Origin of the sequence: Prevotella veroralis (assembly GCF_018127765.1) — a bacterium.
Classification (GTDB): domain Bacteria; phylum Bacteroidota; class Bacteroidia; order Bacteroidales; family Bacteroidaceae; genus Prevotella; species Prevotella veroralis.
Genome location: NZ_CP072330.1, coordinates 1,038,087 through 1,153,429, shown reverse-complemented (window position 1 = coordinate 1,153,429; position 115,343 = coordinate 1,038,087). Strand labels below are relative to the sequence as shown.

The following is a 115,343-nucleotide window of genomic DNA, read 5'->3' as shown; positions in this document are numbered from 1 at the left end:
TTTTTTTATATTTTTTTGCATCCTTGATGGGCATAGTTGTAGAGTAAATTCTAACTGCTGATGATTGAGGGGATTCTATATGACGAGATTAAGATAATCACTATTTTCAGTTTCATCCTTGATTACAAAATTACAAATTACAAATTACATTAAGGTCGTGGGGGAATGTTGGGGAAGGGGAGGAGAGAATAGTGAGTAATAAATTGATAGTATAATAATAAAAATAATTATAAATTATTATCTATAAATTTTTATTATAATATATAATATAATTATATTATATTATATATTATAATAAACGATCAGAACTCATCCTCTCTCCGCACCCTGCGTGGACCTTAATGTAATTTGTAATTTGTAATTTTGTAATTCGTGTCAAAAATGGGTTCCAGTACTTCGGTGCAGAAATCTTAAACACAGAGTGCACAGACGTTTACTGCCAGGAGATTACACGGAGTACCTAAAGGTACAAAGAGAACACACAGAACCATCTTTGCTGACAACTCGTCCACTCTACCACTCGAAGTAATCATAATTTTGAACTTTTAATTCCTGTTATATAAGCTGGTTAGCTTTTTGTAACACATTGTATATTAGTTGGTTATGATGCGTTTTGCATATTTTAACAGTGCATTTATTTGCTTTTCCTCTTTTTGTTGCTTACCTTTGCAAACAGAAAAAGAAAAGCCCATCTCCCTCTACAGCCACCCGACCTACAGCCTCACCCCCAACCCCTCTCCAAAAGGAGAGGGGAGTGAATAAAAAGATAAGCCCCAAGATGTTTAGATGTTAGCGCTCTTATGTTTAGAGATTAGTGTTCTTAGCGTTAAAGATTAGCGTTAGTAAGGTCAAACATAATTCTAAGTCTAAAATTCAAACCTCAAAGTTCAAAGTTAATAGTTCAAATCATAAAGTTTAAAGCTCAAAAGATAAAGCGTTCGTGTAATTAGAGAAATTCGTAGTTGTTAATAGTTCAATTCAAAACTTTAAACCAAAACTCAATATTATGATTCATTACAAAGTTTATCAAGACAATCGCAAGACCAGTAAGCGTAAGGGATATTGGTATGCGCGTGCGGTGGTCACTCAGACCTACGATTTGGAGAAGTTGGCGGAGTATATGTCTGCCCATAACACGCCTTATTCTAAGGGTGCTATCGCTGGTGTGCTGACCGATATGGTGGCTTGCATCCGTGAGTTGGTACTGGAGGGTGTGGCAGTGAAAATCCCCGACTTGGCTATCTTCTCGGCAGGCATCCGCAGTCAGGGTGCGGAGAAGTTGGCGGACTTTAATCCTGCGAAGCATATTTACAAACCTCATTTGCGTGCAAGGGCATCTGGTTCGTTGATGACGGCTCGTCTGAAGCAATCTGTTCACCTGCGTGAGTACGATAAGTACGATAAGTCCATCAAGGAGAGCAAGAAGGGGGACAAGAAGAAAACGCAGCCAGAGGGTGGTGGTCACATCCCGAGGGACCTGTGGTTGGAGGGTAGAAAAAAAGCCTCATAACCAGCACAGCCCCAACCAGCCTCACCCCCAAGAGGGTGTGTCAAAATGGACACATCCTCTTTTCTACTCCTCTTTACTTCATCTACCGCATAATTCGTTATTTACTGCAGCTATGCCGCTAATTTCATATAAAATGATTTGTTGGGCTTCCAATAGCTTATATAAACTTCTATAGAGCATCTGAAGGTGACTAAAAGTACCTCCATAATAGCTTTTAGCTCCTTGAGATTATTTTTTTTGCACATTTTTCCTATGTTAAAGGCAATAGCAAAGAAGGCAAAATCCATATTGACCTTGTCTTTTCCCAAATGCCTAAATCTCTTGTAGACTTTATTATATTTTGTTTGTCCAAAAACAGCTTCAGGTTCTATGCACCTTCGTCCTCGATGCTTGATGCCTTCTTCCGAGGTCAGTAGTTCCCGTGCCTTTTGTTTATAGTGCTGTAGTTGATGGTTTACTTCTATAATTCTGTTCCCTCTTGCCTTAAAACATGAGCCTCTCAACGGACAACCATCACAGCGTTCTGCCTGATAACGTACACTGTAAGTAACGAATCCATTAGAGGTTAGGGAACGCTTCATGCCTATACGCTTCATATGCTGTCCCATAGGGCAGACGTAGAAATCCTGTTCCTTATTATAATAAAGGCTTGCAGGACAGAATGGGTTAGGTGTATAGCGTGGATGCTGCTCTTTATGGAAGTAGTTATACTTCACATAGGCTTCCATATTATGTACGTCCATGAACAGATAGTTCTCCTCGGAGCCATACTCTGAATCGGCTACGACTGTCTTGGCATAACGATGGTAACGTGAGTTGAAGGACTCCAAGAAAGAAGGAAGTGTAAGCGTATCTGTACGGTTAGCATAGAGTGCAAAGTCGATGATAAACTGGTTCTCAGTTGCTATCTGCAGATTATATCCAGGCTTAGTCTGTCCGTTCTGCATAGCATCCTCCTTCATGTGCATAAACGTAGCATCAAGGTCGGTCTTGCTGTAGGAGTTTCTCTCCCCCATAATCTCAAGGTGTTGGTCATACTCTTGGAGTTTATTACGTTTCTTCTCAAGCTCTTTAAGCTGTTTTTTCTTGGTTCTAACAGCCTGCTTCTCTTCTTTTGTCTTAGGCTCAGGGGATGATTCCAAAGACTTGTTCAATTCCTCGGATATCTCATCGAGCAGAGCTGCAGTAAACTCGACACCTTCTGTCTTAGCGGCATTGTCCTGCGCTATGACATCATCAACCTGGAGCAAGAGTGTGCGTATTTGTTCCTGCAACTTGGCGCGGTTCTTTTCCACGGTTCTCTTCCAAACGAAGGTATACTTGTTGGCTTTCGATTCTATTTTTGTGCCGTCAATATATTCAACGTCAAGACTTATCAAACCTTTGGCTGCAAGTACTAATACCACTTGTGTGAAGATATTGTTGATTTCCTTTTTCACACGATTACGAAAACGATTGATGGTAATAAAATCAGGCTGCTCATATCCTGCCAGATAGATGAAATGAATGTCACGCTTGAGAAGCGACTCTATACGACGGCAGGAATAGATATTATTCATATAGGCGTAAAGAATCACCTTGAGCATCATTTGTGGATGATAAGGCTTGCGACCACTGGGCTTATAAAGCTTGTAGACATTATCCAACATAAGATTATCCACCAAGGCGTCTAAAAGACGAACAGGGTTATCTTCTGCGATATCCTTATCGATTCTTTGAGGAAAAAGAATCATTTTCTTGTGTATGTAAGAACGAAAGTGTACCTTTGTCATAATGAGATTTTTTGTATGCCTAAAGGTACAAAAACTTTAGGAAATAGCAAAGCCCTGGCTTGAGAAAGTCGGGGCTTTGTGCATAAAAAGAGTGTGTGGCTATTTTGACACACCCTCAGTGATTAGCGGGATACCCCTAAAGTTCAAAGTTCATAATTCAAAGTTCATAATTCAAAGTTCAAAGTTAAAAAATTAATAAATTCAAAAAATCAAAAAGTATGAAAAACGAAAAATGGAAAACAATCCTTAATGTGATTATCTCTGTGCTCACTGCCATTGCTACAACGCTGGGTATGTCGAGCTGTATGTAGAAGAGAAGCCTCACAACACAGCCTCACCCCCAACCAGCCTCACCCCCAACCCCTCTCCGAATGGAGAGGGGAGTAAAATGTCCTGCTGATTGTCATTTTGCTATCAAGAGGGGTAGTAATGCTTTTTTTGTTCAGCAAGTGGCGGTAATCACTCCCCTCTCCAATCGGAGAGGGGTTGGGGGTGAGGCTGGTTGGGCTGGTTGTTGTTCTTCTACTTTTTTGAAAATATAAGTAAAAACGCTTGGATAATCGTTTGGAAAATAGTAACTTTGCACGCGTTTAGCGAATTTAAACACATTAAAATAGTTGAATGAAGAATGACAAAATGAAAATGAAGTACCGCGTGAATGAGCAGATTCGCGTTCGGGAAGTACGTGTGGTAAGTGATAATGGAGCTGAGGTTATGCCTACGCGAAAAGCGTTGGAATTGGCTCAAAAAGAGGGAGTTGACCTTGTTGAGATTTCTCCTAACGCACAGCCACCGGTTTGTCGTATCATCGACTATTCTAAGTTCCTCTACCAGCAGAAAAAGCATCAGAAAGAGATGAAGCAGAAGCAGGTTAAGCAGGAGGTGAAGGAGATTCGTTTCGGTCCTCAGACGGATGAGCACGACTATAAGTTTAAGCTCAAGCATGCGCAGGAGTTCCTCAATGCAGGTAATAAGGTACGCGCATACGTGTTCTTCCGTGGTCGTTCGATTCTGTTTAAGGAGCAGGGCGAGGTGTTGTTGCTTCGTTTTGCCAACGATCTTGAGGAGCTTGCAAAGGTAGAGCAGCTTCCGAAGCTGGAGGGCAAGAAGATGTTCCTCTATCTTGCACCTAAGAAGGCAGGTGTTGCCAAGAAGAGTCAGCAGAAGCGCGACCGTGAGGAGGCAGAGGCTGGTGCAAAGGCAAGTGCTGAGGCTGTCAACGAGGAACCAAAGACGGATGGTGGCTTGTTTGCCAACGCTAAGAATGGTGCTGACGCATTGAAGAAACTGAATATTGACTAACGCCCGTTGGGTGTCTCCTCGTTATGAGGGGCGACATGGGCAACCTGTGCGTAACGTCCTGGTATATACGTTGCCACAGATGAATATAAATAACAATTTTAAATTTTACAAAAATGCCAAAACAGAAGACAAATTCCGGCGCAAAGAAGAGATTCACGTTCACCGGTACTGGTAAGATTAAACGTCATCACGCTTACCACAGTCACATTCTGACTAAGAAGACAAAGAAACAGAAGAGAAATCTTGTTCACCAGACGCTCGTGGATGGTACAAACTTGAAGCAGGTACGCGACTTGCTCAATCTCCGTTAATTCATTAGTCAAACAAATTAAAAGGAAAGAAAAACTATGCCAAGATCAGTCAATCATGTTGCTTCAAAAGCAAAGAGAACAAGAATTCTGAAGCAGACTAAGGGTTACTATGGTGCCCGTAAAAATGTTTGGACGGTAGCAAAGAATACCTATGAGAAGGGTTTGACTTATGCTTATCGTGACCGCCGTAACAAGAAGCGTAACTTCCGCGCATTGTGGATTCAGCGTATCAACGCTGCTGCTCGTCTTTATGATATGAGCTACAGCCAGTTGATGGGTGCATTGCACAAGGCTGGTATCGAGATTAACCGTAAGGTGCTCGCTGACCTCGCTGTTAACAATCAGGAAGCTTTTAAGGCTATTGTTGACAAGGTAAAGTAATACCCACCTCCAGCTCCTCCCGAAGGGAGGAGGGCTAGATACTGAAGTGGGAAGAGTTACTCCTATTTATTTGTCTGGCTTTTTCAAGGAGGGAAAGAATAGAGTCCACCTCTAAGTCTTTGCTAAGGCAGGGATTGGATAGGGAGGTTGGTGACTTCTAAAGATATGAGGATTCTTCTGCGGAGGAATCCTCTTTTTTATGGATGTTTTTTTACTTTATATCTTTGCTAATATCATATTAAAATCGTATATTTGTCATGTAATGGATAAATTAGATATGAATACGTCTGTAATACATCCAGAGGTTGTAAGACTTCGACTTCCAAATAGTTCTGACCTTAGGTTTCTAAAAGAACTTGCTCAACGAATGGGTTGGTCTTTTGAACGAGAGGAAATGAATGGGCTTGATAAAAGTATAGAAGATCTAAAGGCTGGACATCTTTATCATGCTAAAGATGTTGATGAACTTATGTCTCAATTGATGAGATAGTAAGCTATATGTACAAAATTGAATATACAAATAGCTTTAAACGCTCTTTTAAAAAATGTCTTAAAAGAGGATTGGATTCTCATGTGTTTGAGGCAGCTCTTCGTATATTAGTAGAGAAAGGTAGCCTCCCTCAAAACTATAAGCCTCATAAGTTATCGGGGAAGTATCGTGGGCTTTGGGAATGTCACTTACAATCTGATTGGTTATTGATATGGTCTCAAGATGATGATAAACTAATCCTACAGCTGATTGATACTGGTACTCATTCAGATTTGTTTGGATAAATAACCTTATATTGTATTTTGGTTTATCTTCCCTTGATATACTTAAAAATGAGGTGTATCGCTGTTGAGAGGATGTATATGAGGTTTAGCACAAGAAGATAAAACCACCATGTGAGACCTGCCCCATATTCTGAACGAAAGAAGAAGAGGTAATAGAGTGGGAGGGAGTAACCGAATAATACAATAGCTGATAAGACACCTGCTCTTTTCTGGCGATTGAATATCTGATAGATTGTGAGGAGTGCACAGACAATAGAGCTGAGATAAAGTAAGAGGTTGTCGCTCATATTCTTTTGATTTAGATGTAGTGAATGATAAGGATCTAATACCCACCTCCAACTCCTCCCGAAGGGAGGAGGGCTAGAATAGTGAAGTGGGTATTGTCTTATAGCAGATAGGAGTAATCATCCCTCCTCCCTTCGGGAGGAGTTGGAGGAGGGTAATAGCAGAAGAGATTATCGCTCATATTCTTTTGATTTAGATGTAGTGAATGATAAAGATTAATATGATAAGGAAGCATAAACCAATGATACCATCAAGGACACGATTGGAAAAGTATTCAGGGTTACGAGGGTAAATGTCAATATCTATTAGCTTTAATTCGCCAGTTTCAATCATACCTCGTATTATCTCTTTCTTATTTCGACCTTCTTTGAGAAACATTTCGAGTATTTGTTGTTGTTCCTCATCCAGGTCTATATCATATGCTTGATTACGTTGAGTTTGTCTCTGCTTCCATCTCTTGAATTGTTCTTTGTATGATTTTTTGGAGCAATCAAACACTGGCGATTCTGTTATCAGAGAATGATAACTATATTTGTCTCTGATAATAAAGCGATGATAAACGAAGCGAAGTGCAGCACCTATATGAACCAATGTTAAGCCTATAAAGCCTCCAATAATATCATGCATAGCTAATACCCACCTTCAGCTCCTCCCAAAGGGAGGAGGGTTTGAATAGTGTTATTTGTTATATTATTTATGTTTTTTCAACTTCTGTTTGCATAATGAAAGTGCTTCTTCAGCTCGCCCATCCATCATATAGGCAGGGAAGGAGTATATGGCGTTGATAGTCTTGAGGTTATACCCCATAGTCTTGCGTTTTATCCATGAAGATTCGTTTGCGATAACCTTTTCAGGGTCTTTCATCTGGATGGTTATTAACCTGTTACCTTTAAAACGTATTAGGGAGAAGTCGGTGATCTCCTCCCATAATATTTCCTCAGCTCCACAGATAGAAAGCCCTCTATCTGTAAATTCTATTTCTTTCTTATGGTTTATGAGAAGCTTTATCTTTTTATAAGCCATAAACAAACCGCCTCCACCAAAGAAGATGATGGAGAGGATGCCAGCAACTCTTAGTTTCCAAGGGGAATACATTGTGGTGGTGTCATCTATGGTAAGAAGCCATACGCCTAAGATAGTAAACGCAATACAACCTAAGTAAACAAGGATTTTCTTTGTTTGATTCATATTCTATTGTTTAATATTCTTCTCAATCTCATTATATTCGCAAAGATACGATTAATAATGTAAGTAAACAAGTGAATGAGTGAACAAGTGGATGGGTTGACGAGTTATTAGTACTATTCACTTGTTCACTTGTTCACTCGTCCACTTCTTTACCTGTTCACTTGTCACTCTTGAATAAAATAACTATCTTTGCGTATATAATCAAGATGGTGGAGTATGAGAAAGACGATAAGCCTATTATTGTGCATGTTCCTGTTCCTCTCCCTCGGACTAAAGGCACAGAAGATTGAACAAATGTGGAATAATGCGCAAAGTATTGCACAAAGTAAACCACAGGATGCAATACGAGCGTATGACAATCTAATGCTAAAAGCTGAACACGAAAAGCGATATGACATCCTTCTGAATGCTGGCGTTGAACGCCGAATGGTGACGATGAATTGGGCTCCAGATAGTCTCTTGCCTTATGCCGAACGATTGAAAAAACGTGAAGCACTTGTGCGTAGGAATGAGCCTGTACTTTCCTCCATTTATAGTACATTACTTTGTGCATTGGGGCAAAGTGATAGCCCTGATGGGCAAGCGTATGCTCAACTTGCTTTGGCTCATCCCGAACTCTTGGCACACACACGTGTGAAAACAAAGGGGAACACGATTGACAAGTATTTTCATTATGATCTCTTGCATATAATAGGCTATACTTTGGGTGATTTCTCCACGCTCAATTCTTATTATTCGCATGTGGGTAATCGACCAGCCACCTTTTTTACAGCCCTAGAGAGATTAAAACAAAATGCTCCAACGGATAAAGCCAGTCTTTTAAAGTCAAATTATCTTCATCAGTTAGATTCTCTTGCACAGGCTTATCATGACATTAAGGAGGGGGCTGAGGCGTCAATCCTCTATTGTCAGCTCCAGCGAGAATACGGACTTGTGAATGATAGTGTTTTACTGGCTAATGCCGAGCGAGCCATTCGTCAGTGGACTTCTTATCCTCGTGTCAATATTCTTCGACAAATGGTATCTGATATGACACGTTCCTCTCTATCTCTTGCCCAAGAGCGTTCTCTTTGGTCTACTGATGAAGAGAGAACGCTTACATTGGTGTATAAGAATGTAAACAATGTAAAGGTAATTGTACGAAAAGTTGAAGAGAAGAATCTTAATTGGGAAGACAATGATATAGACGATATGGTGGAGCATGAAACGATGCATAGTAGGAAATGCTTTTCAAAGACATATAATTTGACAAATACCAATCGTTTACGTCAGTATCGAGACGAAATTAAATTACCAAAACTCAAGGCTGGTATGTATCTTCTTGAATTGAATACGAATCCTAAGACGATAGGTGAGCGAACAATGTTCTTCGTTAGTGACATTCGATTGATGAGCCTTCCACAAGCTGGTGATACACTTCGTTTGGCAATCGTGCGAGCAAAAGACAATCAGCCCATTCACAATGCTTCTATCCAGTTGGATAAGGGGAAACCGATAGCCGTAAATGGTCAGGGAGAATTACGTCTCTATGATTATGAAGATTCCACCTTCTTATATGTTATTACGCCAGAGGGCTCTCATCTTCCTCCCATTGATGTGGACCGATTGAGTGATTATGATCTTGACAAAGCAGATACCACACGCATGAATATTTTTCTTGACAGAGGAGTCTATCGACCTGGTCAGATTGTCCACGTGGGGGTTATACGTCATCAAATAAATCATACAAAAACAAAGGCTTGGAGTAATGCACTTACAAAACTATACTTGCGTAATCCACAAGGAGAAATCCTTGATTCTGTCAGTATTTTTACGGATGATTATGGCACGGCACACACCTCTTTCACCTTACCTAATAAAACGCTCAATGGCGCTTATACGATAGGGGTAGGGTGGAATGTGGCTTCCTTCCGTGTGGAAGAATACAAACGCCCCACATTCACCATTGAGATTTCCAAACCAACAATGTACTATGCTTTAGGCGATAGTATCACGCTAGAAGGTAAGGCTCAAAACCTGATGGGTGAACCTGTAAGACGTGCGAGGGTGATTGTAAACAGAACCTATCTATCTAATACAAAGCCAGATACACTCTTTACTGATAACAGAGGGCAATTCTTGATTCCAATGAAACTCGATAGTTCAGTAAGGACTGGTGTGTCACGTAATTTCTTCTCAATCAATGGTACGATTACTGATGGAACTGGTGAACAACAGACGTTTAATTATACCGTCTATGCCGATGACAAACGGGCTCATCTTACGATTCAATCAGATGGCGATTATCGAGTAGAACTTCATCACTTGCCCCAACTCTGTTTCTTGCTTACAAATAGGTGTGGAGTATTACAGAAAGGTCGAGTTAAGTATTGGTTGAAAGGCTATGAAAGTGATGTTCAATCTTGTGAAACCAGTGATACATATACATTGAAACCTTCGGACAAATCTGATAATCGTTCTGTCGGTGTTATCACCCTACCTTTGCCTGCAAATGTAAAGAAAGGTTGGAATGAGCTCATAGCGACTTGTGAAGGTGATACGGCTCGTTATTCGTTCATTCTCTTTGATGAAAATGATAAGCGTCCGTGTGAAGAGATGAATGGGTGGTTCTATGCCACAGGCTCTGATTTTGGAGAAGGTGATAGCTCCTCTGTAAAAGTTTATTTCGGCACGAGCAAGAGAAATATCCACGTGCTTTATTCCATCTTTACCCCTGAAAAAACATTAGAAAATGGAACCTTAGAATTGAGCGATACCATCGTCAGTCGCACATTTAGTTATCGTCCAGAATATGGAGATGGTATGACCATTTGTTATGCTTACTATGTAGATGGTCAATTCCTTAGTTTTTATCAAACGATTAATCGTCGGCTCGATGATAAAAATTTGAATCTCTCATGGACCACTTTCCGTGATAGACTCGTGCCAGGAGATAAAGAAACATGGAGGTTGAAAGTTTCTACCCCCGATGGTCACCCTGTGCGTGCCCAGTTAATGGCGACACTTTATGACAGGGCTTTAGATAGGATTGCCGAGAATCAATGGAAGTTCTCATTGGGTGATCGTCTAACCGAGGTTCGTGCCGAATGGTTAGGAATGGACAAGCTATTATCCTATTATATGAGCATTTATTCTCACTCACCCTCAATCACTTACAATTATCCTTCCTTAGATATGGGACTGGCTGGAGGTGCAAAATTTATCGTAGAAGGTAAGGTTGTTGGTGAAGATGGAGAACCCATCATAGGGGCGACTGTCATGTCATGCGAACGAAGTGGATTAGGCACTGTGACCGACATTGATGGGCATTACCGATTGAAGGTGCACTATGGCGAGACGCTCCAGTTCTCATATATTGGTATGCAGAGTGTTGTGCGTAAGGTCTATGGTTCACGATTGGATATGACCATGAAAGAAAACAGTGACCAACTCCAGGAGGTAGTTGTTAGAGGTTATAGCTCTGTGAAGAAAGAATCTCTTACAGGAAGTGTGACCATTGTAAAGAATGTTTCCTCCCTTTATGGCTCACGTGCCCCCATTTCTCCTATATATATCCCAGAAGAAAGGACAAGCTCTACTTTGACTCTTTCCCCTGAAGAATTACAACATTTGACAAATCTTCCGATAAGAAAAAATTTTATGGAATTAGCCTTCTTCTATCCTAATTTGATGAGCGATACAGAGGGGAATGTCACGCTCAATTTCACCTTACCAGAGAGCGTAACCTCTTGGCAATTCATGGGCTTGGCACATACCCAAGACATGAAGTATGGATTGATTCGCTCATCGATATTGGCTCGTAAACACCTGATGGTTCAAACTAACCTCCCTCGATTCATTCGAATAGGAGATAAGGCAAGTATGAGTGCGAAAATATTTAGCGTGTCAGATAAAAATATAGATGGAAAAGCCACCCTCCTCCTCCTCAATGCAGAGAATGAGAAGGTCATCTATTCAGAGACACAAGCCTTCAAACTGAAGAGTGATAGTACGCAGGTGGTAAGTTTTTCTTATACCCCAGCAATGAATAATACGCCCTCCTTGCTCGTTTGTAAAGTGATCGTGACAGATGGAAAAATGAGTGATGGCGAACAGCATTATCTCCCTGTGTTAGATAATAAAGAACTCATTACACAAGCAATTCCTTTTACACTTGTTGGTAATGAAAAACTGACATTCCACCCCCATCAGCTCTTCCCGACAAATAGTGAGCATAAGGGTATCTATCCTTGCCTGCGGGTGGAATATACAAAGCATCCCGAGACAATGATTATTGATGCCTTACACGCTTACACTCATCCTGTGGATGGATGTGCGATCTGTCAGGCTATGGCGTATTATACGACAAGGCTGGGGCATGAATTGGCAAAGGCTCATCCAAATTTGTTTGAGGTGAGAGATAGTGTGGAAAGAAAACATCTTACATCAAATCTTGAAAAAAATGAAGAATTAAAATCCCTGTCTTTACAAGAAACTCCGTGGACTTTGACGGCAAAAAAAGAAACCGAACAGAAGTTGGCTTTAGTCGATTTCCTAAACGAATCAAAGATGTCGGAATATGAGAAAGACTTGACAGAACGATTGCGTGAACTCCAACAATCAGATGGCTCATGGACTTGGTTTAAGGGAATGTCGGGTAATCGGTGGGTCACTGAGACCGTCATGGAACTCCTTGTTCGCCTTAACGCTATGATTGGGCACCAGCGAGCTATTGATGAGATGATGGAGAAAGGTTTTCATTATTTAGCACAGGGAAAGACCGACTTAGAGGAACTTTACCTACGCGCATTAGATGGGCGAGGCGCAAAGGAGACGCTCACAAAACATGGTAAAGAACTTATACGAAGTTTAAAGAAAAACGTCTCCACGTATGATATCTATTCGTTGGCACAATCAGCCATTCTTCTTTATCACTATGGTGAGCAAAAAGAAGCCCGCCAGCTCGTAGAGACGTTGAAGCAATACACGGTTTATGACCAACTCAAAGGACGTTATTATGATAGTCAGCGTGCTGGGTATTCATGGCTTGATTACAAGATTCCATCCCACGTGTCGGCTCTTGAAGCCCTACAAATGATAACGCCAGAAGATCGTCTTACGATTGCCCAAATGAAACAATGGCTCTTGCAGGAGAAGCGAACACAATACTGGTTGACGACCATAAATAGTGCGAATGCAATCTACGCTTTCTTAGCAGATAAACCATTCGCTGATATGAGTGACGTTAGCGGTACACAAACTTATCGCTTTGATGCCGATAAGCTAAAGACAATGAGAAATATTTCCATATCTGGCGATGGTTACTTATGGGTGAATGAGAAGCCTAAGGATTCGTTGTCAAAGCTCTATACCCAACCACTTTCAGCTACTCATATTGGCTTTGGTGCTATCTATGTCCAATCTATTCAACCTTCAAAAGATATTCAGATTCCTACTGGTGAACTACAAGTTAAACGTGAGATAGTTCCCTTGCAGGCTGGTCCATTACGTGTGGGCAGTCATGTAAAGGTGCGCATAACCCTCACCACATCTCGTGATCTCGACTTCGTACAGGTTGTAGATAAGCGTGCGGCATGTATGGAGCCCGTCGATAAGACAAGTGGTTATACCTATGGCAACTATTGTAGCTATTACTTAGATATTAAGGATAACCAAACCAATTACTTCATCGGAATGTTACCAAAGGGCGTGCATGTAATAGAACAGGAGTATTATCTTGATCGTTCAGGAACTTATACGACGGGCACCATCACGGCTCAATGTGCATACGCCCCAGAGTATATAAGTACGGAGAAAGGGACATCGTTCAGCGTTCGCTTAAATGGGAGTAAAGTGCGATAATATTAGAAGAGAACTAATTGGGTAATTGCCATTACATTCTATCTTGTTTCTGAGATAATCGGTTACTTAGTATCAGAGAAACGCATTCACCAATTGGAAGTGTGTTCACAAAGGTAGGACAGACACCTCCGTCTGTCCTGCTTTTTATGATCAACCTTCTATATAGGAGAATGGCGTTTCGTATTACATCAGGATTGTGAGGTGGACAGACGAGGGCGTCTGTCCCTACATTGAGGCATTGTATCTGATGGGATAGATGATAGGAGGAAATAAAGGGTGTCTTTTGCAGTCGTATGATATAATCGAATAACACCTATGTGTCAACACTCCCTAACACACATGTATTTCCGTCAATCCATACATTCTATTCTAGTTTTATCCTAATGGAACTCCAGTATCATCCTAATGATATTCCAGTATCATCCTAATAATATTCCAGTATCACCCTGATGATATTCCAGTATCACCCTAATGATACTCCAGTATCACCCTGATGATATTCCAGTATCACCCTGATGATACTCCAATATCACCCCGATGATACTGCTTGATACGATAGGAGGCAGAGGAGAGATGTTCTCCTCCAAGGTATCCTCTTCCCTTTATCAAATCATGGCTTCTCATATTGGGATAAGTGCTTTCACTAAGAACGTACCTCTATTTTAACCGAAACGGAGGTACGTTTTAGTAAAAACGTACCTCCGTATTTATTGATATTCACTAACTGTTTAGTATCGAACAAGCTTTCGCTCCATCTACTTGCCCCCTTCCTTAGAACCGATAACTAAGGTCAACACCTAACTGGAATGGCGTTCCGCGTTGAGCAAAGGTGAGTTTATTACCTGTAGCAGCACTTTGAACAGCAAATGTATTATACTTTGTATCCGTCAGATTGCGTACCCATAAATTGATATGTAATTGCCCGAAGTCGGCATCAGCATGTGCACCTAAGACGGCATAGAAGTTCTGACTGATAGTATTCTGTTCATCCCAGTAGGTTTTACCTTGTGCAGAAAGGTTCAAACCAAGAGTCACACTACGCAAATGGAAGCTGTTAGAAGGGTCTAGCAAGGCGGCTGGGTCAATGTCAATACGATAGTCAGCACTTGCACCCAAGGTATGTTGTGGGACGAAAGGCACTTTCTTATCTTTGTAATTCACCTTATTGCCACCAGCGATAGAATCGGAATACTCATCGAACTGGGCACTTGTAAAGCCATAACTAAGGGCATAAGACAAACGATTATCAAGCGCTCCACCTCGAAGTGTCGCCTCTAAGCCGCACGAATGACTACGACCTGCGTTTGTCATTACACGTCCGAAACCATAATTACCAGCCATTACCGAGAGTTGCTGATTACGGATTTGCATGTAATAAGCTGCTAGGTCAAGATGAATTTGATGTCCCAAGAGGTTGAGGTGAGCACCTACCTCATAGTTCCAGCTAGTCTCGGGCTTATATTCTATCGTCTTAGCAATTCGCTTATAATAGGCCTCATCATGCTGAATATCGACATCAGCACGTGCCTTTTGTGCGGCTTGTGATGTCTCTGCCTGTAATATATCAGAGAACATTTGGAAATTGTATCCGCCAGCACGATAGCCCTTAGACCATGTGGCATATAGGTTACTCCCGTCATCGAAACGATAAGTAAGACCAACCTTCGGTAGTAATTGTTTGAAGTGATTGCCTTCATGGTGCTTCAACGTTGATGTGATTACAGGATTAATATTCACGCCTAACACGTGCTCTTGCAATGCGACACGAGCTGAAGTCGCATAGTCTATCGCCACATGCGAATAGTCATAGCGCAAGCCAAGCGTCGCTCTTAGGCGATTGGTGAGGTCGATATTGCTCTCATGATAGACGCCAAAGTTAAATGTTGGTGTACGGAAAACGCCTGGTACAGGATCCATCGTCATATTAATGGAAACGCCTCCCGCACGTGCAATATTCGCAGCTACGAGTGTGCGAGCCGCTAGCATAGCCGCCTCTTCAGACATACCACGTGCTATGAAACTAGGCACCATACCACGCGCCATAGCATTGAGCATCCCGTTATAAGCATAGTCCGTTATCTTCTTTGACAGGGCTGTATTCATATCCTTATCGAAGTAGATGGGCGCCATCGTCTTCAACCATTGATAAGAACCAAAGGCACCGAAAGTCCATTGCCATCTGCCTGATCTGTTACTCTTAACTGATAGTTCCTCCGTGAGTGTGTTACCATGCTGACGCTGGGTAAGATGGAGGAAATCTTGTGGGAGATAATCAATATCCATTAGCATATTGTCATGGAGGAATTGCCAGGAAGTCATGCTATTCACGTCAAATCCATTGCCAGCATACTTGATTCCCATTCCTGTATTCAATATGTTACGTCGATAATAACTCTGTCTGTTCTGATTGGGCATTTGTGTGCCAGCCTTCATAGCATATAAGGGCGAGGTAAGGGGTGCAGATGCAATTTCCTCCTTAGTCACGAGTTGTCCGTAAGGAAACCCATTCTGGTGAGTATATTGATAGTCGGCTATCCAATCAAACATCCATCTGTCTGATGCTTTCCACATGAAGTGCCCCTTGCCTCCGAACTCATTGATAAGGTCGGCACGACTTCCGTCAAATTGGTTTCGGAAAAACCCATTCTGTCCACCATAGAAAGCTGACAAAGAGAAGGCACGCTTATCATCGAGCTTCTGATAGTGACTGAGTTCTATCTTGCGCAAAAGCTTCGTTCCGAGCGAGAGCCTAACATCTGTGCCCTGATACAGGAATGGGTTACGACTATACATACGAATGAGTCCGCCTTCGGTATTCATTCCGTAAAGCGTTCCTTGAGGGCCATGCAATACGTCGACACGGTCAATATCATAAGTGTGGAAGTTAAAAGCACTCTTATTCAATATTGGCATTCCATCAACATAAATCCCAACAGCTGGCGAGTTCACCCGTGAGCCGATACCACGCATATAAATAGAGGAAGTGTAACGACTTCCATATTCTGGCATAATGAATGACGGAACAAAGGTGGATAGATGGCGAGCATCCTGCACATTTAATTGCAGGAGTTGGCTTCCATCAAAAGACGTACTACTCAAAGGCTGTTGGCGGAGTCGGTAAATCTCTTTCGGCTGATTAATCACCAACACCTCATCAATATCATAAACCCGAGAGGTATCACCTATTGCTATGGTATTATCTGCGTGAGCTCCTATCGACATACCTGTCGCCATCAACAGAGCTAAGCTAAACTGGCATTTAAACATATCTTTTCGCTTTCTTACGTTTAAGTATTATTTCACTTTGCAAAGATAGAGAGAATATACATACCACACAATCCTAATTTATTAGGATTACTCATTCATTCATCGCGCCACAATGTGGACAACGACCCTTACGGTGTAAGCGCGTCCCGCAATTCCCACAATAATAAGTCTCACTACTCTTTCGCAAATATGTCCAGAAGGCATAATAGATATAAACGACAAGTAGGAAATAACCTATATAATATAAGGTGAGAACAGAGAAGATGATATAATTAACGGCACATACGGCGGCTAACCCACTAAGATAGAGTATGGCATCGCCCGACTTTAATAAACGGCGCACATCATCTATAGTAGCTATGGCGATGATCAGCATTGCCCATACTAAACATAAGAAGATATTGAGCAATAGGGGTTGAGAGAAGGGATTGAGAGAAGGGTGGAAATAGAACTCCTTCCACGTTTCAGGTGTGAAAAGTTGTATGCTTGCATAGAATGCTGCTGATAATGCCACTACTACTGCTAACAATGTTGGATAGAATGAATTGATGTCATTGAAGTGAACAATATGCGCATTACGCTTTAATATCTTACGTGCCAAATAGCCCACGCCTATGATAGAAATAATAATCATAAAGATGAGCAAGTGGATGTTGGAGAAGGTGGAGATGAACTGGGAAATAGGATCATCAGGTATCACTTGCTTCAACAAACGTCCTTCGTGAATCCAACCAAAGGCGTAATCTTCAGTCGCTATCTGCACCCATACAGAATCATTTTTGTCATCAGGAAGAATACGAATATCTACCACGACAATGCTCTTTCCCTCATGCACGGCAAACGAATCAGTCTTCAAACGATGGCTCACGGCTTCTTCTGGTTGTTGGCGTATAAGCATAAGTGAATCAGAGCTAACCACAAAGTTAAAGCCTTGTGAATAGTGGTGCTTTACACGGAAAGAAAGCGAGTCAGCCCCACTTATAGAGCCTTGCCAATCATCCTCCGTACTATCTTTCTGCTTTGAAAGCGAGTCGCCTCCCGCTTCTAGCTTACGCGTAATCTGTGCCTCTTGAATACTATCTGGTAATCGGAAGGAAGAGGGGGTCTTCTTATGATAACAGCCTGTTATCATGAGTATCACACTAAACAGAAAGACGATCAATATCGGATAATATCTTCGCATATTGTGAGAATGTTTGGGGTTAAAGGTTAGATGAAACACACTTACTCTACATCTGGATGGATATTCATTTGGCAATCCTTGCAATCAAACTCTAAACGGAATCTACGCTTATCGGGGAGCTCTAAGAAGAGAGGTTCACGCCATGTGGGTTTCTTTCCTCCACGTTTCACACAATAGCCTAACGAATAACGAATACAATGACGGCATTGCATTAATAAAGCATCCTCCACTTGTCCACGTTTCACTTGTACACCTTGTGGGTGTTGATTCTCGAAAGCCTCATCGGGTTTCGTTAATCCTTGTTGTTCGTAAAACTTACGGGCGACATCATTAGAGATATTATAAAGGTAAGGGTATGCCTGATATTGACTAGGGTTAGCCTCCCTCACAAACTTATAGGATTGAGCCTTATCTCTATCCAATCTTGTCGTTCTGTGAATGGTGATACGCTTTCTTTCCTGTATCTTCTTGTCTAATTTTGTTATCAATGCACGACGCAAATCAGCAAGTACACTACTAGGAATAAAGCATTGCTCCACCCCATCTTCAAGTCTAACATCCGAGCATTCATAAGCCGTGTTTCCGAGTTTTGTCAACTGACGAACGATATTATCATGCTGAGGTTTCTGGGCTTGTTGATGGTCGAAACTAATAAGTGTTTCAGCACTTAATATATCTTCCATACCATCACTAGATACGAGCTTCCCCTTTAATATAAAGCCATTATCCGTAAGCCTGAAAGTCATTACAATAGGTATTTTACGGATAGCCGTAGTTCCACTCAACTCCTTATCAAAGGCTTGATCTTGGTTACGATACAATGCCATACCAGGCTTTAAGCCATGTGGCATCTTGTAGGGATAAAGGCGATTACCCACGGCTCGATTCACACGAAAACCATGGAGGACTATTGGAGAGTTGACGGGTTGACGAGTTGACGAGTTATTGGAACCATTAACTTGTCTACTTGCCTTCTTGTCCTCTTGTTCACTCCCCAAGAAACACAATCCATCGCCATTAGCAAAACTTGACGTACCAGCCACATTAAAACTATCACGCCTAATCTCTTTCACCGTACCTACAAACTCGCCTAAGGCTTTTGGCGTATCAGGGGAGAAGATATCAGCCTGTCGACCATTTAAGAAATAGCTCGTATATCCACGATTAAAGGTCTTCTTTAGGTTAGGCGTAAACGAATAAGCCACACGCCCTAAAGAGGCACGACGGAGTTCACGAGGATGTTGGCGGATAATCTCATCAATGCGTTGGCTATAAGCCGAGACCACATTCTTTACGTAATTAATATCTTTCAGTCTTCCCTCTATCTTAAAAGCACAAGCCCCTGAACGCATTAGTGCCTCAAGATTATCTATCTGACTCATATCCTTCAATGAGAGAAGATGACGCTGGTGTTCTATGGTTTTCCCGTCTGAATCCTTCAAGTCAAACGCTAAACGACAGAACTGAGAACACGCACCACGATTGGCTGAACGCCCAAAACAATATTGTGAGGCATAACAGATTCCACTATAACTCACGCATAATGCGCCATGCACAAAGGTCTCTAACTCCAGATTAGGCAAACGTCTATGTATCTCACTGATTTCTTCAACTGATAATTCTCGAGCCAAAACAATACGATCAAAACCCTGCTCGCTCAACCATTGGGCTTTCTCCCATGTACGTGTGTCACATTGTGTACTGGCGTGGAGAGCTATCGTATCAGGCACGATTTCCCTCACTTTACTCATCAATCCCATGTCTTGCAAAAGGAAAGCATCAACGCCAACATTCACCAACTCACGTACTAAGGCAAGCGTCTCTTCAAACTCTTCATCATAGATAATCGTATTGATGGTCACATGAACCGTGACGCCATAACGATGAGCATATTCGCATAACTTACCAATATCCTCAACACTATTACCAGCCGATTGGCGTGCCCCGAATCGAGAGGCACCAATATATATGGCATCTGCTCCATGATCAATAGCCGCTATTCCACATTCGAGGTTCTTGGCTGGGGCAAGGAGTTCAATCGTTCTCATTTATCAATCTCTTCTATACTAATCAGATACAAAGATAGTGATTAAATACTGATTGAACAAATACATCAAAAACAAATCTTAAAGCTGAAAGAACAAGAGATATAATGATTAAGAACGTATCAGAATCATCAAAATAATGGCATATTCCCCAAAGAAAGACTAATAAAAAAGTAGGGAAAGACGAGGGCGTCTGGAAACCCCTCCCAGCCTCCCCCAGGGGGAGGAGAGCCTTACGGAAATTAGTTAGGATAGTTTTCCCGATCTCAATATATCTCCTTGTAGGGACAGACGCCCTCGTCTGTCCGAAAAAACGACATAAAAAGAGAGGACAGACGAGGGCGTCTGTCCCTACTTTGTGGCAATTTTCCAGCCTATCCTAACTAGCTTCCGTTAGGCACATCCCCTCCTTCGGAGGGGCTTGGGGAGGCTTTTTGGGGGACTTTTACCCTACTTGCGGTCCACTTTCCTCCTCTTTCTTTTTCTTCTCCTCTTTCTCCTCCTTTTCTTCCTTCTTCTTTCTCGGCAACTCATACAAGTTGTCGCGTAATCCATTTTTCAGTTCCACACCTGGCGTAAAGGTTACTCGAGGTTTGATGGTTTCAACCTTAAAACTCTTCTCGTCCAACGCTCCAGTACTAGATAAGGTTAAGCGCATTGTACCGAATTCGCCCAACTGTACGCTAAAGCCATCGCGCAAGTAACTAGGCAAACACTCCATAAAGTTTGTAAGGACATTTTCAATGTCGCCGCGTGTCAAAGACGAACGACCCGCAATATCTCTCGCAATGTCGCGCAACGTCTTCTTACCAACATTCACTGGGTTAGCATACAACTTACCTGCGTCTTCCTTTGCGCCCGGTCTCTTTCTTTTTACTAATTTAATTTTCATGATTTATTTTATTTTTAGTTATAATTAATGTGCTGCACTTTGCAGCATCTTCATTTCTTGTTATTTTAAAACCGATGGAAACAAACGCTCATCAGCCAGTATCTTCAGCCCAAGCAGCCTCCAATTCCAAAGGCATTACGACAGCGTTAAATTTCCATCAGCTTTGCGATAAATTTCTAACCTATTCCCCATAAATTTCTAACACGTTCCCCGTAAACCGCAAACACGTTAGAAATTTCTCGCTAACACGTTCCCCGTAAATCGCAACCACGTTGGAAATTTACGGGGAACACGTTGGGATTTTAGTTCCAATAGCAAACTCAAACTTTTACAGATTTTTTTATTCTTTTGTCTAAGTCTGCTATATTATCATGAAGATGGTCTCTGTTTGTGATAACTCCGTGGGTTTGAGACCTTTTTACCCACGAAGTTTTTTTATAATATTTGCTTCTAATCTTCAAATTTAATGGAACTTTTGAGCTTTGGCACCATTGATACGACTTCCTGTCTTTACATTTATATTTGTTTTACTGAAATATAAACGATAAGCATTTCCTCCACCTTGAGGGTAAGCACTGGATGACCAATAGAAACCAATTTCATCCATATAGTTTAGTGTTCCAGAATAGTAGAAACCTGCGAGAGGTAATGGGAAGTATTTATTTGCATCGTCTGCGGAGAGGGGCTCCTTGTTTATCTTATTATTATTGCATTCACTTGCAACAGTTCGGTAATCTTTATCATCGTAGCCTTTTTCCTTTGAGAAATTAGGTATATGATCTTTCTTTAAAAACCACATAACCCCCTTGTGCAAATGTCCCATAGTCATCCATAACTCATTTTCGTCCCAGTGAGGATTTCCTTTCATACAATACCATGACATCTCGTTTGCATTAGGGAGAGTCTTAAATAGATCTGTAGTCGCCTCGTAAGGATTAGAACCGCCACCATTATTAAAATAACGATTCAAAGGATCACCATACTCTGGATAGTTCTGTCCTTGTTGATTATTAGCTGTTGGTTGCGAAGTTTCATGCCCGTACCAATAGTGATTCTGTGCATCCCACATATAATAGTTACCTGTTTTATATTCACGAGGAGTTACATTATCACTTATTTTGTAGTATTTATTTTTATCGAGGTTTTGGGAAACGTATGTTTTTGTGATAGTTCCTTCAATGTTAGTGTTTTTGTCTTTGCCTTTAATATAATAACGTACTTTAAAAGTGTGTGTCCCTGGTTTAACCACCATAAAAGAGATATTATCAGACGCACTATTAGTCAGAAGGAACCCATTATTCCCACTTCCCTTTGTGGTAAGTGTAATTTGCTTTTTACTTCCATTGCCTGTTAGTGTACCATTTGTAAGATCCAGTGTATAAGTGCCTGAAATATCATTGTTAGAACTTACCTCAATCTTTGTCAAATAACAGTTTTGTATAAGGCTATTAGTGGTGTAAGGTTGAAATATAATATAGGTAGCTTGATGATTCAATCGGAAACTGAAATTACTTCCGCCAATAGTACCTACTGCCTCTGCTGTACCACAATCACCAGATGGTCCAAAATGAGTAGAGTTGTTGGGAACTGTTTGTTCTTGATCTGTAGAAATAGTTACCTGATTTTGATTCCCACTCTTGCCAGGATAAAAAACCATATATTTACTTTTCTTAGTGAATTGACCAGGAACCTTGAACTGAAAAGAAGCTGTTTTACTCGTAGGTGTATTGCTACTCACTTGCCAAGTACCAGTGTCATCTTTTACCCAAATCTTGTCACCTGCTTCCCAATAGAAAGTACCATTATTTTCCATTGACGTGCGGGACATTGGACCGTTTGCACTAAATGTGGTTAGTTTAGAACCATTATCTACTCCATTTGTGTTTTGTGCTACATCTTCATTAGAACAAGAAGCAAATACTACAGTTAGACCACAAAGTATTGCCCAAAATAAGTGTTGGTATTTTAATGTTAATTTCATCATCTTTTTAAGTTATTACTGTTATTTGTCTATTTTTTCCAAGTCTCACTTTCTACATCCATATCTTTCCCAAATAGGGTTTGTTTCGCTTCTTCACTTTGACTTTCACTTTGAAGAGTTCCACCATCACTTGCAGGATTGTGTTGACCTGGGAAAGATGTTTCCATCAAATTAGTGGTTTCGTTTACTTGCATTACTATGCAGTTAGGAGCATAATAATACTTTTTCTTTTGTCTCTTTTTCTCCATTGTTTTATTGATTAAAAATAGTTGTTATTTCGTTTTTAATTTCTCTATATTCTAGTTTAGGTAAGGACACAAAAAAAGGAACAAAGGAAACTCCTAAAAGTCCTTTGTTTACAGGGTTTGCAGCACGCTTCGCGCGCGCGTATGCGAGAAGAAAAAATGTGTAATTTGCGCCTGCTCTACTAGAGAGAGAGAGAGAGAGAGAGAGAGAGAGAGAGAGAGAGAGAGAGAGTATACAAATATTTGGAACTACCAAATTATTTGCTATCTTTTTCTCGATTATTTTTCTCTCAGTATTCAATGATTCAAATGCAGATACACAATAAGCAACACCTTTATTATATAAGGCGTTGTTCGTTGTGACGTTATTATTTATTGCTTGAATCATTGTCTTTTGTTTGTTTCGAACGCAAAAGTAATAAAAGATATTAAAACAGCAAAGAAAACCAAAGAAAAAAAGAAAGAATAGACTTAATTTCTCTAAAAAGAGACAGAATAAGGCTTTAAAGACAGAGTAACAGAGGAACAAATTGATTTAGTAACAGACAAATGATTCTAAGACACAATGACAAAGAGACATATTATTTTAATGACATATTAAGACAGACTAACAGAAGAACATTGGATCATAGTAACTAGATGTGGAAAGGAAACTAGATCTGTCAACGACGGAATGATATGTCATTAAAGAATATGTCGCTCTGTCACTATGTCTTAAGAACATGGTACTCCCTTATGTTCCTTTGTTACTCTGTCTTAATATGTCATTAAAGAATATGTCTCTTTGTCTTAAACTATATTACTCTTGTAATCTTACCACAATTTCAGACGTTCGTTCTCTGGAATAAAGAGCTTATCGCCCTCCTTCACGCCGAACGCCTTATACCACGCATTGATATGAGGTAGAGCACCATTTACACGCCACTCGCCAAGAGAGTGAGGATCACTCTTCACACGACTACGAATCTCGGCCTCTGTAATATTGTTTGCCCATACACCAGCATAAGCAATAAAGAAACGCTGTTCTGGAGTAAAGCCCATGATAACCTTACCTTTCTTGGCTTCTGGCGTCTTCTCGAAAGCATTGAAAGCCACCTCAAGACCACCATGGTCAGCTAGATTCTCACCCAATGTGAGCTTACCATTCGCATGAAGATCAGGCAAAACCTTAATAGCACTGAAGAAGTCAGCATACTTTCCTGTACGAGCCTCAAAGTTCTTTCCGTCCTCTTCTGTCCACCAGTCTGTCATATTACCATCCTTATCATAATGACGTCCTTGATCATCAAATCCGTGTGTCATCTCGTGTCCAATCACCACACCGATGGCTCCATAATTGAAGGCATCATCGGCCTTAGGATCAAAGAATGGATACTGAAGAATACCTGCTGGGAAACAAATCTCATTTGTCGTAGGATTATAATAAGCATTCACCGTTTGTGGGGTCATCAACCATTCATCCTTATCAACAGGCTTACCAGCTTTCTCTTGAATAGTCACATTAGCCCAGAACTTACGACATGCTTGAACGTTATCATAAAAAGACTTTGACGGATCTATTGTAAGTTTACTCAAATCTTTCCACTTGTTGGGATACCCCACCTTCACATAGAAGGTAGAGAGTTTCTCAAGAGCGGCTTTCTTTGTTGGCTCACTCATCCAATCTTGTGCTTTAATACGCTCGGCAAGGCTCACCTGCAAGTTTTTAACTAATTCCTCCATACGTTTCTTACTTGACGCTGGGAAATAACGCTCACAATAAATACGTCCGAGTGGCTCGCCCATTTGTTCTTCCACTTGTCGTGTGGCACGTTTCCAGCGAGGATAATCCTCCTTGGTTCCACGCATGGTCTTACTAAAGAAGTTGAAATATTCAGCACGTACATTATCACTCAAACAATTAGCTGACGACAAGATTGCATCCCATTCCATTCGAGCACGAAGTTCATCTGTATTACCAGTAGATGCCAGTTTATCAACGCCTGCGAAGAATGAGGGTTGACCAACCACCATTGTTTGAATATCCTTACTCTGTATACCTTCAGCATTTGCCAATGATTCCAGAGGAAGATTAGGATATTTCTCCTTGAACTCATCAAGCGTCATCTTATTATAATTGGCCTCAACATCACGTAATTCTGTATTACTTTTTGAAATCAAAGCTAACATTGTTTCATAACGCATAATAACATCACGCTTAGCCTGTGCCTGTGCGTCAGAGAATCCAAAGAGTCGGAACATATTGACAATAAATTGGCGATAAGCATTACGAATCTCGCTCGTAGCTTTATCATTATCCAGATAATATTCCTTCTGACCAAGTGTTAACCCACCTTGACCAAGATTTAATATGTTCTGTTTAGCATTCTTTTGGTCGGCATCAAAACCATATCCAAAAGGTACACCATATCCAAAAGTGGCATACTTAATCTGAAGATTGCGAAGATCGGTCAACGTTTTTGCATTCTCCATTTCGTCCAACAGAGGTTTAACAGGACTTACGCCTTCCTTATTACGACGAACCGAATCCATAGCGAGCTTATAGAAGTCGCCTAACTTCTTCTCTACCGAACCTTCCTTGCCCTGCTTTTTGAGCAAGTCTGTAAGGATTGTGTTAATCCGCTTGTTATTGTTCTCCTGTAATTGGTCGAACGAACCAAAGCGTGAGAAAGCGCCAGGAAGGGGATTGAGCTTTTGCCATCCACCTGTGGCAAACGTAAAGAAATCGTCAGCCGGACGTACCGACTTGTCGAGATTTTCAGCCTTGATACCTGCCTGACCCTGTGCCATAGCAATAAAGGGGACAGATACAAAGAGCATCATTGGTAAAAGTTTTTTGATACGCATAGTAAAAATATTTGGTTTAATTCAAAATTCATAATTATGATTACCGATGTGGGTAATGTTAAACATCAAAGTTCAAAGTTTCAAAGTTTCAGGCTTTTCAAAGTTTCAGAGTTTCCAACTCTTCCGACAGTATGAGCCATCGTTCGTTTTCCTCATCAAGTTCACGCTGGAGGTTGGTATATTCCGTCACAAGCTCCATGTTCGAGGCATTCTCGGGTATCATCAATAGATCATCCAATTCTTTCTTACGTGCCTCCAACTTAGCAATCTTGGTTTCGGATTCCTCCACGGCACGTTGAGCCTTACGAATTTTCTTCTGTATCTCTTTGCGTTCGGCGTAAGATAAGGCCTCCCCCAACCCCTCCGAAAGGAGGGGAGCTTCCTTTCTGCTATTATTAGATGATGTCAACGAGAGGTTCTCTGCACTCTCCCCCTTTCGGGGGAGCTGGAGGGGGCTTTTTAACCAATCATAAATCCCCCCTAAATGCTCTCTCACTTTACTTCCACCAAACTCATAGACCTTACTTACCAATCCATCCAAGAACTCACGATCATGACTCACGATAATTGCCGTACCATCAAAGGCTTTGATGGCTTCCTTCAACACTTCCTTTGAGGCGATATCAAGGTGATTGGTAGGCTCATCAAGGATAAGAAGATTCACAGGCTCAAGCAAGAGTTTGATCATCGCCAGACGTGAACGTTCACCTCCTGAAAGTACCTTGACGTACTCCTCCGACGTTTCTCCACCGAACATAAACGCACCGAGCAAATCATTGATTTTCAATCGCATATCACCTGTGACGACCCTATCAATCGTCTCATAGATCGTAAGGTTCTCGTCTAACAATTGTGCCTGATTCTGTGCAAAATAACCTATCTGTACGTTATGTCCAATCTTCAGCGTACCATCAAAAGGAATCTCTCCCATGATACACTTCACAAAAGTAGACTTTCCTTCACCATTCTTACCGACGAACGCCACTTTCTCTCCTCGTTTAATAATCAGGTCCACCCCCTCAAACACCGTCTGACCCGGTCCATCACGATGCAATCTATTGGGATAAGTCTTCCCTAAGCCCTCAGCAATGATTGGATAATCTCCACTTCTCAGACATGGAGGAAACTTCAGACGCATAGCCGAATTATCCACCTCATCCACTTCTATTGGCACTATCTTCTCCAACTGACGAATGCGTTGTTGAACCTGTACGGCTTTGGTGGCTTGATAACGGAAACGCTCAATAAACGCCTTTGTATCGGCGATCTCTTTCTGCTGGTTCTCATACGCACGAAGCTGCTGTTCACGACGCTCTTTTCTAAGCACGAGATATTCGTCATACTTCACCCGATAGTCTTCCACATGCCCACAGGTTATCTCCAGTGTACGATTCGTAACATTATTGACAAATGCTCGGTCATGACTCACAAGCACAACGGCCTTAGCACTCTGTGCAAGGAATTGTTCCAGCCATTGGATGGACTCGATGTCAAGGTGGTTCGTTGGCTCATCCAATAGGAGTACGTCTGGACGACGGAGAAGAATCTTCGCCAATTCAATACGCATACGCCATCCACCAGAGAACTCACGTGTAGGGCGGTCGAAGTCGTCACGGCTGAATCCGAGGCCCGTCAGCGTGCGCTCTATCTCAGCCTCATAGTTCTCGCCTCCCATCATCATATACCGGTCGTGCTCAGTCGTAAAGCGTTCAACGAGTTCGGCATAGCTATCACTCTCATAGTCAGTACGCTCGGCCATCTCCTGCTCCATCTTCTTGAGCTTCTCCTCCATCTTTGTCTTATCAGCGAAAGCCTTACGTGTCTCCTCTTTCACCGTTGTATCGTCAGAAAGTTTCATCACCTGTGGCAGGTATCCAATCGTCAAATCATTGGGTACTGAGACAGCACCACTTGTTGGTTTCTGAAGACCACACAAGATTTTCAACATCGTCGATTTTCCAGCACCATTCTTTCCAACTAAGGCTATCCTATCTCGTTCATTGATGACGAATGAAACATCCTTAAACAATGGCTTCACGCCAAATTCCACCGTCAGTCCGTCTATTGATATCATTTCTTAATATTTATTCTGATCTTTACCTTTGCAAAGGTAATATTAATTTCTGATAACTACACATCCGAAGAAATAAAACATGGTATTTAAGAAGAGCATTATTTCATACCAAGAAGGGTGTTTCTTCAGACTCTAAGTAGATGTATTTGCGTGTCATCTATGCATAAGCCTCTCCCTTAATATTGCAAAATAACACTTCGTTAAGTACTTCCTTTCTGAAATAGAGGAGAGGATGAGACCTTTTATATCTCTATAATCTAACTGGCATTGAGATTTGTAATTCCGTGAAATCGGCTTTTGTAGCATGAGCATTTACACTGAATCCGAGCGTTAATCTTTTCAGTTTGGGGAAACTATAGAAGACACCCACTTGCTCGTGATAAGGATATTCAAGTCCGTGATTGGCACTATATCCCATGTGTCGGTAAAGATAATAACCGAGTGTGACGCGAACGGAAACATTCCCATAGTAAACCTCGTGACGCACCTCGATACTTGCTGACCACGGACTATGTTTCTCGTCAGTATGTCCGTTTTCTTTATCCATTCTTGCTACTCGATGCGCATATTCGCCGTAGAATACTCCGATGCCTATCCCCGATGCCCAACGGCGAGCGTAGCGATAGAGGATATGTGTGTGAAAGGAGTAAGCTCCGTAATAAGTAAAATGTTCTTTACGATAATTAGGCTGTCCTTGAGGGGTATTGAACTGAGTTTGTAGCCATTCCTCAAGTAATGTCTTCCCACCTAGTCCGAGGGTAAACTCGGTAAACCAATATTTCTGAAAGGGCTTGGTTTCATTAGTATTACGTTTCACAATGGGGCTTGTCGCCTGCTGAGGTTCGTAAACAAGTCCTACGAACGGACCTAAGTAATTTGCGCCTTTGTTGGGGCGTGCCATAGCTCCATTGCTGTGATGTGCGAAGTCTAATCCAGCCTTTACGCTCCATTCTTTCGCTATCTTAACTTGTCCGTACAAACCAGCGTTGAAATAAATATTTAGGTGTGAGCCGATATATTCATTATCTATATCGTTCTTCTGATTATATTTAAGGCTCGTGTAGGCAATACCTGTTCCTAGATAATATCCCCATTGCCAGTGCTTGCTTCGATAGAGTGGTCGGTTGAAGGTGCCGTATAAGGTGAGGAAGTTCCCCAGCTTACTGGTATAGTTTACAGGCTGCGCTTCGCCCCATGGATCATCCCTGTGCATGGTTGTTCCATGGTTGAGATGATAGCGGAGGCCGAATGAGAAAGTGGGGTAGTTATAGTCGTGTGCATACGCATTCTTCGTAGGTGTAATGTTTATTTGTGCAGCCCAAGAATGCGTGTCTTTCGTCTTAGTCCAGATACGTGGCTCCTTATCTAAAGTGAGCGTTTGTGCAGGGATATAGCGGAACTCTATCCCCATCTTCGCAATGGAGAGCGAGTCATTCACCTCTGCTGTCACATTGATTGAAAAGGTAGAGAGAAGTATGAGGATAGCAGTTCTCACCTTATTATATTATAGCACTTTAATCCTGTAGCCCAGTGTTATAATGTCTGGGGAGATTAGATAGATTCAGACCAAGCTTAGGGACTGCATAGATATCCCACTGCCCGTGCTCGCCTGTAGGCTTAGTATCTTGTACGATAGCATCTCTTACATTCTTGATACCATCCTTAACTGCCGGACCAATCTGCTTCGTGTTATCTTTGTTCAGAACTTGTGCCTGCCCGTTTGTTAGTGCCATAAACAATATGACCGTAATAAATAGAATCCTTTTCATTCCTTAGAGTAACTGATTTGGATACAAAGTTAGTTATTTTTCTCTAAATAACTGATTTGTGTGCACTTTATTCTACCTCAAAGGATGAAAACCAGTTCGTATTTTTATAATTTTTACTTAGCTGGAGGAATATTTCATTAATATTCTTTTTATTCTCGAAGTTTTTATTTAATTTTGCAGCGATAACAGCGAATTAGAGACTATTAAAGGAAAGAGTCTGCGAGCGAAGCTATCTACTGAATTGACCAGCACAGTGTTTATTGTTTGAACTAACGATTGTTACTGTACCACGTCTATTTGTTTTTGCTTTTGTTCTTATGTGGAGGAACCGTGATAGTCGTTGTCCTGCAAGCTATTCTTTGTTTGTAGGGAGGGTGTGTTATCTTCAAAATCTATTATTTCTCTGTTTTTGTAAAATCCCCATAGCTTGTTTAAACTTTTAACTTTTTTATAGTATGATTATTAAACAATATGATTATCTTATTGTTGGCGCAGGTCTTTTTGGTGCTACCTTTGCTTACTTGGCAACTAGGCAGGGGAAAAAATGTATGGTAATAGACAAACGTTCACAGCTTGGGGGTAATCTCTACTGTGAGAGTGTAGAAGGAATAAATGTACACAAATATGGTGCGCATATCTTTCATACATCTAGTAAGCGTGTATGGGATTTTGTAAATTCTCTTGTTGAGTTTAATCATTTTACTAATGCGCCTGTTGCGTATTATAAGGGTAAACTTTATAATCTACCTTTCAATATGAATACATTTTATCAGGTGTGGGGAGTAACTACACCTAAAGAAGCGCAAAAGAAACTTGATGAACAACGGGAAGAAGCTGTTGCTAGGATGAAGGCTGAGGGTGTTGACGAACCTCGTAATCTTGAAGAACAGGCTCTAGCATTAATAGGTAAGGATATTTATGAAAAACTGATAAAAGGGTATACGGAAAAACAATGGGGAAGGAAATGTACAGAATTACCAGCCTTTATTATCAAGCGTCTTCCTGTTCGTTTAGTTTACGATAACAACTATTTCAATGATAAATATCAAGGTATTCCTATTGGTGGGTATAATAAGCTAATAGGCACTTTACTTGAGGGGGTAGAGACGATTACTGATACAGATTTTTTTGAGTGTCAACATTCTTATGACGCAGAGGAAGAGAATCATAACTTACAAATTAAAGACTTTAAAGTACAATCTAAAAAACTTGTTTTTACAGGCAAGATTGATGAATATTTTGGATACAGTTTAGGTAAGTTGGATTATCGTACAGTTCGGTTTGAACAGGAGATTTTGAACACTGCTAATTATCAGGGTAATGCTGTTTTCAATTATACAGAAGTAGAAGTCCCTTATACACGCATTATAGAACATAAACATTTTGAATCATTTGGGCAGGAGATTTATACTAATCCTAAAACTGTCGTTTCGTATGAATATTCAATGGAATGGCAGGAAGGTATGGAACCTTACTACCCTGTAAATGATGAAAAAAATAATGAGCTTGCAAAACAGTATCGTGCATTGGCCGCAACAGAACCTGCTGTTATTTTTGGAGGAAGATTGGCTGAATATAAATATTATGACATGGCTCCTATTGTTGAACGTGTGATGCGATACTTTGTTTAAAATGTTTTATTGTACATAATAAAAAGGTGTTCTTTATGAGGTTTTTGATATTAATATTTTTTTTGTTTTTATCTTCTCGGAATGGTTTTGCAGAAATAAGTGATTCAACGATTTTTGCGGATGCTATAAATGGTAAAGAATCACCCATAGAGGCTTCTTTGGGGTTGTCTACAAAATATGTTTGGCGTGGTATTGAATATGGAACAGGGGCAGTTACTTTTGCAAAAATATCTTATCAGAAGAGAAAATTTGATGCATATTTAGAAGGTGTTTACAGCACTAATGGAAGTCATTCAGAAGTTGATTTGGGAATTGGATATACTTATAAATGGCTTTATATTGGTTTAGCTGATTACTATTATCCCTCGGCAGTTAGTAACAAAGATAAATATTTTAATTTAGCTAATAGAAGTACAGGGCATTATATAGAAATGAATAGTATATTACGTCCAACAAAGATACCCCTTCAGTTAACATTATCGTCCTACGTATTTGGAGCAGATAAGAATTTAAACGGTGGGCAAGCTTTTTCTTCTTATGCGGAGTTGGCTTATTTTTATAATTTAAGGATAATAATGTTTTAACTCTTACGTTAGGATCAAGTTTAAATAAGGGATTTTATACAGATTATGAGTCTGGATTTAATATAATTAATGTTTCCCTTAAATATGAAACAAACTTCACGTTAGGTTGTTTTCATTTGCCAGTCAGTGCATCTTATATCGTTAATCCTTATAGGGAGAAATCATATTTTACATTCTCTGTTTTCCTAAAAAGCAAAATATGAATACGGCTGTTATTTTAGCTGCGCGTAAAGAGCAGAATTCTTGTATACCCTTACCCTTTGAAAGAGTTTTTTATAGGAGATGGAAAAAACATGTTTATTGGAACGTATCCTTCTTATATTAGAAGAATATGGTTTTAGTAATATCTTGATAGTTGTTGGTTATCAGAAACATTTGTTTACAAAGTTTGTAAATAAGAATGTTCGGCTGATAGATAATCAAGAATATGAATTTACATCTTCAATGGGCTCGTTAGCTGTTGTAGAACCATATATTAAAGAAGATTTTTTATTGATAGAAAGTGATACTTTCTTTGAAAAAAACTAATAGAAAGAGTTTCGAAGGTAGAAGAAGGTAATTGTTTCTGTATAACAGAAGAGTCTGGAAATAGAGATGAAGCTTTTGTGCAACTAAGACAAGGAAGAGTACAATGGATATCAAAAGATTATCATCAGATTTCTCATATAGGTGGTGAGATGATAGTGGTGACAATCTTGTTGGATACTTCAGTATTTAAACTATTAAGATTACCATCGCATTTTCTTATAAGAAAATTTATGAAACGTTTGGAAGAAGTACCAAAGTCTTCGTATCATTGGCTTTATTCTATTATATCCTGTGAAAGTAAACCTATGCCTGCTGAGTGGTTTGGTAAAGGTGTAAAAATGCAGTTTGAGGATATTGATGTCTTGATACCGTCTAATTATGATGAGTATCTTATTTGTATGTATGGTGATTATATGACTCCACCTCCTGTAGAGAAGCGTCCAAGTAGTCATGCACGTTATTTTATAGACTTTCATCATCGTTATTCTATTGAGGAGGTTCGTAAATTAAAGGGAAAAAGTAATTCTTTGTGAAATAATAATCTAACATCATTTATTTTCTACATTTTAAATATGTAAATTAATGTTGTGTATGAATAGAGTAATATGGTGTTATTAAAATATGCTCATTCAAGATTCGAGTAACACTACTATAATTCTTCATGATGTAAGCTTTTGTAGTCTTTTATATTTCTTCGCATTTAACAATCTTCCTTACGCCTAGTTAATTTGTATGTTATTACTATTCGCACTAATGGTGTTTACCATTTGCACGATGGGTGTTAGGTTTTCGCAGGTTGATAAGGAGTGGGGAGAGAAGTTTATGACAATGTATTACTAATATGGAATAAAAGGACGTATGATAATGCATGTTATAGATGTGGAGACAACTTCTTGGCATTTCTTACCAAGAACGGTTTTGCGGAGAGTGTTCCGTTCTCATTTTACATCTTTGCTTTCTGTGATAGAGTATTTTTTAATAAAATTTTCTGTTACGTCTGTCATCTGGAATAAACTTTTAACATGTTGATTTGCAGTGTGTTTATATTAAATGTTAAAAATGACAGCAAAATACAATAATAGCAATATAGATACATTTTAAAAGAGGAAAAGATATTTTTTCTTAAAGAATAATGCACAGGGTAAGCCACTAGGCGCTTTCATCTCTCATATTGAAATAGCCCTTTCTTTAGTAAACTTAATCACTCCATATTTTAGATGAGTCTTAAAAAAATAGATATATAATTCTGAGGTTTTTTAATCGAGAAGTACTCTGTTTTAATAATAAGTTATGTCTCAAAATGTTTCCAATAATAAAGTAATTGCTAAAAATGCGACAATGTTATATTTTCGTATGTTTTTTACTTTGGTAATTAGTTTCTATAGTTCCCGAATTGTTTTAAGGGCTCTTGGCGTTTCTGATTACGGTATTTATAATGTTGTTGGTGGGGTAATCGCTGTGATAAACGTGTTGACTAGTTCATTAGGAACAGCAACATCCCGTTTTTTGACATACTCTTTAGGCAAGGGGAGTTTGCGCGAGCTCCAGATAACATTTTCGACAGCCTATTACATTCATGTTATGCTGGCTTTATCTTTTTTGTTTTTGGCAGAAACAATAGGATTGTGGTTTGTAAACACACAGCTCGTGATTCCTGAAGGGAGAATGGTGGCAGCTAATTGGGTTTATCAATCTGCTGTTTTGAGTACTGTATTAGGTATTACTCAGATACCTTATGATGCTGCTATTAGTGCTCATGAAAAAATGGGTGTTTTTGCCTATTTACAGATTTTTAATGCAATTTTAAAGCTCGGTATTGCTTTTGTTGTTTTAATAGCAACTATAGATCATCTTATTTTATATAGCGTTCTGTATGTTTTTTTGTCTATAGCCTTTTTATTATATTATCGCTATTACTGTAAAAGGAATTTCGCTGAGTGTAGTTTGATTTTAGTCTTTAAAAAAATATTATTTAAGCAGATGTTGGCATTCTCAGTGTGGAGTATGTTTGGGAATGTTACGAATACGTTTAAAGATCAAGGATTAAATGTATTACTTAATCGTTTTTTTGGTACGCTATTAAATGCTGCTGCTGGTGTTGCAGGTCAGGTTATGGGAATATTGTCTGCATTTGCGGGTAATATAACTTTAGCTTTTCGTCCTCAGATTGTTAAGGAATATGCTGCTGGAAACTATACCCGATTTAATTATTTGATATGTATGGGGACAAAATTTCAGGTTATAGTCTGCATTCTGAGTGTCGTCCCAATATTCTTTAATTTAGATTTTCTGATGGGACTATGGTTGGATGTTGTCCCTGATGGTGCTGTTGTCTTATGTCAAGTATTATTGATTAATACTATTTTCTTTAGTCTTAATCCGTTTATCTATTATGGTATTGTTGCAACAGGGCGTGTTCGTAGTATAAATTTAGCGTTGGGAATATTGTATGTAGTTGCCCTTGTGTTATTCTTTGTTACACTTAAGATAACAGGTTCTTATGTGGTAACATACATAATGAATTTATTGGTCTCACCAATATCAACTGTATTTTACGTGATTGTCTTAAAGAAAATACTATCAGAATTCGATGTTAAAGCGTTTGTTGTCAATACTTTATTTCCTTTAATTCTACTTGCTTTCTTGTCAATTCTTTTAGCATGGTTTATTACTTTATCTTTTGATAATGTATGGATAAAATTATTCGTAACTTTGCTGATTTGCACTTCTTTTATATGTAGTATGTCTTATTTTTTTCTTCTAGATGTCAATACGAAAGCTTTTTGTAAAAATTATATCTTTAAAAAACTTCATCTTTTAAATACTTGATTGATAAAAGGTAAACTCTATGAAAATAGCATATATTGTCAATGGTTTGTACAATTCAGCTGGTATGGAGCGTGTTTTAACGGTTCGTGCCAATAATTTGTGTAATTTATATGATATCACTTTTATAACAAAAGCTCAAGGTAATAGACCTGATTATTTTCCTTTAGATAAAACGATTCATAGAATTGATATTGCAGAAGAGGTTGCTTACAGAGAGGGATTGGAAAAATGTTTATTGGAAAACAAATATGATATTACTGTATCAACTGGTGGAAGTGAGTTTTATTTTCTCTATAAAATAAAAGATGGCAGTAAAAAAATTTTTGAGTTTCATTTTTCGTATGATATTTCTCAAGTCTGGATGAGCGGAGTTAAGAATTCTTTTAAGCGTAAAATATTAATAGAATTGCAGAAGTTCAGAAGAATTTACATAGCAAGATATTATGATAAAGTCGTTGTATTGACTAAGACTGATTGTCAGAGGTGGGGAAGGTGGCTTAGCAATGTAACTTATATATATAATCCATTAACTATTGTACCTAAAAATAAGTCTTTGGTGATGGATAAAACGGTCATTGCTGTAGGTCGTCTTGATCGTCAGAAGGGATTTGATCTTTTAATAAATGCTTGGGAGATTGTTTTTGCCTCTTTTCCTGATTGGAAACTTCATATTTATGGAGAGGGCATATTAAGAGAACAGCTTCAAAGTTTAATAGATAGAAAGGGATTATCTTCTTCTTTAGTATTATGTGGTGCTACAAATAATATCATTTCAAAGTATTGTGAAAGTTCTATTTTTATTCTAAGTTCCAGGACAGAGGCTTTTGGTTTAGTCTTGACAGAAGCTGAAGCTTGTGGGCTTCCTATTGTTGCTTTTGATTGTCCCTCTGGACCTCGAGAATTGATGGAAGATGGGGAAAACGGTTTTTTGGTTAGACCTGTTGGCAATATAGAGCAATTAGCAAATCGTATTATAAAACTGATTTCAGATGTTTCTTTGCGTCAGAAAATGGGACAGCGTTCTTCTGAGTTATCTCAGAAATTTAGTATCGAGAATATATCAAAAAAGTGGGTTCAGTTATATAATCAGCTTTGAAGATATTAATTATACACATCATATTCCAGATATTAAATATCCCTTATCAATATGAAAAAAATCTCAATACTTATTCCTGCTTATAATATTGCTCATTTGTTACCCAGATGCTTAGAGTCTATACTTTCTCAGAATACTGATAATATAGAAATAGTAATTGTTGATGATGGTTCTACTGATAAGACTTTAGAATGTATCAATGATTATGCTGCACAATGGAAATGTATAAGAGCTTTTTCAAAGAAAAATGAAGGAGTTGGAGCTGCGCGTAACTTTCTGTTAGAGAATGCTGTAGGAGAGTTTATATGGTTTATTGATGCTGATGATTATATAGTCTATGGATGTCTTGATACAATCCTATTATTGCTTGATAATTCTGTAGATGCGTTGGCAGTTGCATACAATGATGCCCCATTATTATCTTTTGTAGGTTCAGGAATAGAGTATATAAGGAAAAGATATATCAATGGATATCTTTGGTCAAAGATTATAAGACGAAGTATTATAGAAGATGCTCATATACGTTTTGAGCCAGGTAGATATTCACAAGAAGATTGGTTTTTCTTGATGCAAATTTATCCTTTATTGAAGGAGGTTAAGCAAATCCCTTTAAAAGCATATTGCTATAGTGATGACAATAATGCTTCTGTAATGCGTAGTGCTGGGATGGAACATAAAAGAAAGCTTGTCGCAGATTCTCGTGAAACTATCTGCAATTTTAAATCTCTACTTGATGGTATAAAGCAGGAGTCTTACGCTGATGATTATGCACAATGGATGAATTTCTCTGCAGCGGGCTACCTTTACAGTTTATTTCCGCTTGATTATTCTATAGAAGAAGTTAAGCGTGATCTTAATATTTTCAGAGAAAAGAGAATTTATCCTGTCGGTAATACAGGAATAAGAAAGTTTAATTTATTTCTAAGTGTAGTCAATCATGAATGGCTTTATCTTATTTTAATCCGATTTTACAGGTTATTCAAATAACATAGTTAATCGAATGTTAGAATCGTCTCATAGTATATGTTTTATATTTTCTTATATATAGTTGTTTCTGCTATTTGCTTTTATTTGTTAAATAGTAGACGTAGTATCAGTAGTTCATGGCTTATAGGAATTTTATTGTTATTGGCGTTGGTTGTAGGATTAGGAGATATGTTAGGCGGTTATGACCGTTATATCTATTGTGACTTGTTTGACTCTAATGCTAATAGAATTCGTGCGGGTGGATCTTTTTTAAATCCTGAAAGTCCTCTTATGGGATATAGTAAGGAGATGTCATATGTAATATGGAATTGCTTAGTCGCTTATATAACGCCTAATAGATATATATATATTCTCATCACAACACTCTTTGTTTACACACTCTTATTTTATTCTCTCCGAGATATTTTTAAGAAGTATCCTATTTCCATTTTAATTTTTATGGGTTTATGGTTCTTCTTTACATTTACTTATCTTCGTCAGGTAATGGCTGCAAGTTGTGCTTGGCTATCTTATAAATATGTGATTCAAAAGAAATTTATCCCTTTTTTGATACTTTGGTTTGTTGCCTATAAGTTTCATAATTCTGCAGTTATATTTTTTATATTTTATTTTCTACCTGAAAGGAAATGGAAAAAATCAACTATTATCACTGTCTTGGTATTTTTCTTTATAATAGGTGCTTCTGGAGCTCCTATGTCGGTCTATACTCTTTATGATGATGCTTTAGATGCTCAAAGAGCATCCAGTTATGCTGTTGATTATGCTGTTATTCGAATTGATTATGTTCTTGAAGTAATAGTTATGATGTATCTGATTCTTTCTCGTTATGATGAGATTCCTGGGGATAGAGAGCATATAGTATTTTTGAATGCAGCATTGATGTTTTGCATTATTCTGCTTACATTCCTCCATTCTTCTAATGCTGGTAGACAAAGCTGGTATTATATGTTGGGTATTATATATATACTTTCTTTTTTGTCTTCGAGAAGAAAGCTAATAGACAATTATACAAAGGTGGTATATATACTGGTTACGGTTCTTTATTTGCGTATAGTTTTCGGTTGGGGAGTGCTTATAAGCCCTTACAAGTCTTTCCTAACAGATGGGCATCGTGCTAATGATCCTATTTATTTTCTTTTTGAATACGACAATAGATATGATACAGATAAGTTTTACCGGACTCCCTTTGATATTTACATACCATAGCAAATGATAATTGAAGGATTTTTCATTTATTAGCGTATAGTCGTTTTTAATAGAAATTTAAATTTATGGAGAAATCTAATTTTAAATATTCAGTTGCTATCCGTACAGTTGGCAAGGCTGGTGATAAGTATATTCAAGAACTACAATCACTTCACAACCAAACGATAAAACCAGAGCATATTTATGTGCATTTAGCACATGGTTTTGAGCGTCCGAAAGAGCAAGTCGGTATGGAGGAGTATATTGATACTCCCAAGGGCTTGGTACATCAGAGGGCTGCTGCTAATATGGTAGAGGAAGAGTATGTGCTTATAATAGATGATGATGTCTATTTCCCAGAAGATGCCGTTGAAAAAATGTATAATGCGCTGCAGGAGTATGGTGCTGATGGTATTGCACCAGACACTTTCCCTACTCAGGATATGAGTTTTCTTTCAAAATTAGGAGCGTATATAACAAATACTGTTAAAGGACGGAGAAATGATGGATGGGCTATTCGTATTCAACGTTCTGGAGCATTTTCCTATAATTCGAAGCCAGAAAAAGGTGCCATTTATCCAACCGAAAGTGCAGCAGGAACAGCAGTTTTTATGAAGACAGAGGTGTGGAAAGCAATTCATTATGAACACGAGGTGTGGATTGATCAGTATCCTGCTGGTACGTTTGGAGAAGATCAGTTGATGTATCAAAAAATAGTGGAGAATGGATATAAGCTTTTAATGTGGTATGATTCAGGGGTTGTTCATTTGGATGCGAATACCAATAAAGCAAGTCAGAAATCGTATGATAAAATATATTATCGTGCTATGGCACAGTACCTGACTTGGTATCGTTGTGTGTATGACTTACCAAAGAATACATATACAGATAAACTAAGGGACAAGTTGGCTTATGGTCATAGATTTTTACTGAGTTGTAGTGTAAGATTGCTCTATTCCATCCTCCAGTTCTCTCCAAGATTCTTGACAGCGCATATTAAGGGAAATCTAGATGCTAGAAGATTTGTGAGAAGTAAGGAATATACCCGTCTTCCTCGTTTTGTGCTCTCTGTGGAGAATAGAACTCTATATTTATAATAATATTCTGTAGATATGGGGAATATCAAGTTTAGTATAGTTGTTCCTGTATATAATGCAGAGGGGTTTCTGCGTCAATGTCTTAATTCTCTTTTGCGGCAAGGTTTGGACAGTTATGAGATTTTGTTGGTGAATGATGGAAGTACAGATAGTTCTCTGTCTATATGTCAAGAATATGCTAATGAAAATTCGAATATAAAAGTACTGAGTCAAACCAATCAAGGGGTTTGTGCAGCACGGAATAATGGTCTGGAACATGCGATGGGAGAGTGGGTTATATTAGTAGACTCAGACGACTATCTTCTTGACAATGGATTGTATACGGCTTTTTCAGCTGTAGAAAAACAAGAAGATTATGACATCATTCAGTATAAGAGTAGTTATGATTTTTGGCCAAAGAATATACTTACTTCTGAAGTAACTTTTAATGGGGAAGGGCTTGAATTGGTTAGACAGTCTGGCTTTGTCTCTTTCTGTTGGTTATGTTTCTATAGAAGAGATTTCTTGAATAAAAATCATATTCATTTTAATAATAAATATATTGTTGGCGAAGATCAACTATTTGTAGCAAATGTTTTCCTTCATAATCCGCGGACTGCTGTTGTATCAACGGATTTGTATCGTTATATTGTACATGAAAATAGTGCTACTACCAAGCGTGATGTAAAGTATACAAGACGTTGTGTTGAAGATTATTTGTCATCTTTCAATGATATATTAAGCATTGCTAAGAATGTAGAAACTGATGATAGAGACAGTGTTGTTCAAGCTTGTTATAAAGCCTTGAATTCTAAAAAAATGTTTGGCTTTAGTAGAATGTTATCATCTCAATATGATTATGGCTATTTTAAAAAAATTAGTTTAAAGGCACAAGAGATTGATTTCTATCCAGTTTTCCCAAACGGAAATGGAATAAAAGAGAAGGTTATGACTTGGATAATTAATTTAGCTATTAAACATTATTTAGTCTATAAGCCTGTTTCATGGTTCTTCAATAATATAATTGTAAATTTTATTCTCCCACGATTAAGAACAAATATCAAAAATGGAAAGTAAGACAGTAACTATAGTCACTCCTACTTACAATCGTGCAGACAGACTCCCTATGTTATTTAAAAGTCTTTGTAAACAGAGTTGCCAAGATTTTGAGTGGTTATGTATAGACGATGGGAGCTCTGATGATACGGAAAGACTGATTAGTCAGTTTATTCGGGATAGATCACAAGATGGAGCCAGTTTCCCTATAAAATATATTTATAAAAAGAATGGGGGGAAGCACTCTGCACTGAATGTTGCTTTCAAAGAGACGCAGTCAAAATTGTTATTTATTGTTGATTCTGATGATGTTTTAACAAATGATGCTGTGGCTTCAATAGTTTCTGACTGGAATCATATAGATGATAAAAAGAATATCTGTGGAATTGGTTATTTACGTGGATATTCTGAGTCACAAAAAATAGGAGACGCCTATTCTGCACATTACTTTATCAGTAATTTTATAGAAGAACGTTTTAATAGGAATATAAATGGAGATAAGGCTGAAGTTTGGGTGACTGATAAATTGCGTGAATTTCAATTTCCAGAAATAGAAGGAGAAAAATTTATCTCAGAGTCTGTTGCGTGGATATGGCTTGCAAAAAAATATAATATGCTTTTTGTGAATAAAATTATCTATATAACAGAATATTTAGAAGGAGGGCTGTCTGATTCTGGGCGTGTGTTGAGATTTAAATGTCCTGCGCTAATGGCGTATGGATCTTTAATGACTATGTCTAAGGAATTTTCTTTCAAAATACGCATAAAGGAAACATTACTTTATATAGTATATTCTCTCTTTGGGAAAAAAAGTATTTGTGAACTTTTTCGTTGTGATTATAAATTACTTGTTTTTTTTAATCTTATTCCAGGATATTTACTTTATCAATATTGGAAAAGAAGGTTCATGAAGGATGTTAATGAGTTGATATATTAATGCGAATATTACAGGTAATTACATCTTTGGATATGGGGGGGGCTGAAACGTTGGTAGTTAATTTGATACCAAGGTTGCAGGCTTTGGGAAATACAGTGGATTTATGTATCTTTAAGAGTACAGAAACACCGTTAACTCAGAAACTGAAGAGAGAAAGTCCGGAGACAAAGATATATGCATTAGGGCATGGAGTTTATAATCCACTCTATATATTAAAGCTGGTAAAGATAATGAAGAATTATGATATTGTTCATACGCATAATTCATCACCACAACTATTTGTAGCTATTGCTAACTTATTTTGTTCTCAAAAGCTGGTCTCTACAGAGCATACAACTTCTAATCGCAAACGTGAATGGAAATGGTATGCACCTATTGAGAGTTGGATGTATGGGCAATATAATCATGTGATTTGTATAAGTCAGATTGCCGAAGATAAATTGCGAGAATATATGGGAGGAGTTTGGTTAGATAAGACTAATCCTCAATATAAGCAAATCTCAACGATTAATAATGGCGTAGATGTTAAGGCTATTAGTGATGCAACTCCTGATAATGCTTTGTTGTCATTAAAGGAACAAAGGAAGGCTATCTTGATGGTAGCTGGATTTCGAGATGCGAAAGATCAAGATACGGTTGTTAAAGCCTTAGGACTACTCAATAACAATGACTTTGAGGTTTGGTTTGCTGGGGTTGGTATACGTCAAGAAATAGTTAAGCAGTTAGCAGAGTCACTTGATGTAAGTGACCGAGTGAGGTTTTTAGGCTTACGTACTGATATCCCAAATGTTCTGAGAGCTGCAGATATTATTGTAATGTCTTCTCATTGGGAAGGGTTGAGTCTTAGTAATGTAGAGGGAATGAGTGCACATAAGCCTTTTATAGCCTCTGATGTAAATGGTTTGAAAGAGGTTACTAATGGATACGGTATTCTTTTTCCACATGAGGATGCAAAAGCATTGGCTGAAGAAATCAACCGATTAACAAGTGATGAAGCTTATTATGACGAGATTGCAGAACACTGTTATAATAGAGCCTTGGAGTTTGATATTTCAAAAATGGTCAATGGATATAATAAAGTTTATAATGATGTAATTTCTAATGGAAAAAGATAGAATAGCATATTTAGATTTTGTAAAGTTCGTAGCAATACTTCTTGTATGTGTTGGGCATTGTTATGTAATGACACCAGACTTAGATAGCATTGTTCGACCGATTATCTATTCTTTTCACATGCCTTTGTTTATGTTGGTGTGTGGTTACTTCTCTAGTCGTAGCTTAGAAATCCCTATTGAATCCCTTTTTGTAAAGAAAAGTAAACAATTGTTGCTTCCTGTTGTATCGTGTACTATTGTGAGTATTTGTCTATTCGGGGGGGATTCGTATGGAGATTATAGGCTGTGTTTGGTTTCTAAAGAATCTGTTTGTATGCTATTTTATAGCAAGGTTTGTTAAATGTGTTAAAATACCAGTAGAGATAACGTTCCCGCTTTCATGGGTAATACTTTTAATTATTCCTTTTGGTGGAACTTTAATGATTAATTTTCTCTATTTTTATTTTTGTATTGGCTATTTAATCCATAAATATCTCGATTATCTTCAAACTTATAAAATTCCTCTATTTGGTATTTCACTTGTCTTTTTCATTATTGCAGTTTGTCAGAACTGGACAAATCTTTCAGAAAAAGTTGATATGAATTTACTTATGTATAGTTCTTTCAGATTTATGGTACAAGTTTTTGTTGGACTTTCTGGCTCTATAGTCGTAATAGGTATTTGTGAATTGATATATAAGTTGTTTGGAAAGCGACAGAGGGTAGGGAAGATTCTATCATATTTTAGTACTATTGGAAGATATACTTTGGGAATATATGTTGTACAAACTTTTATAATAGAGCGATTAATAACTGCATATATAAAGTTAAATGAGATTGTTATTTCATCAGCTTTTACAGATATTATCTTTATACCACTGATTGGTAGTGCCTTATGTCTTGTTTGCTATTATGTTGTTCGTATAACACAATCAATTAAAGTAATAAATATTCTTTTCTATGGGGGACAGAAATAGGGAAGTATAAGTTATTGTCCCATTGGAACTAAATTTTAAAATTATGGTTGAGAATGTTATTGATTTATAGAGCTGCTGTTTTAAGAGCTTCTCGGTTTTCTGGATTTACATAGTTATATTCAGAAGCGTAATTTGAGATTTGAACGTTAATTTATGATAGGAAGAAATTATTTAGTTAAGCTTATAGATTGCTGTTATCGTGAACCTCTGATGAAGTTTAGGATAATGAAGGAGAAAGGGTTCTCTTTATATAAAATAGGTGAAAGTTATCCATATATTTTTATGGCAGATGGCAGAATTCCACATGGTGGAATGTTTGATAGACTGAAAGGTCTGATTACCATTTATGCTATTTCTAAAGCTTTGGGTAAGCCATTTAAGTTGAACTGGAGTTATCCGTTTGTATTAAGCAAATATCTTGAGCCAAACGAGTACGATTGGCTAATTGATGAGAGCCAAATGAATTTTGGTTTTCTTTCATATAATAATGTTATAGCTTATGGAGAGATAGTAGACCCTTCTCGTTTATATAAAAAGCGTTCATCCGAAACACATTTCTATTATGGCTATAACTCATTAGATAAGGTGAATGCTTATTTTGGAACGAATTACCAGTGGGGCGAGTTGTATAGAGAGTTATTCCGTCCAACAACTTATCTTCAACGCTATTTGGACCTATATCAGTCAGAGATTGGAGCTAACTATATCGCAATTCATACACGTTTTATGAATCTTTTGGGTGATAAGACGGAAACAGCAATCAACCCAGAGTTAGACTCTGAGAATCAAAAAAGAGCATTGGTAGAGGCAGCTATCAATTCTGTACAGAAGATATCTGAACAGCATCCTAACACAAGGATTCTTATTGCTTCGGACTCTATGGTTTTTATAGAGGAGATAAAAAAAGCAATGCCCAATGTATATATTGTGCCTGGAACTGTTAAGCATATAGATACTGCAGGGGAAACAGATGATTCTGAGAATATAAAGATGTTCACTGATTATTATTTAATCAGTGGTGCGCAAAAGGTGTATAGCTTATGGCATGAAGGAATGTGGAAGAGCGCATTCCCTGAGTATGCTGTACGAATTGGAAATGTGAATTTTGAACGTATCGAGTTCTAAATCATGAAGAAGAAGTTAATTCGCGTTACAACTGCGGACATATCCTTAGATGGATTGCTAAGAGGCCAGTTGAAGTTTTTGAGCCAATATTTTGAGGTGATTGGTGTAGCAAAAGATACTGGTGTGCTGGAGGAGGTCAGTGAGCGAGAGGGAATCCGTGTGGTAGATGCTCCGTTAGAACGTCCTATTAGTTTAGTGAAAGATATCAAGGGGTTATGGTTCTTGTATCGTCTGTTTCGTAAGGAGAAGCCATGGTGTGTACATGCTAATACTCCTAAGGGAAGTCTTTTGGCAATGACTGCTGCGTGGTTTGCATGCGTTCCGCATAGAGTTTATACCGTCACTGGCTTACGTTATCAGGGTGCTCATGGGCTTTTCAGAATAATTTTAAAAGGAATGGAAATCTGTACCTGTTTCTTTGCAAATAAGGTAATTCCAGAAGGAAATGGAGTAAAGCAAATTTTGCAGGAGGATAATATAACAAAAAAGGAGTTGAATGTTATTCTGAATGGAAATATAAATGGAGTTGATATTGACTATTTTTCTCCTGACCACTTTACTGCAGAAACAAGAATAAAAGGAAAGCCATATACAGGAAATAAAGAGGAGATTCGTCAAGACTTAAATCTTAGTAAAGATGATTTTGTTTTTATTTTTATAGGGAGAATCGTTGGAGATAAGGGCATGAATGAATTATCTGATTCTATGAAACGTTTTCAAAAAGAAGGTAAGAATGTAAAGTTACTTCTTGTTGGACGCTTTGAATCAGAACTCGATCCTTTAAAGAATGGTAATGAGAATTTTCTTAGAAACAATCCAGATGTACGGTTTGTTGGCTATCAAACAGATGTGCGCCCATTCTTTATTGCAGCAGATGTTTTAGTTTTTCCAAGCTATAGAGAGGGCTTTCCTAATGTAGTCTTGCAAGCTGGTGCGATGGGTCTCCCATCTATTGTGACTAATATCAATGGATGTAATGAGATTATCAAAGAAGGTCAGAATGGTAAAATATTTCCTTCTAAAGATGCAGATACATTATTTAAGGAAATGAAGTGGTGTATAGAAAATAAAGATCTTATAAAGGTGATGGCTTCACAGTCTCGTAAAATGATAGTTGATAGATTTCGACAAGAGGAGGTTTGGAAGGCAACACTCAAAGAATACGAAAAACTTGAAAAGTAGTTGACGATGAAGTGTGATGTTATTGTAACATATTGTTGGAACCGAGTTGGATATAATATTATTCGTAGCCTTTACGAAAAAGGATTAAAGGTTGTAGTAGGAGATACATCGTCATATAATATTTGCAGTATCTCAAAATTTAGTGTTGGCAAATTTGTCTATAGAGATTTCAAAAAAGATGAGCAAGGATTTATAGAGGACTTGAAGAAAGCTATCAAAGAATTCTCTCCCAAAGCCCTTATGCCTACGCATGATGAAGCCTTAATTATTGCGAAACACATAGACGAGTTTCCTACGGATGTTATATATACAATGGAATCTTATGAGAAACAAGTTCTGTTGTCCGATAAGTATCAAGCAACTGTTTTATCAGATTCTGTTGGTGTACCTGTACCTCGTTTTATAGATGATATAAAAAAAGCTACATACCCAATAGTAATTAAAACAAAATTTGGAAACTCTGCAAAGGGAGTCTTCTTTCCTAAAAATTATGAGGAAGCAAAAAATATCTTACTCCAATATGATACAAAAGATATCTTAATAGAAGAGTTCTTTGCGGGTATAGATTATAGTGTAGACTGTGTTAGGTATGATGGTTTCTTCCAAGCATGTACCTATAGATCTTTAGTAACAAAGACAGATGGTGGAGGTACAACAACACAAAGAATTTTGGTAGAAATGCCAGAATTAGAAAGATATTCTAAGCAAATATTAGATAAAGTCGACTATAAAGGAGTTTGTGGTATAGATTTTAAGGTTAATGAAAAAACGAAAGAGGCTGTGTTTATTGAGGTTAATGCTCGATTTACTGGTGGTTTAGCAACTCCAATGGCTGGCGGTTTCGATATACCTTATATTGTATATTCTCTTTTCACTTCTGGGAAATATGAGCATAAGATTCAACCACGTATGGGAACAAAAACCAAGTGGATTCTTGGTGATATTATTACTCTTGTGGGTAAGATTCTTCGTTGCTCGCTGACAATCAAAGATTTTAAGCAGATTATGAGTTGGAACTTTGATGCTTTTGATGATTATAGAAGGGAAGATAAGAAAGCTATTTTAGGAGAATTCCTCTATTATTTTGTAAAATTGGTAAAAAATAGAAAAATAAATCCTTAAGTTGTTTTTATGAGTATAAAAATTAGAAAGCATTTGTGGCTACCATCTTTAAGAAAAGAATGGATTGATTTACAAAAGAAAAATAAACATTTATCTCCTTTTCAATATTATGATTTTGTATTTCAGCTTTGGAAAAATTATTATCCTTATATTTTGTCTAGACATTATTTTCCTGTTATCTATACGATTTATGAGAATGGAGAGCTTATGATGATAGCAATGTTGAACAAACAAAAAGGTGGGTATTCACTGTTCGGTGATGTAAATGGATGTGAATATTGTGATTTCATATATGCTGATAATATAAATATTAAACGTTATGTAGACGTATTAAGGGGTTATTTGAATAGTTCAATATTATGTCCAATGGTCTTAGAAAATTCAAAGTTGTTTCAAGAGTGTTGCCAATTACCTGACTATTCCTTTGTCAGTGAGAAATCTAATGTACATATCTTTTTGCACAATGATTACAAGGACTATTTCTCTGGGTTGAGTAAATCTGTTAGACAGAATCTAAGAACTGCATATAATAGGTTATATAAAGATTCTCATACCTTTGAAATAAAATTTATTTATAATATTGATAATATCACTTCTTCATCATATTTAAACCAGGATGGAATTCAGGCTGTACAAGAATGTGATTACATAACAAAAGAGCTGCACTCTTCCGAGAAAGGACGTTTATATGATAAGATGATTAATTTGTATGTTGATAGACATTCAAAGCAATATAAAGTTCAAACAAGTTTTCTTAAACAATGGTATCTAAAGAATCTGAATTTTTCTACTGTTAGCTTAAAAAAATTAGATAATGGTTTTAGTTCTTTATTGTTTATTGATGGGAATTTAGCAGTTTTCATGTCTGGTTTCAAAAATCAAGAAAGGACTACTTTAATTATTCCTCGTTTATCCATTAATGGTGATTTCTTATTTTATAGTCCAGGACTTATGCTTGTTAATGAGACTATTAAATTCCTTTATAATCAAACATCTATCAGAGAATTAGATCTTTCACAAGGTACAGAAAAATATAAGTTTGATATGGGTGGAGTGGTTCATACTACTAAGTGGTTTAAAATATGATTCAAAAATGGTTGTTTGATAAACTTGCATCTTTGTTTGGATTGCTATTCCTTAGTCCTGTATTGTTGGTTGTAGCAATTCTAATCAAGGTGAAGATGCCTGGTTCTATTTTGTTTTGTCAGAAGCGAGTAGGGCAGTATGGTAAACTGTTTACTGTATATAAGTTCAGATCGATGACTGTTAAGGCAGAGGCTTCTGTGGCAAGTCGGGATTCAGAAGCGACTTCTATTGCTTCAACCGAACAGTGCCGTATTACACCACTTGGTGAGAAACTCAGGTGTTATAAGTTAGATGAGTTGCCTGAACTCTGGAATGTTCTCAAGGGTGACATGAGCTTTGTTGGTCCACGCCCAGATGTCCCTGGTTATGCTGATCAATTGCAAGGAGAAGAAAGAGATATTCTGAAGTTAAAGCCAGGAATAACAGGACCAGCCAGTTTGAAATATAGAAATGAGGAAGAACTCTTAGCTTCTGTTGAGAATCCTGCTCAATATAATGACGAGGTTATCTTTCCAGACAAGGTTAAGTTAAACCTCTATTATCTAAAGCACTATTCATTTATAAAAGATATTCAAATGATTGTCTGTACAGTTCTTGGTAAGAAGATGGACTATGCAGGTGAAAAAATATAGTTAGTAAAATGGAAAGAAACCGTGTTTTACTTTGTCTCGCTCACATGAGTGGTAACGAGATGAAATACATCCAAGAGGCGTTTGACACCAATTGGGTGGTGCCATTGGGACCAAATGTCAATGGTTTTGAAGATGATCTGAAGAGATTTGTTACCTCTGTAGTTAATTCTAAAGAGAAAGAAGCATCTTTTAGAGATGAAGGCTATCCACAATCAATTCTTCCACATGAAGATAATCCCGATAACTTATGGAAAGATTCATTGCCAAACTTAGAAGATAAGCGTGTTGTTGCATTGTGTTCTGGAACTGCAGCTGTTCATCTTTCTTTGATAGCATTAGGTGTTAAGGCTGGCGATGAGGTTATTTGCCAATCATTTACTTTCTGTGCAAGTTCACATCCTGTTACTTATCTGGGTGCAACTCCTGTTTTTGTTGATTCAGAGAAGGAAACATGGAATATGGATCCATTATTATTGGAAGAAGCTATTAAAGATAGAATCTCAAAGACTGGTAAAAAGCCAAAGGCAATCATTGTTGTTTACCTTTATGGAATGCCTGCTAAGATAAAAGAGATACTTGCTGTTGCTGATAAGTATAATATTCCTGTCGTTGAAGATGCAGCCGAAGGCTTAGGCTCACGCTATAACGGACAAGTTTGTGGAACGTTTGGCGAGTATGGCGTGTTGTCATTCAATGGTAACAAGATGATTACCACATCTGGTGGCGGTGCTCTTATTTGTCCAAATGAAGCAGCTCGCACAGACGTAATGTTCTATGCTACGCAAGCTCGTGAAGGATATCCTTATTATCAGCATGAGAAGATTGGTTATAACTATCGTTTGAGCAATGTCTGTGCTGGTATTGGTCGTGGTCAGATGACAGTACTTGATGAGCACATAGCCTACCATCGTCATATAGCCCATTTATATGAAGAAGCCTTTAGCAAGATTGACGGTATAACCTTCCATGCCAATCCTTCTCCTATGTTCGATTCTAATTATTGGTTGAATACAATGACCATTGATCCTTCTGTGAAGGTGAAAGGTCAGGAGAATGCTTATCAATCGACAGTCAAAGGTGCTGTAGGTGGTGCTGCTGGTGTCATTCACGCTGTTGCAGATGCACATACCGATTGTGAGCCGAATGCAAATATTGAGGCTATGCGCGTTTATCTTGATAAGGCAAATATAGAGAGTCGTCCTTTGTGGAAGCCAATGCATAAGCAACCTTGTTATCAAAACTGTCCAGCTTATATAACTGGAGTGAGTGAGAGTCTTTTCAAGATAGGAATGTGTTTGCCTAGTGGTTCATTAGTGACAGATGATGATGTAAACTATATTGTAGAAACTATAAAGAGTGCAATAGAATAACTAGATGCATCTCTTCAAAGTAATTTAAGGGCTGACACCGTAGATCATAGTCTTCGTTGCCAGCCCTTGTTGTGTTTTTAATCATAAGTACCAGATTATATCAATATCTATTAGTCCTAACTAAGTTAAACCCCAATAACCCTGTGAATAATTGAATTGTAATACTTTATAATTCCTATTATGTGCAAGTTTGTTTGTAGGTTGCTTAGAGTAGGTTCTTATTTCTTTATTGATACGTTTAAATGCTGGACGCAACAAAAGTACGAAAAAAAAATTAATAGACGAAGAAATTATAGAAAAAGTAAGAATTGTTTTGGTGTTTTTTTTCGGTGCATTTTTTATGCTTTAATCAAACATTTATATATTGTAAATACTTGATTCTTAATAAGTATCACGTTTCTATTTGTTGTCGATATATTGACGGTAAATGTAGATAGAATTACAAAAGTTTTACCTAATTGTTATTGTTTGTCAGGGAATCCTTAGGTAAACTCTGTACATAATTGTTCCAACATGCTTTTGCCATTCTTTTTGTTTGAGCAATCCTTACTTTTACGATTTCTTCTTCTTTATAAGGATTATATGCTTCTTCCGCTTTCATATAATTGTCATAAGCCAATTTCCATTGTTGTAAGAACATGTGGCACATCGCTATACGATAATATGCGTCCGGTTTCTCTCTTTCATAACAAAGCGTGATAGTTTTCTCATAATATGGTATTGCCTTTTCATATTGTTTCATATTAAAATGGCTTTCTCCTGCTGTATAATAATACACCGAACGTTCATGAGGAGCAAAGGCATCAAGTCTTGGAATGGCATCATCTAAGTATTTTGCGGTCATTTCATAATCCCATTCATTAAAATAGCACAATCCAATATATGCTTTAAACCGAGGATTTAGCTGATAATCCTTATCTAATCTCTGAAAAATGAGCAATGCTTCATGATATTTTTGTGAAGTGAAATAATCTAAAGCCTTACCTAAATCCTCTGAATCTTTACTTTTTTGTGCCGATAAGGATAGGACGGACATACAAAGCATGCCACAAGTTATTATGATTTTGTCCATAAATCTCATAACCAAATAACCTCCCTTATAGTTTTATTGCCGTATTTAATTAAGTCAAGGTCTATGAACACCAGCCCTTTTTTATGGTTCTCATGCGAATCTCCAAATTCTGTTTCAATTTGTTTGAGATAATGTTCTATTACATTTTGGGGATAAAATGTCTCAAAAGTACCGATACAATTTAAGAATTTATCAGAAACAATTCCGATAGCATCAGTCCATTTTGGTTCAGAGAATAGGATATTTCCGAAGATCTCCCTTAGTCGTTTTTGAGCTTTACTAATATTCTCTTCTTGATTCTGGTTTGATCCTAATGTAATAATAACTTTCATAGAACGCAAAGTTAATGATTAGTTTTGTAATGTTTGAGAGAATTTAAGATAATTCATTTTGGATTGTATCAAAATTCGTGTATTTTTGCATTCATATAATCCAAAAGAACTTTTTATGAAACGATATATCCTTCTTTTAATCACCCTTTTTAGCTTTTTATCCACGATGGTAGGTGCCCCTATTAAGTGGAATCAAGTCTATCAAAACTATATTAATCAATACAAAGATGTGGCTATTGAGGGGATGTTGAAGTATGGCATTCCTGCCAGTATCACACTTGCCCAAGGCTTGTTAGAGAGCAGTGCTGGGCGTAGCGACCTTGTCATTCAGGGCAATAATCACTTTGGAATTAAGTGTCACGGTTGGACTGGTCGCACAATTTATCATGATGATGATGCACGCGGAGAATGTTTCCGTGCCTATAAGAATGCTTTGGAAAGCTATGAAGACCATTGCAAATTTCTTCGCGAGCGCCCTCGTTATCGTAGTTTGTTCGATTTAGATCGGACAGATTATCGTAGTTGGGCGTATGGTTTGAAGCGTGCTGGTTACGCGACGAACCCTTCTTATGCGCAACAGCTCATTAACATTATTGAACTTTATAAGCTTTATGAGTTCGATAAGGCAAAGCATTACGATCGATTCATGGTTAAGCACAGCGGAGAAGAGCCACCAGTCCTCACTCCCGATAATGGACTTCCTGCTTACACTCCTATAGCGGGACCACACCCGATACATAAATATAATGAAAACTATTATATCATTGTAAGACAGGGAGATACCTTTAAGTCATTAAGTAAGGAGTTAGACATTAGTGCGCATAAGCTCGCTAGATATAATGAGCGTAATAAGAAGGATAGACTAATTCCTGGTGAGTTTATTTGGTTAAAGAAAAAACGTAAAAAGGCTCCTAAGAATTTCAAAAATCGCCCTTATTATGTGCGGAAATCAGAGAGCATGTATGATATTGCACAGAAGTATGGCATCCGTTTGAAGAGTCTTATTAAGAAAAACAAAGCGATTGCTGAGCGTGGACTCCGTATCGGAGATGAAGTTCAGTTATACTAATACACAAATTTCGTAGAGCGAAATACCCTCGCCCGTCCTTAAGAAATTATCAAAAGGATAGGCGAGGGCATTTGTTTTTATCTATTGGATAATCCTAATTTCCGTTTAGTTTTTGTAATAGAATATTGCTAATTTCGATACTTATATTTGCGTTATTTTCATCCGAGCTTAGGTTCGTGTCCAAATGAGCAAGTTTTACGGCTATTTTGTTCTGATTTGTAATATCTTGATTAATAGATAGTTGCGATTAATCACGCAACTTTAGTGCGATAAAGTATATACTTTCTGCCCCTAATAATGGTACTTTTCGCTCAAAATGATAGTATTTTTCACCTAAAATGATAGTACTTTTTATCCAAAACGATAGTACTTTTCATTAAAAACGATAGTACTTTTTTTCAAAAAGGTATATATCTTTTGCCTAAAACCTATATACATTCCTAAAAGAAGCTATTTTTGATTCTATTTTATGCTATAATTAAAAAAATAAATGTAAATAATATTTTGCGTTTAACGGGATATAATTATGATATAAAACGGGTATTATTCCTTCTTATTTCATCCTTTATTCAACGTAAAATGTAATGGGATTGATTGTGAATAAATAGGAATTTTCGAGAGGGCGATAGGGAAAGGGGAGGCGAAAAAGACTAAAAACTTCAGATATTCCAGTACTATCTCTAATCTTTTGATTAACTTTGTGGCATGAAAAGGTTAGTCAATTGGAAAGAATTTATAGTGCTCTTTATTGTGATCGGAGGCTTGTATTATATAACAAAGTCATTGTGGATAACGAGCGGCATACTTGTTATTTTGTTATTAATTGATGGTCTCTTGCGGCAATATGACAATAAAAAGAAAGGGGAGAAGCAGGCGGAGGAGATAAGAAAGAAGCTGGAAGAATAGTTTCCGCTAACGAATTGAAGGGCATGAAAGAATTATTAGAACTATACAAGACGTGGAGAGGTGCAGAACCAGCGAATGTTGAGAAACTTACTGGTGCTGGTAGTAATCGTGAGTACTATCGATTGATGGATGAAGAGGGGACGACCGTTATCGGTGTGATTGGTACGAGTCGTGACGAGAACCATGCTTTCGTTTATCTGGCGAAACATTTTGAGAAACGCCAGTTGCCCGTGCCACATGTATTGGCAGTTGCGACTGATGAAACCTGCTATCTCCAGTCTGATTTGGGTTCAATCTCTCTCTTTGGTGCTATACGAGGTGGTCGTGAAGCGGGTGGACGATATAATCTTGCAGAACAGGAGTTGCTTCGAAGGACTATTCGGGAGTTGCCTAATATACAGCTTCGTGGTGCTCGCGGATTAGATTTCAGTCAGTGTTATCCGCAAGCGGAGTTTGATCAAGAGAGCGTTCTTTTCGATTTGAATTACTTTAAATACTGCTTTCTCAAAGCGACAGAACTTGATTTCCATGAGTTGAAACTTGAGGCGAACTTCCGAATGTTTGCTAAGGATCTAACATTTGAGAAGATGGATTCGTTCCTTTATCGTGACTTTCAGGCTCGGAATGTCATGTTAGATACTGATGGTAATCCTTATTTTATAGACTTCCAAGGTGGGCGTAAAGGACCATTTTATTACGATTTAGCTTCATTCTTGTGGCAAGCAAGTGCGAAGTATTCCTTCAAGTTGCGTCGTGAACTTGTGTTTGAATACTATCAAAGTTTGAAGAATTATACCGAAGTACCCTCAAAACGTCACTTTGTCAATCGCCTTTCTCTCTTCGTATTGTTCCGAACGTTGCAGGTGCTTGGAGCTTATGGATTCCGTGGTTACTTCGAGCGTAAGAAGCATTTTATTGATTCTATTCCTCCAGCAATACAGAATCTGCGTGACATATTGGCTTTAGGCGAAGAGGTTTTCCCTTATCCTTATATGCTTGATATGCTGAAACGACTTACACAATTACCACAATTTGCGCACATTGAGAAGCCGGCGGCTAATAGAACCGATGGATTTAAAACGGCAGAAAAGGATGTCTATAAGGCGAATCCGTTGGATGGTCCTGCTACATTCTCTAAATATGATGGGAAAGGTCCGTTGGTAGTTCGCGTGTTTAGTTTCTCGTTTAAGAAGGGTATTCCCGAGGATACAACTGGTAATGGGGGCGGTTATGTGTTCGATTGTCGGAGCACGCATAATCCGGGTAGATATGAACCCTATAAGAAGATCACTGGTTTGGATGAACCCGTTATTCGTTTCTTAGAGGATGATGGTGAGATACTTGAGTTCTTGAAACCCGTTTATCAGTTGGCTGATCATCATGTAGAACGTTATATGCAACGTGGTTTTACGGATCTAATGTTCAGTTTTGGCTGTACAGGTGGGCAGCATCGTTCCGTTTATAGTGCGCAACATCTTGCCGAACATATCAATAAGAAATATGGAATTGAGGTGCGGATAACGCATAGAGAACAGGGTATTGAGCAGGTATTGGCGGCAAAGTAAGAAGACTTCACCCTAAATCCTCCCACCTTTATTATTATAGAATAGACAAGAAGCAATAAGAGCAACGGGAGAAGATTAGGCTTGTGTTCCCTTTGTCGGCTGAAATAAAAGCCGTAATTTTGCAGGCATAAAGGTAAAAAGCTAATGCAATCAATGATTTTTGCAGCCGGACTCGGCACTCGTTTGAAACCACTTACTGACACAATGCCAAAGGCGTTAGTAAGGGTAGGGGGTGCGCCGCTGCTTGAACATGTAATAAATAGATTGATAGACGCAGGCTGCAAGCGTATGGTTGTTAATGTCCATCACTTCGCTAATCAGATTATTGACTATCTGAATATGCACGATTATGGGGTGGATATTCTTGTGTCTGACGAAACAAAGCGGCTCCTTGATACCGGTGGTGGTATCAAGCGAGCTGCTTCGCTTTTTGATGATAGCTTGCCTGTCCTCATTCATAATGTAGACATTCTGAGTAATGTTGATTTGAAGGCTTTCTATCAGCATGCCGTAGATAGTAAAACGGATGCACTTCTGTTGGTAAGCCGTCGTATTACGCAGCGTTATCTTGTCTTTAATTCAGCTATGCGCCTTGTTGGTTGGACGAATGTTGCTACAGGAGAAGTGAAATCGCCGTATGAGGATGTGCGACAATTACATTTTGTACAGCCAACCGATGATACTACTTCTTATCATCAGAATGGTCATTATCTCTATGCTTTCTCGGGTATTCATGTCTTAGCTCCCACTGCTATACAAGCGGTTGAGGCTGTTGATGAGGATAAGTTCCCCATAATGGACTTCTATCTTAGTAATTGTGACAAGTTGAATATCTATGGAGAATTGAAGAGCGATCTGCAACTTCTTGATGTAGGTAAGCTCGATACACTGCAAGCAGCAGAAGACTTTATTGTAAATTTAGGTTATCAAAGCCCCAAAGTGGAGCAATGATACTTTTTAAAACATATCATCACTAACATGCAACAGAAGATAATCATTTTGGATTTCGGTTCGCAGACAACACAGTTGATAGGTCGACGTGTACGCGAGTTGGATACCTTCTGCGAAATCCTACCTTACAACAAGTTCCCAAAAGATGATCCGTCCGTGATAGGTGTAATCCTTTCTGGTTCGCCTTATTCGGTACATGATGCAGAAGCCTTTAAGGTTGATCTTAGCCAATTCATTGGGAAGGTGCCTGTATTGGGTATCTGCTATGGCGCACAATTCATCTCTTATTCTAATGGAGGTAAGGTGGAACAGACAGGTACACGTGAGTATGGTCGTGCGAATCTAGAGACAATCAATCTTGATAACCGCCTCTTCGCAGATTTTGAAAAGGGCTCTCAAGTATGGATGAGTCATGGTGACACCATTACGGCTATTCCTTCAGATTATGAAATCATCGCTTCTACAGGTGATGTTAAGTATGCAGCCTTTGCTTCAAAGACTCAACCTGTATGGGCTGTTCAGTTCCATCCTGAAGTTTATCACTCATTACAAGGAAAGCAGCTCCTGAAGAACTTTGTTGTAGATATCTGCGGTAGTAAACAGGAGTGGAGTGCAGCATCATTCGTAGAGAGCGCAGTGCAAGAGATTCGAGAGCAAGTTGGTAATGATCGTGTTATCCTTGGACTTTCTGGTGGTGTAGATTCATCTGTTTGTGCTACCTTATTGAATAAAGCTATTGGCAAGAATCTTACTTGTATCTTCGTTGATCATGGTATGTTGCGTAAGAATGAGTTCCAAAAGGTGATGGATGCTTATAAGGGACTTGGATTGAATGTTATTGGTGTTGATGCTTCCGAAAAGTTCTTTAAAGATCTTGAGGGAGTAAGTGACCCAGAAGAGAAACGCAAGATAATAGGTCGTGACTTTGTTGAGGTATTCAATGCGGAAGCGAAGAAGATTACTGATGCCAAGTGGCTTGCACAAGGAACAATCTATCCTGATCGCATAGAGAGCTTGAGCATAACGGGTATGGTTATTAAGAGCCACCATAATGTTGGCGGATTGCCAAAAGAGATGCACTTGCAGCTCTGCGAACCACTTCGTTGGTTGTTTAAAGATGAAGTGCGTCGTGTAGGGCATGAGATGGGAATGCCAGAACGTCTCATTAAGCGTCATCCGTTCCCTGGTCCTGGATTAGCTGTTCGTATTTTAGGTGATATTACTCGTGAGAAAGTTCGTATTCTTCAAGATGCAGATGATATCTATATCGAGAAGATGCACGATTATACATTGCCAGATGGTTCGAGTCTTTATGATCATGTTTGGCAGGCAGGCACCGTATTGCTTTCAACAATCCGTTCGGTAGGAGTGATGGGCGATGAGCGCACCTATGAGCATCCAGTTGCTCTGCGTGCTGTTACCTCTATGGATGCAATGACAGCTGACTGGGCACATCTTCCATACGACTTTATGGCAGATGTCTCTAATGAGATTATTCGCAAGGTGAAGGGGGTTAATCGTGTATGTTACGATATCTCCTCAAAACCACCTTCGACTATTGAGTGGGAGTAAATCCTCATGTTAGATACGTATAATTGCTTTTGGATGATAAAATTATATTATAGCTGGTTTTCAGTGAGTTATAATCAATATTTAAAGGAAGCATTATTAATGTTTTAGCGAAGGCTTACTTCAAAAGAAGGAAAGGCTCTCTTGGGAATAAGAAAGTGCTTTCCTGTTATGGAAGATAAAGTTAAATAAATCTGTAAAGATAAAAAGTCCGAGACTATTATAGCCTCGGACTTCTTTTTTGTTGTGAGTTATTACTTGTTCTTTAGTAAATCACGTATCTCTGAAAGGAGTTTTTCTTCAGCTGTTGGCTCTGGATCAGGAGCTGGTGCTGTAGGTTCTTCTGCCTTCTTTTTTGAAAGTTTGTTGATACCCTTTACTAAAAGGAAGACACAGAAAGCAATGATAATGAAATCCAATGTCGTTTGTAAGAAGTTACCATAGTTAATGGTGGCAGCTTCCATCTTCTCTATTCCTGGAAGTTGAACCGCAGGGAGGGTGTACTTAAGATCTGTGAACTTTACACCACCAATCAACCAGCCAATAGGAGGCATAATAATGTCATCAACAATGGATGAAACTATCTTACCGAATGCACCACCAATGATTACACCAACAGCCATATCAACTGCGTTACCCTTAACTGCAAAATCTTTAAACTCTTGAATGAATTTACCCATGATTCTAAATGTTATTAATTTGTTCTTTCATTGATTATATGTTCTTTTTATGCGCTTTGCTATATAGATATTACAAACACGGTTTATTGCGTTATCGTTGATTCTCTTGTGCAATTGAAACGAGCCATTTTTTATAATATTTAAACGCAAAGCGACTGCAAAAATAAAAAAAATATTGTATCTTTGCAATCGTAACATAGAAGAATGTTTAATTAGGAGGTAAAAAGACAATTGGTTTTATAAACTTTTATAAATAAATTAAAGTAAAAATGGTAAATGTAGCTATTAACGGCTTTGGCCGTATTGGTCGTCTCGCATTCCGTCAGATGTTTGAGGCTGAAGGTTATGAGGTTGTTGCAATCAACGACTTGACAAGTCCTAAGATGCTTGCTCATCTGTTGAAGTATGATACCGCTCAGGGTGGTTTCGCTGGCAAGTTCGGCGAGGGTAAGCACACTGTAGAGGCTACTGAGGACTCAATTATCGTTGACGGTAAGGAGATTAAGATTTCTGCTGAGAAGGACGCTGCAAACTGCCCATGGGCTGCTAATAAGGTAGACGTTGTACTCGAGTGTACAGGTTTCTATACATCAAAGGAGAAGGCTTCTGCTCACTTGAAGGCTGGTGCTAAGAAGGTAGTTATCTCTGCTCCTGCAGGTAACGATCTTCCTACAATCGTTTTCAATACAAACCACAAGACTTTGACTGCAGCTGATACTGTTATTTCTGCAGCTTCTTGTACAACAAACTGCTTGGCTCCAATGGCAGCTGCTTTGAACGCATACGCTCCAATCCAGTCAGGTATCATGTCAACAATCCACGCTTACACTGGTGATCAGATGATTCTTGATGGTCCACAGCGTAAGGGCGACCTCCGTCGTTCACGTGCAGGTGCTTGCAACATCGTTCCTAACTCAACTGGTGCAGCTAAGGCTATCGGTCTTGTTATTCCAGAGTTGAATGGTAAGTTAATTGGTTCTGCACAGCGTGTTCCTACTCCAACAGGTTCAACAACTATCCTTGTTGCTGTTGTTAAGGGTAAGGACGTAACTGTTGAAGGTATCAACGCTGCAATGAAGGCTGCTGCAACAGAGAGCTTCGGTTACAACGAGGATCAGATCGTATCTTCTGATATCATCGGTATGCGTTTCGGTTCTTTGTTCGATGCAACTCAGACTATGGTAAGCAAGATCAGCGATGATTGCTATCAGGTACAGGTTGTTTCTTGGTACGACAATGAGAACTCTTATACTTCTCAGATGGTTCGTACAATCAAGTACTTCGCAGAGTTGAAGTAATACCAACCGGAAGGTCATCTGCAATCCTCTCTTGCGTAGAGAGTGATTGACGGATAAAATAATAGTCCCTGTCAGCTTGCTGGCAGGGATTTTTTTGTTATCTTTGTGACATGAATCATGAACAAGCAAGTGAATTAATGGTTTCGAAAGATAGTCCGGCAAGGCGTATGATAACAATATTAGGTCCTACGGCTTCGGGCAAGACAAATCTTGTAACGCATTTAGCAGCTCGTCTCAACGCTGAAATTATCAGTGCTGATAGTCGCCAGGTGTATCGCGGCATGGATATTGGTACGGGTAAGGACTTGGCTGATTACATGGTTGATGGTCATGTTGTACCTTATCATTTGATAGATATTTGTGAGCCTGGTACGAAGTATAATCTTTTCCGCTATCAACAAGATTTCCTTGATTGTTATGAGGATATACGAAGTAGAGGAGCATTGCCTATTCTCTGTGGTGGTACAGGTCTCTATATAGAAGCCGTATTGAAAGGTTATAGCCTCTCGCCCGTACCTCAGAATCCAGCCTTACGTACTGAATTAGAGGGTAAGAATCTCGAAGAACTTACAAACATATTGGTAGATCTGAAGAGAAGAAATCATTCTGTTATGCACAATAAGACGGATGTTGATTCATGCCAGCGTGCTATTCGTGCGATAGAGATAGAAACCTATAACCTCACAAAGCCGACAGAAGAACGCCTGTGTCCGCCGATTGATTCATTAATAATAGGAGTGGATATAGATCGTGAAGAACGACGGAGAAAGATAACGAAGCGTTTAAAAGAACGTTTAAAGGCTGGTATGATTGATGAAGTTGATGGTTTATTAAAACGTGGTATACCAGCTGATGATCTTATTTATTATGGTCTCGAATACAAGTTTGTAACGGAATATATAATAGGTAAATTGACTTATGAAGAGATGTTTAGACAATTAGAAATAGCAATTCATCAATTTGCTAAACGACAAATGACATGGTTTCGCGGCATGGAGCGACGTGGATTTACAATACATTGGATTGATGCAATGCAACCGATGAAAGATAAAGTGGAGAAAATATTAAGATTATGGTAGACGAGAATAGATGGGGTATTATCTATTGCCCTAAGAATGGATTGCTAAGTAATCCTGTAAAGAAGTGGGAGCAAGCTGAACGTTGTTTAGAGGCTCACCATATACAATATGATATGGTGCAGAGTGAACACCCTCGTAGTGTTGAACGCCTTACAATGATGATGATTAATAATGGGTATAAAACAATTATCATCTTTGGCGGTGATTCTGCGCTGAATGATGCGGTTAATTGCTTAATGTCTTTGGAGCCAGCAATTCGTGAGAGTATTTCATTAGGAGTAATCCCGAATGGTGTAATTAATGATTTTGCTCATTTTTGGGGATTTGATGAATATAAACTTGAGCAGACCATTGAATGGCTTAGTAAGCGGAGAGTCAGAAAGGTAGACCTTGGTTGTATACGTTATCGCAATAGAAAAGAAGAAAGTTGTTATCGTTATTTTTTGAATTGTGTGAATGCTGGCTTGGTCGCAACTATCATGGGGCTTCGTCGTCGTACACGCCATCTTTTTGTTTCTCGCACATTATCATTCATCTTTTCTAGTCTTCTTTTACTCTTCCAGAGAGTTGATTTCTTAATGCACCTTCATATTGATACAGAAGATATTAAACGCCGATTAATGACGGTTTGCATCGGTAACGCTTTAGGTTATGGACAGACTCCTAGTGCAGTTCCGTATAATGGTTTGTTAGATGTCTCTGTTGTTTCTCAACCTAAAACCCTACAGACAATAGAAGGATTATATCTTTTGTTACGAGGTAGAATACTAAACCATAAGGGTGTACGAGCTTATCGCACAAAGGAACTAGAATTGCAAGTTGACGAACATACACCAGTTAGTGTTGATGGAAGATTACTTAATGGTACGCCTGTAGGAGTATGTAAATTAAGCGTAAAGAAAGAGGTTCTCAATTTTTTAATACCTGACCTATTATAAATAATAGGTGGATTAGGTCTGGAATCCTTGAAATTCTTTTTACGATGCAGAATCTTACTTTTACACCCTCATGTGGAAAATAATAAGCTCTATCTAGTGCCATTTCAAAAAAAAAGTGTATCTTTGAACTCCGTATAGAGTAGTCGTTGAAGACTACTATTTAATTAGAAGAAACCAAACAATATACATAAAACCTTAAAAGACATGAGCTACTTAAAATTAGAAAAGGGGCTAATGAGTAACCTGCAAGATTCGCTTCCTAGAGAGTTATTACGCACCAATCGATCTGGAGCTTATTCTTGTTCGACAATCGTTGACTGTAATACACGTAAGTATCATGGCTTACTTGTTGTGCCAGTTCCAGAGCTGGATGATGAGAACCATGTATTACTGAGTTCGCTTGATCCAACGGTTATTCAGCATGGTGCAGCGTTTAACTTAGGATTACATAAGTATCAAGGTGGGAGCTTTAGTCCACAAGGACATAAGTATATCCGTGAGTTCGACTGTGACATAGTGCCTACCACTATTTATCGAGTGGGCGGTGTATTATTAAAGAAAGAAGTTGTTTTCCAGCACTATGAAGATCGCATCTTAATTCGTTATACATTATTAGAAGCTCATTCCCAAACCACTTTACAATTCCGTCCATTCCTTGCTTTTCGTAGTGTTCGACAGTTTACACATGAGAACTCGGCTGTAAATCGTTCTTATCAACCAGTAGACAATGGTATTAGCACTTGTATGTACACTGGTTATCCAATGCTTTTTATGCAATTCTCGAAGCATAATGAGTTCCATTTCGAACCTTATTGGTATCGTGGTTTAGAATATCCAAAAGAGCAGGAACGAGGCTATGATTCTAATGAAGATTTATATGTTCCAGGCTACTTTGAGATGAACATTAGCAAAGGGGAAAGTATCGTTTTTGCGGCGTCAACAGCAGAATGTGACACGTCAACTTTACAAGATTTATTTGATAGAGAAGTTGAGTCAAGAAGTCCGCGAGACAATTTCTTCCATTGTCTTGTTAATGCAGCTCATCAATTCCATAATCGTACAAAGAATGATGAACGCTATATCCTTGCAGGTTATCCTTGGTTTAAGTGCCGTGCTCGTGATCAGTTCATAGCATTACCAGGACTAACTTTAAGTATAGAAGAACAAGATTATTTCGAGCTGGTTATGCAAACTGCAGAGAAAGGTTTACGCGAGTTTATGAATGACAAACCTGTTAGTGTAGACATCTATGAGATGGATAAACCGGATGTCCCTCTTTGGTGTGTTTGGGCAATACAACAATATGCAAAGAAGGCTAGTAAAGTCCGTTGTAAAGAACTTTATGGAACTTTCTTGCATGACATTATAGATTATCTTGCCACAGACAAACATCCTAATCTTGTTCTTGATGAGAACGGCTTACTCTATGCAGACGCTAAGGGTGAGGCTATTACATGGATGAACTCTATGAATAATGGTCAGCCTGTTGTTCCTCGTTCTGGATATATTGTTGAGTTCAATGCCCTTTGGTATAATGCGTTACGCTTTGTTGCAACAATGGAGCGAGAGTCTGGGAATGAAGAATATGCCGATAAGCTGGAAGTATTAGCAGATAAGTGTAAAGTCTCTTTCATTGATACTTTCTTAAATGAGTATGGTTACCTTTACGATTTTGTAGATGGTAAGATGATTGATTGGAGTGTTCGCCCTAATATGGTTTTCGCCGTAGCTCTTGATTATTCTCCACTTGATCAGAAACAAAAACGAGGTGTATTAGATATTTGTACACGTGAATTGTTAACTCCAAAGGGACTCCGTTCGCTTTCTCCAAAGAGCGGGGGTTATAATCCAATGTATACTGGACCACAAGCACAACGTGATCAGGCATATCATCAGGGAACAGCTTGGCCTTGGTTGGAAGGCTTCTATTTGGAGGCTTGTTTAAAACTCTATAAGCAAACCCGATTAAGTTTTGTGGAACGTCAGTTGGTTGGCTATGAGGATGAAATGTTTAATCATTGTCTTAGCACATTACCAGAGCTATTTGATGGCAATCCTCCATTCAGTGGTCGTGGGGCAATCTCTTTTGCTATGAATGTGGCCGAAGTCCTGCGTACATTAGAGTTGCTAGAGAAATATAAATATTAAAAAGGCAGAACAAGTATGAAAGTTTTAATGTTTGGATGGGAGTATCCTCCCCACGTATATGGTGGTCTTGCAACTGCGAACTTCGGTATTTCTGAGGGACTCCATGCACAAGGTGATATTGAGACAATCCTTTGTTTGCCTCATCCTTTCGGTGATGAAGACCATAATTATGCTGATATTGTAGCAATGAATCACGTGCCTATTGCTTATCGTGAGCTCAGTTATGATTATGTGAAGAATCGCTTAGGCAATGTAATGTCCCCAGAACTTTATTTCAAGTTGCGTGAGCATATCTATGCCGACTTCAATTATATGCATGTTAACGAGCTTGGTGCAATGGACTTTGCTGGTGGTTATCCTTCAAATTTGCACGAGGAGATTAATAATTATTCGATTATAGCAGGTGTTGTTGCACGTACATACGATTTCGATATTATTCATGCACATGATTGGTTGACTTATCCTGCTGGTATACATGCGAAACGTGTTAGTGGTAAGCCCTTGTGTATTCACGTACATGCAACCGATTTCGACCGCTCGCGTGGTAAAGTGAATCCGATAGTTTATGGTATAGAGAAAGATGGTATGGATAATGCCGATTGTATCATGTGTGTATCTGAATTGACACGCCAGACTGTCATTAATCAGTATCATCAAAATCCCCGAAAGGTATTTACGGTACACAATGCTGTTTATCCATTAGATAAAGAGATTGCTGATATACCACGCCCTGACCATAAAGGTAAAGAGAAGGTTGTTACTTTCCTCGGTCGAATAACGATGCAGAAAGGACCAGAATATTTTGTTGAAGCTGCTAATATGGTTCTCCATCGCACGCGCAATGTCCGTTTCTGTATGGCTGGCTCGGGAGATATGATGGAACAAATGATAACTTTAGCAGCTGAACGTGGTATCGCGGATCGTTTTCATTTCCCTGGCTTTATGCGTGGCAAACAAGTCTATGAATGCTTAAAGGCTTCGGATGTTTATGTTATGCCATCAGTCAGTGAACCCTTTGGAATCTCTCCCTTAGAGGCTATGCAGTGTGGAACACCGACGATTATATCAAAGCAGAGTGGATGTGCGGAAATTCTCGATAATTGTATAAAGGTAGATTATTGGGATATTAATGCACTGTCAGATGCCATATATTCTATTTGCCATAACGAGAGTCTCTTCGATTATTTATCAGAAGAGGGCAAACGAGAAGTCGACCAGATTACGTGGGAGAAAGTTGGTGCATGGATTCGTGAGCTCTATCTCCGCACATTAGGTTGGCAATAAATGTAACGTTAAAAACCATAATCTTTTAAAAACCAAAATAATTAGCAATGAAGACAATTTGTTTATATTTCGAGATACATCAGGTCATTCACTTAAAGCGTTATCGCTTCTTTGATATTGGAACTGACCATTATTATTATGATAGTTTTGAGAATGAACGTTCGGTAACAGAGATAGCTGAAAAGAGTTATATGCCTGCATTGGAGGCAATGTTACAGATGATTCATGAACATGGAAAAGCTTTTAAAGTGGCTTTCTCATTATCGGGTGTAGGAATAGAGGAACTTGAAATGCACGCCCCACAAGTTCTTGAGAAGTTGCAGGAGCTAAATAATACGGGTTGTGTAGAGTTCTTGGCTGAACCTTATTCACATGGTCTTGCTTCTCTGGCTAATGAGGAAAGTTTTAAGGCGGAGGTAAAGCGTCAGGCAAAGAAGATCAAAGAGTATTTCGGTCAGACACCAAAGGTTCTCCGCAACTCATCCCTTATCTATAGTGATGAGATCGGTTTACTTGCTTCGCAAATGGGCTTTAAAGCGATGTTGACCGAAGGTGCAAAGCACGTATTAGGCTGGAAGAGTCCACATTATGTATATAATTGCGCATTGGATCCTAACCTTAAACTGTTATTGCGTGACGTAAAGTTGAGCGACGATATATCCCTTCGCTTCAACAATTCAGACTGGGAAGGCTATCCACTGTTTGCTGATACTTACATGGATGAGATTGCGGCACTACCCAAAGAGGAACAGGTTATTGGTATCTTTATGAATCTTTCGGCTTTGGGAATAGAACAACCATTATCAAGTAATATCTTAGAATTCCTCAAGGCATTGCCTGCATGTGCGAAACAACGTGGCATAACATTCTCTACCCCGACAGAGATTTGCATGAAACTAAAGAGCGTGGATAGTCTCTCTGTACCTGATACGTTAAGTTGGATGGATGAAGAGCGTGATGTTAGCACGTGGTTAGGTAATGCAATGCAGCGTGAAGCTTTCAACAAACTTTATGGTATTGCCGATCGTGTACGAATTGCCAACGACCCACGTATCAATCAGGACTGGGACTATCTGCAGGCAAGTGATAACTTCCGGTTCATGTCAACTAAGCCTTCGCGTGTTGGTATGAATCGAGGAATATATACGAGTCCTTTTGATGCCTTTACCAATTATATGAATATTCTTGGCGACTTCATCAGTCGTGTCAATAGCCTTTACCCAGCCGAGATTGATAATGAGGAACTGAATGGTTTGCTCACTACTATACGCAATCAAGGTGAGGAAATTGAGATTAAGACGAAGGAAATCTCTCATCTTCAAGGTAAGGTTGAGAAGTTAGAAGCACAGGAAGAAGAGTTGAGGGCAGAGCTTGCAAAGAAAGCTCCTGCTAAGAAGGCTTCAACTAAAAAGATTGTTACAAAGAAAGCAAAGACAGCATCTAAGTAGAATTCAAAGGCTTACTTAAATAAAATGATAGGTACGGGAACATTCATCTGTACCTATCATTTTTTGTATCGAAACATCTTTAATTTTGTTTTGTCATTCCTTACAATCTCGGTTTCTTCCCTCTAATTGTACTGCGATGCGACAAACTTATGTTTGAGGAATATAGAGATAACAGTATAGAACTCGAACCATGAACAAGTAGAAGAGCATCAGTCATATACTTAATGAACGAACACAGTTATACTTAATGAACAACTTTATACACGTTTGTATAGTCTATTATACAGACGTGTATAACTAATTATACAGACGTGTATAATCAATTATACAAGCGTGTATAACATCGTACTCTAACTTAAAGTATGATTGTAGTCTAAGTATAAGCACGATCGAGGTTTAAGTATAAGTTCAATTGACAATTAGATTAGAGTATAAATGACGACTAAGCCATCTTCTTATTGTATACGTAATTATTTGTCTATGCGAGTGCTTTAATAAGTGATAGTTATGACAGCAAATAAAGTGAAATTTACATTAGGGCTACGATAGGAATCTGTCAAACTTGAATAAGATAATAGACGCAATAAGAGAGCGATTTGCTTCTAAGAACCTCGTGTTGTCTTCAAGTATTTTGTAAATCTCTGATGTTCTCCTGTTTGGGAGGATCGTATAACAAAAAGAGCGGCCTCTTACGAGAACCGCCCTGATGAAAGGAGGAGTGGTACCACCAGGAATCGAACCGGGGACACAAGGATTTTCAGTCCTTTGCTCTACCAACTGAGCTATGGCACCATCATGTCTTTGTTACTCATACTTTAGCTCTTATTGTTGCTATTTCTGAATTGCGATGCAAAGGTAGTGCTTTTATTTTATTCCTCCAAACCTTTCTAAAGGAATTCCTTACAATTTGAATCCTTTAACAGATAGCTTAATTTTCCTTTACTGACCAGCCTTGCGCCTGTAATTCGAACTCATTACCATCACGTGTGATGATATAGTTGCCTAAACTTTCCTTTGTGATATAACCTATCTGTTTGATATTCTCTAACTTATCAATCTTCTCATGGTCTCCGATTGGAACAGTGAAAAGTAGTTCGTAATCCTCTCCTCCATTTAAAGCCGCAGTTGTGAGATTCATATTGAACTCTTCACAGGTTACTGCTGTTTGATAGTCAATAGGAATATTCTTTTCATAGATTCTACACCCACAGTGGCTTTGTTGACAAATATGTTTGAGTTCGCTAGCTAAACCATCAGAAACATCAATCATAGAAGTGGGGTGGATTCCTGCTTGACGTAGTTGTTGCAAGACATCCCCACGTGCTTCTGGTTTCAACTGTCGGTCAATGAGGTATTCTTTTCCTGCAAAGTCGGGTTGGAAATCATCAATAGCAGTACGTTCTTTCTGTAAGGCTTTCAATCGAGCCTGGTCATTGTTCCGTTGTGCCTCCCTTACCTTATTATTATATTCCTCAACTTGTTGATAGTAGACAGACTTTTCCCTTTCAAGGATTTGTAAGCCCATATAGGCGGAACCCAGATCGCCTGTTACACAGATGAGGTCTGTCTCATTTGCACCAGAACGATAGATAATATCTTCTTTGGATGCTTCTCCAATGCAGGTGAGATTGATGGCAAAACCAGTATAAGATGATTTGGTATCCCCACCAATAATATCGACATTCCATTTAGCACATGCCTTATTTAAACCAGCGTAGAACGATTCGATATCCTCAACCTTGAATCGTTTTCCTAAGCCTAATGAAACGATGAGCTGACGTGGCTGACCATTCATTGCAAATATATTGCTCATCGTTGCCATAGCTACTTTGTAAGCCAAATGCTCCATATCGATATATGTAAGGTCGAACTGGACCCCCTCCATAAACATCTTTGATGTTACAAGAACCTCCTTATTGGAGTAGTTCAGTACGGCAGCATCATCTCCTATGCCCTGTTGGGTGGAGGCGTTTTGTGGGACAATGTTCTTTGTCAGTCTTTCTATAAGACCGAACTTACCGAGATCTTTAATTTCCATTTATTATCAAAAAACTTAGTGATAAATGTAGGACGTTCTTTATCTACACCTTATTACATATATGATAAAGAACGTCCGGGCAATTTTATGTATCTATTATTATGAACGCTTAATCATCTCGCGCATAATCTCTGTCATGTGTGGTTGTGCCATATTAGCTGCTTCTTGTACTTCCTCATGACTAACTTCAACGGGAACATCAAAGCCACCTAAGTCTGTAATTACACTAATACCAAAGACCTTAATACCGCTGTGACGTGCAACAATAACCTCTGGCACGGTACTCATACCAACAGCATCAGCCCCCATCTTATGATACATGCGATACTCTGCAGGTGTTTCGAAGGTAGGACCTTGTACACCCATGTAAACACCATGTACTATACGGATGTTCTTTTCTTTAGCTATCTCATCAGCCATTTGTATGAGCTTATGATCGTATGCCTCATGCATATCTGGAAAGCGAGGTCCAGTTGGGAAGTTCTTTCCGCGTAAAGGGTGCTCTGGGAAGAAGTTAATGTGATCAGTGATAATCATTAAGTCACCAATCTTAAACTCTGGATTCATACCGCCTGAAGCATTAGATACAAATAAACGCTCGATTCCTAACTCGTGCATAACACGAATAGGGAATGTTACTTGCTTCATATCGTATCCCTCATAGAAATGGAAACGTCCTTCCATTGCCATGATGTCCTTGTCACCAAGCTTACCAAAAATCAGTTTACCAGCATGCCCTTCTACTGTAGATACAGGGAAGTTGGGTATCTCTTTGTAAGAGAATTCATAGCTATCAGTTACCTCTGAAGCTAATTGTCCTAGGCCGGTGCCCAGAATGATGGCTGTTTTTGGACTTGTTGTCATCCTCTCTCTTAGCCAGGATGCTGTTTCTTGAATTTTTTCGTACATAAGAAATTATTTTTTCATTAAATGTCTCTTCTTTATCAAGCATGAATCTAACCTTGATAGGGAGTGTATATATATTGTCTTTTACTTCCTCGGATAACCCCTCTATATCAATAAGTCTTGCTTTATCTTTCTCTGTTGTTATTATTAATTTGGGTTCTTCCATTTGTGCAAAGGTATCATTAATTTTATTGATGTCCTTCGTTGTGAAAGAATGATGGTCAGGATAAGATAAGATTGTTAGAGCATTATTTCCTGTATATGTATTTAAATCTAATTCCAAGTACTTAGGAGTTGCAATACCTGCAAGCAATAGTATATTCTTACCTCTGATTTCTGTTAAAGGTATATTTTCTCCTTCCTTAAATATAGGCTCTAAATCACAATAATCAAGAGTTGTGAAGTAGAGTTGCTGGAAAGGGTAGAGTTCCATAGCTTTACTGAGCACTCGATAATCTATTGGATTAAGACTCTTGGGGCATTTTGTAATGATAACGATGTCTGCCCGATGTTTCCCAGATAATGGCTCACGAAGTCTACCTGCTGGTAGTAATTTGTCATAGATAATGAGACGATGATAATCCACTAGAAGAATGTTGATACCAGGTTTTACATATCGGTGTTGGAAAGCATCATCCAGTAGAATAACATCCGTATCATTGGTTTCAGGGTCAGAGGTTATGTTATCAATACCTTCACATCTTTTCTTATCTACAGCTACATGGATATTAGGGAACTTTGTTTTCATTTGATATGGTTCATCCCCAATCTCTCTCATTGGTGTGTCAGCATTGGCTAACACGTATCCGTGACTCTTACGTTTATATCCACGTGAGAGAATAGCTACTTTTACTTTATCTTGAAGTAGTCGGATAAGATACTCAACATGAGGCGTCTTACCAGATCCTCCAACTGTAATATTACCAACAGATATAACTGGTATATCGAAGCTCCTTGTCTTGAGTATATTTAAATCAAATAACTCGTTACGTATGCCCACAATAAGCCCATACAGCCAACTGAAAGGCAATAGCCATTTGTTTATTTTAATGTGGTCACCTTCCATAGACTATTAGTGGATGTTAGGATAATAAGGTAAACGAGCTTGAATAGCACTCTGGTGATTGAGCGTCTTCAATAGTGTGAATGGCTCATAAAGATCTCCTAAGTTTGAACGTAATTGTTCATCAAGATAATTGTTAGGTGTTGATTCCTGTATTATCTGTTCAAACATACTCTTTTGTGCAGGATAAGAGGTTATACTATGGTTCGATAACTTAGCTAATTGAGCCGCCTTCGTAATGGCTACATCTAATCCTCCTAGTTGGTCAACAAGACCAATCTTCATTGCATCTTGCCCTGAATAAACATGACCTTGCGCAATCTTTTCTATTTGATTATCAGTCTTCTTACGACCTTCTGCTACACGATGGCGGAAGAGCTTATAACCACGGTTGATATACTGGTTTAAGTATGCCATTTCTTCTTCAGAGAAAGGACGAGACTGAGTTCCGAAGCCTGAGAACTTATTGGTTTTTACTTCATCAAACTTAATACCAAGTTTCTCTGTTAATAAGCCACTAAAGTCGGGGAACATTCCGAAGATTCCTATAGAACCTGTAAGTGTTGTTGGTTCTGCCACTATCCAATTGGATGGAGCTGAGATATAGTATGCACCTGATGCCGCCATTCCTCCCATACTTACAACGACTGGCTTTAGTTTTTTTAATTCCATTATTTGATGCCAAATCTGTTCTGATGCATAAGCTGACCCACCACCTGAGTTGACACGAAGAACTACTGCCTTTACGTCTTTATCGTTAGTAAGTTTTTCTAAATCCTTACATACAACTTGTGCATCAATCGTATGACCTTGTGCAAATAGACCTCCTGCAGCACCATCAACAATGTCTCCGTATGCGTAATAAACGGCTATTTGATTATCACTATTATCATTCCCCTCATCCTCTACACCTTGCATATCGTCAATTGAGACTTGGTTAATGTCATCGTCCTTATCAAGACCTAGCTGTTTCTTTACAACAGCCTTTACTTGGTCAGTATAAAGCAAACCATCAACAAGTTTATATTTGAGATAATCTGTAGGTGCTGCAAATGTAATCATACTATCTGCATAAGCATTAAGAGAAGATACGGATATATTACGAGTAGCACTCACATCCTTTGTTATATTCCCCCATATACTATTCAAGTAAGCAGAAGTTTGCTCACGATTGGCATCACTCATCTTATCGCCCGTAAACATTTCAGTCGCACTCTTATAAGTTCCAACCTTCATCACTTGCATCTTTACTCCGAATTTCTTTAATAAATCCTTTACGAATACAGGCTGAGACGATAAACCGTGCCAATCAATCTGACCTTGTGGATTCAAATATACTTTATTAGCAGAAGAAGACAGGTAATATGTTCCTTGTGTGTAGATATCAGCATAAGTGATAATCCATTTGCCAGACTTTTTGAAGTCTACCAATGCATTCCGTACAGCTTGTAAAGAAGCATAGGAATCTGCAGTGAAAGCGCCAGCCTCTATGTAAATTCCCTTAATGTTCTTATTATTCTTTGCCTTATCAATCGCTGATAGGAGGTTGTCTAATCCGATAGTTCCTATCTTTCCTTGCAGCTGACTGATTATGTTATTATCTTCACTTCTCTCTGTGAGTTGACCTGACAGATTTAAAACAAGGACAGAGTTATCTTTTATTTCGTTTGTCGTTTGCGTTGAGGCTATCATACCAATAATCGTGATAAAAGCAAAACACCCCATAATAATACTGAAAAGGAGTGTTCCTACAAACGAAGCAAATACGTACTTGAAAAATTGTTTCATAAAGGTATCTAATTGTGGTTTACCATTTGCAAAGATATATATAATAGATGTAACAGCCAAATAATTCAAGATTTCTTAATAACATTGTAGTCAAGAAGAAACGTGTTATTTTCTTAATTTAAGTTCCTCTATAGTCTTAACTCTGTACCTTCTTTCTGAAAAGGGTTAACCTTTCTGTCGAAAAGGGTTGACCTTTTTGGTGAAAAAGGTTAACCTTTTGAGCAGAAAACGTCAACCTTTTCTGGGAAAAAGGTCAACCTTTTGAGAGAAGAGCCTTATCGTACGATAAAACAAGGGTAAGAAAAGTTAGGTTGATGTCCGATTTATAGCATGGTAATTTCCCTATATGGATTATAAATCGTAACTTTGTAGCCGTTTTTTAAAAGCTAAAAGATTGTTTTTTATGGACGAAAATCAGATGGTATCTTCCAAAACGATCCTTCGTAGAAAGTTGGATCTACTCCTAAGGACAGGGCAAATATTAATGGAGAGTTCTGCAGATACAAGTCGTGTAAAGCGCAATATGGAGCGTACGGCGGCTTATTTGGGGCTTCCTAAGGAGAATCTACACATGGACATCGGTTATTACATTCTTCAGGTGAATGTTAGCGATGAAACCCATAGTTTCTCAAAGATGCAACGTTGTGACAAACACGTCATTAATATGCTTGCCATTCAGGAAGTTTCAAAACTCTCATGGCGAGCAATCCAGGAGGATTACACACTTGATAAATATCAGGAGGAATTAGACAAGATAGCCAATGGTAGACATTATTATACTGATTGGATGATTGCTATCGGAGCAGGTTTTGCTTGTGGTGGTTTCTGTATTCAGTTCGGTTGTGATTGGACGGCATTCTTCTATGCCTCTATTGCTGCTATATTGGGTAATAGATTACGAATGTTCCTCAATCATTCTGGTTCTAACCTTTATGCGAACTTCGCTTTAGCTGCTTTTGTTAGTACACTTATCGCTTGGCTATCATCTTATTTATCTACTCCTGGTGTACAATCTGTTTTACCAGAATTTCTCCGTCCAATACTCTATTCGTCCACTCCTTGGCATCCGCTCTTGGCTTGTGCATTGTATATCGTACCAGGAGTACCGCTGATCAATGCTGTTAATGATTTATTAGATAATCATATCAACACAGGTTTGGTGCGAGCAATGAATACACTTCTCATAGTAGTTGCTATGGCATTTGGTATTGCAATGGCAATCAAATGCGGAAGTATAGACAATTTTGTGAAAGACTTATCTATGACACCACATCATAGTTTCGTAGAGTATGCTATAGCTGCGGCTATTTCTGCTATGGGATTTGCCACTATCTACAATATTCCTTATCGCTTAATGCCTTGGATAGCCATTGGCGGTATTATTTGTGTATGTTCTCGTAACTTTATCAATCTTGGTCCAGCGACAGGTAATATAGGATTAGGCATGGGCTTAATCGTTGGTTCGCTTTGTGGTTCTGCGCTTATTTCTATTATCAATATAAAGGCTGTACACATATTGCATACACCACATCAATGTATTACGATACCAGCAGTAATCCCAATTGTACCAGGTGTATTGATGTATCGTGCCCTTTATGGTTTCTTGGAGATGCAAGGCGTAGTAGGCGAGGTAACCTTTGCTGTGTTTAATGCAATCAATGGTTCGTTAGTTCTATTCTGTATTGCTTTAGGTGTTGCTATTCCAAATATCTTTGCACGTAAATGGATAACTCCACATCGCAAAGCTAAGTTAGCTCGTATGATAGAAGAACGCCGCCAGCGTGGTAAGTTCGTAGACTTGCATAACTTTGTGGTGGAATAAGTCCTAACCAGTATATAACAAATTTGTATAAGGTTTGCTTCAGGAAGAAGTAAACCTTATTTCTTATAGAGGATTCAGAAAAGTTTTTTGAAACATTTCCGTCTATGGGAACTTACACTCGCTTCATAAGTATAGCACGTTCTTTCGGACTAAATTTCTCGATGGCATAACGTAACATGGTGCGTGGCATATCCGCGCGACGTTCTATGACATACGCATAGAGTCGCTCGGGATTCCGTTTGCCAGCTTCACGAAGCATCCAGCCAATCGCCTTGTGCATGAGGTTGTGTGGATGGTGCATCATTAGGTCGCTTAATGCGTATGTGTCCTCCAGTTGACCCTTGCGGATAAAGGCATAGGTGGAAACGATGGCGATTCGGTTGTCCCATAGAAGTTGGCTTTGTGCTAATTGATAGAGGCGTTCGCGCGATTTGTCAAGTAGGTATTCGCCAACGATAAAACGGCAGGAGAGGTCGACTAAGTCCCAATTATTAATTCTTTCGGTCATGGTGAGGTAGAGGTCAAAGAGCTGTTTGCGAAGTGTTTCGTCCTTTTTCTTGCTTTTCTCTACCATGACTAGCAGTGCGCAGAGTCTTGCCTCATGCCATTTTGACAGCATTAGTTCTCGTATTACATCCAAGGATATATCTTTATGTTGTTTGGCAACAGTGCGGATGTTGGGAACTGTGACACCTAAAAAGAGATCGCCCTCGCCGTATTCCCCTTTTCCTGTTTTGAAGAAGCGTGGGAATACTTCTCTCTTTTCAGCATTTGATAACGCTTGGAGTTTGTCAATAATCATTTTCACTGTTGGGCTTATGCTTTCTGTCATACTTGTAGAAATTTGTTTTTGTTGCAAAGATACTACATTTATGTTATGGCTCAATGGAAATTGATGAGGGGTCTCCTATAAATTCTTAATGTCGTATGTGTATGCTGACAGGATGTCAGATATTGTTTTGTATGTTTATATGTATGTTTCTTTGGCATGGTTTTCGTATAAAGCAAAGCGGAACTACTAGTTTAGTAGATAAACAAAAGATTAAAATCTAAAAATATAAAGTGATTATGACAATTAAACCTTTATCAGACAGAGTATTGATTCTTCCTGCACAAGCAGAGGAGAAAGTTGGTGGTATTATTATCCCTGATACAGCTAAAGAGAAACCACAGCGTGGTAAGGTCGTAGCAGTTGGTAATGGCACAAAGGACGAGGAGATGACTCTCAAAGTTGGTGATGAGGTTCTCTATGGAAAGTACGCTGGTACGGAATTAGAGAATGAAGGTGAGAAGTATCTGATGATGCGTCAGAGCGATGTTCTCGCTGTAGTAGAATAAAAAGCCTCTTCCAATCCCAACGAAGGGAGGGATGCCTCCCCCTAACCCCTCCGAAAGGAGGGGAGAGCAGGAATGGAAAGATAGCTTTGAATATCTATTCTAAAGTTCAAAAATCAAACGTTAAAGTTCAAAGTTTAGATATCAAAGCTCAAATATTAGAGTTCAAATTTTAAAGTAAAAGTAAAATGGCAAAAGAGATAAAATTCAATACAGATGCACGTGAACTCTTGAAGAGTGGTGTTGATCAGTTAGCAAATGCAGTAAAGGTAACGCTAGGTCCTAAAGGTCGTAATGTTGTTATCGGTAAGAAGTTCGGTGCTCCACAGATAACAAAGGACGGTGTAACCGTTGCTAAGGAGGTGGAACTTGAAGACAACTTCGAGAATGCTGGTGCACAATTAGTAAAGAGTGTAGCTAGTAAGACTGGTGATGATGCTGGTGATGGTACCACAACAGCCACAATCCTAACACAGGCTATCGTAACAGAAGGCTTGAAGAATGTTGCGGCTGGTGCTAATCCTATGGATCTCAAGCGTGGTATTGACAAGGCTGTAGCAAAGGTTGTTGAGCATATCAAGGAATCAGCTGAGGTTGTTGGCGATAACTATGACAAGATTGAGCAGGTTGCAACTGTTAGTGCTAATAATGATCCTGAGATTGGCAAGCTGTTGGCTGATGCAATGCGTAAGGTATCTAAGGATGGAGTTATCACGATTGAGGAGAGCAAGACCCGTGAGACAAGCATTGGCGTAGTAGAGGGTATGCAATTTGATCGTGGTTATTTATCAGGTTACTTCGTTACCGACACTGATAAGATGGAGTGTGTAATGGAGAATCCATACATCCTTCTCTATGACAAGAAGATTTCAAATGTGAAAGATTTCTTGCCAATTCTCCAGCCAGCTGCTGAGAGTGGTCGTCCATTGTTGGTTATTGCAGAGGATGTTGATTCTGAAGCATTGACAACATTGGTTGTAAATCGCCTACGTGCAGGCTTGAAGATTTGTGCAGTGAAGGCTCCTGGCTTCGGCGATCGTCGTAAGGCAATGTTAGAAGATATAGCTACATTGACTGGTGGCGTTGTTATTAGCGAGGAGAAGGGTCTATCATTGGATAAGGCTACACTCGAGATGTTGGGTACAGCTAAGAAGGTTAATGTATCAAAGGACAATACAACCATTGTTGATGGTGCTGGCGATAAGGACGCAATCAAGGAGCGTGTGGCACAAATCAAGAATGAGATTGCTGCTTCAACAAGCTCTTATGACAAGGAGAAGTTGCAGGAACGTCTGGCAAAGATGGCTGGTGGCGTAGCTGTTCTCTATGTTGGTGCTAATTCCGAGGTAGAGATGAAGGAGAAGAAGGATCGCGTTGACGATGCTCTTTGTGCTACTCGTGCCGCAATGGAAGAGGGCGTTGTTGTTGGTGGTGGTACCACTTACATCCGAGCTCAAGAGGCATTGAAGGATCTCAAGGGCGAGAATCAGGACGAGCAGACTGGTATTAACATTGTTTGCCGTGCTATTGAGGAGCCTTTACGTCAGATCATTGCGAATGCAGGTGGCGAAGGTGCTGTTGTAGTTGACAATGTTCGTCAAGGCAAAGGTGACTATGGTTACAATGCTCGCAAGGATGTTTACGAGGATTTACGTGCTGCAGGTGTCATCGATCCTGCTAAGGTTTCTCGTGTAGCATTGGAGAATGCAGCTTCAATCGCAGGAATGTTCTTGACAACCGAATGCCTCATTGTTGACAAGGCTGAGGAAACTCCTGCAATGCCAGCAGCTCCGGGCATGGGTGGAATGATGTAATTTTTAGACATATTATCAGGGAAGGGAAGATGCCTTTATGGTATCTTCCCTTTTTTAAATGCGTTATAAACAGGCACATTCATCCCTGTTTTGTTATTGAACTTTTGGGATGAATATTTGTAATTGATATGAGTTGTTTTGTAATAGAATATTGTTATTTTAGGGGGTTGTTTTTGCGTTTTTTGGAAGAGACTGTACCTTTGGCTCAAATACTCAAATTATGGAGTATATTAGTTAAGGTTCATAACTATTTGATATATAGTGATTTGGAAATTATGTAGTGTTTTGTCAATTGAATTTATGATACTTTTTTCGTAAAAATGGCTATCTTTTCGGTAAAAAACACCTATCTTTCCACTCAAAAAGTACTATCGTTTTAGTGAAAAAGTACTATCGTTTCACTCAAAAAGTACTATCGTGTTATCCAAAACCTCTATTTACTTCTTATTTTTCGTAATTTCTTTCCATTTCTACCGCTAGAATTAGATTTTCTTTTGTAAAGGATTATTCGATTAAAACAGTATGAGAAAGCATACAAAAAGAGGATATGTCTCGATTGACATATCCTTTTGTTTTAGGTATCTGTATGCTTGTTTTAGAAATCAGTTAGGCATTGATCAAGTGCTTTTGTAATTGCGTCTTTGTCTAAATCCTGACCAATAAATACAAGTTTCTGCATACGATCTCCGTAAGGTTCTTCCCAATCTTTGTTTATTTTAGGGTTCTTTTCAAGGAAACTCCTTAATTCAAATGCAGGCATTGTAGCATACCATTGTCCAGCATTACGTAAGCTAACTTGTTTTCCTGCTTGTTCGAATACGTAACATATATCTTTTTCATTCTTGAAATAGCATAATCCTTTACAACGAATGATCTGTGCTGGCCACTTGCGTGCTACGAAATCATCGAAAAAGTTAATATCAAAAGGCTTGCGCGCATAGTACACGAATGTCTGAATGTTATATTCTAATGCCTCACCACTCTCTTCGTTTTCTAGTCCATGATGGTGGTGATGATGGTGATGTCCATGATGCTCTTCTTCTTCCTCATGCTCGTCATGATGTCCCTCAATCTCAGCAATCCAAGCGGCTGATGTTGCTACTTCATCAAAGTTGAATGCTTTTGTATTAATGATCTTATTAAGGTCAACATCTCCATAGTTACATTCAATAATTTCTGCCTTTGGTTGGAGCGAACGAATAATGCTTTTTACCAATCCTAACTCTTCTGCATTAACATCATCCACTTTATTAAGTAAGATAATGCTACAGAATTCAATCTGTTGAATCAGTAGGTTTTCAATGTCATCTTCTTTGAGATCTTTCTTTAACAAGTCATTGCCGGCTGAAAACTCATCACACATACGACGCGCATCAACTACGGTTACAATAGAATCGAGTACAGCCTTTCCGTTCTTTGCTAAGTCGGGATACATTTGTGGATATGCGCAAATGGTTTGTGCGATAGGAGCTGGTTCACAAATACCGCTAGCTTCAATGACAATGTAGTCAAACTTCTTTTGTGATACAATATCGTTTAACTGCTTTATCAGATCCATTTTCAGTGTACAGCAGATACAACCATTCTGAAGAGCTACGAGAGAATCATCGTTTTGATCTACTACACCGCCTGCTTCGATAAGGTTCGCATCGATATTCACCTCACCTATATCATTAACAATAACTGCAAATTTAATACCTTTCTCATTGGCAAGGATTCTGTTTACCAATGTCGTTTTACCGCTTCCTAGGTAACCGGTAAGCAATAGAACTGGTGTTTCTTTTATCTTCATATTATAAAATATATGTTTTATGATGTTCTGTACTTACAAAGTTACTAAAAATATTCATAACGAAGAAGAACGACCCTTTTAATTAGGATAATGAAAGTTAGTTATACGTTAAATGATAACTAGGATGAAAGTTAGTTATACGTTAGATGGTATATAAAACAAAAGACTTGCAATCGATTGGATTGCAAGTCTTCTGTGGGTAGTGATGGATTCGAACCACCGAAGCTAGAAGCAGCAGATTTACAGTCTGCCCCATTTGACCACTCTGGAAACTACCCTTTGATTGGTGGGCGTTGACGGATTCGAACCGCCGACCCTCTGCTTGTAAGGCAGATGCTCTAAACCAACTGAGCTAAACGCCCTTACTTATTGTAAGCGGTTGCAAAAGTAATGATTTAATTTGAACTCTGCAAACTTTCTTCATCCTTTTTTACTAATTAGTTCTGAAAAACGGGATTCTAGTTGTTGTGTTGGGCATAAATCTAGTGTGAGGACGATTCAAGGCTAATTGTTTGTATAAAGTTCGCCCTGTAAGTAGTCCGTAGGAACCGATACTTACAGGGCGAAGCAATTTTATGAATATCTTTAACTGATGATAAAGTTCAAGACAAAGAGAACAGCCAATATACAGAGTGTCAAGTTAAGATCTTTCCATTTCGCTGTACATACTTTCATAAACACAAATGACAAAATACCTAGACAGATACCATCAGCAATAGAGTAGCAGAGCACCATGGTTATCATTGTGATGAAGGCAGGGAATGACTCTGTAATATCATTCAAGTTAATCTTCTTTACAGAATCAATCATCAATACACCTACCATAACCAAGGCTCCACTTGTTGCAGCACTTGGAATAAGCATGAAGATAGGGGAGAGGAAGAGTGATACAAGGAACAGAATACCTACAAAGAATGCAGTTACACCTGAACGACCACCTTCGGCAATGCCGCTTGCACTTTCAACGTAAGTTGTAAGTGTTGAGCTACCTAACATTGCACCGCAGGTAGTTCCTATGGCATCACTCATCATAGCTTCTTTTACGCGTGGGATATTACCATTTGGTTCCACAATACCCGTCTTATCTGCTAAGCCCATAAGAGTACCAATCGTATCAAAGATATTTACCAATAACAATGAAAAGACAACCAATACCGTCTTGAGGTTCAAAAGACCACTAAAGTCGAACTTACAGAATATCGGACTAATATCTTGTGGTGCAGAGAAAGGCATCCAACTACTAGGAATAACTGTTACTCCTAAAGGAATACCGATGACTGTTGTAATAATAATACTCCAGAATAGCGAACCTTTGACATTCTTAGCCATTAACATGCCACTCAATAAGATGGCAATTATACCAAGAATACAACTAGGAGTGAAGGCACCAAGACCAACAAAGGTGGCATCTCTCGCAACGATAATCTCTGCATTCTTGAGTCCTATAAAGGCAATGAACATACCGATACCTGCTGATATTGCGTATCGTAAATTGTTCGGTATAGAATCGAGAATCATCTCACGTACATTAAAGAAAGTAATGAGGATGAAGACAATTCCCTCAATAAGCATAATGGCTAGAGAGTGTTGCCAGGAATAACCCATAGTTTGGCAAAGCGTGTAAGCAAAGAAAGCATTAAGACCCATGGAAGGAGCTTGTGCAAATGGTAGTTTAGCCATGAAAGCCAATAACAAGGTAGCAATAGCAACTGCTAAGACTGTACCAGTGAACAATGCGCCTTTATCCATTCCTGTGGAGGTAAGGATAGCAGGATTGACGGCTAAGATATAGCTCATCGTTAAGAAGGTTGTAGCTCCAGCAATAAGTTCAGTACGGAGCTTCATTGACTTGGGGTTAAAGCCAAGGGCTTTTTCTAAGAAAGTCATCATTGTTTTAAGGTTTAAATACTCTTTCGTTTATATTGAAGTTTGATTTATCCAATCATCAAGAATCATGCGTGCGATTGACAAACGTTCAGGAATATTGGGCAGATTCTCTTTTGTGAACCATGCCCCTTTTGATATTTCGCTTTGCTGTAACTGTAAATCGCCTCCATCATAATCTGCATTGAAGCCCACCATTAGCCCACAAGGATAAGGCCAGGGTTGGGAACCGAAGTATCGTAGGTTCTTTATCTTGATACCTGTTTCTTCAGCTACTTCACGATGCACTGCTTCCTCTAGTGTTTCTCCTGTTTCAACGAAACCTGCTACTAATCCAAAGAAGTCGGATTTGAAATTGCGTGCATGAACTAACAACACCTCATCACCTTTATGAACAAGGACGATAATAGCTGTCGCTAATTGTGGCCATACTTCTTTCGCACAATTCGTGCAACGTTTCGATATGTCTGTGTGCATTTTCATGGGTGCTCCACACACACCGCAGAATTTTGTGTTCTGATCCCAGTAAAGTAGTTCATGACATTTGCCAGCCTTCAAGTACAATTCAGTTGAAAGAAGATAAAAGGAAGGTCTAAGTCCGCACATCTCGTAATTGGGATTATCAGTTACAGGACTATCAATCATGAAAGCCTTTACCTCTGTACCATCCTCCGTTGGACCAATATTCATCACGTGTGTCCAAGGACGTAAAGCGATGGGTGGTTCTTCTGAAAGTGGAATCGTATAGTTATTACCAACCTTCTCTAACAGAAGGTCGGTCTTACAAAAGATAAACCAGTAATATTTCATCTTTATGATAGTTATAATCAGATGTTTATGAAGTTTATGCTTCCTTCTAACTTATTCTCCAAACAAGAGCTTACGGTCACGTGCAGCTGCTGGGACAGTCCACTCTTCTGGTATGAACTTCCAATTTTGATGTGCTTGCGGATTCATAGTACCAGCCTTTTTAATCTCCTCCATGAGGTAATGGCGTTGATCTTTCGGGCTCTCCCAGATAATCCTACTTTGAAGTGAATCATGTGGTATTCCTGCTCCCTTTGTGAGTAGTTCTCCACCGCCATTTGCACGATAACTATTAACAGCCACGGTGTACCATTTATGCTCATCGAAGGGTTGCCCGTTACTCATACGTAAGATATGTACTTTCTCGCCATTAGGCTTAGTAACATCAACCGTATAATCGATACCAGCGGCTGAATCGAAGTTAAACGAGAAGTTCTTGAAGCCTAAACGTTGTGCATCATTCTGCGTGTTAGAGAGTAACAACAGATGATCATCAGGACTCTTCATCGTGTTCACCCATAAGTCGTAACTCATCTCAAGGTGCTTGCGAATCTCTTCGCCAGTCATCTTTATCACACAGAGCTGGTTTTCGTATTTATAAAGGTTGAACATATCGCCTACTGTTACAGGACCAGCCTTGATAACAGAGTTAAATTGTAGAGGAGCATTAAAGGCAATATCAGCCTTTGTAATCTTTAGTTCCAGGTCGAGGATTAGATCGTTGAAAGCAGAATTACCGAAGAAGCAGTCCTTCGTGTAGATTGTATTTTCAAAATTACCAATCACCTGTTCACTCCATTGTTTTACAGCATCTATCTCTGGTTGGAAATGCTTAATGAAAGCCTCATCGGCTTTCAAGTCCCTCACATCCACGAGTTCCCCTTTCGCCTTCGTCAATGTGTATTGTTTCTTATCTTTGACGTTCTTAGGAGTCAATGTTAGTGTCGCCATTGCTACGCGTTGCGCATTGTTAGCAGGGTCAAGGCAGATGACCTCCTTGCCTATGATGTTTCGTTCGGTTGAATTATGAGGCGTGTGATCGTGTCCGAAGAAGACAACATCAAAGCCAGGGACTTCCTGCGCCACCTTTTGAGATGCATCCTCATCATATTGGGGCGTCTTGATACCTCCATTCCAACCAGAATGGAACAAACCAACTATAACATCAGGATTCTCTTTCTTTTTCACCTCCTCCATGGTACGTTTAGCGCATGAAACCATCTCATCGAAACGAAGTCCACTCCATATTGTTTCCTTTAACCAGTTGGGTATTGCAGGTGTCAGCATACCGATAACACATACTTTCAGTCCGTTCTTCTTTTTGATGACTGTATAAGGAAGTATGTAAGGTTTGTTAGTTTTAGTATTGATGATATTTGCACCAAGAATAGGGAAGCGCAGTTCTTTAAACCACTTGTCATAGACACTATGCCCTGTCTCAATATCATGGTTACCTACAGTGGCGGCATCATATCCCATATAGTTGAGCACACTTGCCGCAATATTCGTTCTCTCAGGAGCTACGTAGTTGTAATAATAAGAGATAGGTTGCCCTTGCAAGATATCTCCGTTATCCAATAGATAAACATTTTCTTTACCCTCCTTCTTACGTAAGTCTTCAACGAAAGTATTTACTCTTGCCATGGAACCGCTCTTTGGCTTACGTGTAATAAAGTCGTAAGGAAAGAACGAGCCGTGTACATCAGATGTTTCAACGAGTTTAATTGTAATGTCTCCCTTTTGTGCCATAGCGGTAGAACTGAGTCCTAACATAATGGTAAGTGCGATTGTTGTTAGTTTCATACTCTTTGTTTTATATTCACTTGCAAAAGTAATAAATTAAACGAGAATAAGCAACCTTGCTCTATCTTGATTTTACTATTATATACTTCTGCTAAATGTGATGTTTTACGGCTTTAAGAATAATATAATAAGAAGAAGTACGTTTGTATTAGCGTATTGTTTTAGTTTATTATGAGTACAGGCGTATGTATAGAAAGAAGATAATTAAATGGTTGCGCTATCTATTGTGTATCGAACTTCTATGGTTGATTGTTGTTTGGTTATCGCCATGGTCATTCTATCCTGTTATTACAAAGTTTGCTCAGTTTACGTTTCCCTGGTTAGTTCTTTTCTTTCTTATTCGTTTTGTTAGGTGTCGGTGGGAGCAGAATCATGATGTACTTATAGGTTGTTTGCATAGTTTGTTATGGGTAATGGTGCCTGTTCTATTTGTTATACAAATCTTCTTCTCATGGCTTCTGATGTCAGATAGCGAAACTACTCATGTAACGTATGAAGACGATAAGTATAGAGTCACAGAACTTTATGGCTTCTTCACAACTAATTCTGATAATGTGAGAATAGAGGAACATTGGGGACCTTTCTATCGTGAGGTGTATTATGGTGATCTTTATTCTGCACATACAAATACGTTGAAAAGTAAGGCTGCAATACGCCGATTCTTAGAGAGGTGGAACAAGGATAACAGCTCTCAATAAGCAAAATTATATTGATCAGCAACTTTTGCGTATATACTTCTACGCTCGTTTATACTGTTTCTGCATTATTTTCCTACTATTCGCGTATTGTTTTGATACGTATCGCGCATTTACGGAATACGTATCTTTTTGTATTATCTAAGTCTGATAATTAATTATCACGCTTAGATAAATAATTATCAAACTTAGATAATTAATTATCAGACTTAGATAATATAATTTGATACGTGCAAAAATAATACGGAGTACTGGAAGAAATAAAAGAATAAGCAGGAAAAATAATACGCAATACGTATGTATTTCTTCTTTTCTGCTTATTCTTTATGAAAGGTTGCGGATGTTTTATTTTTTAGATTAGATCTATGGTATCTCCGAATAGGGTAGAAGTCTCGTTTATATGGGGAGAGAAAAGGCGGGCAAACAAGATGTCTGCCCGCCTTTGAATATTTGATACACACTTGATTCTGCCTCGGATGTTATCTCTTTCCAAGATTACGGAGCCATTTCAGCGGCTTCTTTATCAAAGCTTTCAATCCAGAGTCACTCTTAGAACTTGTTGGTAGCTCTTCTCGAATATCGTACTTTGTACTTCTTCTCGTTGCCTTCTCGTTCGTGTTACGCTGACGATTGTTCTTCTTCTTCTTTTTGTTGTTAGGCTTTCTATTTTGTTGAGCGTTCGTCTTCTGACTAGCATCCTTATTGTTTGCAGCCTCCTTGTCGTTTCGTCTGTTATTGTTAGACTTCATCTGCTTGTCAGTTTGCCTATTCTTGTCTTGACGATTATTCCGCTTGCTTACGCTCTTTGCCTCAACAGCATTGTTATTATTGTTCTGTTGTTCTTGTCCTTGTCCTTTGTTCTTCTGCCTGTAGTTAGGATTACGCTCCTGTGAGTGCTGCGCCTTATTGTCAAAAGAGTCTTGGCTTTGAGGTTCGGGCCGTCTTGAACGTTGCTTGTTATTGCCCTGTTTCTTATCCTTGTGACTTTGATAGTCCCTATTCTTCCTGCGAATGCTCTTTGCACTTCCTCTCTTAGGCTTACCATTGCTCTTATACTCTGGTGCTTCGCCCAATCCATCTGGTAATTGAACTTTCTCGATCTCCTTACCTAAGAATGACTCAATCTGCTGAAAGAAGTAGATGTCATCTGCATTCACAAGTGTGATAGCAGTTCCATCATGATCAGCACGTGCAGTACGACCAATGCGGTGTACATAGTCTTCTACATCGTGTGGCACATCATAATTAATAACCATTGTGATGTCATCAATATCAATACCACGTGAGACAATATCAGTTGCCACTAGGACGTCAACTTGTCCGCTCTTGAACTTGAACATTATGTCGTTACGCTGCTCTTGATCAAGGTCGGAGTGCATCTCACCGCAGTTGATATGCTTACGGCTAAGCGCACCTGCAATCCGCTTAACCTTTTGTTTCGATCCAGAGAAAATAATGACACGCTTCATGTTTCCACCTTTGAAGACATCCTTGAGTATCCCCATCTTCTGTGTTTCGTAACACACGTATGCCATCTGATGTATCTTTTCAGCAGGTTTGCTGACAGCTAACTTGATTTCTACCGGATTCTTTAGCAGAGTCTTTGCGAGTTCCTCAATCTTCTTAGGCATTGTAGCCGAGAACATAATCGTTTGACAAGTATTAGGGAGCTTCTTGGCAATGGTCATAATGTCCTCAGAGAAACCCATATCAAGCATACGATCAGCCTCATCAAGAATGAAGAAGCTAACCTTTGACAAATCAACGTTGCCTAATGAAAGGTGAGAGATGAAACGACCGGGAGTAGCTATGACAACATCGGCTCCGAGCGATAAGCTCTTAAGTTCCTGGTCATAGCGATTGCCATCATTGCCACCATAGACAGCAACGCAGGAAACGCCATTCAGATAATAAGCAAAACCTTGCATTGCTTGGTCAATCTGCTGTGCAAGTTCGCGTGTTGGTGACATGATCACACAATTTATGGCAGACTCTGGGTAGCCTCCATCGGCTAATTTAGATAATACTGGTAAAAGATAAGCCGCAGTCTTACCAGTTCCTGTTTGTGCAACGCCTAATACGTCGTGACCTTTTAATATCTCTGGAATGCACTTCTCTTGTACGGGCGTACATTTATCAAAACGCATGTCATAGAGTGCGTCGAGTACCTTATCGTTTAAATCTAAATCTTCAAAATACATAATTTACAATTTATCCTCTTTGTAACAGAGGGTAGTTCTTACTTCTTTTTCTAACTCTCCTTATTAACTTGGTGCATGTCTATAACAGAAGTATGCTATAATAGCAAAGATAATGTTCGGTATCCATGCCGCGAGTACTGGTGGTGTATTGTCTTGGATGGCGAAAGTAGCAGAGACCGTTTGCAACATGATATAGCTGAAGCTCAATGCAAGACCTATACCTAATGAGAGCCCCATTCCACCTTTTCGCTTGCGGGAAGAAAGAGCCAAGCCAATAATCGTCAATATGAAAGAGGAGAACGACATGGCTATACGTTTATGGAACTCAACCTCATATTGCACTACATTCCCCGAGCCACGGCTTGTCTGCTTAGAAATATAATCAAGAAGCTCTGGAGAGGTGAATGTTTCTTGTTGTCCTTTTGAATATACAAGGTCAGTAGGCTCCATGAGTAGAACTGTGTCCTTAGTTGTTCCACTCTGAATGTGTTCCTTCAGTCCTTTGAGTGTTCTGATTTTCCAGTTACTTAACTTCCAATGATACTTTGAGTCAGCAATCGTATCATATTGAATCTCCATTGCGGTTAAGTGACTTACAATCTTCTTGTTTTTGATTTTAACAAGCGAAAAGCCATAACCACGTTTGTATTGGTCGTCGTAATTCTGGATATAAGCAGTGGTGTTCTTAGCTACAAACAGTTGGACGTTCTCCGCAGATGTATTCTTCTTTGAATTACGATATAAAGTTTCAAAGTTTTGTCTGATAACAGTACCATGGGGAATGACAAAGCTATTGAGATAGAATGTTAAGCCTGCAATGACTACGCACGAGAGCATGTAAGGACGCATTAACCTCTTTATAGAGACGCCTGCTGCTAACATTGCTATAATCTCCGAGTTTCCTGCTAACTTAGATGTGAAGAATATAACAGCAATGAATACAAATAGCGGTGAGAAGAGGTTGGAATAATAAGGTATGAAGTTGGCATAGTAATCAAAGATGATGGCTCGCCATGGTGCGTGGTATTGCGTGAACTTTGAGAGATTCTCATTAAAGTCGAATACAATAGCGATGGAGATAATCAAAAGGATGGCATAAATATAAGTTCCAATGAACTTCTTAATGATGTACCAATCAAGAATGCCAAGATACCTAGTTGGGGAGATCTTCTTGAGTAAATTTCCCACCTTATATATATAAGGTAGGCAAGGCTTAATCTTTTGACTAAGCTTACCTAGTAATCCTTTAATTATGCTTACAATCTCTTTGACCTTATGCATTGTGCGTATCCTTAAATTCTTCTTCCTAATTGCTCAATTACAGATGCCTTCCACTGAACGAAGTCGCCTTGCTCAATATGCGTTCGTGCGTCTGTTACCAAACGAAGATAGAAAGCTAAGTTGTGTATGCTAGCAATCTGCATTGCTAATAGTTCGCCTGCCTTGAATAGATGGTGTAGATAGGCTTTACTTGTAATTTGATCGATGTCACATCCGTCATGATCAACAGGAGAGAAGTCTTTCTCCCATTTCTTGTTACGCATATTCATCGTTCCATTGTAAGTAAAGAGCATTGCATTACGACCATTACGTGTAGGCATAACGCAATCGAACATATCAACACCACGCTCGATAGCCTCAAGGATGTTTTGTGGTGTACCTACACCCATCAAGTAACGTGGTTTATCTTTAGGTAGAATCTCATTAACTACCTCGATCATTTCATACATAACATCAGTAGGCTCACCTACAGCTAGTCCACCAATAGCATTACCATCAGCACCTTGATCGGTCACAAACTTTGCAGCCTCTTGACGTAAGTCTTTGTAGGTACATCCTTGAACAATTGGGAATAGGCTTTGCTCGTAACCATAGAGAGGTTCGGTCTCATTGAATCGTTTGATACAACGAGTTAACCAACGTTGGGTCATGCCTAGACTCTTCTTTGCATATTCATAATCACTTTGACCTGGAGGACATTCATCTAGAGCCATCATGATGTCTGCACCTATAATGCGTTCGGTATCCATAACATTCTCTGGTGTGAAGAAATGCTTAGAACCATCAATATGGCTTCTAAACTCACATCCTTCCTCTGATAACTTACGAATACCAGTTAATGAGAATACTTGGAAACCACCTGAATCAGTAAGGATAGGGCGCTCCCAACCGTTAAAGCCATGCAAGCCACCTGCAGCTTTTAATACATCTAAACCTGGACGTAGATAAAGGTGATAAGTATTACCTAAGATAATCTGCGCCTTTACCTGTCTTCGTAGTTCTTCAAAGTGTACACCTTTCACAGAACCAACAGTACCCACTGGCATAAAGATAGGAGTCTTTATCTGTCCATGGGCTGTCGTGATTAGTCCTGTACGTGCATCGCTTGCATTATCTGTGTGTTGCAGTTCAAATGTCATTTCTTTGTAGCTTTATTGTCTTCAGATATAGTGAAGTCCACTGGATGTTCTACCAGCTCATCGGTAAGAGCGACATCCCATACTTGTTTGATATTCTCAACGAAGTGGAACTCAATACCCTTTCTATAAATCTCTGGTATTTCTTCAATATCTTTCTTGTTCTCCGAACACATTACGATATCTGTAATACCTGCACGTTTAGCGGCAAGGATTTTCTCTTTAATGCCACCAACTGGAAGAACTTTACCACGAAGCGTCATCTCGCCAGTCATAGCAGTGTTTTTGCGCACCTTGCGTTGTGTAAGAGCTGAGGCTATACTTGTAGCAATAGTTATACCAGCGGAAGGACCATCCTTGGGTGTTGCTCCTTCTGGTACATGGATGTGTATATTCCATTGCTCAAAGATACGGTAATCAACACCTAAAGTATCAATGTGTGCTTTGACATATTCGAGTGCAATAACCGCTGATTCCTTCATCACATCTCCAAGATTACCAGTTAGTGTTAACTTTCCTGCCTTTCCTTTTGATAGAGAAGTCTCAATAAACAATATCTCACCACCCACACTTGTCCAAGCAAGTCCTGTTACTACACCAGCATATTTATTTCCTTGATAAATATCACGTGTGAAAGGAGGCTTACCAATGAGATCTTCCAATGCATCTGGAGTAATCTTCGTATAAGGTAGTTTTGCATTCATAGCCTGTTCGAACGCCAATTTACGCATCACCTTATTGATCTGCTTCTCAAGTTGACGAACACCGCTCTCTCGTGTGTAACTCTCGATAATCTTCTCAAGGGCTGCCTTTGTGAACTTTGGCTTATTTGTTAATTGGTCTAAACCTGTATTCTTAAGTTCCTTTGGAATCAAATGCCGTTTAGCAATCTCGATCTTCTCTTCTGTGATATAACCAGAAACATTGATCAGCTCCATACGATCTAATAAAGGTCTCGGGATTGTGTTGAGATCATTGGCTGTTGCTATGAAAAGTACCTTTGAGAGGTCATAATCCATATCAAGGTAGTTGTCATGGAAAGCGCTGTTCTGTTCAGGGTCAAGCACTTCCAATAATGCAGAAGAGGGATCTCCATTAATGGTGTTTTGCGTTATCTTGTCGATCTCATCAAGGATAAAGACGGGATTGGAAGAGCCTGCCTTTTGTATGTTCTTGATGATACGACCAGGCATAGCACCTATGTAAGTCTTGCGATGACCTCTGATTTCAGACTCATCATGCAGACCTCCAAGAGATACACGTACATATTTACGTTTCATTGCTTCGGCAATACTTACTCCTAAGCTAGTCTTTCCTACACCTGGAGGACCATAAAGGCATAGGATTGGAGACTTTAGACTGCCACGTAATTGTAATACAGCTATATATTCAAGGATGCGCTCCTTGACTTTCTCCATTCCATAATGGTCTTTGTCTAATATACGCTTTGCACGTTTTAAGTCGAGATTATCAGTTGTATATTCATTCCATGGTAAAGCCACCATCGTTTGAAGGTAGTTTACTTGTATGCTATAATCAGGACTTTGAGGGTTTAGTGTGTCGAGCTTATCAATTTCCTTTTGGAAGATTTTAGCAACATCTTGTGACCATTTCTTATTCTTTGCCTTTTCCAGTAATTCCTTCTTATCTGGTGCAGAATCGCCATCACCAAGTTCTTCCTTTATATTCTTAATTTGTTGATGGAGAAAGTATTCACGCTGTTGTTCATCAAGATCCTCACGTGTTTTTGAGCGAATATCTTGACGTAAATGTTGAAATTGAATCTCTCTGTTTAAAACCTTCATTAGTCTGAAGAGACGATCCTTTATGGAGTTCTCTTCCAACATTTGAATCTTATCAGCTACGGGGAAAGGCATTGTAGAGCAGGTGTAGTTGACAGCAATGATAGGGTTGCCCATGTTGTCAAGTGCAAGTTGAGTATCATCAGGAATCTCATCGCTTCCATGGATATACTCTTTTGCTACTAACTTCATGTCTTCTACAGCTGTAATGAACTCCTTATCTGTTTTAGACTCCATTTCCTCTCCTATAGCTTCAGTAACGCCTTTCATGTAAGGAGATTTGGAGGTTACCTCTTTAATACGACACTTGCCAAATCCTTGTAATATGATAGTCTTATTATCACCTTCATAATTGCCCGGCATATCAAAAGCACGAACGAAGCGTGCATAAATACCGATTTTGTAAATGTCGTCTTCTTTAGGTTCATTGACATTGCTATCCTTTTGACTAACAAGAGCAATGATGGTTTCTGGATTCTCCTCCAAATATTTTACCAATGCCAATGTCGTTTTTCTACCAACAAGAATTGGGGTGAGAATTCCAGGGAACATTACAAGATTACGGGTTACGAATATGGGAATCTCGCCATTAACTTTCACATTTAAGTTAGGCAAATCACCTTCGTAATCTGCAAACATCTGTATTGAGCTATTTTGTTTCATAAAGTTTTGTTATACCTATATTAGCTTGCAAAGTTACAAAATAAAAGCGAAAGATGGAAAGTTTAGTGTGCTTTAATGTTTTGTAACCTATACACTACCTTATTGTAATTGGTCTCTATTTTACTTGATGTAAAATTCTTTGGTAAGTTGATGATACCATTCTGAACGTTCCCCATTGTCCTGTGTCAATGTTACATGTTCTTCTTTTGTAAGTGATGATAATATCTTCTTAAATTCTATTATACACCGTTTAGGAGACTTTGATGTTTTTGTCTTTATATTTATAATCTTTGTAGTTGATAATCCGCAAAGTATAGCCTCTGACTCTATGATAACTTTATTATCTGATGGTATAATGAGTGAAAGTATTCCTTCATCTTTTAATAGACGTGAGGCATGCTGTAACAATTCCTTTGGTGTTAAGGTTACGGTATGCCTTGCAACTGTCCTTTCTTGTAAAGGATTCTTTAAAGAATTGATAAAGTAAGGTGGGTTGCTTATAATAGCGTCATAAACATTATCAACGTTCGGGGGAAATAGACTAGGTTTATAGTATTGAAGTGAGGAATGAATGAGTTTTATTCTATCATGAAATGGGGATGACTCAATATTTACATGTGCGTCTTCTAATGCTTTGGGATCTATTTCTATAGCATCAATATGAGCTTGTGGAAACCGTTGTGCCATCATTAACGCAATGAGCCCAGTACCAGTACCAATATCTAATATCCTCATTCCACCCTGTGCCCAAGCTCCAAGTAGTACTCCATCAGTACCAACCTTCATAGCTGCCTTATCTTGAGTGATATGAAAGTTTTTGAATGTAAAGCCCATTCTTCTTAATTGGTATAGTTATATATTCAACTTACGTAATATGGTTTTATTGATGGCCTGAACTTTTCTACTTTGTTTGGTGATATCCTGCCTCATGAGATCAATGTTATAGAAAATCTCTGAGAAAGCTGTTTGTAACATATTAGGTTGTCGATGAGCCTTATCAGCATTGTGTTTAGTTACGATGTTAATGCCTTTTGAAACAATAGAGATATCTATGTCAGCACTAGATAAAACAGGGTCTCCATCATAGTGAATTACCCCCTCTTTTTTACGATGTATATGTATTCTCTTTGATTTAAACGTCTTTATCTTTAGGTTTTTATCCAGTGTCTTATTGAAGAGTTCAATAGCTACTTGTGGTGCTTCTAATATGTCGAAAGGTTCCATAATGATAATATCTAATAAACCATCACTCATGGATGCCTGAGGTGCAATATATGCATTATTACCATATTGAGAAGCATTAGCGGCAGAGACGAGGAAAGCTTTATATCGTTTGACCCCATCCTCATCTTCTATTTCGTATGTTTCTGGTTGATATTTAAGTCCTTCTTCAAGAACCTTTTGCATGTAGGTAATTGGACCTCTTTTCCCAGCTTGAGCAAATTGCATAGAGATGAATGCATCGAATCCCATACCACAAGTACAGAAAAATGGGTGGTCATTGATAATGCCGTAATCTAAAGCTCTAATATCACATTCGTTGATAACATCTACACATTTCTTGAGGTTCATAGGAAGATTTAGATGCCTTGCTAGTCCATTTCCTGATCCACAAGGTAGGATTGCCATAGCTGTCTGTGTGTTGATTAGAGATCTGCCAACTTCATTGACAGTTCCATCTCCACCGATAGCAACTACAATGTCAATTCCCTCTTCTACAGCTTGTTTTGCTAATTCTGTGGCATGCCCAGCATATTGAGTCTCAACTATATTGTAATCAAAATTATTTTTATCAAGCCTTTCTTCAATAAGATCAGGAATACCTGCCTTACTGATAGTACCTGATATAGGATTAAGAATGAAAACGATTCTTTTTTTGTTCATTGTGTCAATGGTCAGAATATAGTTTGTTTGACAAAGGTACATATTAATCTTATATCTTCTTGGTAGTGTAGTATGAAAAATACTTTAAAAAGCACTTTTCTAATCAAAATGTCCTTTTTGTCATTCAAAGTTATTATCTTTGCAACCTGAAATAATTTTATGTAGTCATTGGCTACACCATATTAAATATAATGGGACAGTTACAAGACAAGTACAAAAGTTACCGTGATCCGCAGAAGTTTATGGAAGCAGGAGTTTATCCTTATTTCCGCGAGATTACGAGCAAGCAAGGAACAGAAGTTACAGATATTGATGGAAACAGGATCTTGATGTTTGGTTCTAATGCCTATACAGGTCTACCAAATGATCAACGTGTTATAGACGCAGCACATCGTGCTTTAGACAAATATGGTACTGGATGTGCAGGTAGTCGTTTCTTGAATGGAACATTGGATCTTCATGTTCAATTAGAGAAAGAACTTGCAGCTTTTGAAGGAAAGGATGAAGCTCTTGTTTTCTCTACAGGTTTCTCTGTAAATGCTGGCGTTCTGGCAATGGTTGTTGGGCGTGGTGATTATATTATTTGTGACGATCGTGATCATGCTAGCATTGTTGATGGTCGTCGTTTGAGTTTTGCAACTCAACTTCATTATAAGCATAATGATATGGTGGATCTGGAGCGTGTTCTCCAGAAACTTCCACATGAAGCAGTGAAACTAATCGTTGTTGATGGTGTCTTCTCAATGGAAGGTGATTTAGCTAATCTACCAGAGATTGTGAAACTGAAGCATAAGTACAACTGCTCTATTATGGTTGATGAGGCACATGGCTTAGGTGTGTTTGGTCGTCAGGGTAGGGGCGTTTGTGATCATTTCCATGTAACGGATGAGGTCGATTTGATAATGGGAACGTTCTCAAAGAGTCTTGCATCAATAGGTGGTTTTATAGCAGGAGACAAGGATACAATCAATTATCTTCGTCATACATGTCGTACATACATCTTCTCTGCAAGTAATACACCTTCAGCTACAGCTGCGGCTTTAGAGGCTCTTCATATCTTGGAAAATGAACCAGAGCGTATAGAACATTTATGGAAGGTTACAAACTATGCGTTGAAGCGTTTCAAGGAAGAAGGTTTCGAGATAGGAGAGACTGAGAGTCCGATCATCCCACTTTATGTTCGTGATATACAGAAGACTTTTATTGTAACGAAGTTGGCGTATGAAGCAGGTGTGTTTATTAATCCTGTTATTCCTCCTGCTTGTGCACCTCAAGATACACTTGTTCGTTTTGCTTTGATGGCTACACATACCGAGGAGCAGGTTGAGCGTGGCGTACAGGCTTTGAAGAAGATTTTTAAAGAAGAAGGTATCATTAAGTAGAAGTTTCTTCTAATTGATATTTCTTCACTGAAATAGAGGAGAAGGTTGTGTATTATTACGCAATCTTCTTTTTTATTTTCTTTTCTATGTTCACCTTTTTGAAATCCAAGTTTTCCTAATCAAATTAATCAAAATCTTTTGTAGTACATTTACTTTTGACTCTGACCTTGCTAAGGTTAATCTTTGAGTTTGCTAACGCTAATCTTTGAATCTAAGAACGCTCATCTCTAAGCATATGAGCACTAACTTTTAAACTTTTTGGGGCTTATCTTGCTATTCACTCCCCTCTCCATTCTCGGAGAGGGTTGGAGGTGAGGTTGTAGGTCGTGTGGCTGTAGAGGGGGTAGGCTTTTTCTTTCTGTTTGCAAAGGTAAGCAACTTTATTCAGAAAACAATCATTTTTCTGGGTACTGGAGTAACAAGTTTCGTAAATACCATTGTAACTATCTGTATTACAGAGATATAAGTAAATCTGTGATTAGGAGCTAATAAGACAAAATAACAGAGGGAGAGCCTCCCCAAGCCCCTCCGAAGGGAGAGGATGTCCTTTCCCACACAAGAGGCGTGCAACATCACAATAACGGGTAATTAGCGTGCAAGTTAATGTGTTTATTACTATAGTTACTCTAGCAATTGAAAGTAATCATAATTTTTGAATTAAGGAAGGGCTTGGGGTGTCTGCTTCTGTGGATTCCCATGTTCCGCAAGGAACTCTGTGTGCCTCGGCTTTTGTGCCATCCGTGCATTCTGTGTCAAAAATGAGTTCTATCACCGAAGTGATGGCAATATCATAGATGTCTAGCCCTTAGCCTTTGTCTAACGGGAAAAAGTTCCAAGGTCAATGGTCAAAGAAAAAGTCCTACCAATCACACAAATCACAATCACAAAATCACAAAAAGGATTTTCAACATGTAAAAGAGATTCCCATATAATAGAATACATTATTAATAAATAATAATATATAATGATACATTATCTATGTAAGAAAAATGCGATACACCAAAAGTTGATTTTGTGATTTTGTGATTGTGATTTTGTGATTGGTATTTGTCTTCATTTTGAAATTTTTTATTTGCTAAACTCTTTGTTGCAATACCATTTAAAAAGTAAATTTGGATTGAAATAAAGCAAACAATCAGGAAATGTATTTTTCTGTAGTATTTCGTCCTATGTAGGCATAGATAAATATATAATGTTGTTTTTCAGACTATTACATATATTCTTGGTATATCATAAATTCTTTGCTTTAGAAATTAATGTACTTTTTGATAGAAAAAGCATAGAAATATTTGGTAGTTTCAAAAATAAGTACTACCTTTGCACTCGCAATTCAGAAATAACGCTAATAATTGCTGAATATGCAACGGGGTGTAGCGCAGCCCGGTAGCGCTCCTGGTTTGGGACCAGGCGGTCGCAGGTTCGAATCCTGTCGCCCCGACAATCATCAATCTTTAGAGTAAGTAGATGTTTTATTGCGGCAATAGCTCAGTTGGTAGAGCACGACCTTGCCAAGGTCGGGGTCGCGAGTTCGAGTCTCGTTTGCCGCTCTTTGATATTCTGGAAGGTTTTTTAGTTATCTCAAAACTAATGCCCAGGTGGCGGAATTGGTAGACGCGCACGTTTCAGGTGCGTGTGTTTCACGACGTGCAGGTTCGAGTCCTGTTCTGGGCACGGAAGTTCTTTAAATATTATAGGCATATTGGAGAGGTGGCGGAATTGGTAGACGCGCTACTTTGAGGGGGTAGTGAAAATTGCTTCGTGGGAGTTCGAGTCTCCTCCTCTTCACATGCAGATTTTAGTAAGTAATTACTTACATTGTATGCGGCAATAGCTCAGTTGGTAGAGCACGACCTTGCCAAGGTCGGGGTCGCGAGTTCGAGTCTCGTTTGCCGCTCTTATTTTAGAAAGAGAAACATACATAACATTATCTTTATGAATTTATATTTACGGTATTTCGATAATGAAGTATTAGTGCATAATGTTGAAGAGGCGTTAGATTTTTTGAGTTCTATTCCTGATATTCAACTCACTCCAGACTTGGAGGATGATATTAGGAATTATGCAGCAAATGATGTATTCTATCCTAAACGTTACAAGGTACGCCCTCGTGTCTACTTTATTGTTATAAAGACTGAGGCTGCCAATATGATGGATTTTAAGCAGAAGAAAGCATTACGTCCTAGCATTGATAGTATGCAACGTAAAGATAATCCAGCAATTATGCACCTCAATGAGGAGCGTGAAGGATGGTATGAGGGTGAACTTGACTTCAAGCGCGTTGTCTTGATCCCATCTACAGGTAAGCACGAATATAGAGACACGCACTTTGTAGTTCGATGCAAAGCTGTTTCTGGCTGGGATTGTTATGCTCGTATGGTTGAATATTTGAAGGAGAGAGTTGACAATAGAAGTCAGTTTCCATCTGCTAAAGGTAAGAATTTTAGATTTAAGTATTTGGGTATGTGGAAGTAAAGTATTTCTCTTTCTTTTATATCTGTGCTATATGAACAAAGTGATGTTAATTGGTAATGTTGGTCGTGAACCAGAAGTACGCTATTATGATGCGGATCAATGTGTTGCGACCTTTACGTTAGCTACAACAGAGCGAGGATATGAGCTTCCTGGTGGAACGAAAGTTCCTGATCGTACTGATTGGCATAATATAGTACTATTTAAGAGTTTGGCAAAGTATGCCGAACAATACATTCATAAGGGCGACAAGCTATATGTTGAAGGACGTATAAGGAATCGTTCTTATGATGATAAAAAAGGGGTGCGCCGACAGGTTACAGAAATCTATGTGGATAATCTTGAATGGTTAAGTGCATCTCGAAAGATGGAAAATGCGTCAGAAGAGAAGAATAAAGATGCTGATAACTCCATCTCTGATAATAACAAATTACCTTTTTAATGGATAGTTTTCTATTAGATATATCTTCTTATATCACCGTTAATCCAATAAGTCCAAGTATACTTGTTTCTATCCTCTTGGCATTATTTCTTATACTTTTATCTGGCTTTGCTAGTGCGTCAGAGATAGCTTTTTTTAGTTTGTCTCCGGCAGATTTAGAGGCTATGGATCCAGATAAAAGTCCATTGGATATGCAGGTTCAGGAACTTCGCGATGATAGTGAGCGCACACTGGCAACTATTCTTATAACGAATAACCTTGTTAACGTGACCATCATCATGTTGTGTAACTATATCTTCAATAGTTTGTTTACGTTCGGCGAAGAATGGTTGCAGTTTCTTTGCGTTACAATTTTATTAACCTTCTTACTGCTACTCTTTGGCGAAATTATCCCTAAGGTTTATAGTAGAAAGAATCCACTTGCATTTTGCCGAAAGGCAGTGAAAGGGGTAATTTTCTTTCGTAAGTTGTTCTGGCCAGTGGAGACAATTCTCCTAAAGAGTGGAGCCTTTGCTGAAAAGGTATTGCAGAAGGAAAACAGGCAGTTATCTATTGACGACTTGGAACAAGCACTTGAGTTGACAGATAAGAGTGATATCAAAGACGAACAAAGTATGTTGCAAGGTATTATACGTTTTGGAGATGAAACTGCTAAAGAAGTAATGACCTCCCGACAAGATATTATAGACCTTGACATTCGCTGTTCTTATGATAATGTACTAAAGTGTATTGTTGATAACAACTACTCTCGTATCCCTGTTTATCAAGACAATAAAGATAATATCCGTGGTGTACTTTACATCAAAGATTTGCTTCCTCATCTATCAAAGCCAGCTAACTTTAGATGGCAAAGCTTGATACGTCCACCTTACTTTGTTCCAGAAACAAAGAAGATTGACGACCTCTTGCGCGAGTTCCAAGAGAACAAAGTTCATATTGCAATAGTTGTGGATGAGTTTGGTGGAACCAGTGGTATAGTTACGCTCGAAGACATCTTAGAAGAGATAGTCGGGGAGATCAATGATGAGTATGACGAGGAAGAGCATAACTACACAAAATTAGACGCTAATAGTTATATCTTTGAAGGTAAAACCTTATTGAATGACTTTACCAAAATACTCAATCTTCCAGATGATGAGTTTGATGACGTAGAAGGTGATGCAGATTCACTTGCTGGTTTATTGTTGGAGATCAAAGGCGATTTCCCTGCAGTGCATGAGATTTTGAAGTATAAGCGATATACCTTTGAAGTATTAGAGATAGATGAACGTCGTATTAGTAAAGTCAAGGTGATCATAGGTTGTGAGGATAACGCGTGACGTTTTTGATAAAATCACTATAGGTCTTTTGCCGATAGACAAAGGACGAAAGGCAGAGAAAGAAGGCGAGCAACGTCTTCTTTTTGCTATGTTGGGTTATGTTCCTGTTATCAATCATAATGAGGATGGTAAACCAAATATCGAGGGTTATCACATTAGTATATCTCACACCATTGGTTATGTTGCTATCATCCTTTCCACGGACTTTGAAGTAGGGATTGACATTGAGTATGTGTCCACTCGTGTGAGTCGTATTACCTCTCGTTACCTTCGCTATGACGAGCCCTTCACCGACTTACGTTCCCAGCTTATAGCTTGGTGTGCAAAGGAAACCACCTATAAACTGTTTTCAGAAGAGCACTTAGCCCTTCAAGAGATGAAGGTAAACGTTGCCTTAGACCATGTTACCAACCTTAGAAGTAATATCGACATAAAGTTTGTAAGCGAAGTTACACATGATTATGTGTTAACTTATGCGTGGAAATAAGTAGCATCGAAGCAATCGTTTAACCTTTAAAGCTATTTGCGTTTAGCCTTAATCAATCGACTAATGATAAGTTATCATTTTCGGTGTTATTAGTTGATTGTTCAAAAAAAAACAGTATCTTTGTAACTTCAAGTCAATAAAAGATATAGAGCTAAGGCAAATTAAACAGATATGACTGATAAGACATCCAGCAAGAAGATAACTCGTAAGCGTGGAGCAAAAGCCCAAAAGGCACCACTAAAGAGTCGTACCATATCGAACGACCTCATCCCTATTGAAGAAGAGACATGGTTATTGCAGCCAATTGCTGTGACAATGATGCGTCATGACTACTCGCTAATTCAAGTCCGTATCCTCGTTTCTATTGTTGAGAGTTTACAAGATATTTTGCATGGAATCTTAAAGAGCAAACGAGGCTTTCAGTTAGATTTGTTTCAGACAGATGAGCTTGATGAAGATGGAAGAATGCCGATTAAGTTGCCTTTCAAAGAATTAGGTGTTGACCCTAACCATTATCCTCAACTTCGCAATTCATTGAAGATGTTAGCTTCCATCCCTGTTGAGATACCTTATAAGACGAGTGAAGGGCGTAAGTACACGAAGGCAACTAACCTTTGTGATGTATATATTCCCGAAGACCGTTCCTATAATAAGTATGCAATTTTAAAGTTGGATCATACAGTAGCTGAACGTCTGGTTTCTTTAGATTTAGGTTATCATAAGTTTGGTAAGCAGATTGTCTTTGCTTGTAAGAATAGATACACACAGCGCATCTATATGTTTATCGAGTCATGGGCAGATAAGGGGCGTGCCGTCATTGCAACATTAGATTTCCGCAAGATGTTACGTCTTGAGAATAATTATAAAAAGTTCTCTGACTTCTGCCGTCGAGTACTCGATCCTGCCATGCAAGAGTTAAAGGAATTATCCGAGAAAGGTTCTTGTGATTGCTTCTTTGAGTATGACAAGAAGTATGATCATGGGCAACGTGGTGGCGAACCAGATCGTTTAATCTTTATCATCCATCGTACTAAGGATAAGATGAATGCACAGTTAGAGAACATGATACAGGCACAACGTCGTCAGTTCCAGCAGTACCTTGTCCAGTATTTTAATTTTACTCCAGCGAATGCCCAACAGATGGCTGATCGTATAACTGCCGATAACTATCAAGAGGCTGTTCAGAAACTAATGAGCTTGCGCGACCGCTTCTCTAAGACTGTCGTTCAAGATAAGGCTGCCTACACCTTTAAGAGTTTAGATGAATTGCTAAGATCGAAAGAAATTCCTAATACGATTGTAGAGGAAGTGGAGTAATGGCGACTCATAGTATAGGAACATTCTTCCCTCAACAGCAAAGCAATGAGAATAGATCATCATTTGGTAACGCCCGTAGGATGAATTCAATCTTCATTTGGAAGCCAATCTCTTTCGAGCACACGTTCTTCTAATTCGTTAACTGGGGGTGTCTGGAGGTCATAGGTAAATTAAAGAATATATGAGAATAACGGATATTAACCGATCGAGAGTAGTCACTGCAATGGTCAGGGGCTACTTTCATTCTTTCTTCTCTGGACAGATAGATGCTTTATCACCCGACAAGAAGAAATTAGAACCACGAGAGTATAAGCAGTTGTTGGTTAATAGCTTCGATAACTTGTCTTCACATTTTGTATCGGTACTATTCCCCGTTCTTATTCGTTTGAATTATGATGACTTAGATCAGGTAACCACTGATATGAAGCGTAGACATTTCTCCTCTTCTACTTCTTCAAAGTTGCTCTTGCGCTATGCTTGTGGGGCAAAGGCATTATATGACTTGGTTACTGCGGAATATCAGAAAAACGTTTATGCTTTATTGGAAGGTCATTTGTTGACAAAGGAGGAGTTCTTTTCTTCTTGCCCCACCTTGCAGGCAGACGATACTGTTCCTGTTTCTTTAGCCATTCGCTCTATTGTCCGTGTACAGATGCAAGCGTATGCAACTGGCGTTACAAGTGCACAATCATCCACGAAGAACTTGCGACAAGCAACAATCTATCGTTTAATGCTCTCGGGCATGGAATCTTTGTTGCATGACTCACCTATTTCTTTCGAGGAAGAGAACTTAGAGTTGATGTTCCGTAAAGTCTCATTAAACTCGGATAACTTTGAAAGTTTAATGGATGAAATGACTCAAGCTTATACGGAGTTAGTATAGATACTCTAAGCATAAAGTAGGGACAGACGCCCTCGTCTGTCCGCCCTAATAAAAGTGTTGCGGACAGACGAGGGCGTCTGTCCCTACTTTTTAAGATTGTATTAAAATTAGGCAATGATTTGTGGTTAGAATCTGCCAGCTTCCCCCAGATAACTATCCTTGAATCCAAGAAAATACAGCACACCATCGAGCCCAATAGTTGTTATATTTTGTTCGGCAGTAGCTTGCACACGTGGCTTTGCATGGTAAGCAATGCCCAATCCCGCTTCAGAAATCATGGGCAAGTCATTAGCTCCGTCGCCTACAGCAATCGTTTGTGCGAGATTGACTTTCTCAACCTGAGCCAGTAGCTTCAACAGTTCTGCCTTGCGTTTTCCGTCAACTATATCGCCGAGGTAATGCCCAGTTAACTTATTATGCTCATCTATTTCTAATTCGTTTGCATAGACGTAATCAATACCATATTTGCGCTGTAAGAACTCTCCAAAATAAGTAAATCCACCGCTGAGAATAGCTATTTTATAACCACATTGTTTCAGCACATTCATCAATCTATCTACGCCTTCCGTAATAGGCATTGATTCTGCGATATCTTTCATTACGCCAGCATCTAATCCCTTCAATAGTGCTACACGTTCAGCGAAACTCTCTTTGAAATCAATCTCACCACGCATCGCACGTTCTGTGATTTCTGCGACTTGTTCGCCAACACCAGCTCGCTTTGCAAGTTCATCAATACACTCGGTCTGAATAAGCGTCGAATCCATATCAAAGCAGATGAGCCTGCGCATACGACGATACATATCATCTTTCTGTAGAGAGCAGTCAATACCTTGTTCATGGCTCATTTGCATCAATTCTGCTTGTAAGCGTTGGTAATCGGTAGGGGTTCCTCTAAGTGAAAACTCAATGCATGCTCTGACGTGCAAGTAATGTTTCTTAATACTTTGCCGTCCTGTAAGGCGTCGTACAGCATCAATGTTAAAGCCATGAGCCGAGATGATTTGTGCCGTTGCCTCTATGTTCTTCGCCGACAATGACCGCCCAATGATGGTAAGGATATATCTGTTCTTACCTTGTTGGTTCACCCAATCTTCGTACTCGTCATCACTGATAGGTACGAAGCCGATGTTCACGCCAAGTTCTGTAGCTTTGAAAAGCAAGTCTTTCATCACTTGTCCAGAACTTTGCCCGTCAATCCTTATTAAGATACCCAATGATAGGGTAGAGTGAATATCTGCTTGACCAATATCTAAGATGTGTGTATCATATTGTGCAAGTATCTCCATGATTGACGCTGTTAGTCCCGGTCTATCTTGCCCTGTTACTCTGATGAGTATTTGCTCTTCTTGTGTGTTAGTCTTTTCTTCCATATCCAACTTTTGTTCGTGCAAAAGTACAGATTAATTATGACGTGAGCAAATGTCGTAGTCTTGGGTGGTTTCCTATTTTATATGATCCGTGTTTTAATTCTATATGGTTCCCGTTTTAGTTTTATATGCTTCGCGTAATAATATTTGCCCTATCTCCACATCATTTATACCTCTTATAATTACATTTTTCATCTATTCCAATTTAAATTAACCCTGTTTGCATCTTTGTCTAATAGGCTTCCGCATTCTTTATCCCCCGTTCTCCATTCCTTTCCCATGTGTCTTCTGTCTCTTCTTCCGTATCTTTTGTTAGTTTCACCATGGTGAAACTATTATGTCACCACGGTGAAACTTATGTCTCACCATGGTGAAATTTGTATCTCACCATGGTGAAACTAACTTTATATGCGTGTATAAATGATGCGCAACACGTTAGAAAGGAATGGGGAACGGGTGATAAAGAATGCTGGAACAGGTGGTAAACGATCCGCAAACGGGTGAGAGAGATTGGGTGAACCTTTCAAAAGACAGGGAAATGAAGTGTACTAAAAGAAGGGCTGATTGCTTCGTGCATTCAGCCCTTCTTATTCCTTTGTAGTTGTAAAATAAAATATTGGTATCCGATAAAAATGTAAGTAGTATTATCTATTGATGAACTTCTTACCGTTCTGGATAACAACTCCCTTGTAAGTCTTGTCTACACGCTGCCCAGAAAGGTTATACATTGGCTGTGTGTCATCATTAGAATTGGCATTGATATCTGTGATACCAGCAGAAGTCTCCTTCAAAGTAATTGTGAACTTCTTAATACGTACTTGCTTTTTAGCAGCAGTGAAAGAAGCTGTCTTTGCATCACCTTTCCATGTAGCTGTAATATTATCAGATGAAATAGTGACGCCCTCCATATTGGCTGCAAAGCCATCAGCGAGGTATTGCTTTCCGGACTTATCTTTGAATTTATCACATTCCATTACTATCTCTGTCATATTGTAATCTTTTGATGTAATGGTCATAGTAGCTTTCTGATAAAGACGATATGAATACTTATAATTCATAGCTCCCTCTGACATTGTAATAGTTATTCCATCTTTATTGATGCTAATATTACTGCCTTTTGTTGGACCTTGCAGCTCTGCTGAACTGATAACTACTTTCTTTTGTGCAAAAGATAAAGAACTAATTGCAGCGAATGCAATAGTGAGAATTAAGCGTAAAGATTTGTTCATAAAAAAACTGTTTAATGATTAAAAGAATTTATAACAATGCAAATATAGCTATTTGAAACGAGATATGCAATTAAGTGCATTATTATAATTAAAAGACCATCTAATTCTTTGCTTGTTTCTTCTTTATGCCCTTTCGTGTGTACGCTTATAATGTTAAAATCTTCTTTTTATACTGATAATATTTGTTTTATTCTTTTATATGCGCTATATTTGTACCGTGTTTTTCACAGATTTAGATGTTTTGCTAAATCTTGTTCGAGGTTGGTAGCTTCCTGCACCAACCTCTTTTTTATTGTTTCACTTGACATTATCTGATTCTTTTCTTATCTTTGCGATGTTAATATAAACTTGATTCTATGAAGATGAATAGATTAATAATCATGCTCTTAGCCTGCGTTATTTATACAGGATGTCAGAAGATCACTCCCGCAGATGATAATGAGAGTTTGCCAAGATTAGAAGAAAATGATGACAGCTCTGATGAGGGACAAAAGGTCTTCACTGTTGAGGAGTTCCGCAATGCAGACTTAGGTGATAGATATGTCTGGGTTAAGGGAATTATTGTTGGTGCTTGCAGTAAGAGTATTAAGAATGCTGAATGGATGGATCCTTTCACATTCGATAATGCCATCCTGTTGTCAGATGAGTTGGGAGATAATACGGAAAAGAAAGTTATTGCCATTCAATTGAGAACCAAAGCAATGAAGAATGAGTTTGGTTTAGCTACTAATCCTAATAACTACGGACGGACAGTTGCATTCTATGGTACAAAGCAAAGATACCTTGGAGTGCCTGGTATGAAGAAGAATGTCGTGGGTGGACGATGGTTAGATGAATGAGTTTTTGTGTGAAAAGTTTGCTACAAAGGATAAAAGTTACTATATTTGCACAACTTAAACTGCACATCTAAGATAGATGAAGATGATTTTAACCCGATCTATTTAATGTTTTGCAGTAATAGAAGAAAGATTATTTTCAATTAAAATTAAGGAAAAGAAAGCCTATCGGAACAATTATACTTCATAAACCAATAGAATTATAAATGAAGAATCTAAGTGATATGACCGACGAAGAGTTGGCATTGTCATATATTGAAGGAAGTAACGAAGCTTTTGATTTATTGCTTGAGCGCAATCAATCAAGACTCTTTTCGTATATTCTTTTCGTGGTACGTGATCATGACGCTGCTGATGACTTATTTCAGGAGACGTTTGTGAAGGTTATCACTAGGCTACAGCAGGGTAAGTATTCTCCAACTGGAAAGTTCTATGCTTGGATTATGCGCATTGCTCATAATGCTATCATGGACTGGTATCGTGCCCAACGTGCAGATAAAGTTGTTGATGCGCCAAAGGAAAATGATTTGTCCAATATTGGTGGTAGTGGGACTACCATCAGTAATATAGAAAGTCAGTTTATAAACTCTCAAACTCTTTCAGACGTAAAGCGTTTGATGAATTTATTGCCAGCACCACAACGTGAGGTTGTTTACATGCGCTTTTACCAAGAGATGTCATTTAAGGAGATAGCTGAAACTACTGGTGTAAGCATAAACACCAGTTTAGGGCGTATGCGTTATGCCATTCTTAATTTGAGACGGATGGTGCGTGAACATCATTTAAACCTACAGTTTACTTAATAAGAAAAGGTGTTGAATAGGAGATGTCCAACGATAATGATTATTATTTTCTGAAGACATCTAATATTCAACACCTTTTACTTTTATCGTCTCAAAGTTTTCAATGAATGAATTGCTGCTTTTGGATCAGAAGCCTTGAAAACATAACTGCCACTAACGAGAATATCTGTCCCAGCTTGTACAAGTCGTGGTGCAGTCTCTTGTTGTACGCCACCATCAACTTCTATCAATGCTTTGCTATTTTCCTTTTCTATTAGTTGGCGAAGTCGCTGAACTTTCTTAATAGTATGCTCAATAAACCTCTGACCACCGAAACCAGGATTAACACTCATGAGCTGAACAATATCAACGTCACAGATAATATCCTCTAAAACATTCACAGGAGTAGAAGGATTCAGTGTTACCCCTGCCTTCATTCCAGCATTATGAATAGCTTGAATTGTTCGGTGAAGATGCACGCAAGCCTCATATTGTACATTCATAATAGCTGCCCCAGTATCTGCAGTTTGCTGGATATAATTCTCTGGATGAACAATCATAAAGTGTACATCCATTGGTTTCTTACAAGCTTTTCCAACTGCCTCTAGTATTGGGAATCCAAAAGATATATTAGGAACAAATACACCATCCATAATATCCATGTGAAGCCAATCAGCATCGCTTTCGTTAATCATTTCGATTTCTTTGTCCAAACGGAGGAAATCTGCGGAGAGTAGAGAAGGAGATACAATTGTTTCCATACCATTTTCTTTAATTCAAACAGTAAGACTTCATTTTTCCATTTATCTTTAAGGCGCGATAAGTATAAGCTATCTGCCGAATGAGAGCTAAAGTCTTCTCAGAAGGCTTTAATTCCTCTGGAGTAAATATATTCACCATAGGCTTAAATTATATATTAATTAGAGAGTTACTATGTCTTTTAAACGTTCGTGATCAAGAGATTATTATAACTGAAGGAAATATTATTTTTGTTTTATCCCGCACGTAAGCAATGTTTTTGAGACAATACTACGAGTACAATCTTTTTTTTGGTTATCTTTGCACAAAACATTATAACTATGATAATTAAAGTATGTGGCATGCGTGATGCCGTGAATATTCATAATGTATCGCAATTAGGCGTTGATTGGATAGGACTTAATTTCTGCCCTTTGGATGAGCGTTATGTCAGTCAGATATCTTCGTGTGCTGGTATTATTCCTGATTATGGTACATTGGAAATAAATACATCCGAAAGCAATCGTCCTAAGTTATGTGGTATCTTTAAAGATGATATGCCCCAAAACATCGTTACGCGTGTCTATAATTTCAATCTTGATATAGTCCAGCTTGACGGAGACGAAAATCCTGTTATGATGGATAACCTTCGTCGCACGTTAGATCCAGATATTCATGCTGGAATAAGGATAATGAAAACGATTAATATTAGCACTTGCGAAGATATTAATCAATACAAGCCGTATGCAGAAAGTGCCGATTATTTCCTGTTTAATATCCAAAGTTCTGACGATGGTTCTAAGGATTGGACGATATTAGAAGCATATAACGGGAACATTCCTTTTCTATTGTCAGGCAATATCGGCATAGATGATATAGCGAGTATAAATCATTTTTCTCATCCCCAGTTCTATGGCATAAATATAGATCGCAAGTTTGAGGAAGAACCAGCTATGAAAAATATTAATCTGCTCAAGACTTTCTTAGAAAGTATAAAAAGATAAGCGGGGAGAGCATAGATGAAACCGATGAAGATGAAATGTGTTATCATTGATAACTATGATTCATTCACTTATAATCTATCGCACCTTATCAAAGAAGTGGGTGGAGAAGTAACCATTTTTCATAATGATGAATTCCAACTCTGTGAGTTAGAATGCTTTGATAAGATAGTTCTTAGTCCCGGTCCCGGTCTACCTTCCCAAGCAGGCGAATTATTGAATGTCATCCGTTATTATGCTGGTCACAAGCCAATCCTTGGTGTTTGTTTGGGACATCAAGCTATCGCAGAGGTCTTCGGAGCGCAGCTGGAACACTTATCCGATGTGTTTCATGGGGTATCCACCGAGATAGTTCAGTCTGTAAATACCCCACTTTTTGCAGGTATTAAGAATCCAATCGTCGTGGGACGCTATCACAGTTGGGTTGTCTCAAAGGTTGATTTTCCCGATTGCCTTGAGATAATAGCCGAAAGTGCTGATGGGAAAATCATGGCATTGAGGCATCGTAATTATAATATATATGGTATACAATTCCATCCAGAGAGTGTTTTAACGCCCGATGGTTATAAGATTATTTCCAACTGGCTATCACTTTGAGTAATTTTTATTACATCATAATCAATTATGGAAGAGACAACTAAATATATAGATACCATTGTTGACGACGGATTGCCATGGTATGCAATAAAACTCTTTACAGTTCGTCAAGGAGAAGTTAGAACCTATTTTGAGGAAGAGGGCTTAGAATGTTTCATTCCCGAGCAATATGTTACCATAGAAGGTCGTGATGGTAAGCCACGCGAGATATTGCGCCCAGTCGTTCGTAACCTTATTTTCGTTAAACAATCAATTAGCGATAAGCAGTTTCGTAAGATAGTTCAAGAGGCAGACTATAAGATAAGTGTGATACGTAAATCGAGAGATTCACAGGAATATAGCCTCATTCCTCACAATCAGATGTATGAATTCCGATTAATGTGTAACCCAGAAGTGACCATGCGCAAGTTCGTTTCGTCCGAAGAGGCACATCTAAAAGCAGGTGACGAAGTTCTGGTTAAGTTCGGACCAATGAAGGGGATGACAGGTCGATTAGTTCGTTCTAATAAGAAGTATTACTTATTGAAGGAGATTCCAGGCATCGGTGTGATGCTAAAGGTCACTAAATGGTGTTGTGTTCCTATGAAGAAATAAATGTAAAGTAATATTGTTATTTTTAATGCTTATATTTGCGTTATTCTAAAATAATCCTCCTTTCGTTCGAAATATCCAAATTTTGGAGAAGAAAACCTTGTTTTTAATAACTATCTGATATATAGGTAGTTACGGAAATATCTATCCTTTCTTGCAAAAACGTACCTCCGTTTTAAGCAAAATGTACCTCCGTTTTAGGTAAAATGTACCTCCGTTTTAGGTAAAATGTACCTCCGTTTTTAGTAAAACGTACCTCCGTTTTTGGTAAAACGTATATCCGTTTTCAGTAAAATGTATATCCGTTTTCAGTAAAACGTATATATCTTTTACCAAATAGCCCCATTTCTTCTATTTTAAGGATATATTTTTCTCTAAAATATCCTATTATAGAAAAATAAAATGTAATATCTTTTGATAATTAATTAATAATCAAAGAGTAGGGACAGACGCCCCCGTCTGTCCGCTTTTGCATTTTATTCCCTAATAAATCATACGTTCTTTTTCGGACAGACGAGGGCGTCTGTCCCTACATTTGTTGTATAAATCTTGCTATTAGCTCTAATTGTCTCAACTAAATGATAATCCTTTCAGTAGGGACAGACGCCCCCGTCTGTCCGCTTTTGTATTTTATTCCCTAATAAATCATACGTTCTTTTTTCGGACAGACGAGGGCGTCTGTCCCTACATTGTTGTATAAATCTTGCTATTAGTTCTAATTGTTTCAACTAAATGATAATCCTTTCAGTAGGGACAGACGCCCCCGTCTGTCCGCTTCTGCATTTTATTCCCTAATAAAATTATACTTCTTTTTTCGGACAGACGAGGGAGTCTGTCCCTACATTTGTTGTATAAATCTTGCTATTAGTTCTAATTGTCTCAACTAAATGATAATCCTTTCAGTAGGGACAGACGCCCCCGTCTGTCCGCTTCTGCATTTTATTCCCTAATAAATCATACATTCTTTTTTCGGACAGACGAGGGCGTCTGTCCCTACAGCGTGGTTATTATTGATAGAAGCAATCCTTCTTCCATCTTGAAGGATTCTGGAAAATATAATTTCTGATCATATCAAAATCGTGTTGATTGCGGATGATATGGTCGAAATATCTATTCTGCCATAACTTCTTGTCATACATTTCCCATTGATTTTGTTTTGCTCCTTCAATGTATTTATGTGTTGTAAGGCTTTTCCACCATCGCATTACAGCTGATATTGTGGTTGTGTTATTGTCACATACTTCTAAAATACAATGAAAATGATTTGGCATCACCACTGCATCCATACACTTTATTGTTGGGAACTGATTTGGAATTGTTAAATATGAGTCCATAATCATTTGCCCAGCATTGTTATGATACATTTTATCATCTATGATTTCCCCGAATAGTTCCATTCTATTCTTGGTAACTAACGTCAGAAAATAGTATCCAGAAGTAGAATAATCGAAATCTTTCAATCGTAATGATTTCCTTTGTGGCAATGTCATAAGGTGATTAGTAATTAGATTTGTTATGAAAGAAAGGGGGATAAAGTAGGGACAGACGCCCCCGTCTGTCCGCTTTTGCATTTTATTCCTTAATAAATCATACGTTCTTTTTCGGAAAGACGGGGGCGTCTGTCCCTACTTGTGGATACAAACTGGGGGACTTGAGCCTAGAATTCGCTTGTAAAGTGGAAGCGGATATGCTCAAAATCTTGCTGTGCCATACTCAAAACATAACTGGAATCAGCGAGGAAGACGTCACGCCCTTCATTATCCTTTGCCATGTACTGATACTTACGTTTCTTGAAATTCTCTAGTTCCGTTTCGTCATCAGCTTCAATCCAGCAAGCCTTGTATAGATGAACTGGCTCCCAGCGGCATTTCGCATTATATTCGTGTTCCAATCGGTATTGGATGACCTCGAACTGTAGTTGTCCAACAGTACCAACAATACGGCGATTATTGAATTGATTAACGAACGATTGCGCTACACCTTCGTTCATTAATTGCTCAATACCTTTAAGGAATTGCTTAGACTTCATTGGATCATCATTCTCAATGTATTTGAAGAGCTCTGGAGAGAAACTTGGTAAACCACGGAAGTGAATCAATTCGCCTTCTGTTAAAGTATCACCAATCTTGAATACCCCAGCATTGTCAGGGAGACCAACTATATCTCCAGGGTAAGCCTCTTCTACCGTACTCTTGCGTTGTGCCATGAATTGGGTAGGGGAGGAGAAACGCATTGTTTTTCCATTGCGTACATGCAAATAGGGCTGGTTACGTTGGAATTTACCAGAGCATACCTTGCAGAAAGCAATACAACTACGATGGTTAGGGTCGATGTTGGCGGTAATCTTAAAGATAAAGCCTGTGAACTTTGGCTCTGTAGGTTCTACGATTCTCTCTTCTGCCTTCGTTGGTCGTGGGCTTGGAGCTATCTCTACGAAACAATTCAAGAGTTCCTGTACACCGAAGTTATTCAAGGCAGAACCGAAGAATACTGGTGCAACTTCTGCACGTCGATAGGCATCAACATCAAATTCTGGATAGACCCCATTAACCAATTCGAGATCATTGCGGAGTTGTTGAGAGAAATCGGCACCCACATGCTCTTCAAGTTCTTTAGAGTTGATATCTACTTCTATTTTCTCAGTAACTCGTTGTTTGTTGGGTGTGAAAAGGTTTAATTGTTGCTCGTAGATGTTATATACACCCTTAAAGCGTTGACCTTGTCCGATAGGCCATGATAATGGACGCACACTGATTTGAAGTTCTTCCTCCAATTCATCTAATACGTCGAACGGATCACGACCTTCACGATCCATCTTATTAATGAAAATGATAACAGGCGTGTTACGCATACGGCAAACTTCCATTAACTTACGCGTTTGTGCCTCAACACCTTTTGCAGAGTCGACAACGATGATGGCAGAATCCACAGCTGTTAGAGTACGATAAGTATCTTCGGCGAAGTCTTGGTGACCAGGAGTATCTAGAATGTTTACCTTATACCCTTCGTAATCGAACTCCATCACGGAAGTTGACACCGATATACCACGTTGCTTTTCAATATCCATCCAGTCAGATGTTGCTGTCTTACGAATCTTATTATTCTTAACAGCACCAGCTACTTGAATCTGTCCACCGAAGAGCAGGAATTTCTCTGTCAATGTAGTTTTACCAGCATCAGGGTGTGAGATAATGGCAAAAGTTCGTCTGCGTTCTATTTCGTTCATTTAAATTCTTTATGTTATTTGTCTTGTTCTTGTAATCCTTTGATACATTTCTTCAATGAGTCTTCCCAGTATGGAATCTTAATACCAAAGGTTTCTTTAATCTTTGTCTTGTCAAGTACAGAATAGGCTGGGCGTGTAACGGGTGATGGAAATTCATCGCTATGGCAAGGTTGTATATCACAATTACGATTGCCAACAAGTTCTGCAATCTTAATAGTAAAGTCATACCAGCTGCAAACACCTTCGTTAGAGAAATGATAGATACCATTGTTTCCTTCATATTTGCGTTGCTCGACAATATCGTAGATAGCATCAGCTAAATCGCCAGCATAAGTTGGAGTACCACATTGGTCAAAAACAACTTTCAATTGTGGCTTTGTTGCTGTAAGATTAATCATTGTCTTAACAAAGTTATGACCAAACTCACTATACAACCAGGCAGTACGTAGGATGATATGTTTCACTCCTGTTGCTTGAATCTTTTGTTCGCCATGCAATTTGGTTAAACCATATACACCAGTCGGAGTACCTTTCATGTCTTCTTTACAAGGAGTATTATAAGGGTCGCCTCCAAAGACATAATCAGTGCTGATATGAACAAGTAAACCATTTACTTCTTTCATTGCTATCGCAAGATTCTCAGGAGCAATAGCATTGAGCATCTCGACAATTTCGCCTGCAGTTTCTGCTTTATCAACATTTGTCCAAGCTGCGCAATTGATGATACATTTAATGTCGTTGTCTTTCACCATTTTGCGTATAGCTTCCAAATTAGTGATGTCTAACTTAGTATAACCATCACATACGTCTGTGAAGATATACTTGTCTTTACTCTTTTGAGATACAATCTGCATCTCATTACCGAGTTGTCCATTTGCACCTGTAACTAAAATATTCATACCCTTGTTGTCTTTATTCTTCACCGAAGTCTAACCCCTCTGTCTTGTCCTTTATGTAATAGTCGGATAGCATACCAATAAAAGTTGTTACTTCTTTTAAGGCACGCTCTGTTTCTGGTGTAATCTCTTTCTTTTGTAGGCGAAGCATCATGACTCCATAGAGCAAGTCAAAGCATGTCTCTATTTCACTTTTTGAAAGTTGAGAAGCTACATCCTTCAATCGATTGTCATTTGTCTTTGCCATTTTATCAGCAGTACGTTTAGTCTTACCTCTTAGTTCAACGATGAAAGGTAAGACACGATAATATTCTGCTGAATAAAAAGGGAACTTAGAAGATTGGAGTAACTCTTTATGAAGTTCTGTAAGTCCTTGCATCAAGACCTTATTAATCTGTAAGTGTCCTCCCTCACGGCAACCTTCTTGATTCATCATTCTAACAAGGTCACCAAACCAATCCTCCTCTTCTTCCTTTTGTTCGTCAGTATATTGAAATTGATCAATATATTCGGTACGTATTCTTGTGAGTGAACATCTATAAGCTCGAATGATATCTTCAATCTGCCACATATAAAGCAGATATTCTGCTACACTCTTCTTTCTTAATTCTTTTGCAACAAACATATAAAATACCTATTATTTGTATTTATTTCATCAGACCATCGACCGTAGGAAGATGATAAAGATTGAATACCGTTCCTAAGAGCATAATAATCGAAAATAAAATAACAATAGAACCAATCACCTTATTTATTATGAGAATACCATTGACATCGAACTTTCCTCGAATTCTGTCGATAAGCCATGTTAAACCATACCACCATAATAATGCTCCTGCTGGGATACAAGCGAAGCCTATAATCATCTCAAAAGGTTGTCCAGGTTGTACAAAAGCAAATTGCGCAAAGCAGGCCATAAATAGGAAGATGATCAATGGATTTGAGAATGTTACGAGAAATGCGGTCAATCCATTGTGAAAAATACTACCTTTAGTCTTTCCGCTTTGGTGTACTTTCTTCATTGGATTTGATTTAAAACAATAAAGTCCAAATAATAAAAGTAAGACGCTTCCTGATATTTGGAGTATAAGTTTATAAGTAGGGTTTTGTAAAGGTCCCATGATAAAACTCATACCTAAACCAACTATAAGAGCATAAATAGTATCACTAACAGCAGCGCCAATACCTGTTATAAAACCATACCAACGTCCTTTATTTAAAGTACGCTGAATACATAATATTCCGACTGGACCCATAGGTGCTGATGCGATAATACCAATCAACAAACCTTTAAAGATAAAATCCAGTATATCTAATTGAATAGGAAATTGCATGCTTGTTATTTTGGGTGCAAAATTGCAAAAATTATGTGAGAAAAACAAATTTACCTAACAAAACTTTGTGGTATTCTAGTTTTTTCATAACTTTGCTCCAAGTATAATTAAACTAAAAACTTAGTAGGTCATATGGACGTAACAGAACAGAAACCAGTTGTAACTGGTTTAGAAAAGCCATTTGTTATTGGCTTGGATTTGGGAGGAACAAATGCTGTCTTCGGTGTCGTAGATCAGCGTGGTCAGGTACTTGCGACAAATTCAATTAAGACGCAGGCCTATAAAACAGTAGATGACTTTGTAGAGGCTGGTGTTGAAGCATTGAAACCACTTATTGCAAAGTATGGTGGAATAGGACAGTTCCGTGCTATGGGTATTGGTGCTCCTAATGGTAATTTCTATCGTGGTACGATTGAATTTGCACCAAACTTGTCATGGGGACATGATGGTGTTGTGCCATTGGGTGATATGTTTTCAGAGAAGTTAGGTATTCCTGTTGGTCTTACCAATGATGCTAATGCTGCTGCTATCGGTGAAATGCAGTATGGAGTTGCACGTGGAATGAAGGATTTCATAATGATTACCCTTGGTACTGGCGTAGGTTCTGGTATTGTGATTAATGGTCAGATGGTTTATGGCTCGGATGGTTTTGCCGGTGAGCTTGGTCACGTGATTATGGTTCGTGGCGAAAAGGGACGTAGCTGTGGTTGTGGTCGTACAGGCTGTCTAGAGGCTTATTGCTCTGCAACTGGCGTTGCACGTACTGCTCGTGAATTCCTAAAAGAGAGCGACGAAGATTCTTTATTGCGTGAGTTGAAAATAGAAAATATTACATCTCTTGATGTTTCTATTGCAGCAGGTCGTGGTGATGCTCTTGCAAAGCGTGTATATGAATTTACGGGAAAGATGTTAGGTGAAGCATGTGCTGATTTTGCAACATTCTCTTCTCCTGAAGCATTTATCTTCTTTGGAGGTTTAACAAAAGCGGGTGACTTGTTGATGGAACCATTAATTCGTGCTTATAGAGAGAATGCTTTAGAGATTTTCCGTGATAAGCCAAAGTTCTTAGTAAGTTCACTTGATGATGCTGCTGCTGCAGTTCTTGGTGCATCTGCTATTGGATGGGAGTTATAATTAAAGATATTCGACTTAATATATAAAAGGTAAAGTCTAAGTTCGTATATCTAATTTACATAGAACTACAATTGAATCCTTTTTAAATTAAGT

The 115,343-nt window shown here is 38.6% G+C and carries 97 protein-coding genes, 8 tRNA genes and 1 pseudogene; 61 read left to right on the top strand and 45 right to left on the bottom strand.

Annotation, left to right across the window (positions count from 1 at the left end; all coding sequences use genetic code 11):
• Positions 1-1,006 precede the first annotated feature (1,006 nt).
• The gene (locus tag J5A55_RS04865) at positions 1,007-1,510 is read left to right on the top strand and encodes an HU family DNA-binding protein (RefSeq protein ID WP_004383401.1); all 504 of its coding nucleotides are present in this window, start codon (positions 1,007-1,009) and stop codon (positions 1,508-1,510) included.
• Between the two features lie 110 nt (positions 1,511-1,620).
• Here the strand turns inward: J5A55_RS04865 and J5A55_RS04860 are convergent, their stop codons facing one another.
• Positions 1,621-3,282: an IS1182 family transposase gene (locus tag J5A55_RS04860; protein WP_211802914.1), complete on the bottom strand. Its 1,662-nt coding sequence runs from the start codon at positions 3,280-3,282 to the stop codon at positions 1,621-1,623.
• 218 nt (positions 3,283-3,500) lie between these two features.
• On the opposite strand from J5A55_RS04860, the gene J5A55_RS04855 reads away from it, so the two are divergent.
• From J5A55_RS04855 to J5A55_RS04830, 6 genes are all read left to right on the top strand, one after another.
• The gene (locus J5A55_RS04855; protein WP_154649573.1) at positions 3,501-3,593 is read left to right on the top strand and encodes a smalltalk protein; all 93 of its coding nucleotides are present in this window, start codon (positions 3,501-3,503) and stop codon (positions 3,591-3,593) included.
• A 310-nt stretch (positions 3,594-3,903) separates the two neighbouring features.
• Complete coding sequence (gene infC, locus J5A55_RS04850) at positions 3,904-4,584, top strand: translation initiation factor IF-3 (protein WP_004383394.1); 681 nt, start codon at positions 3,904-3,906, stop codon at positions 4,582-4,584.
• A 113-nt stretch (positions 4,585-4,697) separates the two neighbouring features.
• Complete coding sequence (rpmI, locus tag J5A55_RS04845) at positions 4,698-4,895, top strand: 50S ribosomal protein L35 (protein WP_004360280.1); 198 nt, start codon at positions 4,698-4,700, stop codon at positions 4,893-4,895.
• A 36-nt stretch (positions 4,896-4,931) separates the two neighbouring features.
• A complete protein-coding gene (gene rplT, locus J5A55_RS04840; protein WP_004383393.1) occupies positions 4,932-5,276 on the top strand; it encodes a 50S ribosomal protein L20 in 345 nt (114 codons plus the stop codon).
• 277 nt (positions 5,277-5,553) lie between these two features.
• Complete coding sequence (locus J5A55_RS04835) at positions 5,554-5,766, top strand: hypothetical protein (protein ID WP_155813787.1); 213 nt, start codon at positions 5,554-5,556, stop codon at positions 5,764-5,766.
• An 8-nt stretch (positions 5,767-5,774) separates the two neighbouring features.
• Positions 5,775-6,050, top strand: a complete 276-nt coding sequence (locus tag J5A55_RS04830; RefSeq protein ID WP_004383391.1) for a type II toxin-antitoxin system RelE/ParE family toxin — start codon at positions 5,775-5,777, stop codon at positions 6,048-6,050.
• A gap of 23 nt (positions 6,051-6,073) precedes the next feature.
• Here the strand turns inward: J5A55_RS04830 and J5A55_RS04825 are convergent, their stop codons facing one another.
• From J5A55_RS04825 to J5A55_RS04815, 3 genes are all read right to left on the bottom strand, one after another.
• Complete coding sequence (locus J5A55_RS04825; protein WP_039851346.1) at positions 6,074-6,337, bottom strand: hypothetical protein; 264 nt, start codon at positions 6,335-6,337, stop codon at positions 6,074-6,076.
• A gap of 190 nt (positions 6,338-6,527) precedes the next feature.
• A complete protein-coding gene (locus J5A55_RS04820) occupies positions 6,528-6,962 on the bottom strand; it encodes a hypothetical protein (RefSeq protein WP_004383390.1) in 435 nt (144 codons plus the stop codon).
• Between the two features lie 63 nt (positions 6,963-7,025).
• A complete protein-coding gene (locus J5A55_RS04815) occupies positions 7,026-7,523 on the bottom strand; it encodes an STM3941 family protein (protein WP_004383389.1) in 498 nt (165 codons plus the stop codon).
• 216 nt (positions 7,524-7,739) lie between these two features.
• On the opposite strand from J5A55_RS04815, the gene J5A55_RS04810 reads away from it, so the two are divergent.
• Complete coding sequence (locus tag J5A55_RS04810; protein WP_234396078.1) at positions 7,740-13,364, top strand: alpha-2-macroglobulin family protein; 5,625 nt, start codon at positions 7,740-7,742, stop codon at positions 13,362-13,364.
• A 771-nt stretch (positions 13,365-14,135) separates the two neighbouring features.
• Here the strand turns inward: J5A55_RS04810 and J5A55_RS04805 are convergent.
• The 11 genes and pseudogenes from J5A55_RS04805 to J5A55_RS04755 form a co-directional block, all read right to left on the bottom strand.
• Positions 14,136-16,631 carry a TonB-dependent receptor gene (locus J5A55_RS04805; RefSeq protein WP_004383385.1) on the bottom strand — a complete coding sequence of 832 codons (2,496 nt, stop codon included), beginning with the start codon at positions 16,629-16,631 and terminating at the stop codon, positions 14,136-14,138.
• Positions 16,632-16,722: 91 nt separating this feature from the next.
• Positions 16,723-17,814, bottom strand: a complete 1,092-nt coding sequence (locus J5A55_RS04800; protein WP_004383384.1) for a zinc ribbon domain-containing protein — start codon at positions 17,812-17,814, stop codon at positions 16,723-16,725.
• A gap of 41 nt (positions 17,815-17,855) precedes the next feature.
• Complete coding sequence (locus J5A55_RS04795; protein ID WP_004383383.1) at positions 17,856-19,862, bottom strand: peptidase U32 family protein; 2,007 nt, start codon at positions 19,860-19,862, stop codon at positions 17,856-17,858.
• 442 nt (positions 19,863-20,304) lie between these two features.
• Positions 20,305-20,751 carry an HU family DNA-binding protein gene (locus J5A55_RS04790; protein WP_004383382.1) on the bottom strand — a complete coding sequence of 149 codons (447 nt, stop codon included), beginning with the start codon at positions 20,749-20,751 and terminating at the stop codon, positions 20,305-20,307.
• 463 nt (positions 20,752-21,214) lie between these two features.
• Positions 21,215-22,735 (bottom strand): hypothetical protein, encoded by a 1,521-nt coding sequence (locus tag J5A55_RS04785; RefSeq protein WP_004383381.1) that lies wholly within the window; start codon positions 22,733-22,735, stop codon positions 21,215-21,217.
• Between the two features lie 26 nt (positions 22,736-22,761).
• The gene (locus tag J5A55_RS04780) at positions 22,762-22,980 is read right to left on the bottom strand and encodes a hypothetical protein (protein ID WP_004383380.1); all 219 of its coding nucleotides are present in this window, start codon (positions 22,978-22,980) and stop codon (positions 22,762-22,764) included.
• Between the two features lie 4 nt (positions 22,981-22,984).
• Complete coding sequence (locus tag J5A55_RS04775; RefSeq protein ID WP_211802942.1) at positions 22,985-23,365, bottom strand: hypothetical protein; 381 nt, start codon at positions 23,363-23,365, stop codon at positions 22,985-22,987.
• Positions 23,366-23,790: 425 nt separating this feature from the next.
• Positions 23,791-25,824: a M13 family metallopeptidase gene (locus J5A55_RS04770; protein WP_004383378.1), complete on the bottom strand. Its 2,034-nt coding sequence runs from the start codon at positions 25,822-25,824 to the stop codon at positions 23,791-23,793.
• A gap of 97 nt (positions 25,825-25,921) precedes the next feature.
• A complete protein-coding gene (locus tag J5A55_RS04765; protein WP_004383377.1) occupies positions 25,922-27,898 on the bottom strand; it encodes an ABC-F family ATP-binding cassette domain-containing protein in 1,977 nt (658 codons plus the stop codon).
• A gap of 250 nt (positions 27,899-28,148) precedes the next feature.
• Positions 28,149-29,393: an acyloxyacyl hydrolase gene (locus J5A55_RS04760; protein ID WP_004383376.1), complete on the bottom strand. Its 1,245-nt coding sequence runs from the start codon at positions 29,391-29,393 to the stop codon at positions 28,149-28,151.
• Between the two features lie 49 nt (positions 29,394-29,442).
• Positions 29,443-29,667 (bottom strand): annotated as a pseudogene (locus J5A55_RS04755) (outer membrane beta-barrel protein); the annotation flags it as partial.
• Between the two features lie 461 nt (positions 29,668-30,128).
• Here J5A55_RS04755 and glf point away from each other — a divergent pair.
• From glf to J5A55_RS04660, 20 genes are all read left to right on the top strand, one after another.
• A complete protein-coding gene (gene glf, locus J5A55_RS04750; RefSeq protein ID WP_039851414.1) occupies positions 30,129-31,298 on the top strand; it encodes a UDP-galactopyranose mutase in 1,170 nt (389 codons plus the stop codon).
• 35 nt (positions 31,299-31,333) lie between these two features.
• Positions 31,334-31,882, top strand: a complete 549-nt coding sequence (locus tag J5A55_RS04745) for a hypothetical protein (RefSeq protein ID WP_004383373.1) — start codon at positions 31,334-31,336, stop codon at positions 31,880-31,882.
• Positions 31,883-32,164: 282 nt separating this feature from the next.
• Complete coding sequence (locus J5A55_RS04740) at positions 32,165-32,410, top strand: glycosyltransferase family protein (RefSeq protein ID WP_004383372.1); 246 nt, start codon at positions 32,165-32,167, stop codon at positions 32,408-32,410.
• A 230-nt stretch (positions 32,411-32,640) separates the two neighbouring features.
• Entirely contained in the window at positions 32,641-32,943 is a 303-nt protein-coding gene (locus tag J5A55_RS04735; protein ID WP_487247512.1) for a LicD family protein, read from the top strand.
• Positions 32,944-33,700: 757 nt separating this feature from the next.
• Complete coding sequence (locus J5A55_RS04730; protein ID WP_004383370.1) at positions 33,701-35,239, top strand: MATE family efflux transporter; 1,539 nt, start codon at positions 33,701-33,703, stop codon at positions 35,237-35,239.
• Positions 35,240-35,258: 19 nt separating this feature from the next.
• Positions 35,259-36,335: a glycosyltransferase family 4 protein gene (locus J5A55_RS04725; protein WP_004383369.1), complete on the top strand. Its 1,077-nt coding sequence runs from the start codon at positions 35,259-35,261 to the stop codon at positions 36,333-36,335.
• 51 nt (positions 36,336-36,386) lie between these two features.
• On the top strand, positions 36,387-37,322 hold the full coding sequence (locus tag J5A55_RS04720) for a glycosyltransferase family 2 protein (protein WP_004383368.1): 936 nt from the start codon (positions 36,387-36,389) through the stop codon (positions 37,320-37,322).
• A gap of 36 nt (positions 37,323-37,358) precedes the next feature.
• Positions 37,359-38,528, top strand: a complete 1,170-nt coding sequence (locus J5A55_RS04715) for an EpsG family protein (protein WP_082239111.1) — start codon at positions 37,359-37,361, stop codon at positions 38,526-38,528.
• 65 nt (positions 38,529-38,593) lie between these two features.
• Complete coding sequence (locus J5A55_RS04710) at positions 38,594-39,604, top strand: glycosyltransferase (protein WP_004383366.1); 1,011 nt, start codon at positions 38,594-38,596, stop codon at positions 39,602-39,604.
• Positions 39,605-39,619: 15 nt separating this feature from the next.
• The gene (locus J5A55_RS04705; protein ID WP_004383365.1) at positions 39,620-40,660 is read left to right on the top strand and encodes a glycosyltransferase; all 1,041 of its coding nucleotides are present in this window, start codon (positions 39,620-39,622) and stop codon (positions 40,658-40,660) included.
• Positions 40,650-41,576, top strand: a complete 927-nt coding sequence (locus J5A55_RS04700) for a glycosyltransferase family 2 protein (RefSeq protein WP_211802913.1) — start codon at positions 40,650-40,652, stop codon at positions 41,574-41,576. The genes J5A55_RS04705 and J5A55_RS04700 overlap by 11 nt, the downstream gene beginning before the upstream one ends.
• A complete protein-coding gene (locus J5A55_RS04695; protein ID WP_004383363.1) occupies positions 41,576-42,691 on the top strand; it encodes a glycosyltransferase family 4 protein in 1,116 nt (371 codons plus the stop codon). The genes J5A55_RS04700 and J5A55_RS04695 overlap by 1 nt, the downstream gene beginning before the upstream one ends.
• A complete protein-coding gene (locus tag J5A55_RS12305) occupies positions 42,678-43,031 on the top strand; it encodes an acyltransferase family protein (RefSeq protein WP_234396076.1) in 354 nt (117 codons plus the stop codon). The genes J5A55_RS04695 and J5A55_RS12305 overlap by 14 nt, the downstream gene beginning before the upstream one ends.
• The gene (locus J5A55_RS04690; RefSeq protein WP_004383362.1) at positions 42,961-43,647 is read left to right on the top strand and encodes an acyltransferase family protein; all 687 of its coding nucleotides are present in this window, start codon (positions 42,961-42,963) and stop codon (positions 43,645-43,647) included. Before J5A55_RS12305 ends, J5A55_RS04690 begins: the two co-directional genes overlap by 71 nt.
• Before the next feature lie 210 nt (positions 43,648-43,857).
• Positions 43,858-44,772, top strand: coding sequence for an O-fucosyltransferase family protein (locus tag J5A55_RS04685; RefSeq protein WP_004383361.1), 915 nt, complete (start codon positions 43,858-43,860; stop codon positions 44,770-44,772).
• 3 nt (positions 44,773-44,775) lie between these two features.
• A complete protein-coding gene (locus J5A55_RS04680; protein ID WP_004383360.1) occupies positions 44,776-45,954 on the top strand; it encodes a glycosyltransferase family 4 protein in 1,179 nt (392 codons plus the stop codon).
• 6 nt (positions 45,955-45,960) lie between these two features.
• Positions 45,961-47,076, top strand: coding sequence for an ATP-grasp domain-containing protein (locus J5A55_RS04675; RefSeq protein WP_211802912.1), 1,116 nt, complete (start codon positions 45,961-45,963; stop codon positions 47,074-47,076).
• 9 nt (positions 47,077-47,085) lie between these two features.
• Positions 47,086-48,162, top strand: a complete 1,077-nt coding sequence (locus J5A55_RS04670) for a GNAT family N-acetyltransferase (protein ID WP_004383358.1) — start codon at positions 47,086-47,088, stop codon at positions 48,160-48,162.
• Positions 48,159-48,794, top strand: coding sequence for a sugar transferase (locus J5A55_RS04665; protein WP_004383357.1), 636 nt, complete (start codon positions 48,159-48,161; stop codon positions 48,792-48,794). Before J5A55_RS04670 ends, J5A55_RS04665 begins: the two co-directional genes overlap by 4 nt.
• 8 nt (positions 48,795-48,802) lie before the next feature.
• Positions 48,803-50,164 (top strand): aminotransferase class I/II-fold pyridoxal phosphate-dependent enzyme, encoded by a 1,362-nt coding sequence (locus tag J5A55_RS04660; protein ID WP_039851344.1) that lies wholly within the window; start codon positions 48,803-48,805, stop codon positions 50,162-50,164.
• Between the two features lie 454 nt (positions 50,165-50,618).
• Here the strand turns inward: J5A55_RS04660 and J5A55_RS04655 are convergent, their stop codons facing one another.
• Positions 50,619-51,236: a tetratricopeptide repeat protein gene (locus J5A55_RS04655; RefSeq protein ID WP_234396075.1), complete on the bottom strand. Its 618-nt coding sequence runs from the start codon at positions 51,234-51,236 to the stop codon at positions 50,619-50,621.
• Positions 51,237-51,241: 5 nt separating this feature from the next.
• Positions 51,242-51,568 carry a 2-amino-4-hydroxy-6-hydroxymethyldihydropteridine diphosphokinase gene (locus tag J5A55_RS04650; protein WP_004383353.1) on the bottom strand — a complete coding sequence of 109 codons (327 nt, stop codon included), beginning with the start codon at positions 51,566-51,568 and terminating at the stop codon, positions 51,242-51,244.
• Between the two features lie 115 nt (positions 51,569-51,683).
• On the opposite strand from J5A55_RS04650, the gene J5A55_RS04645 reads away from it, so the two are divergent.
• From J5A55_RS04645 to guaA, 5 genes are all read left to right on the top strand, one after another.
• Positions 51,684-52,637 (top strand): glucosaminidase domain-containing protein, encoded by a 954-nt coding sequence (locus tag J5A55_RS04645; RefSeq protein ID WP_039851343.1) that lies wholly within the window; start codon positions 51,684-51,686, stop codon positions 52,635-52,637.
• A 705-nt stretch (positions 52,638-53,342) separates the two neighbouring features.
• Positions 53,343-53,543 (top strand): hypothetical protein, encoded by a 201-nt coding sequence (locus J5A55_RS04640; protein WP_004383351.1) that lies wholly within the window; start codon positions 53,343-53,345, stop codon positions 53,541-53,543.
• Between the two features lie 23 nt (positions 53,544-53,566).
• A complete protein-coding gene (locus tag J5A55_RS04635; protein WP_004383350.1) occupies positions 53,567-55,108 on the top strand; it encodes a RapZ C-terminal domain-containing protein in 1,542 nt (513 codons plus the stop codon).
• A 144-nt stretch (positions 55,109-55,252) separates the two neighbouring features.
• Positions 55,253-56,059: a sugar phosphate nucleotidyltransferase gene (locus J5A55_RS04630; RefSeq protein ID WP_004383349.1), complete on the top strand. Its 807-nt coding sequence runs from the start codon at positions 55,253-55,255 to the stop codon at positions 56,057-56,059.
• Positions 56,060-56,086: 27 nt separating this feature from the next.
• The gene (gene guaA, locus J5A55_RS04625; protein WP_004383348.1) at positions 56,087-57,631 is read left to right on the top strand and encodes a glutamine-hydrolyzing GMP synthase; all 1,545 of its coding nucleotides are present in this window, start codon (positions 56,087-56,089) and stop codon (positions 57,629-57,631) included.
• 251 nt (positions 57,632-57,882) lie between these two features.
• Here guaA and mscL read toward each other — a convergent pair whose 3' ends face one another.
• Positions 57,883-58,308 carry a large-conductance mechanosensitive channel protein MscL gene (gene mscL, locus J5A55_RS04620; protein WP_004383347.1) on the bottom strand — a complete coding sequence of 142 codons (426 nt, stop codon included), beginning with the start codon at positions 58,306-58,308 and terminating at the stop codon, positions 57,883-57,885.
• Positions 58,309-58,577: 269 nt separating this feature from the next.
• Between mscL and gap the strand changes: the two genes are divergently transcribed.
• The 6 genes from gap (at position 58,578) to J5A55_RS04590 (ending at position 66,503) form a co-directional block, all read left to right on the top strand.
• Entirely contained in the window at positions 58,578-59,606 is a 1,029-nt protein-coding gene (gene gap, locus J5A55_RS04615) for a type I glyceraldehyde-3-phosphate dehydrogenase (protein ID WP_004383346.1), read from the top strand.
• A 110-nt stretch (positions 59,607-59,716) separates the two neighbouring features.
• Positions 59,717-60,685: a tRNA (adenosine(37)-N6)-dimethylallyltransferase MiaA gene (gene miaA / locus J5A55_RS04610; protein ID WP_004383345.1), complete on the top strand. Its 969-nt coding sequence runs from the start codon at positions 59,717-59,719 to the stop codon at positions 60,683-60,685.
• Complete coding sequence (locus J5A55_RS04605) at positions 60,679-61,623, top strand: diacylglycerol/lipid kinase family protein (RefSeq protein WP_004383344.1); 945 nt, start codon at positions 60,679-60,681, stop codon at positions 61,621-61,623. The genes miaA and J5A55_RS04605 overlap by 7 nt, the downstream gene beginning before the upstream one ends.
• Before the next feature lie 204 nt (positions 61,624-61,827).
• Positions 61,828-63,771 (top strand): glycogen debranching enzyme N-terminal domain-containing protein, encoded by a 1,944-nt coding sequence (locus J5A55_RS04600; RefSeq protein WP_004383343.1) that lies wholly within the window; start codon positions 61,828-61,830, stop codon positions 63,769-63,771.
• A gap of 15 nt (positions 63,772-63,786) precedes the next feature.
• A complete protein-coding gene (locus J5A55_RS04595; protein WP_004383342.1) occupies positions 63,787-65,055 on the top strand; it encodes a glycosyltransferase family 4 protein in 1,269 nt (422 codons plus the stop codon).
• Positions 65,056-65,102: 47 nt separating this feature from the next.
• Positions 65,103-66,503, top strand: a complete 1,401-nt coding sequence (locus J5A55_RS04590) for a glycoside hydrolase family 57 protein (RefSeq protein ID WP_004383340.1) — start codon at positions 65,103-65,105, stop codon at positions 66,501-66,503.
• Positions 66,504-67,222: 719 nt separating this feature from the next.
• On the opposite strand, the gene J5A55_RS04585 is transcribed toward J5A55_RS04590, so the two are convergent.
• The 5 genes from J5A55_RS04585 to sppA all read right to left on the bottom strand — a co-directional run bounded on the left by J5A55_RS04585 (position 67,223) and on the right by sppA (position 72,298).
• A tRNA-Phe gene (locus J5A55_RS04585) sits at positions 67,223-67,295 on the bottom strand.
• Between the two features lie 136 nt (positions 67,296-67,431).
• On the bottom strand, positions 67,432-68,541 hold the full coding sequence (locus tag J5A55_RS04580; RefSeq protein ID WP_004383338.1) for a thiamine-phosphate kinase: 1,110 nt from the start codon (positions 68,539-68,541) through the stop codon (positions 67,432-67,434).
• A 99-nt stretch (positions 68,542-68,640) separates the two neighbouring features.
• Positions 68,641-69,450: a purine-nucleoside phosphorylase gene (locus J5A55_RS04575; protein WP_082239109.1), complete on the bottom strand. Its 810-nt coding sequence runs from the start codon at positions 69,448-69,450 to the stop codon at positions 68,641-68,643.
• A complete protein-coding gene (lpxK, locus tag J5A55_RS04570; protein WP_004383334.1) occupies positions 69,335-70,513 on the bottom strand; it encodes a tetraacyldisaccharide 4'-kinase in 1,179 nt (392 codons plus the stop codon). Before lpxK ends, J5A55_RS04575 begins: the two co-directional genes overlap by 116 nt.
• A 6-nt stretch (positions 70,514-70,519) precedes the next feature.
• A complete protein-coding gene (gene sppA / locus J5A55_RS04565; protein ID WP_039851341.1) occupies positions 70,520-72,298 on the bottom strand; it encodes a signal peptide peptidase SppA in 1,779 nt (592 codons plus the stop codon).
• Between the two features lie 403 nt (positions 72,299-72,701).
• Here sppA and J5A55_RS04560 point away from each other — a divergent pair, with 403 nt between their 5' ends.
• Positions 72,702-74,120, top strand: a complete 1,419-nt coding sequence (locus J5A55_RS04560; protein ID WP_004383330.1) for a threonine/serine exporter family protein — start codon at positions 72,702-72,704, stop codon at positions 74,118-74,120.
• A gap of 112 nt (positions 74,121-74,232) precedes the next feature.
• Here J5A55_RS04560 and J5A55_RS04555 read toward each other — a convergent pair whose 3' ends face one another.
• Positions 74,233-74,952, bottom strand: coding sequence for a DNA alkylation repair protein (locus J5A55_RS04555; protein ID WP_004383329.1), 720 nt, complete (start codon positions 74,950-74,952; stop codon positions 74,233-74,235).
• A gap of 236 nt (positions 74,953-75,188) precedes the next feature.
• On the opposite strand from J5A55_RS04555, the gene J5A55_RS04550 reads away from it, so the two are divergent.
• Both J5A55_RS04550 and groL read left to right on the top strand, forming a co-directional pair.
• Entirely contained in the window at positions 75,189-75,458 is a 270-nt protein-coding gene (locus J5A55_RS04550) for a co-chaperone GroES (protein ID WP_004383328.1), read from the top strand.
• Between the two features lie 185 nt (positions 75,459-75,643).
• Positions 75,644-77,269 (top strand): chaperonin GroEL, encoded by a 1,626-nt coding sequence (gene groL, locus J5A55_RS04545; RefSeq protein WP_004383327.1) that lies wholly within the window; start codon positions 75,644-75,646, stop codon positions 77,267-77,269.
• A gap of 595 nt (positions 77,270-77,864) precedes the next feature.
• Here groL and J5A55_RS04540 read toward each other — a convergent pair.
• The 6 genes from J5A55_RS04540 to J5A55_RS04515 form a co-directional block, all read right to left on the bottom strand.
• Positions 77,865-79,061, bottom strand: coding sequence for a CobW family GTP-binding protein (locus tag J5A55_RS04540; RefSeq protein WP_004383326.1), 1,197 nt, complete (start codon positions 79,059-79,061; stop codon positions 77,865-77,867).
• A gap of 196 nt (positions 79,062-79,257) precedes the next feature.
• Positions 79,258-79,339, bottom strand: a tRNA-Tyr gene (locus J5A55_RS04535).
• A gap of 6 nt (positions 79,340-79,345) precedes the next feature.
• A tRNA-Val gene (locus J5A55_RS04530) sits at positions 79,346-79,423 on the bottom strand.
• A gap of 223 nt (positions 79,424-79,646) precedes the next feature.
• Complete coding sequence (locus tag J5A55_RS04525) at positions 79,647-80,948, bottom strand: NCS2 family permease (protein ID WP_039851409.1); 1,302 nt, start codon at positions 80,946-80,948, stop codon at positions 79,647-79,649.
• A gap of 30 nt (positions 80,949-80,978) precedes the next feature.
• Positions 80,979-81,755: an NAD(+) diphosphatase gene (gene nudC / locus J5A55_RS04520; RefSeq protein WP_004383324.1), complete on the bottom strand. Its 777-nt coding sequence runs from the start codon at positions 81,753-81,755 to the stop codon at positions 80,979-80,981.
• A 51-nt stretch (positions 81,756-81,806) separates the two neighbouring features.
• Positions 81,807-83,555, bottom strand: coding sequence for a bifunctional metallophosphatase/5'-nucleotidase (locus tag J5A55_RS04515; protein ID WP_004383323.1), 1,749 nt, complete (start codon positions 83,553-83,555; stop codon positions 81,807-81,809).
• Between the two features lie 185 nt (positions 83,556-83,740).
• Between J5A55_RS04515 and J5A55_RS04510 the strand changes: the two genes are divergently transcribed.
• Complete coding sequence (locus J5A55_RS04510; RefSeq protein WP_004383322.1) at positions 83,741-84,253, top strand: hypothetical protein; 513 nt, start codon at positions 83,741-83,743, stop codon at positions 84,251-84,253.
• A 476-nt stretch (positions 84,254-84,729) separates the two neighbouring features.
• Here J5A55_RS04510 and J5A55_RS04505 read toward each other — a convergent pair whose 3' ends face one another.
• From J5A55_RS04505 to J5A55_RS04480, 6 genes are all read right to left on the bottom strand, one after another.
• Positions 84,730-86,451, bottom strand: coding sequence for a DEAD/DEAH box helicase (locus J5A55_RS04505; RefSeq protein WP_004383321.1), 1,722 nt, complete (start codon positions 86,449-86,451; stop codon positions 84,730-84,732).
• Positions 86,452-86,514: 63 nt separating this feature from the next.
• Positions 86,515-87,732: an LptF/LptG family permease gene (locus J5A55_RS04500; protein ID WP_004383320.1), complete on the bottom strand. Its 1,218-nt coding sequence runs from the start codon at positions 87,730-87,732 to the stop codon at positions 86,515-86,517.
• A gap of 11 nt (positions 87,733-87,743) precedes the next feature.
• Positions 87,744-88,871 (bottom strand): tRNA guanosine(34) transglycosylase Tgt, encoded by a 1,128-nt coding sequence (gene tgt, locus J5A55_RS04495; protein WP_004383319.1) that lies wholly within the window; start codon positions 88,869-88,871, stop codon positions 87,744-87,746.
• Positions 88,868-91,333 carry an endopeptidase La gene (lon, locus tag J5A55_RS04490; protein WP_004383318.1) on the bottom strand — a complete coding sequence of 822 codons (2,466 nt, stop codon included), beginning with the start codon at positions 91,331-91,333 and terminating at the stop codon, positions 88,868-88,870. The genes tgt and lon overlap by 4 nt, the downstream gene beginning before the upstream one ends.
• Positions 91,334-91,453: 120 nt before the next feature.
• Entirely contained in the window at positions 91,454-92,167 is a 714-nt protein-coding gene (locus J5A55_RS04485; RefSeq protein WP_004383317.1) for a tRNA1(Val) (adenine(37)-N6)-methyltransferase, read from the bottom strand.
• Between the two features lie 18 nt (positions 92,168-92,185).
• On the bottom strand, positions 92,186-93,217 hold the full coding sequence (locus J5A55_RS04480) for a diacylglycerol/lipid kinase family protein (RefSeq protein ID WP_039851340.1): 1,032 nt from the start codon (positions 93,215-93,217) through the stop codon (positions 92,186-92,188).
• A 191-nt stretch (positions 93,218-93,408) separates the two neighbouring features.
• Here J5A55_RS04480 and spt point away from each other — a divergent pair, with 191 nt between their 5' ends.
• The 12 genes from spt (at position 93,409) to J5A55_RS04420 (ending at position 101,516) form a co-directional block, all read left to right on the top strand.
• Positions 93,409-94,599: a serine palmitoyltransferase gene (gene spt, locus J5A55_RS04475; RefSeq protein WP_004383315.1), complete on the top strand. Its 1,191-nt coding sequence runs from the start codon at positions 93,409-93,411 to the stop codon at positions 94,597-94,599.
• Positions 94,600-95,963: 1,364 nt separating this feature from the next.
• Positions 95,964-96,037: transfer RNA gene (locus tag J5A55_RS04470), tRNA-Pro, on the top strand.
• A 36-nt stretch (positions 96,038-96,073) separates the two neighbouring features.
• Positions 96,074-96,146: transfer RNA gene (locus tag J5A55_RS04465), tRNA-Gly, on the top strand.
• A gap of 42 nt (positions 96,147-96,188) precedes the next feature.
• Positions 96,189-96,270: transfer RNA gene (locus tag J5A55_RS04460), tRNA-Leu, on the top strand.
• 30 nt (positions 96,271-96,300) lie between these two features.
• Positions 96,301-96,384: transfer RNA gene (locus J5A55_RS04455), tRNA-Leu, on the top strand.
• A 36-nt stretch (positions 96,385-96,420) separates the two neighbouring features.
• A tRNA-Gly gene (locus tag J5A55_RS04450) sits at positions 96,421-96,493 on the top strand.
• A gap of 38 nt (positions 96,494-96,531) precedes the next feature.
• Complete coding sequence (locus J5A55_RS04445; protein ID WP_039851339.1) at positions 96,532-97,071, top strand: hypothetical protein; 540 nt, start codon at positions 96,532-96,534, stop codon at positions 97,069-97,071.
• A gap of 31 nt (positions 97,072-97,102) precedes the next feature.
• On the top strand, positions 97,103-97,510 hold the full coding sequence (locus tag J5A55_RS04440) for a single-stranded DNA-binding protein (RefSeq protein ID WP_004383312.1): 408 nt from the start codon (positions 97,103-97,105) through the stop codon (positions 97,508-97,510).
• Entirely contained in the window at positions 97,510-98,829 is a 1,320-nt protein-coding gene (gene gldE, locus J5A55_RS04435; RefSeq protein ID WP_004383311.1) for a gliding motility-associated protein GldE, read from the top strand. The genes J5A55_RS04440 and gldE overlap by 1 nt, the downstream gene beginning before the upstream one ends.
• Positions 98,813-99,316 (top strand): 4'-phosphopantetheinyl transferase family protein, encoded by a 504-nt coding sequence (locus tag J5A55_RS04430; protein WP_004383310.1) that lies wholly within the window; start codon positions 98,813-98,815, stop codon positions 99,314-99,316. Before gldE ends, J5A55_RS04430 begins: the two co-directional genes overlap by 17 nt.
• Positions 99,317-99,487: 171 nt before the next feature.
• Positions 99,488-100,633, top strand: coding sequence for a replication initiation protein (locus tag J5A55_RS04425; RefSeq protein ID WP_004383309.1), 1,146 nt, complete (start codon positions 99,488-99,490; stop codon positions 100,631-100,633).
• Positions 100,634-100,814: 181 nt separating this feature from the next.
• On the top strand, positions 100,815-101,516 hold the full coding sequence (locus tag J5A55_RS04420; RefSeq protein ID WP_004383307.1) for a hypothetical protein: 702 nt from the start codon (positions 100,815-100,817) through the stop codon (positions 101,514-101,516).
• Between the two features lie 125 nt (positions 101,517-101,641).
• Here J5A55_RS04420 and serB read toward each other — a convergent pair whose 3' ends face one another.
• On the bottom strand, positions 101,642-102,889 hold the full coding sequence (gene serB / locus J5A55_RS04415; protein ID WP_004383306.1) for a phosphoserine phosphatase SerB: 1,248 nt from the start codon (positions 102,887-102,889) through the stop codon (positions 101,642-101,644).
• Positions 102,890-103,530: 641 nt separating this feature from the next.
• Positions 103,531-104,115 (bottom strand): hypothetical protein, encoded by a 585-nt coding sequence (locus tag J5A55_RS04410; protein ID WP_004383303.1) that lies wholly within the window; start codon positions 104,113-104,115, stop codon positions 103,531-103,533.
• A 362-nt stretch (positions 104,116-104,477) separates the two neighbouring features.
• Between J5A55_RS04410 and J5A55_RS04405 the strand changes: the two genes are divergently transcribed.
• Positions 104,478-104,954: a DUF6359 domain-containing protein gene (locus tag J5A55_RS04405; RefSeq protein WP_394357749.1), complete on the top strand. Its 477-nt coding sequence runs from the start codon at positions 104,478-104,480 to the stop codon at positions 104,952-104,954.
• 203 nt (positions 104,955-105,157) lie between these two features.
• Positions 105,158-105,754 (top strand): RNA polymerase sigma factor, encoded by a 597-nt coding sequence (locus J5A55_RS04400; RefSeq protein ID WP_004383301.1) that lies wholly within the window; start codon positions 105,158-105,160, stop codon positions 105,752-105,754.
• Between the two features lie 83 nt (positions 105,755-105,837).
• On the opposite strand, the gene rpe is transcribed toward J5A55_RS04400, so the two are convergent.
• Both rpe and J5A55_RS12460 read right to left on the bottom strand, forming a co-directional pair.
• Complete coding sequence (gene rpe, locus J5A55_RS04395) at positions 105,838-106,494, bottom strand: ribulose-phosphate 3-epimerase (protein ID WP_004383300.1); 657 nt, start codon at positions 106,492-106,494, stop codon at positions 105,838-105,840.
• A 10-nt stretch (positions 106,495-106,504) separates the two neighbouring features.
• Positions 106,505-106,633 (bottom strand): hypothetical protein, encoded by a 129-nt coding sequence (locus J5A55_RS12460; RefSeq protein WP_018909894.1) that lies wholly within the window; start codon positions 106,631-106,633, stop codon positions 106,505-106,507.
• 179 nt (positions 106,634-106,812) lie between these two features.
• Between J5A55_RS12460 and J5A55_RS04390 the strand changes: the two genes are divergently transcribed.
• From J5A55_RS04390 to J5A55_RS04380, 3 genes are read left to right on the top strand one after another with little or no spacing between them, the layout of a single operon-like run.
• Complete coding sequence (locus tag J5A55_RS04390) at positions 106,813-107,475, top strand: phosphoribosylanthranilate isomerase (RefSeq protein WP_039851338.1); 663 nt, start codon at positions 106,813-106,815, stop codon at positions 107,473-107,475.
• A gap of 15 nt (positions 107,476-107,490) precedes the next feature.
• Positions 107,491-108,069 carry an anthranilate synthase component II gene (locus tag J5A55_RS04385; protein ID WP_004383297.1) on the top strand — a complete coding sequence of 193 codons (579 nt, stop codon included), beginning with the start codon at positions 107,491-107,493 and terminating at the stop codon, positions 108,067-108,069.
• Positions 108,070-108,096: 27 nt separating this feature from the next.
• Positions 108,097-108,663, top strand: a complete 567-nt coding sequence (locus J5A55_RS04380; protein ID WP_004383296.1) for a UpxY family transcription antiterminator — start codon at positions 108,097-108,099, stop codon at positions 108,661-108,663.
• A 1,004-nt stretch (positions 108,664-109,667) separates the two neighbouring features.
• On the opposite strand, the gene J5A55_RS04375 is transcribed toward J5A55_RS04380, so the two are convergent.
• The 5 genes from J5A55_RS04375 to J5A55_RS04355 form a co-directional block, all read right to left on the bottom strand.
• Positions 109,668-110,150, bottom strand: a complete 483-nt coding sequence (locus J5A55_RS04375) for a transposase (protein WP_039851408.1) — start codon at positions 110,148-110,150, stop codon at positions 109,668-109,670.
• Positions 110,151-110,317: 167 nt separating this feature from the next.
• Positions 110,318-111,886 carry a peptide chain release factor 3 gene (locus tag J5A55_RS04370; protein WP_004383292.1) on the bottom strand — a complete coding sequence of 523 codons (1,569 nt, stop codon included), beginning with the start codon at positions 111,884-111,886 and terminating at the stop codon, positions 110,318-110,320.
• Between the two features lie 14 nt (positions 111,887-111,900).
• Positions 111,901-112,785, bottom strand: a complete 885-nt coding sequence (gene rfbD / locus J5A55_RS04365; protein WP_039851406.1) for a dTDP-4-dehydrorhamnose reductase — start codon at positions 112,783-112,785, stop codon at positions 111,901-111,903.
• Between the two features lie 13 nt (positions 112,786-112,798).
• Entirely contained in the window at positions 112,799-113,407 is a 609-nt protein-coding gene (locus tag J5A55_RS04360; protein ID WP_004383290.1) for a DUF4924 family protein, read from the bottom strand.
• 22 nt (positions 113,408-113,429) lie between these two features.
• The gene (locus tag J5A55_RS04355; RefSeq protein WP_004383289.1) at positions 113,430-114,116 is read right to left on the bottom strand and encodes a LysE family translocator; all 687 of its coding nucleotides are present in this window, start codon (positions 114,114-114,116) and stop codon (positions 113,430-113,432) included.
• Between the two features lie 132 nt (positions 114,117-114,248).
• Between J5A55_RS04355 and J5A55_RS04350 the strand changes: the two genes are divergently transcribed.
• Positions 114,249-115,250 carry an ROK family protein gene (locus J5A55_RS04350; protein ID WP_004383288.1) on the top strand — a complete coding sequence of 334 codons (1,002 nt, stop codon included), beginning with the start codon at positions 114,249-114,251 and terminating at the stop codon, positions 115,248-115,250.
• The last annotated feature ends 93 nt before the right edge of the window (positions 115,251-115,343 follow it).

Coding starts and splice junctions, on each gene's coding strand:
- J5A55_RS04860 (WP_211802914.1), bottom strand. CDS start 3,282: ATGACAAAGGTACACTTTCGTTCTTACATACACAAGAAAATGATTCTT.
- J5A55_RS04405 (WP_394357749.1), top strand. CDS start 104,478: ATGAATAGATTAATAATCATGCTCTTAGCCTGCGTTATTTATACAGGA.
- J5A55_RS04635 (WP_004383350.1), top strand. CDS start 53,567: ATGAAAGAATTATTAGAACTATACAAGACGTGGAGAGGTGCAGAACCA.
- J5A55_RS04605 (WP_004383344.1), top strand. CDS start 60,679: ATGGTAGACGAGAATAGATGGGGTATTATCTATTGCCCTAAGAATGGA.
- J5A55_RS04555 (WP_004383329.1), bottom strand. CDS start 74,952: ATGACAGAAAGCATAAGCCCAACAGTGAAAATGATTATTGACAAACTC.
- rplT (WP_004383393.1), top strand. CDS start 4,932: ATGCCAAGATCAGTCAATCATGTTGCTTCAAAAGCAAAGAGAACAAGA.
- groL (WP_004383327.1), top strand. CDS start 75,644: ATGGCAAAAGAGATAAAATTCAATACAGATGCACGTGAACTCTTGAAG.
- J5A55_RS04425 (WP_004383309.1), top strand. CDS start 99,488: ATGACTGATAAGACATCCAGCAAGAAGATAACTCGTAAGCGTGGAGCA.
- J5A55_RS04360 (WP_004383290.1), bottom strand. CDS start 113,407: ATGTTTGTTGCAAAAGAATTAAGAAAGAAGAGTGTAGCAGAATATCTG.
- gap (WP_004383346.1), top strand. CDS start 58,578: ATGGTAAATGTAGCTATTAACGGCTTTGGCCGTATTGGTCGTCTCGCA.
- J5A55_RS04685 (WP_004383361.1), top strand. CDS start 43,858: ATGAAGTTTAGGATAATGAAGGAGAAAGGGTTCTCTTTATATAAAATA.
- J5A55_RS04795 (WP_004383383.1), bottom strand. CDS start 19,862: ATGAGAACGATTGAACTCCTTGCCCCAGCCAAGAACCTCGAATGTGGA.
- J5A55_RS04725 (WP_004383369.1), top strand. CDS start 35,259: ATGAAAATAGCATATATTGTCAATGGTTTGTACAATTCAGCTGGTATG.
- J5A55_RS04745 (WP_004383373.1), top strand. CDS start 31,334: ATGAGGTTTTTGATATTAATATTTTTTTTGTTTTTATCTTCTCGGAAT.
- J5A55_RS04525 (WP_039851409.1), bottom strand. CDS start 80,948: ATGACTTTCTTAGAAAAAGCCCTTGGCTTTAACCCCAAGTCAATGAAG.
- gldE (WP_004383311.1), top strand. CDS start 97,510: ATGGATAGTTTTCTATTAGATATATCTTCTTATATCACCGTTAATCCA.
- J5A55_RS04400 (WP_004383301.1), top strand. CDS start 105,158: ATGAAGAATCTAAGTGATATGACCGACGAAGAGTTGGCATTGTCATAT.
- lon (WP_004383318.1), bottom strand. CDS start 91,333: ATGAAACAAAATAGCTCAATACAGATGTTTGCAGATTACGAAGGTGAT.
- J5A55_RS04350 (WP_004383288.1), top strand. CDS start 114,249: ATGGACGTAACAGAACAGAAACCAGTTGTAACTGGTTTAGAAAAGCCA.
- J5A55_RS04770 (WP_004383378.1), bottom strand. CDS start 25,824: ATGCGTATCAAAAAACTTTTACCAATGATGCTCTTTGTATCTGTCCCC.
- J5A55_RS04645 (WP_039851343.1), top strand. CDS start 51,684: ATGAAACGATATATCCTTCTTTTAATCACCCTTTTTAGCTTTTTATCC.
- J5A55_RS04830 (WP_004383391.1), top strand. CDS start 5,775: ATGTACAAAATTGAATATACAAATAGCTTTAAACGCTCTTTTAAAAAA.
- J5A55_RS04630 (WP_004383349.1), top strand. CDS start 55,253: ATGCAATCAATGATTTTTGCAGCCGGACTCGGCACTCGTTTGAAACCA.
- nudC (WP_004383324.1), bottom strand. CDS start 81,755: ATGAAATATTACTGGTTTATCTTTTGTAAGACCGACCTTCTGTTAGAG.
- J5A55_RS04735 (WP_487247512.1), top strand. CDS start 32,641: ATGAAACGTTTGGAAGAAGTACCAAAGTCTTCGTATCATTGGCTTTAT.
- J5A55_RS04730 (WP_004383370.1), top strand. CDS start 33,701: ATGTCTCAAAATGTTTCCAATAATAAAGTAATTGCTAAAAATGCGACA.
- J5A55_RS04500 (WP_004383320.1), bottom strand. CDS start 87,732: ATGCATAAGGTCAAAGAGATTGTAAGCATAATTAAAGGATTACTAGGT.
- J5A55_RS04710 (WP_004383366.1), top strand. CDS start 38,594: ATGGAGAAATCTAATTTTAAATATTCAGTTGCTATCCGTACAGTTGGC.
- miaA (WP_004383345.1), top strand. CDS start 59,717: ATGAATCATGAACAAGCAAGTGAATTAATGGTTTCGAAAGATAGTCCG.
- J5A55_RS04655 (WP_234396075.1), bottom strand. CDS start 51,236: ATGGACAAAATCATAATAACTTGTGGCATGCTTTGTATGTCCGTCCTA.
- J5A55_RS04765 (WP_004383377.1), bottom strand. CDS start 27,898: ATGATATCAATAGACGGACTGACGGTGGAATTTGGCGTGAAGCCATTG.
- J5A55_RS04540 (WP_004383326.1), bottom strand. CDS start 79,061: ATGAAGATAAAAGAAACACCAGTTCTATTGCTTACCGGTTACCTAGGA.
- tgt (WP_004383319.1), bottom strand. CDS start 88,871: ATGACATTTGAACTGCAACACACAGATAATGCAAGCGATGCACGTACA.
- J5A55_RS04800 (WP_004383384.1), bottom strand. CDS start 17,814: ATGCGAAGATATTATCCGATATTGATCGTCTTTCTGTTTAGTGTGATA.
- guaA (WP_004383348.1), top strand. CDS start 56,087: ATGCAACAGAAGATAATCATTTTGGATTTCGGTTCGCAGACAACACAG.
- J5A55_RS04740 (WP_004383372.1), top strand. CDS start 32,165: ATGGAAAAAACATGTTTATTGGAACGTATCCTTCTTATATTAGAAGAA.
- J5A55_RS04855 (WP_154649573.1), top strand. CDS start 3,501: ATGAAAAACGAAAAATGGAAAACAATCCTTAATGTGATTATCTCTGTG.
- rfbD (WP_039851406.1), bottom strand. CDS start 112,785: ATGAATATTTTAGTTACAGGTGCAAATGGACAACTCGGTAATGAGATG.
- J5A55_RS04515 (WP_004383323.1), bottom strand. CDS start 83,555: ATGAAACTAACAACAATCGCACTTACCATTATGTTAGGACTCAGTTCT.
- J5A55_RS04370 (WP_004383292.1), bottom strand. CDS start 111,886: ATGAACGAAATAGAACGCAGACGAACTTTTGCCATTATCTCACACCCT.
- J5A55_RS04380 (WP_004383296.1), top strand. CDS start 108,097: ATGGAAGAGACAACTAAATATATAGATACCATTGTTGACGACGGATTG.
- J5A55_RS04420 (WP_004383307.1), top strand. CDS start 100,815: ATGAGAATAACGGATATTAACCGATCGAGAGTAGTCACTGCAATGGTC.
- J5A55_RS04550 (WP_004383328.1), top strand. CDS start 75,189: ATGACAATTAAACCTTTATCAGACAGAGTATTGATTCTTCCTGCACAA.
- J5A55_RS04835 (WP_155813787.1), top strand. CDS start 5,554: ATGAATACGTCTGTAATACATCCAGAGGTTGTAAGACTTCGACTTCCA.
- J5A55_RS04355 (WP_004383289.1), bottom strand. CDS start 114,116: ATGCAATTTCCTATTCAATTAGATATACTGGATTTTATCTTTAAAGGT.
- J5A55_RS04485 (WP_004383317.1), bottom strand. CDS start 92,167: ATGGGCTTTACATTCAAAAACTTTCATATCACTCAAGATAAGGCAGCT.
- J5A55_RS04560 (WP_004383330.1), top strand. CDS start 72,702: ATGGACGAAAATCAGATGGTATCTTCCAAAACGATCCTTCGTAGAAAG.
- J5A55_RS04810 (WP_234396078.1), top strand. CDS start 7,740: ATGAGAAAGACGATAAGCCTATTATTGTGCATGTTCCTGTTCCTCTCC.
- J5A55_RS04575 (WP_082239109.1), bottom strand. CDS start 69,450: ATGTACGAAAAAATTCAAGAAACAGCATCCTGGCTAAGAGAGAGGATG.
- J5A55_RS12460 (WP_018909894.1), bottom strand. CDS start 106,633: ATGGTGAATATATTTACTCCAGAGGAATTAAAGCCTTCTGAGAAGACT.
- J5A55_RS04680 (WP_004383360.1), top strand. CDS start 44,776: ATGAAGAAGAAGTTAATTCGCGTTACAACTGCGGACATATCCTTAGAT.
- J5A55_RS04590 (WP_004383340.1), top strand. CDS start 65,103: ATGAAGACAATTTGTTTATATTTCGAGATACATCAGGTCATTCACTTA.
- J5A55_RS04505 (WP_004383321.1), bottom strand. CDS start 86,451: ATGTATTTTGAAGATTTAGATTTAAACGATAAGGTACTCGACGCACTC.
- J5A55_RS04720 (WP_004383368.1), top strand. CDS start 36,387: ATGAAAAAAATCTCAATACTTATTCCTGCTTATAATATTGCTCATTTG.
- J5A55_RS04700 (WP_211802913.1), top strand. CDS start 40,650: ATGGAAAGTAAGACAGTAACTATAGTCACTCCTACTTACAATCGTGCA.
- J5A55_RS04825 (WP_039851346.1), bottom strand. CDS start 6,337: ATGAGCGACAACCTCTTACTTTATCTCAGCTCTATTGTCTGTGCACTC.
- J5A55_RS04865 (WP_004383401.1), top strand. CDS start 1,007: ATGATTCATTACAAAGTTTATCAAGACAATCGCAAGACCAGTAAGCGT.
- J5A55_RS04595 (WP_004383342.1), top strand. CDS start 63,787: ATGAAAGTTTTAATGTTTGGATGGGAGTATCCTCCCCACGTATATGGT.
- J5A55_RS04650 (WP_004383353.1), bottom strand. CDS start 51,568: ATGAAAGTTATTATTACATTAGGATCAAACCAGAATCAAGAAGAGAAT.
- J5A55_RS04780 (WP_004383380.1), bottom strand. CDS start 22,980: ATGGAGAAAAAGAGACAAAAGAAAAAGTATTATTATGCTCCTAACTGC.
- J5A55_RS04445 (WP_039851339.1), top strand. CDS start 96,532: ATGAATTTATATTTACGGTATTTCGATAATGAAGTATTAGTGCATAAT.
- J5A55_RS04660 (WP_039851344.1), top strand. CDS start 48,803: ATGGAAAGAAACCGTGTTTTACTTTGTCTCGCTCACATGAGTGGTAAC.
- J5A55_RS04480 (WP_039851340.1), bottom strand. CDS start 93,217: ATGAACAAAAAAAGAATCGTTTTCATTCTTAATCCTATATCAGGTACT.
- J5A55_RS04410 (WP_004383303.1), bottom strand. CDS start 104,115: ATGAACAAATCTTTACGCTTAATTCTCACTATTGCATTCGCTGCAATT.
- J5A55_RS04665 (WP_004383357.1), top strand. CDS start 48,159: ATGATTCAAAAATGGTTGTTTGATAAACTTGCATCTTTGTTTGGATTG.
- J5A55_RS04440 (WP_004383312.1), top strand. CDS start 97,103: ATGAACAAAGTGATGTTAATTGGTAATGTTGGTCGTGAACCAGAAGTA.
- spt (WP_004383315.1), top strand. CDS start 93,409: ATGGGACAGTTACAAGACAAGTACAAAAGTTACCGTGATCCGCAGAAG.
- rpe (WP_004383300.1), bottom strand. CDS start 106,494: ATGGAAACAATTGTATCTCCTTCTCTACTCTCCGCAGATTTCCTCCGT.
- J5A55_RS04510 (WP_004383322.1), top strand. CDS start 83,741: ATGTATAGAAAGAAGATAATTAAATGGTTGCGCTATCTATTGTGTATC.
- infC (WP_004383394.1), top strand. CDS start 3,904: ATGAAGAATGACAAAATGAAAATGAAGTACCGCGTGAATGAGCAGATT.
- J5A55_RS12305 (WP_234396076.1), top strand. CDS start 42,678: ATGGAAAAAGATAGAATAGCATATTTAGATTTTGTAAAGTTCGTAGCA.
- J5A55_RS04815 (WP_004383389.1), bottom strand. CDS start 7,523: ATGAATCAAACAAAGAAAATCCTTGTTTACTTAGGTTGTATTGCGTTT.
- J5A55_RS04580 (WP_004383338.1), bottom strand. CDS start 68,541: ATGGAAATTAAAGATCTCGGTAAGTTCGGTCTTATAGAAAGACTGACA.
- lpxK (WP_004383334.1), bottom strand. CDS start 70,513: ATGGAAGGTGACCACATTAAAATAAACAAATGGCTATTGCCTTTCAGT.
- sppA (WP_039851341.1), bottom strand. CDS start 72,298: ATGAAACAATTTTTCAAGTACGTATTTGCTTCGTTTGTAGGAACACTC.
- J5A55_RS04375 (WP_039851408.1), bottom strand. CDS start 110,150: ATGACATTGCCACAAAGGAAATCATTACGATTGAAAGATTTCGATTAT.
- J5A55_RS04785 (WP_004383381.1), bottom strand. CDS start 22,735: ATGATGAAATTAACATTAAAATACCAACACTTATTTTGGGCAATACTT.
- rpmI (WP_004360280.1), top strand. CDS start 4,698: ATGCCAAAACAGAAGACAAATTCCGGCGCAAAGAAGAGATTCACGTTC.
- J5A55_RS04670 (WP_004383358.1), top strand. CDS start 47,086: ATGAGTATAAAAATTAGAAAGCATTTGTGGCTACCATCTTTAAGAAAA.
- J5A55_RS04715 (WP_082239111.1), top strand. CDS start 37,359: ATGTTTTATATTTTCTTATATATAGTTGTTTCTGCTATTTGCTTTTAT.
- J5A55_RS04600 (WP_004383343.1), top strand. CDS start 61,828: ATGAGCTACTTAAAATTAGAAAAGGGGCTAATGAGTAACCTGCAAGAT.
- J5A55_RS04695 (WP_004383363.1), top strand. CDS start 41,576: ATGCGAATATTACAGGTAATTACATCTTTGGATATGGGGGGGGCTGAA.
- J5A55_RS04640 (WP_004383351.1), top strand. CDS start 53,343: ATGAAAAGGTTAGTCAATTGGAAAGAATTTATAGTGCTCTTTATTGTG.
- J5A55_RS04805 (WP_004383385.1), bottom strand. CDS start 16,631: ATGTTTAAATGCCAGTTTAGCTTAGCTCTGTTGATGGCGACAGGTATG.
- J5A55_RS04705 (WP_004383365.1), top strand. CDS start 39,620: ATGGGGAATATCAAGTTTAGTATAGTTGTTCCTGTATATAATGCAGAG.
- J5A55_RS04820 (WP_004383390.1), bottom strand. CDS start 6,962: ATGCATGATATTATTGGAGGCTTTATAGGCTTAACATTGGTTCATATA.
- J5A55_RS04790 (WP_004383382.1), bottom strand. CDS start 20,751: ATGAAAATTAAATTAGTAAAAAGAAAGAGACCGGGCGCAAAGGAAGAC.
- serB (WP_004383306.1), bottom strand. CDS start 102,889: ATGGAAGAAAAGACTAACACACAAGAAGAGCAAATACTCATCAGAGTA.
- J5A55_RS04690 (WP_004383362.1), top strand. CDS start 42,961: ATGGAGATTATAGGCTGTGTTTGGTTTCTAAAGAATCTGTTTGTATGC.
- J5A55_RS04675 (WP_211802912.1), top strand. CDS start 45,961: ATGAAGTGTGATGTTATTGTAACATATTGTTGGAACCGAGTTGGATAT.
- J5A55_RS04775 (WP_211802942.1), bottom strand. CDS start 23,365: ATGATTCAAGCAATAAATAATAACGTCACAACGAACAACGCCTTATAT.
- J5A55_RS04390 (WP_039851338.1), top strand. CDS start 106,813: ATGATAATTAAAGTATGTGGCATGCGTGATGCCGTGAATATTCATAAT.
- J5A55_RS04385 (WP_004383297.1), top strand. CDS start 107,491: ATGAAACCGATGAAGATGAAATGTGTTATCATTGATAACTATGATTCA.
- mscL (WP_004383347.1), bottom strand. CDS start 58,308: ATGGGTAAATTCATTCAAGAGTTTAAAGATTTTGCAGTTAAGGGTAAC.